Raw genomic sequence first — 110005 nt, 5'->3', positions numbered from 1 at the left:
AGCATATGTGCCAGTAATCCTTTTCTGCACTCAATGCCTTTACAATATCTGCCTTGTAAACGCTCAGAAAAGTAGATGCACCGAGAGCAGCAACGAGTTTCATAAAATTCCTTCTTGTTAAACTCGGCAACATTCTGACCCTCCTCAAATTTTAACGTTTTAAATTAGTAATTTTTAAAAGATTTTCTAGGATAAATTGTGTAATGAATTTTATACTTTTAAAAATCTATACAATTTAAATTGCATTTTATTTTGTTAATTCTTTTGCAATCTCCAGTATGTGCTCGACAACTTTCGATCCTTTATCCGTAAGTCTTATAATTTTGGTTCTACCTTCAATTTCGCAATCCACCAGTCCAGCCTCCTCAAATTTCTTAACCAATAACCATACATAGCTATGTGGGCTGTTTACTCTGCTCGCTATATATTGAATGTAAACGTCCTTTCCTGCAAGATTTTCTGAATAAATCGTCATCAGGATTTCAACCGCTCTCTCCTTGAAAATGAGCTTGACCTCATCACTCTCAAATTTCATGATTTTCCGGTGGTCAGTTTAAAATATTAAAAGTTTCCCATCCAACTTTACTTTTCAGGACAGGATTATGGACAGAAGGTATCAAAATTCCAAACTTAAACATCCTAAAGATCGTACCAGTGCTTTCTGAAATACATCTCCACTCTCGCAGTCCCCTTCGCAATTCTCCAGCCCTTACCGGTTGTAACGATCTCATCATACCTGCATCCCGAGTACTTCTTTCCCTTCCAGACCGGACCAAAGAGTGATATACCGGAGCACGTGGTTATGCTTACCACCACCGTCACGTTTTCGGAGGTGTAGACGGGAACGGTGTAGTTCACCACCCTGATAACCGGATTGTTTCCGCTCACCCTCTCTCCTGCAATCTCTGACGGGGATATCCTCACTTCTTTATTTATCTCCACCACCGCCACATCTTCCAGACCACTGCACAAAAGTCCGCTGTAAGCGTGTATCTTCAGCATTTTGCCGTGTTCGGTGTTTACGATCCGGTACTCACCCCTTATCGGGATATATTCGTAGAGGGGTTTGTCCTTAACGTAAACTACCGGCAGAATAACCGTTACGTCGGTGACGTTCTCCACCGGAGATGGGTAGGAGTAGGGAGGCAGCTTCTCAGGTGAAACGTTACCGGGTAGCAGGTAGATAGCCGCACTCACATACTCCGGTGGCCCGAAGGGGCCTGTAAGCCATACGTAAACGAAACATGCAGATCCGAAAAGAATTGCAGATACGAACAGAAATGCCAGAAGGGCTTTTTTCGTTCTGCTCATGCTATCACGTGAACAGAGTATATCCAATCATACCCTTAACGTATCCGGCAGTCTCTTTCATCACATCTTTTGTTATGCTTTTTATGTTGTCAAGAGCGTAATTCCAGCCTGTAGCCCTATAGATGCTCACTCTCATATTTCACCTCAAATCGTTTACGGATTAAGTATTTTGTGACCATATTTTAGGAAAATATTTAAATTATCATATTTCAAGATATATGGTCACAAAGCTTATATTGCCAATGGATGGCCAATTGCGGTGAGACAGCACATATCCATAAATGGATGCAGTGATTCAGGTTTCGGTAACCACCCTTTATCCGCAGATCTTCTCAAAAATCCTAAAAGGTGATTAACCGGGCAAGAATTGCCGGATAGGATTAGAACCACCGTATTCAGTGCAGAAAATATAACGAAAATGTTAGATGAACAGGCTGACCTCTACCTCTCTGAATTTTCTATATCTTTCCACTATCGTTTTTCCATCTATAAACGGTATCCCTCTCTCCTCAGCATACTCCATGGCCTTTTCTTTTGTAAGCGCCCTGCCAGTTTCAGCATCCAGCATCTCACATATCGCCACTGCTGGAGAAATTCCGGCCATCTCTGCAAGAGCGACGCTCAGTTCCGTCTGCCCAACCCTTTCATAGGTCAGATTGTCCGCCGCTCTCAGCAGAGCAACATGCCCGGGGCTTCTGAACTCGCTGCCAAAATCAACCTTCCTACCCATCATAACCTCATCAACAACTTCACCAACCCTTCTTATCGTCAAGGACCTGTCAACGTCGGTGATACCGGTAAAAGTGTCTCTGTGGTTTACCCAGAGAGAAAACGAACTCCTCGAATCGTACCGGATGTCATCCGCATCTGCCACCCTCTTTATTTCGGGCATCTTTTCACTCGCAACTCTCAGAACATCGTGCATGAAAGGAAGACCGAGTTTTTCCGCTGCAACAGGGTGAATTGCAACGCAAATCAGTCCACCGCCGTCGATTCTCATCATTGCAACCTCATCAGGGCCAACATGAATCGCTGGTATGGCGATGTCGGTCTCACCCTCTCTATCTTCGAAGTCATATATCAGAACTGGAGAGCCCCTTCTGAATGCCTTCAGAGACTCATCAAAATCCAGTATCATAACAGCACCTCCACCTCCACCATATCTCCATCTCTTATCCCCAGCTTATCTCTCAACCTCGTGGGAGCAATTACTTCAAGAATTTCCGACGGGTAGTGCGTCCTCTTCGGAATTACAACCGCCCCCTCCACGCCATCGATCCTGCACCTGAAGGCCTTAACCTCGCCGAATGTCCTGTCTTCCGTTTTGAAACCCTCAATCAGTATTCCATTCTCCTCATCAAGCCTCCTGCGGAAGTACATCTCCTCTTTCGGTATTCTGAGATTGAGAGTTCCGGGGTACGGATCGAAGCCGAGTTTTTTCTTAAACTGCTCTCTATATCCCTCAAGAGAAACGTAGTATCTTCCCTCACCAACACCGCTGAAAACCTCCCCTCTGATCTTTATGCTCTCCTCTCCTTCAAAAATCTTCCTGTAATCCATATACTCCCTGTACAAAACCTGCTTCCCCTTCTCAGTTATCACAACGAACTGTCCATCTCTGGTCAGGGTGCGATCTATCAAACCCTCCTCCTCCAGTTCCTTGAGTTTTCTCGCCGCCGTTTGCAAACTCTGACCGATCCTCTCAGCAAGCTCTTTCGAACTCACCTTTACAACCTTCCTCGATGCGTTCATGAGGGCCAGGGACTTGAGAACCTCCAGCATTTTCTCAAAAGTGAGATGCTTCTCAGAAAATATAAAGGTTTTTATGGTTTGTTAATCGTTATTTTTTAAAAGTAAGGGCTGAAATCGAGGAAACGCTGAGATTGACGGGGAAGGGCAGTGTTCTGGATACTGTTGTATCCAGCCAAAACCTGACCGCCAGCAGGCATTGATCACCCTGAAGCCTCTTCATTTAACTTTTCGCAGACGTGTCTCACGATTTTTTTCATAATCGTATGATATCAAATCACAAAATTTTTATGTTTTATCATAGCATGGAACTGCATGATACAGGCTGAAGGTGTGAGAAAATGTGCAATTCTATTATTGGCAGTCTGCATAGCTCAATCGGCAGTCGTCGCATATAGCTATTCCATAACGAATATTGAAGACTACACGTCGTTGGACGATCTAACGCCTTTTGGAACTCAAGTCGCAAATAAAGTCCAGTACTGGCTTGGTACTGAGGACGGATGGATACAGAAATTTTATCATAAGGATTCGTCTGTAGATAGAGAAAACTTTGGAATTCTTGACTCCGGCTGGCAGGGACTTGATGAGTCTGACTTCCACTGGCATGTGGGCCATGGGTTACATGCCTGACGAATGATGGGGACATCGCCCTCTACGACTACTCTATCTGGAATCCTGATAGAAAAGTTGACTCATGGATGGCAGAAAGAAAATGGGATCTAAATATTGTTTTTCAGAGTTGTTATGTACTGGAAGATCTCAACTGGGCTGCAGCCTTAAAGTATTCCCACATGCTCCTGGGTTTCGAAACGGTAACGTATATCAACCCTGACCTTCCAGAGAGGTTTTTTGAGTATGCAGTACACAAAAACTGGAAGATCTTCGATGCTTACAAAAAGGCAACAATTGAAACATTCGGGAGTGATGTTGAAGCTTCAGTGTATATTGATGCAGATAAACGATCACCTGTGGAGTCATGGATTCGTTGCTCCAGATGAGTATCCGGATGACAACTACGTTTACCACTACCACTGGGGGTGTTAGTGATATGAAAAGAGAATTCGTCCTTCTGCTGATTCTGGTGACTGCACTGTCTGCAGTTTTTCTGAGAATGCATGCTTCCGGTAACTCTGTCATTCTCAGTCCAGTTGGCGAAATAGAGCTTAAAACAGCGCTGCCAGAATCCCCAGCAGAGGTAAATCTCTACAGGGTGGTTGGCGATGAGAGCATTGAAGGGATTGGAAACAGCTCTCCGGACTACGGCAGAATCAGGTACAATCTGCCGTCGGAGGAGGATGCCGTCAGGTTTGCGATGAAAGCTTTGGAGAAATATGGAGGTTTGCCGGAAGACGCCGTGCTATCGAAAGTTCAAATCGAATACGCTGAAGTTATCAACACAGATACGGGAAAGATCGCTGACAGGAAACCGACTCTCATAAGGGTTACTTTCAAAAGATACGTTGATGGAATGCCCGTCATCGGTCCGGGAGGAAAGATAGTTGTTTATATCGGTGATAACGGCGAAATCGTTGACCTCACCAAAATCTGGAGGAAGTTGGAGTATGCCGGAAAAGCGAAGATAATTCCGGCTAAGGAAGCTTTCGATAGGCTGGTAAAGGGAGAAGTCGTGATGAAACCGATGGGTAAGCTGAAACTGAAAATCACGGATGTTGAACTTGGATATTTTGCCGCCGGTTTCGGCAAGAGGCAGGAGTACTACACTCCCGTCTGGATTTTCCACTGCAAAGATCATCTTGGAAAAAATGTGACCCTTGCTGTTAAGGCCATCGGGGAAGACTTTTAACTCTCAAAAACCAGTTTTTTTGTGAAAGTGAGGATCGAGCTGTACGCAACCCTCAGAGAGAAATACGGAAAGTCAGTAGAAATCGAGTGTGACGGCACTCTGAGAGGAGCTTTTCTTGCCGCATCGAAAAAGCTGGGCGAGGAATTCCTGAGAGAGATCTTTGACGAGGATGGCAACTTCAGAGGGGACAGGATAATAACGGTAAACGGCAGAAACATAAAGGATGAGATGATAGAAAAACTACCTGAAAATGCAAGAATATCGGTTTTTCCACCAGTTGCAGGTGGAGGATGAAGAAGATACAGATAGAACCCACAACTTTCTGCAATCTGAACTGCGAATACTGCCACCGCAGGTCTATACCAGCGGTAGATATGCAGACAGAGGTTTTCGAAAAGATCAACGGAGTGGCAAAGGAGTATGTGATTTACGGGTATGGGGAACCCTTCCTTTTTCCCGAGTTTGAGAGAATGGTTGAATCGCTGAACGGGCGTATAATAATCAGCACCAACGGTATGTTCGATCTCGATGGTGTTATGGAGATCGCCGACATGGTGGGGGTTTCTGTCGATCTTGACGATCGTTTTAGAAGGGGACTGACGGTTGAAACAGCAATGAAAAATCTGCAAAAACTCGGAGAAAAGGGTATTGCAGAGATCGTTGTTACTGCAAACAACCTCAAAGGCCTCCCGGATTTTTTTGAAAGGATTGCCTGCCACGGTTCGGGTTTAATCGCAACGAATGTGATTGCTCCCGATCCCGTGATTTACGAGGATGTTGTTTACTTCGAAGGTAGCAGGAGAAATGTGGAGCTTGTAATGGATATGGACGAGAAAATCCTCGTTGAGGCAATAAGGGACTGCTCAAAAGGTGGTGGGAGGGCTTTATCAAGATATCGCAACCTGCTGGATCGGGTTTACTCTGAAGGATATTCGATCAACCTTCTCGGTATTTTCAGCTCAGGAGACAGGATTGAGAGGGCATTTGAGGCAGAAGAGGTGTTTGACAGAATGAGGGATATCGCAAAGGAATATGGCGTCATGTTTTCCCCACCCGAATTTTTCGGCAATTCAAAGTCAAGAAAGTGTCCCTACGAGGGCTCAATATTCGTAAGGGCTGATGGTATCGTCTCGAGTTGCATGAGTTTTGCATATGCTCATCAGGAGTTCGTAAACGGACATTACAAGGTAATTGAGCCTTTCAGCATTGGGGACTTGAAGATTCAGGATATCGATGAAATAGAAGAAAATCTTGAACAGTTTGATTCAATAAGGGAGAAGATGGAAAACTTTCCATGGTGCGCCGATTGTCCATATGTTGAGGGTTGCTGGTTCGCCGAGAAAAACGTTGACTGCTATGCCAACAAACCCTCATGCAGTGAATGTCTGTACAGCAGTCGCATTGCAAGATGTCTGCTGGGTGATTAGCTTTTCCCTTTCCAGAGAGCAAAACCTTGATAAAATCTGAGCAGAAGAGGCAGCATGGAGATTCCACCTGATGTCGTGGAGATATGGGACAGATACGGTCTTGAGGAGTCGGTCAGAAGACACTGCATTACGGTGGCGAAAATATCAATGAAGATAGCAGAACGGATAAAACAGAACGGGCATCATGTTGACACGAAGTTGCTACTTAAAGGTGCACTGCTGCACGATATTGGAAGGGCGGTTACCCACGATCCATTTATGCATTTCATAAAATCTGCAGAAATTCTCAGAACAGAGAATATGGATGAAAGAGTCGTCAGGATTGCTGAAAGGCACTTCAGCGCTGGTCTTAGTGCTGAGGAAGCAGAAAAACTTGGTTTAGAGCCAAAAAACTATATACCTCAAACTCTGGAGGAAAAAATAGTAAGCTTTTCGGACAATCTGGCAGTCGGAGATAGAGAAGGAAGTTTTGAAGATTTCATGAGGCGTCTTGAAGAGATAGACAGAAGATCTCCGGAACTGAGGTGGCTAACCGAAAGAACCCGGGAGAGGGCGAAAAAGATCAAGGAGGAACTTGAAAGGTTGAGCGGGTTGACCTTCTGATGATTTACACTGTTCTGCTTTTCACTGCAGTTCTTGCAGTATCATCTGCTGCGATTTTTGCCTTTCTGGCCTCTGCTCCGGGGGTTGTGGCTGCATTCTGGAGACTCGCTATCTCAATTCCAATACTCATTCTCATTTACAGGCCACGGAGAATACATCTATCCGCCATGCCCATTCTTGCCGGTTTTGCCCTGGCACTCCACTTTTCTTTCTGGATTGAATCTCTTTTCCATGCATCAATCGCCGTCAGCACAACGATAGTTTGCACACACTCCCTTTTTTCAGGTCTTTTTGCCTATCTCTGGGGTGAAAAACCCAGAAAAAACCAGATCATTGGAGTTCTCATTGCCATGACCGGTGTTTACTTCCTGAGCGGTGCAGATACCAGGACAGATTCTTACGGTATCATCTTTGCCCTGGTCGGAGCTGTGGCTGGTGGATACTACTTTGCCTCTGCCAGATTTGCCAGAAACATAGATTTTCCTTCCTACATACTTGTAACATACTCTTCGGCAGCAATATTTGCCTTTATCGCCTGTCTGTTTACCTCAACACCGATATTCGGCTACCCACCCAGAACGTGGATTTTTTTCGGTTTGCTGGCTTTGATCCCAATGCTGATCGGCCATACACTGCTGAATTACGTACTGAGAAAAATGGAAGTTCTGCCGGTAACTGCAAGCGTTATAGGTGAGGCTGTTGGGGCAGCTATTCTCGCAGCCATCTTTCTCAATCAAACCCTGAGCGCTGATGCATATATTTACATGGCCGTAATTCTGTCCGGCATAGGCGTCACATTCCTCAAACCTTCAGCTTCTACCGTCAATTATGGAGATGGTTAGGGACGTCAGAAGGGCGGCAATGAATCCGGGAAGGACGGAGTACGATGGAATCCCTGCAACAAAAACGGTTTTTCCGAAAACGGCGAAGGTTGTAATTGTTATGACGAAACCAACGACCATGCTCCACCTTGCGGCGTTTCTGCTCATTTTCTTCCAGTACAGGCCAAGCACTATCGGGAAGAAGAAACAGTTCAGCATCAGCGATAAAGCAGCCCATACGAACCATGCGAGAAGCTGTTGCGGATACAGAGCGACGACAAGTGATCCAAAGCCTATGAGAGGTATGATCAGCATGTTCACCCGCTTCACAGTTCTGTCAGAGATTTTCTTGCCGATTGCATTCCTGAGGACATCGTAGCTGATGTTGTTTGCTGCTGTCAGAATCAGTCTGTCGGTTGTTGACATCACACCCGCAAGAATTGTCGGAAGGAGGAGAACGAATAGCCAGTAAGGTAGCGCTTTGCTGGCAATTGTTGGATATGCCATGTCAGACCACTTAACAGTTATTGCTCCGAGTGTGAGGCTGGGAATCTCAATCATTCCCCGTGCCCATGCAACTCTCGCCGCCATACCTGCAAGGGCAGTCAGCATTATTGCCGAAAAGCCGACAACATACATGACAAGGGGAGACCACCTCGTGTAGCTGAGTTTCCTGAAAGTGAGCATGTTATTCACAATGTGAGGGGCAACCATCAGTCCGAGCGGAACCGTAAGACCGAAGAGGGTGAGATTGTAGAACCAGCCTGCAAGAGGTACATTCGCCGGAGCGAAAGGTTTGCTGAGATATTGTGCAAAGAGAAAATCTTTTGCGACGCCTCGTGTTGCGTTTTGAATCTCTGGCATCGCAACAAGGGCCTGATTCATAGCCTCAAATCCGCCAACCCAGGATATGATTATCGGTACGGTTAGGTAGATGCCGAGGAGCATAAGCAGTGATTGCAGGAAGGTTGTCCAAGCGGTTGAAAACATCCCGCCGCTCATGACATAAACAACAACTATTATTGCCGCTATCGCTGCTCCAGCCCAGTAAGGAATGCCGAGAACAATCTGGCTCACAACACCAATTGCTGTGTACTGTCCTATAAGGTAAACGAAGCAAGTTATGGCAGATATGATCCCGGCAAGCATTCTCATCACTCTGGGATCGTCATACCGATGTGCAAGATAATCCTGAATTGTCAGAATTCCGTTCTCGCTTTTAAGGTTGAACAGCTTCTTGCCGATGATAATCGTCCCAAAGGCAATGGCAAAGGGTGGGCCGATGATCCTCTCCCACACATTTGCCCAGCCAGTTGTGAATGCCAGTCCAGCAACACCGATTAGCGTCATTCCGCTGAAAACGCTTCCAATCATCAGCAGGCAGTACGTCCAGAATCCAAGCTGTCCGCTCGCAGCAATGAAATCTGCAAGAGTTTTTGTTCTTCTGGCTCCGACATAGGCAATAACTGCTATTGCAGCAAGATACAGTCCAAAAACGACCAGTGGAACAATCATCAGCTCACCTCACTCCACCTCAGACCCCAGATTAACAGCAGTGCAATCTGAACCGATACCGTCACCACCACGCACCAGAATGTTACTGCCGGAAGTCCAAACATGCTGGATTGTGCCAATGGTGCAAGTTTTAAAATTTTCTGTTTTGCCTCACAATAATTAGGCTGACCAACAGTTTTGTTACATCACTGCTTTTCCATTAAAAAGGGAGTTCAACCCAACCTAAAACACCTCTTTCTTGCATCCCACTCCAGGGCCTTTATTTGGCGGATCACATTGCCCGATACGACAAAAAATCCCTGCTCCATGCACACCTCATAGAAATCCTGCTTTCTGATGTTCAGCCATTCCTTAAAACGGTGGAACTCATCCTTCGACACAACTCTGAAAGTTCTGTCTCCAGCACACACCCTGAATGTTTTCTCGTGCAGCTCCTTCCTCAACCTCCACTTGGCAACAAGAGGTGGCTGAACTGCTTTTACTGCACTCTCAACATCCTCACCATCAAGTTCCACCCTGAGCAGTATTTCGGCAATATGGTTGATCCTGTCCGGCACACCGATAACATCGCCCCTCAATTCAATTCTTCTGTAGTCGACGTCAAAACCATCCTTTTCAAGAGATCTGCCAATTTTCGAGGTGTAACCTCTCTTCTTCCCGGATTTATCCACTATCCCACCAATTACGAAGCATTTTGCGCCGGTCTTCTCAAAGAGACTCTCTCCGTTTGGATCGAGAAGCACGACTCTTTCTATCTCTTGCTCTCTTAAAAAATCCTCAGTCGTGGGCCAGTAGTTGCCGTAACCGAAGTCCCTGTAGGTAACCACAAGCTTCTCATCCCACATGTATTCTCTAACCACACCTAGGGCCTGTTTAACCTGAAGATCTATCTTCCACCTTTCCTTTTCCGAGTGTTCATCATAGAACCTGCAATCCACAACAAGGAAGGGGAACGGGTACCCGGTCAGGTCCTCTTTACCAAGCAAGATCTCCGATTTACACCTTCCAACGTAGGCATGTGGTGGAAGGCTGACAAAATGTCCATCAAGAGTGAAGGAGTGTCGCAATCCACCATCGCTCCTGCAGACCTGCGCTTTGCCATTTGCCACATACAGAGCCATCCTCGCTACTGGGTCTGATGAGGACATCACCTTTTTAAGCCTCGTGCCTACTCTCTTCACATTCCTTCTCCTCAGCTCAGATACAAAGACGTCCCTGAGGCGCATTCGAAAATAAGTTGGAGGTCGAGTATAAAGCTGGTTTGGTCTTGAACTTTATCTACAGCTCAAGCAGCACAAAAGGTGTTAAATACAGTGTACCGGAAAATCAGACATGGAGTTCAGTTTTGGCGATAAAAAATTCAACGCAGAGGTTAGAAAAGCATCGGATTTGAAACCGGTCCTCGCCTTCCCAGAGGCACTTAAAGAGGACTTTGACGCTTATTTCATGTTCAGAGATTCCTACAAAACAGAAAAAGACAGAAAAAGAATCGAAGAGGTTGGATTGCGGTACGATTACACTGTGATACCTCCAAACAACATAGGGGGAGAAAGCATAAAGACATACGGACACTATCACCCGGAGGCTGAGGACGGATACACGTACCCGGAGGTATATCAGGTACTGGAAGGGGAAGCTATTTTCCTGATACAGAAACCTGAAAATGACAGAATCGTTGACGCGGTTGCAATACCTGCAAAGAAGGGAGACGTGGTCATAATTCCACCAAACTACGGGCACGTAACAATCAATCCAACTGAAAAAGAGCTTGTCACAGCAAACTGGGTTTGCAGAGATTTCAAGTCGATTTATGACCCGTACACTGAAAAGAGGGGGGCATGTTACTACTACATAGAGGGCAAATGGGTTAAGAATGAAAATTACGGAGAAGTTCCAGAACTGAGATTCGCAAAACCTGTCAACATTTTTGGTGTTGAGGGGAACATGTACTCACTGGCAAAAGACATCGAGAAGCTGGAGTTCCTCACAAAACCCGGAAAGCATTTGGATGTGTTCAAAAAAGCTTTTGAGCCAATTTCTTAAAAAATATAATTAAAATAAAAACTGTTTACATCGAGAGAGCAAGTTTGATGTCGTCAGCAGTAACGGTCTTTCTGCCAGAGTGCTTTGCAATTTCGACTGCTTTCTTGGCAACGCTCATTGCGTAGTCCTCAAGCACTTCGACCATTTTTTCCACTGCATCTGCACTTACTCTCTCAGCCCCAGCCTTCCTAATCAATCTGTCAACCGGTGCCATCGGCAACTCAGCCATCCAACACACCTCCTATCTCTTTTCGTTACAAAATTTAGTATTAGGTATATATATACTTTTCTATCGAACTTCCATCAGAACATTATTTTCTCAAGCACATGTTATCAGCATCGCCAGAAAATGAAATGAAGATAACCCACTTCACCAAAATGCGGACAAACAAAGAATGAAAATTTGAGATTTAAACCCTATCTAAAAATTTAAAATTTTTATCTTAAAAATTTTAGCCGAAGAGTGCTCCGAGACCTTCGATTGCCTCTTCTTCCTTTGCCTCTTCTTCCTCTTCCTCCTCTTCTTTTGCCTCCTCTTCAGCTACTTCCGCTGGTGCTGCTGCTGCAGCAGTCGGAGCGGATGCCACTGCCACTGGCATTGCAGCCTTCTGTATCGCCTCGTCGATGTTTACACCTTCGAGAGCGGCTACAAGAGCCTTGACTCTGGCCTCGTCCACCTCAACCCCTGCTGCCTCAAGCACAGCCTTAACGCTGTCTTCTGTTATTTCTTTACCAGCGGAATGTAGCAGGAGAGCCGCATACACGTACTCCATATCCAACACCTCCTTTTAACCGAATAAAGCACCTAAACCCTCAATCGCCTCTTCTTCCTTCTCCTCTTCCTCTTCTTCTTCCTCTTCCTTCTCCTCCTCCACCTCTTCTTCAGCCGTCGGAGTAACCTGCTCCGTGACCTGGGCCAAACCCGAAATAACCGATTTTAACTCATCATCAAGAGCTTCTTCAGGCAGATTTGAGGCGAGGGCAAGCATTTCTGTATGTGCCTTCGCAATCAGATCTTCCATCACACCCTTCGCAAATATTCCCGCATTCAGAGCCAGATTTCTCGCATCGCTGAATGCCTTCATTATCAGTATCTCCGCAGTCTCCTCAGTGACATATGCTGAGCTGACGGCCAGATTCAATGCCATCTGATATGCTCTCTGGAAATCCTCCAAAACCTTCTCGGTATCAATTGCCAGTACATCGGGAGTCAGTACTACTCCTGAATCAAGGATTGCCTTCACATCAAGACCGATTTTTATTGGCCTGACGTCGAGTCTCTCAAGAGCTCTTGCAACTTCCGGCTTTACAACCTCTCCGGCCTTCACCACAGTTGTGGTTGTCTTTACAACAACCTTTCCCTTCTCTATTGCCACGGGAAGCCCTGCCATCTGGAGTTCGGCCATCAACGGGCCCGGTGGAATGGGAGTGGGGCCCTGTTCAACAACCACATCAACAGGAGAAACTTGATTAGGCTTCAGGGGTGATGGTACCTTCGTCTCCTCGACCATTTTGAAAAGCCTGAACGGATTCTCATCCGCAACGATAATCGCAATCTGATCTCCCAAATAATCTTTAAGCTTCAGGTAGTCCCCACCCAAACCATCAAGCGCTCTCTCAAGCAGCGAGTTTTTCACGACTCTCATCAGAAGTTTACCTCTGAAATCCCTCCTTATTTTCTGCATCTGTCCTGCAGGAACGTTTCTGAAACCTACTATCGCCACCACTGGACGTGATGAGATCATCTTTTTCAGTTCCTCAACGGTCTGCACCTTATACTGCGGGGGAGTTCCTCTCACCGCTGCCATTTACACCACCCTCACTGCCGGACCCATTGTGGTTTTAACATAAATGGATTTCACAACCTGACTCGGATTGTCGTATTTGTTCTCCACGACTTTTAAAATTTCGAGTGCGTTGTCTGCGAGCTTCTCAACATCCATGTCTTTTCTACCTATCGGAGCGTGAAACGTCATTTTGTCCCTTGTCCTGACTCTAACTGAATTTCTCAGCCTTTCGATAAACGGTTTTGGATCGGAGAGCGGTGGTATTGGCTGGGGAATTTTGCCCCTCGGTCCCAGAATTGGGCCGAGCTTTCTGCCTATATCCGGCATCAGCGGAGCTTCTGCGATGAAGAAGTCCATTGAATTTGCAAGCTTCTTCCCCTGCCTCTTGTTTTTGGCCAGTTCGTCTATTTCTTCTGGAGTGATCACCACATCAGCCCCGGCTTCTTTTGCCTTCAAGGCAGTTTCACCTTTTGCAAAAACTCCAACTTTTCTGGGCTTGCCAAGTCCATGTGGCAACGCTATCACAGCGTCAATTCTGTTTTCCGGTTTTTTCATATCTATGTTCCTGAAATTTACTGCCATCTCCACAGTCTCAACGAAATTTCTTTCTTTTCCGTTCTTAATTGCCTCTTCTATCGATTTTACCAGCTTATCTTTATCCACTATCACTCAACCACCCCCGTAGTCCCAGCGGCCGAAGCCTCCTACGGACTCCTAAGAGGGTAGTAGGGAGGTATTTTAAGTTATCGGTTATCTTGATTGATCAACTATTGCTTTGCCATTCTCACGAAGTTCTCAAGAATCTTCAATCCGATTTTACCACTCTTTTCGGGATGGAATTGAAAGCCAACGTAGTTTTCTTTTTCAACACCGGAAACAAAGTTTATTCCATAATCTGTTTCGGTCAATACGTACCTGTCTTCCGTTTCCATGTAATAGGAGTGGACAAAATACACGTAACTTCCACTCTCCACCCCATCTAAAACCTCACTTCTCCTTTTAATTTTAATAGTGTTCCATCCCATATGAGGGACTTTCCCAACGTCACTGGGAAACCTGACAACCCTCCCCGGGATGTAATTCAAACCTTTGAAAAGTCCGCCCTCCGTACTTTCAGTTGCAAAAAGCTGCATTCCTAAACATATCCCAAGAACGGGAACGGAAAGTGTGTCGATGACATCCATCATACTGTTAAGTCTGTCAATGGCCGTCTTAAAAGCACCGACACCCGGAAAAATTACGGCTGAAGCCTCTTTGATAATTTCTGGATTATCCGTAACCCTGACCTTCCCTCCAACGTATTCAACTGCCTTCACAATACTTTTCAGGTTGCCAACACCGTAGTTGACCACTGCAATCATTGTATGCGGAATGACGGAAAGGATTAATAAGACTATTCCAATTTGACGCATGGAAATTATCAGAAATGTCTATTTTATTGAAGGAGAAAATAGGGGAAGATATCCGTTCAGCAACAGTTTGCTGATTGGAAAAAGCTGCCTGATCGATTCCGGATCGGGAAAGCGGATAAACAATCTGAATGTCGAGTGTATTATGAACTCTCACTGGCATGAGGATCACATCGCAATGAACAAAATCGGAAAGAAAGTTATGGCCCACCATCTGGATGTTGAGGCAATTGAAAACTATGGGGTGTTCAGAGATCGGTATGGAATAGGAGATGCAGTCAGAATGTTCATAAGCTTCGAATTTGGTAGAGTCGATGTGGCATTTGAAGATGGAGACAGATTCGAGTTTCAGGGTGTGGAAATCGAGGTCCTGCATACCCCAGGACATGCGGCAGGTCACTGTTGCTTTCTTATTGATGATGCAGTTATTTTCCTTGGAGATATCGATCTGACTTCCTTCGGCCCCTGGTATGGTTGCAGGGACTGCAATGTTGGAGACTTCGTAAGATCAATCGAGACCGTGGAGAAGATCGTGGAAAAGCTTGAAATTAAAATCGCAATACCCTCCCATGGTGCAATCGTTTCGGGGACCGAAAATATCCTCAAAAAACTGAAAGAATATAAGGGAAAAATTTACGAGCGGGATAGAAAAATCGGTGAGCTCATCTCAAAGGGGACAGATCCAGTGGGAAAGGGGATATTCTACAGGAAAATACCTGAACCGAAAATGGTCTTTCTAAGTTTTGAAAAAATGATGGTTGAAAAGCACATCACCACTTTTCGTGGTGGATCCTATCCTTATTGAATCTCTCCTTCGCCTCAAAAAAGTCATTCTCGGATTTTGGATATCCGAGAGAGACAACGCTGAAAACAACAATATCTTCCGGTATGTCGAGCAGTTTCCTCAACGCAGCCATCCTTTCCTCTCTCGGATACACCCCCAGCCACACAGAGCCGATGCCCAGACATCTCGCAGCCAGAAGTATGTTCTGGGTCGCAGCACTGCAGTCCTGGACCCACATCTCGTACGGATACTTAGACAGTTTGGGGTCAGCGCACACAACCACGGCTGCACCGGCGTTCGGAAGCATCTGACCAAATGTGAAGGCCTCACTCATCTTTTTCAGTTTTTCTTTATCTTTTACCACGACAAAGTGCCAGGGTTGCTCATTTCCGGCAGATGGTGCCTGCATCGCAGCTTTGAGGATCTTGGATATTTCTTCATCGCCTATTTCCCTATCCGAGTACGTTCTAACACTCCTTCTCGTGTAGATAATACTAAGACAATCCTCCATGTCCAGATTTTACGCTCAAACTTAAAATACTTTCAGGAGTAATTCCACCATGGCATGGACGCCACCCTATTCCAAATCCGGAAAGTCGGCACTGGTAGCTTCTGGCCCCTGGAACTACGCGATGGACGCAATAGCTGCACACTTCAAATGCGAATCCGAACAGCTTGACAGCATCCTGCCAGAAGGTTTCAGAGCATACGGTGAGGGGTACGTTTATTTTGCCGAAATAGTATCCCAGAGTCCGAATTTTCCAGAACTTAATTACGAAGCACCCGGATTGGTCCAATACAAGGAGCTGGCTGTGTTCCTGAAAGTGGAGTTTAAAGGAAGAAAATACGCATACTGTCCATTCATGTACGTTGACAACGATGTTTCCCTTCTGCGAGGCTTTGTTGCAGGTTTTCCGAAAAAACTTGCAGTTATCGATATCACAAAGCAGCACCCTCTGCTGAAACAGGAAAAAATGGGCGGAGTGGCTATGAGAGCAGGATACCCGCTGATAAAGCTCGTGGTCAGTCCAAAAATGAATGTGAACTCCAACCCTCTTGATGAATTCGGAAAATGGATACTCTACAGATTCGCAGAGCCGATGGAGGTGAGGGAGTTTGTTGAAATTACTCCTGACATCAGATATTACCAGATCGCAAAAGGTGATGCTGACATTAAAATTTTTGGCGGGATAAATGACGAGCTTGAGACTGTAAACGTAAAAGAAGTTCTGGGCGGTTACAGATTCTCGGCACTGCTAAAAGTCGCAGAGATCAAAAAATTGGATCAGTAGGGGAAATACTCAAACCAGTCCATCTCGTAATCCTCAATCCTTCCCAGATCAGAGAGGCGGAGAAGTTCTGAATCTATGGGTATTTCCGAAATGAACTCTATTTTATATTTTCTTGCAAGCTCTGATGCTTTCCCCTCTCCAAAAATGTACGACCTGTGACCGCAGTTGGGACATTCAAAATAACTCATGTTCTCCACTATTCCAAGTACCGCTGTTTTTGTCTCTTCTGCCATCATTATCGCTTTTTCAACAACAGATGCAGTTAACTCCTGCGGTGTGGATACAATCAGCGCACCATTGGGCTTTGCATCCTGCATGACTGTAAGCGGGGCATCTCCTGTCCCGGGTGGGAGGTCTACCAGAAGGTAATCAAGCTCGCCCCACGCAACCCTACCCAGAAACTCCCTTATCATCCCCGCAATCAGCGGCCCCCTCCATATTACGGGTGTCTCTCTTTTGGGGAGCAGAAACTGCATCGACATCACCCTGATTTCGTATCTCTGTGTTAAAACCGGCTCAAGCCCATCTTCACTGACCGATACCCTCCCTTTCTCCAGCCCGAAAAGTATGGGTATACTCGGGCCGAGAAAGTCCGCATCCAGAATTCCAACCTTCTTTCCCTTCCTGGCATAATGCAGGGCAAGCAGTGCCGTGACCGTTGATTTGCCAACACCACCCTTGCCGCTCATCACGGCAATTCTGAACTTTATTTTCTCCAGTCTTTCCTTTATATCCGCATCGCTAACCCTTTTCTGCATGAATCTTTCAAAACATCTCGCTTTTTAAACCTCATGCAGTCGAGGTTACCACACATTCTTCATCTCTGCAGACCTCGGGATAAAGCTCCGGAACCAGTATATAAAGCGGCACGGCCCAGCAAACTCCACTGCACTGATGATTTCTGAAGCACAAATAGAGGAAGTCAATCTTAATCTCATGAACGAGTACGTCATCCCCGCTGGAAAAAAAGACCCTGAAAGTTGCATCTGAATTTACCTCGTAAATCACCGAATTCTTTCCAACTATCTTTACCAGAACTATGACCCTCCCGTTTTTGACATCCTCCAGATGGCCGAGAGCAATCACCCCTGCATCGCTCAGAAAAAGCCTGCCTTTAAATTTATCAAAATCAGAATGGTTGCTTTTCAACATGTTGAGCACTTTTCTTGTATTTTTGTCACCAAAAAAACTCTCAATTTCGGAGGGCTCAAGTTTAACCGGTTCAAAAACAATTTCAGGCTCTATATTCCCGTCTAGGGAGCACATTTTACACTCCCATATCATAATCAAAGTTCGATACCAGATATAAAAATTTTTTTTATTTGTTTTAATAAAATTTTTAACTTTAAGAGTTATTTTTTGACTTCAAATGTCAGTTATTGACTTTAAAAGTTAAAAATTGACTCACTAGGTTAAAATTAATTCAGAAAATTTTAACTTATTCAAATTCCTCGAAATAGTATGGGTTTATTTGACTCCCTTACCTCGTCAAAACACCGAAGACTGATTCTGGAAGTACTTTCAAAAAGTCCCAGATCCCTGAAGGAAATGGGCGAGATTACCGGCATTTCTCCACCGGTAATTTCGAGGCAGCTTAAAAAATTGAGCGAGCTGGGTTTGATCAGTAAAGACGGTAACTGTTATTCAATCACTGACATGGGCGAGATTGCCTATCTTGCTATTGAGAAATTCAGAAGGATCGTTTCTGCAATTGAGAAAGATCCTGAATTCTGGAAAATCCACGATTTCAGCAGTATACCTGACGAGTTTAAACTCAGAATTGATGAGCTCGGAGACTATCAGATTTTGAGAAGTACCAAAGACGTTGTTTTGAAACATTTCAAGGTTTTTTCCTCAATATACAGCGAATCGAACATAGTAAGAATTCTATCCACCGTCTTCTTTCCCACCCATCCCCGGATGTTCGTGGATATATCCTCACGGTCTGATGTGGAAGTTATACTTTCAGAAAAGGCTCTCAACGCCTTAAAAAGGGATTACAAAAATGAGCTTGATGAGTACCTCAACAATGGTGGAAAAATATACTACAACAACGAAATACATTTCACGGTGATAACAACCGAAAAAGCACTCTGTATAGGGCTGTTCCTGAGTGATGGCAAGTACGACACGGAAAGCGGTCTTCTAAGTTTTGACAGGAGCGCCATAGAATGGGGATTCGACATTTACGAGTATTTTAAAAAGAGGTCGGTCGAGTATCCATAATTTTTTATCTTCCCGAAGCGCATTAAATCTGTGTACGACGTGGCAATAGTAGGGGCAGGTGTTACGGGTTGCTTTATAGCCAAAGAACTATCAAAGTACAACCTAAGAGTCGTGGTATTCGAGAGAAAGGCTGCTCCGGGTCTCGGACAGACCAAGGGATGCTCAGGGATTATACATGCTTTTCAACTTCCATTTAACTCGCTCAAAGGCAAGCTGTGCCTGGAAGGTAACGCAATGATGGACAGGGAGGCTGAGGAACTCGGTTTCTCCTTTAAAAGGGTTGGTCTGATCCTCGTTGCAACAAACCCGATTACAAAATTGATTTTACCACTGCTCAGAGCTTATTTCTCAAGATACGTTGAGGTCAGGCAGCTTGACAGGGATGAGATACTCCAGATGGAGCCAAATTTGACTGACGGGATAAGAGGCGGTCTGTTCTTTCCCTCTGCAGGAGTTGTTAATCCTGTCGAAATGACATACGCTGCATACCGGTTTGCGAAGGCTAACGGAGTGGAGTTCAGATTTAACTGCGGGATAAAAGGAATAAAAAGAAGGACAAAGAGCTTTATTTTAAAAACAGAACATGATGATTTAGAGGAAGCAAAATTCGTTATAAACTGTGCCGGACTGCATGCTGACGAAATCTCGAGAATGGCTGGTTATGATATGACAATCACCCCTGGAAAGGGTTCCCACATAGTTTTTAACGACAAAGGGTTTGCGCACCACCTGATAGCGGAAATACCCCTCAAACCTGACAGAAGGACGAAGGGTGGAGGAGCTCTGGTCAGCATAGACGGAAAGCCGGTATGGGGACCGAATTTGATCGATACCTCCGACAAAGAGGATACAGCCGTGAGAAAAGAGGAGGTGGATGGGCTTAAAAGGAAGTTTGGAAAACTTTTCAGGAAGATGCCCGAAGACGTTATCGCCTACTATGCCGGCGTGAGATCAATTGCGGGGAAGGACTTTGTGATCAACCAGCCGATCAGGAACTTCATAAACGTAGCGGGAATTCAGAGTCCCGGCCTGACCGCAGCCCCAGCCATAGCCAAGAAAATCGTAAAAATGCTTGTTACAAGCGGTATCGAGATGAAGAAAAAGAAAAGATTGGTGAAACCAAAATTTATCAGGCTCAAGGACCTGAATCTGAGCACGATTGAGGAAATTGTCAGGACTAATCCGGATTATGGCGATGTAATTTGTCTTTGTGAGCTTGTCAGCAAGGCTGAGATTCTCAATGTGGCAAAGGAGTTTTCCAGTTTTGATGCTGTAAGGCACATAACAAGAGCGGGCATGAGTTGCAATAAGTGTCATGCGGACATAATAGTTTTAATGCAGAGAGTGTGTAATAAAGTTGTAAAAGATAGTGCTGGAAGTGAAGTGATATGGTAGCAGTTGACTACGTCGTCGTAGGTGCAGGGTATGCAGGTTTGAAATGTGCGGAACTCCTCATGGACAGAGGTTTCAAAACACTGATATTTGACATGAGGGAAGCAGGAGGTGAGATTAGCGTATTCTCCAGACTGAGCGACTTCAGCTCGAAATACGAGAAATACATTGAGGAGATAAGAGAACTGAGGAGGGATATCCCCGTAGATGTCGGTACTGTCATAAAATCAAAGCCCGTTATCGTCAACTCTGGAAATGGACTGAAGAGGTTTGAGGCAAAGAGAGTACTCCTCTGCACGGGAGCAACTGATATTGCTCCTGCAAAGCTCAACGTACTTGGGAAAAGAGTTGCGGGCATATACACTCTCGAAACAGCCCTAAGGCTGGTATCCAGAGATAACAAAATCGGGAACAAGATTTTGATTGCCGCAAAAGAGGACAAAATTGTGGAGCTTGCCGAATCCCAGTTTTACAGAATGGGATACGAGGTTGAGTTGAGCAGTTTGGGGGATAGCATAAACGTTATTGGCAGGGAAAGGGTAGAGGGTGTTGAGATTGAAGGAGAGACCTTCAAATGCGATACACTTGTAGTTTATGGAGGTAGAAGTCCATTCAACCCGTTAAAGCTCAGGGGCACGCCTGTAGGAAATGTTGTAACCTGCACGTATGACTATTCCAAAGTTGAGGAAAACGTAAAGAACTTCATTGCAAAATTTTAGAAGTTTTTTACAACTAAGCTTCAACAATAACGAATAAAATGGAAAAACTTAATAGCTTTTCCCTGCGAAATAGTATCAGGGTGGTTAGTATGGATGCAGGAGAGAGGATAAAGAAGGTTGCTGTTCTGGGTGCAGGGTTAATGGGGCACGGGATTGCCGAGGTATGCGCAATGGCCGGATACGAGGTGACAATGAGGGATATCAAGCAGGAGTTCATAGACAGGGGAATGAGCATGATAAAGGAGAGTCTGGTAAAACTGGAACAGAAGGGAAGGATAAAGAGCGCTGATGAAGTTCTTTCACGGATAAAAACGACTCTCGACCTGGAAGAGGCTGTAAAAGATGCTGATCTTGTAATCGAGGCTGTTCCGGAGGTTGTTGACATCAAAAAGCAGGTCTGGGAAGAGGTGGACAGGTTTGCTAAAAAAGATGCAATCTTCGCCAGCAATACCTCAACGATGAAGATCACAATGCTCGGCGGGTTTACGTCAAGGCCAGATAAGTTCGCCGGACTGCACTTCTTCAATCCGCCGGTTTTGATGAAACTGGTGGAGGTAATAAGAGGGGAAAAAACAGATGAAGAGACAATGCAGATTCTGGTTGAATTCGTCAAGAGCATAGGAAAGGTGCCGGTCAGGGTTGAGAAAGACGTCCCCGGGTTTATAGTAAATCGTGTCCAGGCACCGGCTGGAGTTCTGCTGATGTGTATAATAGAGAAAGGTATTGCCACCCCGGAAGAAGTCGATGCAACCGTAAGAAGGCTCGGTCTGCCGATGGGGCCATTCGAGCTAATGGACTACACCGGAGTTGATATATTCTACAACGCTATGAAATACTATGCAAAGACAATCAGCCCGGACTACGAGCCCCCAGAGTTTCTGGAGAAGATGGTCAGGGAAAACAAACTTGGAAGGAAAACAGGAATGGGGTGGTACGACTGGAGTGCAGGCAGACCAAAAATCGACTCGAGCAAAGCTACTGACAGGATCAATCCGATGGATTTCACCTTTGTTGAGATAAACGAAGCTGTCAGGCTTGTTGAGATGGGAGTTGCCACACCACAGGATATTGACACGGCAGTAAAGCTGGGCCTCAACAGACCCTTCGGCCCATTTGAGCTGGCAAAGCAGTTTGGATCGGAGCAGATTGCAAAAAGGCTTGAGGAGCTGGCAAAGCAGTTTGGAAAGAAGATATTCGAGCCCGCAAGGACGTTAAAGGAGGGTAAGCTCGAAGAACTCCTGAAGCCAAAGGAGGATGCGGGAGAGAAAAAAGAGGAATTTAAAACGATAAAGATAGAGAGGCTTGAGGGTGGCGTAACAAAACTGGTTCTAAACAGGCCGGACAGGCTGAACACGATTTCACCGGAGCTGATGGACGAGCTTGATAAGGCAATTACAATGCTCTGGAACGATAAGGACACGAGGGTGATCGTGATCACAGGTGCGGGAGATAGGGCATTCTCTGCTGGAGCTGATCTGACAACACTCATAACCCACCCATTCGACTTCCTTGAACACAACAGGAGGGGTGAGAGAGTTTTTACCAGACTCCGGGAAATTCCAAAGCCTGTAATTGCTGCAATCAACGGCTATGCACTCGGTGGAGGACTCGAAATTGCAATGAACTGTGATATAAGGCTGGCAAAGAAGTCGGCAGTAATTGGCCTGCCTGAAGTGGGACTCGGTCTCCTGCCGGGGTGGAGTGGAACGCAGAGGATGGTAAAGCTGGTCGGAATCAGCAGGGCAATGCAGCTTGCTCTGACAGGAGAGAGAATCACGGCAGAGGAGGCAGAGAAGTGGGGACTGATCAACAAGGTCTTCGACGACGACAGGTTTGAGGAGGAAGTGATGAGGTACGCAAGAAATATTGCCGAGCGCTGTGCACCGATTTCAATGGCACTGATAAAGAGACTGATCAACAAGGGCGGGGAGGTGCCGATGGACATTGGGCTGGAATGGGAGTGCACGGCAGCAGGCCTGCTGTTCTCAACTGAAGACCTGAGAGAGGGTATATCGGCCTTCCTGAGAAAGGAAAAGCCCCAGTTCAAGGGTCGCTGACCTTTTTATTTTTAACACCATTGTGGAAAGTTTTTAGTTTCCTCCTGCATAGGATTTTTGGTGAAGGTGGAAGAGCTTTCTGAATATATATCCAGCTATGCTGTAAAGATCTTGAAAGAAGAGGGGATTGAGGAGCTTTTTCCTCCGCAGGCAGAGGTAGTTGACAGAGTTTTTTCAGATAAAAACCTGCTCCTTGCCATGCCAACTGCATCTGGAAAAACTCTTCTTGCTGAGCTTGCAATGGTTAGAGAAGCAATAAAAGGTGGAAAGTGCATTTATGTTGTCCCCTTAAGGGCTCTTGCAAGTGAAAAATATGATAGCTTCAAAAAATGGAAGAAGATAGGATTGAGAATAGGAATTTCAGTTGGAGATTATGAGTCGAGAGACGAGCACCTCGCAGATTGCGATATCATCATTACAACGAGTGAAAAGGCCGATTCACTCATAAGAAACAGAGCAGGCTGGATAAAAAACATTTCATGCCTGGTTCTTGATGAGATCCATCTACTGGATTCGGAGAAGAGGGGAGCGACACTCGAAATTCTTGTTACCAAAATGAGAAGAATGAACAGAAAGCTGAGAATTATCGGCCTTTCGGCAACAGCTCCAAACGTTGACGAGATTGCTGAGTGGCTGGATGCAGAGTATTATGCAAGCGATTGGAGGCCGGTTCCGCTGACTGAGGGTATACTGTGTGGAGATGAGCTCGAGCTGGTTTCGGATGGTGTCACCAGGAAGAGTTTTGAAGACCTTGTGGAGGAGTGTGTGGTCGAGGGGGGAGGAGTTCTTGTTTTCGAATCAACAAGAAGGGGAGCTGAGAGTACGGCTGTTAAGCTCTCAAAAATTACCGGCAAATACGTTAAAAATGACAGGATAGCAAAACCCATTCTTGAAGAAAACGAAGGAGAAATGAGCAGAAAGCTGGCTGATTGTTGCCGGAAGGGTGCTGCCTTTCATCACGCAGGACTGCTCAGCAGTCAGAGAAAGATCGTGGAGGAGGCTTTCAGAAAAGGCGACCTCAGGGTTGTGGTTGCGACACCAACGCTTGCTGCTGGTGTAAACCTGCCAGCGAGAAGGGTAATTATCAGGAGCATTTACCGCTTCGATGGTTATTCAAAAAGAATTAAGGTTTCAGAATACAAGCAAATGGCTGGAAGAGCTGGAAGACCGGGAATGGATGAGTACGGAGAGGCAATTGTATGCGTGAACAGGAGAGATAGAGATCTGGTCAGGGAAAGGTACATTTTTGGGGAACCGGAAAGGATAACGTCAAAACTTGGTGTTGAGACACACCTGAGGTTTCACAGCCTCTCGATCATCTGCGACGGTTATGCGAGGACGGTTGATGAGCTTGAAGAGTTTTTCTCGGATACATTTTTCTTCAAGCAGAATGAAATATCTCTTGCTTATGAGCTCGAAAGGGTTGTAAGACAGCTTGAAAACTGGGGTATGATTGAGGAGGACGGGTATCTCGTTCCAACAAAGCTTGGGTTGCTTGTATCCAGACTTTACATCGATCCGATGACCGGGTTCATATTTCACGATGTGCTGAGCAGAATGGAACTGGACGACACAGGAGCTTTGCACCTCATCTGCAGAACTCCGGACATGGAAAGGCTGAACATCAGGAAGACAGACTCCTGGGTAGAGGAGGAGGCTTTCAGGCTCAGGAAGAATCTTACCTACTATCCTTCTGAGTTCTCGGTTGAGTATGACTGGTTCTTGTCCGAAGTTAAAACCGCCCTCTGCCTTAAAGACTGGATTGAGGAAATGGACGAGGACGAAATCTGCAGCAAGTACTCAATCGCTCCCGGAGACCTGAGGAGAATAATTGAAACTGCCGAGTGGCTCAGCAATGCGATGAACAGAATTGCAGAGGAGATCGGCAACAACTGTGTGAGGGGGTTGACGGAGAGGATAAAGCATGGCGTAAGAGAGGAGTTGCTCGACCTTGTGGAGATAAAGTACATTGGAAGGGTAAGGGCGAGAAAGCTTTACAATGCAGGAATAAGAAATGCAGAAGAAATTATGAAAAACAGCAGCAGAGTTGCATCTCTCATAGGGAGGGGTGTGGCTGAAAAAGTGCTGAAGGCGTTAAGTCTTTAAACCCTGAGCTTTAAGACCCTTGAGAAATGGGCCGGTAGCTTAGCCAGGCAGAGCGCGGGACTCTTAATCCCGCAGTCGGGGGTTCAAATCCCTCCCGGCCCGTGTTTGTTTTGGCGATGATTCGTATACAGTCATTATTTTCATGCTTCTGCCACTGACAAAATCGGGTAATTTTTATTGTGGACAGCAGAAACAAAAAAAGAAAAATTAAACCTCTTCCGTAAGTTCAACGCAGTACTTCTGCACGGCCTCCTCCTCAACCGGTTTTGTCAGCAGTGAGATTACTATGAACAGCAGGAAGCCAACAGGTATGGCCCAGACCTGGTGGGGCGTTATCAGTGCCTTTGGATTGCCGAAAAGCACATCGTTGAGGAAGAAGAACGCATGGTGTCCGAGAACAAGCTTTGCTTTGAGCCAGGCGTATAGGTGAAGCGGAGTCATGATAATTGCGGTTGCCCACATCGCAGTTCTGGTGGCCCTCTTCCACCACAGACCCAGAATCAGTCCCGGACCGAGGGCGGAGATTATGACAACGAAGGCCCATCCTGAGAGGTCAAGGACAAGTCCCGGCGGGTTGATGGCTATTGCAAGTCCAACGAGTAAGAATATCACCGAAACGATTCTGGCGAGTGTGATCGGATTCTCCTTGGCAAACTTGCTCCTGAGCATCAGGTCTCCCCAGTCCCTCGTAACAAGGGTGTTAACGACCATAACCCACCCGGCAGCGGTTGACATGGCTATGGCCAAACCACCGGCACAGAGTATACCCAGAATCCATGGATTCTGCAGAGCTTCGACCGCAGCGACCATCGAGTAGTCCGGCCATCCACCCACGCCGTACTGAGCCATGTAGTTCTTCAGTATTGCCACAGCATTGGCACCCTGTCCACCCATCGGACCGGTTTCAATCATCAGTTTTGAGGCTGCACCGATTATCTGAAGGGCCATGTAGAATATACCTGCAGCAAGTGTGCACCAGAAGATGCTTCTTCTCGCTGTCTTGATGTCCATGGTTGTGAAGAACCTCACGACGGTGTAGGGCATCGTAGCGAATCCGTAATGCCAGACGAAGAACCAACCAATGACTGCAATCCATGTTCCGCTGAGCAAGTGTGGAACCTGAGGATCGCTGGGCGTGTTCCAGAACTTGGGGTTGTTGGCCAGTACCGCCTCATAGAATCCTCCGATTCCACCCAGCTTCACCACAATGGCTATTGCTGCTATCACTGCTGCGACGGTCATTAGAAATGCCTGGAATGCTGCATTCCAGCTTGTTGCGATCATACCTCCCCATACAACATAAAGCATGACTATTATCGTTCCAATAACAACACCAATGATATAGGGGACCTTTGCAATCGCAAGGAGGAATAACGCCATACCAACAATGGAGAGAGTTATGTACAGCACCGCTCCGATCACAGTCACTATTCCCACCAGCCATCTCAGATTTTGATCGTTGTATCTGTCAGCATAGTAGTCGGCGAAACTTGTAGGAGCGTACTTTCTTAGCGCTGAGGCTGTCAGCAGTGTTGCTATTGGCATTCCGGCTATGATTGCCGACATTGCCCACCAGAACGGATAGCCCAGGATGAATATGTACGCCGGCAAACCCAGCATCGAGGCAGGGCTGAGATACGTGGACTCCAAAGCCAGACCGTTGACAACAGCACCTATCTGCCTTCCCGCAACGTAGTAGTCAGTTGCGCTCTTCAGTCTCTGTCTCGAGTAGTAACCTATGACCACTATTGCAAGAAAGTACAGCACGGTTATTCCTACAACAGGCGCTTCAACCGCGGCCATTACCCACCACCTCTCGCTTCTTCAGCCTTTTCCGGGAAGTAGAAGTAGATTATTGACATCAGCAGTGGTATCAGGAACGTTCCCAGAAACGATGCATACCAGAACGGTGCGGTCGGAATGTGGTTGATCCCTGCTGTCGCTTCGGCAATCCAGCACAGTGCTACAAAGCCGTAGTACACTACCAAACCTACCCAAAACACCTTCGGCGGCCAAGGCATCTTTCCACCTCTCTAATTACCTAATTGTTAGTGATATTTCTAACATATTTAAATTTTTTGATTTATCCAAATAACAAATTTTGATTAATATTTTCAGTTATGAACACCGAAAAAACCTTTATAAACATTTATGATTTATTATCGGGAAATGTTGCCACCCAGAGAGTTTGTTAAAAAAATAAAGCCGTTCAATCTGCTTTCAGATGATGAACTGGATTTGCTGGTCGGAAATCTGGAAGTTGAAGCTTACGAGGAAGGGAAACCAATTCTGAAAAAGGGGGAGAAAAGCGACTACGTTTTTCTCGTTTTTTCAGGCAGAGTTGGAATTTACGACGACGGGGAGCTGGTTGACCAGATCTCCAGAGGAGAAATTTTCGGTCTTGGAGATGTTTACTTGAAGGAAGCAAAGGCAGAGGAGGATACGATATGCTACCTGATTAGGAAAGATGTCTTTAAGAGGCTTATGGAGAAAAATAACAGGTTTCAGGAGTTTTTCAGAAGTTTTGAGGAGAAAAAATTCAGCAGAATTACTGATATTATTAAAGAAGACAAGATTGCAGATAGGCTCTTCCTCACGAAGGTTTCAGAGCTTGTGACGAAAAGCCCGGTTGTATGCTATCCCCACACCAGCATAAAAAATGCCGCCCTGAAAATGGAGATGGGAGGGGTGGGCTCAATAGTCGTTGTTACCGATGACATGAAGCCCGTAGGAATACTAACCAGCAAAGACCTGAGAACGTTTGTTATACACGGAAAAACTCCGGAAGAAAAGGTTTCTGCCTACATGAGCTCTCCGGTAGCGACAATAGACGCTGACTCGCCAGTTTTTGAGGCACATATTGAGCTGCTTAAAAGGGGAATAAATCACCTTGTGGTGACGAAAAACGGTAGGGTTGAAGGTGTTATTACTGCAAACGACGTTTTGATGCTGTTTGAACCCAGAACTTCCCTGATAGTTCTCTACAGGAAGCTGAAAAAGGCCAAAAATATTGAGGAACTGAAGGCAGCATTTTCAAGCCTGAAAATATCCATAGCTAACCTCGTCTTGAGGGGAATGCACTTTTACGATCTCTCCAGTTTGCTCACCGACATTTACGATTTCGTTGTCTCCAAAGTTGTGGAGGAGAAGGTTAAAGAGGTCGAGAGAGAATTTGGAAACCTACCGGAATTTGTGTGGATTCACATGGGGAGTTCTGCGAGAAGAGAGCAGGTTATGGCTACAGATCAGGACAACGCCATAATCCACTCGGGTGGAGATTCTGAAATCATGCTTGAACTCGGGAAAAGGGTTTGCGAAACACTGGACTATATCGGAATTCCAAAGTGCGAAGGAAATTATATGGCATCAAATCCCAGGTGGAACAGAGACGTGGAAAACTGGAAGAAAGTTTTCAAGGACTGGTTCCTGAATCTCACACCGGACAACATAAGGTATCTGTCTGTCTTTCTGGATCTCAGACCAGTTTACGGAAGCGAAAGACTCCACTCTGAACTTATCGACGAGATAAAACAGAGTTTTACGAGTCAGTCTCTGCGTTTTCTTGCCTACGATGCAACGATGTCCGAACCACCACTGGGTCTCTTTGGACTGAGAATGAAAAAGGAGGTGGACATCAAGATGAGCGGGATCTATCCCATAACCAATGGTGTGAGAGTACTGGCGCTTGAAAACGGATTCATCGAGATCACAAACACGAGGGACAGAATTGAGAAGCTGAATGGGGTTGCTGATGAGGAGATGCTTGAATCTCTGAAGGAAAGTTACGAATTCCTGCAGGATTTAAGACTCAAAAACCAGTCCAGAATCCTGCTCGAGGGGGATGGAAGGGCAAACGTCGTTAATATTTCCCAGATTGACAAAATTGAGGCGCTCGTCTTGAAAGAGAGTTTTAAGGTAATTTCAAGATTTCAAAAGTTTTTGAAGGGGCATTACGGAATTGAGAGGGGTCTTTGATGAATCTGAGGGGAGTTGAATTTCTGTCTCTGGATCTGGAACTCACCGGCCTGAACGTAAAAAAAGATGAGATGCTGGCAATAGGTGCAGTACCAATAGTCGGGACTCGTATACTGGCAGGAGAGAGCTACTACAGCCTGATAAGGCCAGAGAAGTTTAAAATCGAGACCATAAAGATTCATGGTCTCGATCCAAAAAAGCTGGAAAAAGCCAGAAGCTTTTGCGAACTGGCGGATGAGATATTCAGGCTCGTAAATGGGAAAGTTCTGGTTGGCTATGCTATAGAGATCGACTACAACTTTCTCAGGAGGGCACTGAAAAAAGAAGGTTACAAAATGAAAAACGAAAGAATCGACATCATCGACCTGGAGAGGGCACTCTGCTACATTCTTGGTGAAAGGCCAATAAACGAGATGACGCTGGACAGGCTGGCTGAAAAATACGGTATTAAAACGCCGTATCGCCATAACGCTCTTGCAGACGCATTCATAACTGCTCAGATTTTTCAGATACAGCTCCTGGGTACTATAAAATACGGCATTAAGACGTTTGATAAGCTGAAGGAGTTAATGAAGAGGGCGGAACGTAGCGGGCAGTTTGGACACATATTTTGATTCATAACTCTTTAAAATTGGAAATCGAAAACTTTATACCGTAGTAATTTACCCAATAATTAATACTGCGTGGAGGGATTGTCTTGAGCGTTGAGGAGTATATGGATTATGTTAAAAAATTGCTTGGGGCCGAAGATATCTTTGACAGGCCGGAACCTCTGAAGGGTATCAGGGTTCTCGAGGTTTGCAGTGTTGTTCTCGGGCCTGCAGCCACCGATTATCTTGCTGAGTTTGGGGCAGAAGTAATCAAGTTCGAGGCAAGAAGAGGAGACCAGATGAGATACGTTACACCCTACGCCTACTTCTGGAGAAACCTCTCTCCCGGGCTGCTGGAACAAAACCACAACAAGTACTGGGTCGGAATGCATCTCGGCCATCCAAAGGCCAGGGAACTTTTCTACGAGTTTGTGAAGAAAAGCGATGTTGTTGTTGATAACCTCACCCCCGGAAGACTCTCGAAGTGGGGACTGAGTTACGACAGGCTCAGAGAGATTAACCCCGGAATAATACAGCTTCACGTTTCAGGTTTCGGCTCATGGGGGCCATACACCGGGAGAACATCGTACGATGCAATAGCACAGAGTGAGGGTGGTTTGGCTTACATAACAGGATTTGAAGGCAGAGGTCCGTTAAAGTCGGGCGTGTGGATAGCTGACTGGACAACGGCTTTGATGTGTGCTGTTGCAGTTGTTGCAGCCCTAAACTACAGGGAAAGAACGGGAGAGGGGCAGTATATTGACTACTCCCAGGTTGAGAACGTTATCAGACTTCTTGACTGGACCTGGACCTATGTTGACCTGACAGGAGAGAACAGAGAGCGGATGGGGAACAGAGACCCTGCGATCTGCCCTTCGGACCTGTTTGACTGCAGGGATGGATGGGTTGCCATTGTGGCCTTCAGTGAAGAGGAGTTTAAGGGACTGTGTCAGGCGATGGAAAGAATGGATCTTTACGAAAGGTTTGCAGACCCGCTTGAGAGGCTGAAAGACGAAAATGCAAGGCTGATTCTGAAGGAGATAGCCGAGTGGGCCAAGAACAAGAGCGTAAAGGAGATAGAGGATCTTGCAGAAAAATACGGGTTTGCAGCTACACATGTGGTTGATGCTGAAGAGGCGTACTACAGCGAACACCTCAGGGAAAGAGGAGCAATTATGGCCTACGACGACCCTCTGTATGGGGAGTTCGTGGAGCCATGCTATCCACCAAGAATGGAGACGCCTTCAAGACTCAAGTGGGGAGCGAGACCGATTGGCTTCGATAATGAATTCGTTCTGACAAAATATCTGGGTCTCAGTATGGATGAGATCGAACAGCTATACGAGGAGGGCGTGATCTACAGATGGAATCCCGATGTGAAACCACAGTGTCCGCCTCCGGATTGGGACGGAAAGAAAGGTCTGAAGTTCCCGTGAGGTGATGCTGATGGAGGAGAAAACTATTGTTGGAATGGCCCTTGATCCTCAGTATGCAAGGTACATCTACCAGGAAACGAATCCTGACGATGTTATGAGGAAGCCTGAGGCTATTGACGATATGGTCGTTCTGGATATGAGCTACGGCAACTATGCCGGACTTTTCGCCTCATCGATTCTTGCGGAGCTTGGGGCAGAGGTGATCAGGATAGAACCCCCGGAGGGAGATATAGCGAGGAAGATGACACCTTTTGGGATTATGGTAAAGGATGCTGGTCTGGCCTATCTGACCGAAGGGAGAAACAAGTTCCACATAACCCTGAACATAGAGAAGGAGGATGGAAGAAAACTCCTGAAAAGGCTCGTAAAAAAGGCAGATGTGCTCATAGAATCGTTCAAGCCGGGATATATGGATTCTCTCGGTATAGGATACAAGCAGCTCAGAGAGATTAACCCCGGCCTGATTTACTGTGCTGTAAACACCTATGGCCAGTTTGGAAAGGACGCAAAAGAGAGGGTAAATCAGCCCGACTACGATCTTACGGATCAGGCGAGGGGAGTTGTGATGTCCGTAACAGGTGAGCCCGAACTCGATCCCGAAGTTCCACAGGAATACAAGAAACCTCTGAAGCACGGAAACTGGATGGGATGGTATGTCGGGGGAGCTTGGGCAGCTTTTGGCATATTGCTGGCGATGTTTTACAAGAGAAAAACTGGAAAAGGGCAGCTCATTGATGCTGCACCACCCGAGGGGATGCTTGCGATATCCAACTACCTGATGCAGTATTTCCACCTCACCAAGAACAAGATGGTGAGGGCAGGAAACTTTGATTACGCCGTCTTTCCATACACGTATGTAAGATGCAAGGATGGTTACACCTTTATGTCTGGATTCACCGATCCAAACTGGGCAGCGCTCTGTGAGATAATGAACCGTCCGGATCTGCAGCAACAATTCCCGACGATTAAGGAAAGGCTCACACCCGAAAACCAGCCGAAGATACAGCACGAGATTGAAAAGTTTACGATGAACTACACTGCGGCGGAACTTCTGGAAATGGTTACAGAATACTCAAGGAAGCCGGATAAGAAGGGAACCGTGGTGACTGGAAGACTCAATTCTCCCAAGGAGGTGCTTGAGGTTGAGCATTTCAGGGTTAAAAGAATGTTCGTAAAACTCAAAGATCCGCATTATGGTGAAGTTCTCGTTCCGAATTCCACCCTTAGATTCATGTCAAGAACGCCCGGTAGGGTGAAATGGGTCTGCAGACCAATTGGTGCTGACAACGAGTATATTTACGGAAAATATCTTGGCATATCCGGTAAAAAGCTTGAAGATCTCAAAAATAAAGGTGTTGTTTAATTTTATTTTTTAAGGTGGTGAAGATGGGTTTTGTATGGCATCCGCCAAAAGATCTGGTTGAAGCGTCGAACGTTAAGCGGTTCATGGATGAGGAGGGATTTTCAGACTACAGGGAGATGGTGAAGAGGTCAACGGAGGACATTGAGTGGTGGTGGAGTAAAGCGGTAGAGTGGCTGAACATCGAGTGGTTTGAGCCGTATGAGAAGGTATACGATATGTCAAAAGGTGTAGAGTGGACAAACTGGTTCGTCAACGGAAGAACAAACGTCGCATACAACACTCTTGACAAGCACAGGGGAAAGAGGAACAAACTGGCATTTATCTGGCAGGGAGAAGATGGGGAGGTAAGGAAATACACGTATCTTGAGCTCTACAGAGAGGTAAACAGGCTGGCCAACGCCTTCAAGTCATTTGGAGTGAAAAAGGGTGACGTGGTCGCAATGTATCTTCCGATGTTCCCGGAGACTGTTGTAACACTCCTTGCAGCGATGAAGATTGGTGCTGTGTCAATGCCAATATTTTCGGGCTACAGCAGTTCCGCAATAGCCACGAGACTGATCGACTCGGAAGCGAAGGTCGTTGTTACGGCAGATGCAAGCTACAGAAGAGGGAAACCGGTACCGCTCAAGCCCGAACTCGACAAAGCTCTGGAGAACACAGGAGTTGAGAAAGTTGTGGTCGTTAACAGAGCCGGAACCGATGTAGAAATGAAGGAAGGGAGGGATGTCTACTGGGACGAGGTTAAAGAAAGCAGCAGGTGTGAAACGGTTCCAATGGAATCCAACGATCCAGCATTGCTGCTCTACACCTCAGGAACCACTGGCAAACCCAAGGGAGTTGTGCTGTCCCATATTGGCGTCCTTCTGCAGAGCAGCAAGGAGATATTTTTCAACATGGATCTGAAGCCGGATGACGTTTTCCTCTGGATAACGGATATAGGCTGGATGATGGGGCCGTGGCAGATAATCGGCTGCCAGAATTTGGGTGGAACGCACGTGCTGTTTGAAGGCGCCCCTGATTATCCCCAGAATGACAGAATATGGGCCATGATAGAGGAGTTCGAAATCACTCAGCTTGGAGGATCTGCAACGGTTTACAGACTGCTCAAAAGGTACGGGAACGAAATAGTCGAGCAGCATGATCTGAGCAGCTTAAAGGCGACAGGAAACACCGGAGAGCCGATAGACCACGATACCTGGATGTGGCTGCTCAGAGAGGTTGGTAAGGAAAGGTGTCCGATTATAAACCTCTCGGGAGGTACGGAGATATTCGGCTGTTTCCTCCTCCCCTCACCGGCAATGCCTCTTAAGCCTACAACACTCGGATATCCGGGTCTGGGAATGGATATAGACGTTTTCAATGATGAGGGCAGACCCGTCAGACAGCAGATCGGCTACCTGGTCTGCAAGAAACCCGCCCCTTCAATGACCAGGGGGTTCTGGAAAGACCCCGAGAGATACCTGAAGACATACTGGAGCAGATGGAAGGGGGTGTGGTATCACGGGGACTGGGCCTATATCGATGAGGATGGATTCTGGTTCCTCTTCGGCAGAGCGGATGATGTCATAAAGGTAGCAGGAAAGAGAATGGGCCCTGCAGAAATAGAGACCATCGTCAACTCCCATCCTGCAGTGCAGGAATCCGCCTGTGTTGGCGTACCTCACGAGCTCAAAGGGGAGGTTGTGTGGATATTTGTGACCCTGAAGCCCGGATATAAGCCCGGTGAGGAGCTCGAGAAGGAGTTGACTGAGATGATAATAAAGGAGTTTGGAAAGCCGTTCAAACCGGAGAGAGTCGTCTTCGCTCCAGATCTGCCGAGAACCAGGAGTGGTAAGATCATGAGAAGACTGATAAAGGCTGTTGTTGCCGGAAAGGAACTCGGTGATACATCGGCATTGGAGAATCCTGACTCGCTTGAAAGGATAAAGGAGGTTTTAGACAAAGAGGGGTGATTTTGTGGACGTAAATAAGTATGTGGTGCCGGAAAATACCTGGCCAGAAATAATAATCCCGGATGAAGTGAAAGAGTTTATCGGAGAGAGGAAAGAGCTCAATCTGGCTGAAGAAATTCTTGACAGAAATATAAAAGAGGGGAGGGGGAGAAAGGTTGCTGTTTACTTTGAGGACAGAAGGGTAACCTACAGAGATATCTACAGGATGAGTAACAGGATAGCGAACTTCCTGAGGTCTGTAGGAGTTCGGGAGTATGACAGAGTGGGTTTCAGAACAAGAAACATGCCGGAAGCAATAGCTGTGAATTTCGGAATAATGAAGGCTGGGGCCATTCCCGTACCATTGAATCCGATGTGGGCTGGTAAGGAAGTCTCGTTTGTTTCGAACAATGCGGAAATCAAGGTTCTGTTTGTCAGCGGTGATGAAAGAGTCTTTCCAGCAGTAAATGAGGTCAGAGACGAAATAAAGACTGCTAAAGCCATGGTTGTGCTTGACGGAGAAAGAGAAGGGTTCATCCCGTTCTCAGACGTTCTCGGGGAGAGCGCAAAATTCGATCCGATTCCGCTTAAAATCGGAACACCGGCTCTGATTCTGTACACATCGGGAACTACCGGCTTGCCGAAGGGATGTGTGCACTTCGTTGAGAACGTTATTTCTTCAGTGTATCTTGTTGGAAAGCACGTCTGGAAGCTCACTTCCGAGGATGTTGTTGGAGGGCCCGCTCCAGTCAGCTTTGCCATGGGGTACGGAAATGGGTGTCTCATACCGTATTTCCACGGTGCTGCAGCCAGTATATGGCCGAGGTTCAGTGTTGAGAACTTTTTCAGGTATGTCGAGGACCACGGCATAACCGTGTTCTCGTCTCTGCCAACATCCTACCGTATGATTCTGGCCGACCCGAAGCTTGAAGAGTATCTGCAGAAGTACGATATAAGCAGTCTCAGACTCTTTACTGGTGGTGGAGAAGCGCTTGGAGCGGAAACTGCACGGAGATGGAAGGAGGTGTTCGGCATGGACATCTACGAATCTCTGGGAGCGACAGAAATGTTACACATCTGCATTGCCAACGCCTGCGCACCAAAGCCAGTGGCGGGAAGCATTGGATATCCAGTGCCAGGATACATTGCAAAGGTGGTCGACCCCGAAACGGGTAAGGAGTGTCAGCCCGATGAGGTGGGGAGTCTGTACATCAAAGGACCTACAGGGATCAGATACTGGAACCATCCATCGAGAAATCTTGAGGAGAAACAGATGAAGAGCGTTAAAAACGGATGGAATGTGCTCGGCGATTTTGTCAGAAAAGACGAGAATGGATACATATACTTTGTCTCACGAGATGATGACCTCATAAAGTCCAGCGGGTACAGAATAGGTCCCGATGAGATCGAGCAGCCTCTGAATCAGCATCCTGCGGTGCTTGAGTGTGCTGTGATAGGCGTTCCCGATCCGGAAGGGCTGAGAGGTCAGGTAGTTAAAGCGATAGTCAGAGTAAAGGAGGGGTATCAACCAGATGAAAAGCTGAGGGAGGAGATACTGGCGTTTTTGGAGAAGCATATTGCCAGATACAAACTTCCCAGGATACTTGAGTTCACCGACAAACCACTGCCAAGAACCCCGACGGGCAAAATTATCAGAAGATTGCTCAGACAGCAAGACTGATTATTTAATTTTTTATTGCTACCATTTTTGCCAAGCGAAAGACAGAAAAATGTTAATGTCAGACAAGTGTCACAGTAGCCAACCCGAGTACGTTGAGGTGATGTTATGGAGGAAGTTGTTGAGCTTTACAGAAAAAATGGAGGAGAAGTAAAGGATTTTAGAAAGTTTGATGGAACACCGGATATCGGATACAGAATTCAGTACGAGAAGAAAATTTGTGAGGTTGACGTTCAGATGTTCGGACTGGTTTCCGGAGACCTTAATCCCGTGCATTTTGACGACGGGGTTGCGAGCAAAACCAAGTTTGGTGGAAGGGTTGCACACGGAATGCTGACGACAAGTCTGGTTTCTGCGGCCGTGGCCAGAATGCCGGGACTGATAGTTCTGCTCGAGACACACTTCAGGTACACCGCTCCTGTTAGAGTTGGCGATACGGTGAGGGTCGTTGGCGAGGTCGTTGAAAAAGAAAATAACAGATACAGGCTTGATGTTAAGTGTTACGCTGGCGAAAAAGTCGTTGTTGAGGGATGGGTGACAGTTCTATCGTGGTGAACCCACTTCCGACCCTTATTTTACAGCCGATCAGAGGTTCGATGTGATAGCCTAACAACCGGGCACAAAAATTTGCAGTAATAAAAAACTTAACCCAGGTTTCTTATCACATCCATAACCAGGCATGAGGTGGCACTGCATCTTTTTTCCATGAATCTGTGAATTCTGCCTCCTGCAAACTGTCCAGTAAAAAAGGCTGCAATCAGAACGGGAAAGCTCAGAATGCTCCACCCCAAACCGGAAAGAAATCGTATGGCAATCACCATCGGTACGGGAACGTGGACTGCCAGAAACCACTGCCTGGAGAGCTTTTCAACATTACCCCTCCAGTATCCGAAGGGTATGTTGATTACGAACACAGCTACTGCAGCCTCGATCAGGTTCAGATTCACAGTGAATGTGGTGTATAAAGTCATTAAAGTTTTTTGGAACTTCTAAGATGATGCAAGCTGAGACCTGACCTTTGCATACGCTCTCAGTATGTCTGCTTTTGTAATAATACCCAGTAGCTTTGACTCATCATCTCTCGGGACCACTAAAAGTCTTCCTATATTGTGGCTTACCATCTTCGTTAGGGCTGACCTAAGGTCTTCATCCGGGTATGTTACAATTAGTCTTGTCGTCATGATGTCTCCAACCCTCACCCTGTCCCTATTTTCTACGGGCACCCTTTCTACATCATCAAATGTTATTATTCCAACGAGCCTGCCCCCTTCTACGACCGGGTACCCTATATGCCCGGTTTTTTCAACGAGTCTCAAAACATGTTGCGCCGTATCATCTGGTTTTACAGTTATGATATCTTCAGCCGAAACCATGGCATCTCCCACCCTGATATCTTCAAGAAGGTCTACGATCATTTCGTTTCTGTGTGCAGGACTTTCAACTCTGGTTGGAACCTGGTTGGAGTAGAGCGTGTAATCTTTAGTAATTATGTAGGAGATCGTGGAAGCGACCATTATTGCCGGGAGCAGTGCGTACTGTCCTGTAATCTCAAGAACAAGAAATATTGCTGTCAGTGGCGTTTTAGATGCTCCGGACAGAAAGGATGCCATTCCTATCAGTGCATAGGCTTCTGGTTGGGTGACGATGTCTGGCATCACACCATTAAAAAATAGGCCAACCGCACCACCCAGGAAACTCCCTATTACAAGAGAGGGCGCAAATAGTCCTCCACTTCCACCGCTGCCAACTGTTAGGACTGTTGCGAAAATCTTTGCGAATACCAGAACAAGTAGAAATGTTATTGTAAACTGTGTGCACTCTGACAGTACCATCTGGGCGTATCCGTAACCTATCCCCAGCACCTCATGAATGCGCATTCCCATGATTCCCACAATTAGCCCACCTATTGCTGGTTTGATGTAATCCGGAACCCTGAGTTTTTTGAACAGTCTTTTTGTGAAATCATAACTGAAAATGTACAGCAATCCGACTGCTCCGGAGATTATCCCGAGCGCAGCATACGTTAGGTACTCTACAGGTGAGTTTATCGATAGCGAGGGTACCCTGAATATACTTATCTTCCCAAAAGGAACGCCCGCAATGTTGGAGAGCAGAATCTCCAAGACTATGTATGCGATTATTGATGATGCTATTGCCGGAACTAGGGCATCCACCTCATAGTCCCTTTTATACAGGACCTCTATTCCGAAGAACGCTCCCGCCAGTGGAGCTAAAAAGACGCTCCCTATCCCACCGGATATACCACTTACGAGCAAAATTCTCCTGTCCCTGTCGGAGAGCTTCAGTAGTGTAGCAATCGTTGACCCAATCCCGCCTCCTATTTGTGTTATGGGCCCCTCTCTTCCGGCACTCCCTCCACTTCCGATAGTTACTGCTGATATTACCGTTTTGATTGCAGGCACTCTTGCCCTAACAAAACCACGAGAATTGTGAAATGCCTCTATAATCTTCCCTGTCCCACCTCCGGCGGTTTCGGGTGCAAACTTATAAGCCACAAATCCCACTATCAGCCCCCCAATAGCCGGGAGGAGAAATAGTGGGACGGTACCAAAGTAATAATCGAATTTTACGATCTCAACTTCTCCACCTGGTCGTGGTAGTGTGAGATTACCCATGCCGTAGAGAAACAGTTTCGTGAAAAACTGTGTCAGGTAATACAGAGCAAATGAAGCAAAACCTGTTATCACACCTATGATTATCGATAAAAAAAGCCTGAATACAAATCTCAGAGGTGGTCTGGTCTTCAGCATCTGGTTAGATTTAAAAGTTTCAGATTAAAAAATTTAATGCTGGATTTCTAAAATTTCCAATCAAAACAATCAAAATAGCAACATTCAGATAACAGCTTATCTCCGAAATGCTGGAATGGCCCTGCTGTACATTTTTTCAATTTTTTCCGACACCTTCCTCCAGTCGGTTCTCATCGATTTTTTTACGATCTCCGTCAGATCTGCTGAGTTCATGAAGGGTTTAATCCGGAATCTGTCGTATATCAGCGGTATGCTCAGGGACTTGGCGACCTCAACAACATCTTCGAACCCGCTGTCAGGCAAAATTGGGCCGAGGAATATCCACGTCTTCACACCTTCATAATGCAGCTTCTCCAGAGCCTTGACCCTCCTTAACGGTGCCGGTGCTCCGGGCTCGACAGTCATTGCCAGACTTTCGTCGAGGGTGGTTATCGTGAAACCCACATCCACGGGATGTGAAAGCAGAAGGTCGAGATCCCGGAGCACAAGATCGCTTTTCGTTTGAATCCCAACTTTGAATTTTGAGTTCAACAGCACTTCGAGAAGTTTTCTGGTCAGTCTTTCCTCTCTCTCCACCGGCTGGTAGGGGTCGGTCAAAGTGCTGAGTACAACTCTCCCTCTTGGCTTTTTTCTAATCTCCCCCGCCAGCACCTCGACGATGTTGCTCTTCACCACTACAACCTTCCCCCACCTCTCTCCAACATCTCTGGGGCAGTACTGTCGAGAGTAGCAGTAAATGCACCCATGAGAGCAGCCCGTGTAGGGATTGATGGTATAATCAACACCCGGTAACCTGCTTTTTCCCATAGCCCTGCCCGTCTTCTTTCTTATCACGTGAACTCCCATAACTTCCTCTGCCTCCTTTTATCCTCAAGCAGTCCAGACCTCCCAACCCACCTCTCTACACCGTAGTCAGAGAGGTTCCTGAGATAGTTGAGAGCATCATCAAGGGTGTCGAACTCTTCATAGCCCCTGCTGTACATCTTCCTCAGCATCTCCCTCACGAACCACACGCCCAGCGGGATCCTGAAATCAGGATATATTTCCCTCCAGACAACCACAGCCGCCTGTCTTTTAATCCGGGATAGATATTCTGCCGTGGCGAGACGGGAAGAGTAGTAGCACCCTCCAAGAGAGGCATAGGTTTTCCTTCCCCAGTACCCCTCAAAATCCGTAATGCATACAACTCTACCTCCCCTATTCCACGTGGTATTGGGATACCACGCCTCTCCCCACTCAAAACTCCAGACTTCTGGCAGCATAACTGCCATGAACAGATTTTTCTCAACCTTCAGACTGAACACTCTGTATTCGTCAATCGTTTCATAGCCCTTCACCTCCTCAATGAGGAGTTTTGAGATCGCATCGTCCACGGCTGTTATCGCCCACCTTGTGGGAACGAGCTTTCTGTTTATTCCAAGAGACCCGGCAGAGAGAAGCTTCTGGATATGGGATACAGCAATTCCCCTGTCATACAGCAGCTTTACAGCGCTCATAGCCTTTAGATCGGTATCGTAATAAACTTTTTCCACGACACTGGGCGCTTTCGGTGTGGAGGCTATTTTAATCTCTTTTGCAGGTGCAGATGGTCCCATCGGCGGAAACAACTCGTCAAATGACATCCTCGGTTTCGGTCTCCTCTCAAGGGAAACCTCCACCTCAACGGGTCTGTTGTAAAGGCTGAGTTCCTGAACAACCTCTACCTCTCTGCTGTAAGGTTTATGCACATTCGCATTAAGCTGAGAGAGAATCAGCGAGTTTCTCAATTTCAGGATCCTCCCGATGGGCATTTCCACCCAGAGTTCAGGAGTGTCATAGATAGCAGTGTCTCCGACAACGGGTGGTAAGGCAGGACAGACCCTTACGTTTGGATAGTTCATTCTCCCCACAAAAATTGACGGTGGAGAGGAGCCGAAAAGCTCGGTATCTACCTGCACAGCCCTTATCATGGGCTTCAGCATTGGACAGCGTGGTAAAGAGCACCTCAATCTACCCCTGCACTGAATGCACTCCACATACAAACTTATCCTGAAAGTTTAAATGTTTTCGAGTTAGATAAAGAGCTCTCTTACAATTTTCTCCGCCCCAGCACTATCACCGAAATATAGTATCTCGCCTCCCGCCAGAATACAGGTTTTATCAGAGATGGAGAATATCTCCTCAATTTCGTCGTGAGTAACAACGATAACCCCGCATCTCGCTGAAAAACTATTGATGTAATCAATGACCCTCCTCCTGATCTCTTTGTGTAGCCCGTGGAACGGTTCATCGAGCAGTAGATATCTGGGATTGGAAACAAAAGCCCTCGCCAGAACGACCATCTGCCTTTCGCCACCACTGAGAGTCTTTGTCTTCTTGTTCGCGAGTGGTCTCAGTTCAGGGAATAGGTCGAAAGCCTCCTCAACGCTGCCAGCAATTTCTATGTTTTCAGTGACACTTAAATTTCTGGCAATCCTCAGTTTCTCCGGTGCAAGGGTGATCCCGAGTCTGAACCTTTCCGAAGGTTCGAGATCGGTTATATCTCTGTTATCGAAGTATATCCTCCCTTCATGACTCACAAGACCCATAAAAGCCTTGAGCAGAGTGGACTTTCCACTTCCGTTTGGTCCGACAACCAGCAGAATCTCCCCCATCTCAAGCCAGCATGAGGCGTTTTTCAGAATCTTTCTGCCATTGAGAGACACCGTAATTTCCTCAGCTTTCAGCAATTTTTCCACCTCTTATCTCGTAGCATCTGTCCGCAACATCCCTGAGCAGCTTCATTCTGTGTGCCGTGATTATTCCCGGAATCCCCTTCTTCTTTATTTTTCTGACGAGCCTGACAACTTTTCTTGCATTTTCAACATCGAGTCCGGAAAAAGGCTCATCAATAAGCATGAATTTCGGATTAAGGGCCAGAGCTTTGCCGATTTCAAGAAGCTTCAGCTCACCCTGCGACAGCCTGGAAGCGAGAGTTTCAGTTACACCATCGAGACCTATGAACCTGCAGATTCTGTATGCTTCATCTACAGCCTCTCTGTATCCCCTGTCTGCAACCACAGCCGCAATGTTCTCCACAACCGTCATCCTCTTGAAGGGGCGGGGAATCTGAAACACCGTGGCGATTCCCATTTTTGCGATTCTCTGAGGGGGCAGTCCTGTGATATCTTTATTTTCGAAAAGAATTCTCCCACAGGTTGGCCTTTCGATTCCCGCAATGATCCTGAGTAAGGTTGACTTTCCACTTCCATTCGGACCATAGATCCCGACAAGATCATCCACCTCAAGACTTATTCCCCTGAGCACAGCGTTTCCATCGTAAACTTTTGAAACATCAATGAGCTTCAGCATTCCACCACCTGCTCAGTTTTGGAGAAAGAATCAGTACCGCTGCGTAGAGGAAAAGGTGTATTTCCATGCCCATCATCCTTGAAACCATGACCACCAGAAATGTTCCGGCAATTGGAGAAATCCACCTGCTACCTGCGAGAAGACTTGCGATGAAGGGCAGGAGTGCGACCTCGATCGAGAAAACATCTGGCGAAACGTGTCCAAAGTAAAGTATGTAACAGATCCCTGCAATCGCAGCCAGAGTTGCTGAAATCGCAAAGCTCATTGCTCTAACTCTAAAAACGTCTATCCCAATGCTTCTGGCGGCAATCTCATCATCCCTGGTAGCTGCGATTTTGAGGCCAAAAGAGGATTTCGAAATCCTGAGCAAAAGGAAAAATGCCGAAAGCAAAATTATAGATGAGAGTATGTACGAATTTAGCACCCCTATACTCGCATAGCTAAAACCCTCCTCTCCGCCGATAAGCTCTCCGTTTTCGCTCAGAACTATGTAGTGGGACAGGTACCAGAAAACCACCGTCAGGATCAAAGTTCCAAACAAAAATCTCTCCCTCCCGAGCAGAGACATCAGGAAGAAAATCAGGATCGTGAAGACGATTGCAGGGATCAGCAGATAGGGATTCACCGCAAGTGCGTATGCTGCCAGACCAAATGGGATGGAATGGGAGAGACTGACCCACCCGGTATATCTCTCCATAAAGTACCATGAGAGGGACAGGCAGGAGTAGATTACGGCCAGAGTTATGACTGAAAGCAGGAAGTGATTTTTCAGGAACAGAGGGGAGATGAGAATCAGAATAAGCAGAAGAATGTCGGTCTTCAAGCCAACCACCCCATCGTCTGAATGACAAGCATGTAAAGCAGTGCGACCGGGAATGTTGCGAGGTACTTCCTAAGACCGGCATTTCCCGCAAGAGACGCAATAGCTGCGACCACAACAGAAACGATGAGTACGCTCCATCCCATCGCCGGTGAAATTGCCTGAGTGGGAGCAAGAACTGCACCCGCAACACCGATCAGGCCTGAAGTGATTGCTATCGCAGAAAGCCTTATCCTCCTTGTCCTCACTCCATATATCTCCGCCAGTTCGCAATCTTCCTCAACAAATCTGAGCTTCAGACCAAAAGCAGACATCTGAATGAACGTAAAAAAAGCGAGGAGCATGAGGAAAATTGCCGAGCCATAAATCCAGTTGACATCAACAGCTTCCCCAAACACAGAAATGTAGTTCGTCTCGATGATCTGATAGTACGAGCTTCTGAAGTAAATTCTAATTGTCTCTTCAATCCCGATGGCAAATCCGAGCGAAACTATTGTCGCTTCACCTGCAGAAAGCCTCTCGGTTATTTTCGCAAGGCCCAGTGCAATCGTGAATGAAATCAGGAAAGCAAATACTGCCGCAACGGATTTGGAGTTGACAGCAACCAACATATATGCTCCAAGCGTGTACAGAGAAGCAAAGGAAAGATTGAGAAGGCCACCTATTCTGTAGTTGAGTATTAGAGCTGAGGAATAAAATGAAATGAAAATTGCTGTAAGAAGGGGGGATATCATCCCATCCACACGGGATTGCCTGTGGCGAATTCTGGAGGGTAGAGAACCTCAATCTTACCCTTTATGAACTCCCCTATAACTCCTCTGAGTTTCTCACTCCCCCACAATGCCTGATGGTTGCTGTTGAACCTGTAAACTCCTGCAGCCCCCTCGAACTCACCCTTTTCGAGAGTCTCAATAAGCTTCTCCTTTCCGCCCTTCTCGAAAGCCTTCGCCAGTATCAGAATGGAATCGTACGTCAGCAGTCCTGCATAGTTGTTTGCCTCCTCTCCGTACTCATTCTTGTACTCCTCGAAGTATCTTTTAGTTAAATCGGTTTTCTCAGTCTCCTCAAGTGCGGCACCCTGGAATGCGGTGTAATCTGCGTTAAGCTTTTTGAGTGTTGCAGGAAGTGCCAGCGCTCCACCGACGGAGTAAACAATACCCTTTCCACCGTTCGCTCTGTACTCTTTGAGGAAATTTATCGATACTCCACTCGGATCTCCAAGAATTATGACGTCTCTTTTCCCAACAACCTCAGCAAGCCGCTTTGCAACGTTTTTGTAGTCGTCAGGAGCCACACTCGGCGATTTGTAGTATATCTCCATTTCAGGATCGCCGTAGATCTTCTTAATTGATGCGAGCATTCCCTGATTGAACGTCCTGAGCGGATCATATCCAACAAAGTAGTACTTTTCGGGTTTGGACAGGTTCAAGAACTCTGCTGCAAGCATTCCCCAGTACGTGGTATTGTAAGATGTTCTGAAAACGTACCTGTTCCCCGCAGCCACTTTTTTCTCTATAACACCCGTCGATGCCACGCTGACAATGTAAACAACCCTGTTCTCCCCTGCCGCATCAGCAGCCACCATCGCCTGGGGACTTGAATACGCCCCCACAATCGCATCCACGTTCTGCGAAACCAAAAACTCGAATGCCGTCTTCGTCTTTTCAGGAGTGTCACCACAGTCTGCAAAAACAAGATCGACATTTCCAGCATGCTTTGCAGCAAGTTGTGCGGCATTCTTCATCGCCACTCCGGCTGATGAGTACAACCCTGTTTCAGGGACAAGAACTCCTATCTTTATTTTCTCAACCTGTTTCGTCTCCTCAGGCTGAGCACAGGCGAGAAAAAGGGCGGAAATTAAAAAAATAAGCAGAAACTTTTTCATTCCCTGTCCCTCCTGAATTCAGCTTTTCTTTTCTCAACAAACGCCCTTATACCCTCCTCAGCATCTTTAGAGGAGAAAGATATCGTAAAGAGGTCTCTTTCGTACATTATGCCGTCTTTCAGGCTCATCTTGTATCCCCTGTTCACAGCCTGTTTGACAAGCATTACGGCATAGGGGGACTTGCTCTTGATGATCTCTGCGAGTTTCTTCGCCTCGTCTATCAGCTTCTCATGTTCCACAACCTTGTTCACAAGTCCAAGTCTGTAGGCTTCCTCAGCAGAGATCCTTTCTCCAGTCAGACAGAGCTCCATTGCCTTCTTCCATCCCACAAGCCTTGCCAGCCTCTGCGTTCCTCCTGCACCGGGTATTATTCCCAGATTGATCTCCGGCTGACCAAAGCTCGCCTTCTCGCTCGCTATTATGATATCACACGCCATTGCAACCTCACAACCTCCACCCAGCGCAAATCCATTTACTGCAGCAATTACAGGAACCTCAAGATCTTCCATGTCCTCAAGTACTCTGCCCAGCTCCTCGATCGTATTTCTGGCAGCAAAATGAGAAGACTCTGAAAACATCTTTATATCCGCCCCGGCGCAGAATGCCTTTCCCTCTCCGGTAATTACGATTACTCTGACGCTTTTGTTCTCCCTGGCGTATTCAACGACATTTCTTAACCCTCTCACGAATTCTCTGTTTATTGCATTCAGAGCTTCAGGTCTGTTGAATTTCACAAACAGAATTCCGTCCTCCTCCCTGTACTCTACCGCAGCCATATTCTCACGTCCTGTAGCTCTTAGGCATGCCGAGGATGTGCTCCGCTATGAAGTTGAGTGCCATCTGCTGCGTTACCGGAGCCAGTCGAATCAGGTTGATCTCCCTCCACCACCTCTCCACATCGTACTCCTTTGCGTAGCCGTAACCGCCAAAGGTCTGCATTGCCCAGTAAACCGCCTTGATTCCAGCTTCGACCGCAACAGCCTTCGCCATGTTCGCTGCTTTGCCAACATCCCTGTAGTTCGCCCCGCCATCATAGAGTGTCGCAGCCTTAAAGTTCATCAACCTCGCACATTCCAGTGTAGCGTAAGCCTCCGCCAGGGGAAACTGCAAGCCCTGATAGCTGCCGATTGGATCAGCAAAAACTTTCCGTTGCTTCGAATACTCCACAGCCTTGCTTATTGCAAGCCTGCTTATTCCTATCGCTGCTGCTGTGAAGCTCATCCTCTCAGGATTCAGGGTGTCGAGGAGGTGGTACCACCCCCCATCCAGCGGTGGTATTAAAGCATTTTCCGGTAATCTCAGGCCGTTAAAGCTAACTTCGCAGGTTTTGGAATAGTTTATACCGTGCTTTGGGATAGGATTTACCTTCACCGCATCGTTAGGCAGATCTGCAAGGAAAAGGCTTATTCCATACGTCTTCTTCTCCGCTTTCTCTCTCGGAGTCGTTCTGGCGATTATCAGCATCCCCTTTGCCCTGTCAGCACCGCTGATGAAGATCTTGTTTCCGTTAATGACCCACTCATCCCCATCCTTAACCGCTGTGGTTCTTATTGCCAGAGTGTTCGTTCCTGCATCCGGCTCGGTTAAAGCCATGCAGAACTCCATCTCACCCCTTGCAATTTTGGGGAGGTATTTCTCCTTGTGCTCATCGGTTCCGTGCCTGACGATCGTGAGGGCGCCAAAACACTCCGTCAGGACAAGGTACCAAACACCTGCCATTCCGCAGTTATTCGCTGCCAGCTCTTCCATCGCTATTAGCAGTTCTGTCATTCCGTAACCGCTTCCCCCATACTCCTCCGGAATCACTATACCCATGAAGCCCGCATCCGCAATTGCTCTGAAGAACTCCTCAGCAAACTCTCCGTTCTCCTCCTTCTCCCTCCAGTACTCGGGCGGGAAGTCCTTTGCTATGTCTCTCGCAGCGTTGGCAATCATCCTCTGCTCATCGGTAAATTCGAAGTTCATCTTATCACCTCAAAAAATAAAAATTTAGACAGGTTTAAAGTACATAATGTCAGTAATCGCACCTTCTCTATCTTCTTTGGGCTTCAGAACCGGTTTAACTTTCATTCCCACCTTTATGTCCTCGGGCTTTACCTCACCTAGCAGGTGAATCAGGCAGCCATCAGTCCCATCCATATCTATCACGGCATAAATCTGCGGTTCTTCCAGTGGGTTTTCGTATGGGTCAAGTTTTGCAACTGTAAATGCTCTCACGCTACCTTCGCCACTCACCTCAACGAACTCTGTATCGCTGAAGTCCCTCTCACAGTAGATTCTGGGCGGGAAGTAAACCTTACCGCATTGCTTGCATCTGGCTGCAATGAACTTTCCTTCATCCCTGAGCTTTTTGAAGAATTCATCTCCAGCCTTTCCACTGGTGTATATCCAGTAAAGCTCAATTTTACCATCCCAGTGCCTCAATTCTCTTGGATTAACAATCTTCTCGATCATCTTCACCCCTCCAGAGGCTTCCAGTACTTTATATCCGTAATCGCCCCCTCTCTCTCCTCTTCGCTCTTCCACACAGCCTTAACCTTCATTCCAATGTAAACGTCCTCGGGCTTTACCTCGTCCAGAATGTGCATTATTCCCATGTTTTGCGAGGCCCCGTCAATCGCAATAACAGCGACAATGATTGGTTCAGGCAAGGGCTTTGCATCAGGATCGATATAGGATATGGAAAATGTCTGTACTGTTCCGGTGTCTTCAAGCTCCACCCATCCATCAATGGGCTTGAAACACAGTTCACAGAACATTCTTGGTGGCACCATGATCCTGCCACACTTGTTGCACTTTACCCCCAGAATCCTGCCCTCTTTCAACCCGTTGAGAAATTTGCTTATTGCCTGGCCGGCTGACCATGAATATCGAATATCCGGGTGATCCTCAACGTAGGTTACCTTCCTTTCTTTTATATCCCTGTCACTGAGAGGTGTTCCCTCAGCGTAGGGTGGGCATTCAATCTCCTTTTTGCCAACAGCCATCATATCACCTCTTGTTTGACATAACCATAACAGTTCCAACCTGCATCAGGTCTCCCCAGGCCTGACATACCCCGGTTGTGACCTCCTTTGCCACCTGTCTTTTCCCCGCTCTGTAGGCTAGCTGCCAGTAGATCTCGCAGGCCTTGACACCCATCGTTGCTGCAATTGGATTACCAACTCCCAGCAGTCCTCCGGAGGGGCAGGTCGGAAGATCTCCATCTCTCTGGGTAACTCCTTCCCTCGTCAGAATCGGTGCCTCTCCTTTCTTAGCCAGACCAAGACCTTCCATGTGGTGAAGCTCCTTGTAGTCAAAGGGGTCGTAGGGTTCAGCCACATCGATCTCCTTTCTCGGATCTGTTACGTGTGCCATCCTGTACGCCATCTTAGCAGCCTCGGCAACATAGCGTGGGAAGTAGAGGTCTCTGTTCGTCCACCATGTTGTATCAAGTGCCCATCCAACACCAGTAACCCACACGGGGTTGTCTGTGAGCTGTCTGGCGATATGCGGGGCAACCATGATCAGTGCAGCGGCACCATCACTCGGTGGAGAGACATCCAGCCTTCTTACAGGCAAAGCCATCGGCTCGCTGTTCAGAACATCCTCAACGGTTATCTTCTCCGCAACCTGGGCACACGGATGGTCCAGGGCATTTGCCTTGTTCTTGACGGATACGAGAGCTATGTCCTCATGCTTGATGTTGTGGACGTGCATATAGCGGCGCATCTCCAGGGCGAATATCCAGATCAGGTTTGGGTTCAGGGGTCTGTCAAGGATTGGATCCCAGATGTACTTGAAAGCCGACTGCGGGTGGGGATAGCTTGAAGACATCTTCTCCTCACAAACCACGAGACAGACATCTGCCAAACCACTTGCTACATGCCAGTATCCTGCAATGGGGGCAAAAACTCCCGTTCCCCCACCCACGAATACTCTCATGTAGGGTCTGTCGCTCCCACCTGAGCCGTCAAGGAGATACTCTCCTTTTAGGTGCAGACCATCGAACGTGTCAGGGGCTGAACCCATTACAACCATTTCGATATCATCCAGAGTCAGACCAGCTTCTTCCAGGGCCTGCTTGACAGCCAGGTAGCTGAGTTCTCTCCCGGTTTCATTTAATCTCCTCTTCCACGTGGTCATTCCGGCCCCAACGATTGCCACATCCTGCTTCTTGTGAAACTTCAAACCACTAATCCTCTCAACTTCCATAACCATCACACTCCGAAAACTGCAACTGCACCACTATGGGTTGGCAGATACCTCCATGCCTGAGCGACACCCACATTAACATCGTCAAGCTGTCTCTTCCCGGCCTCACCACGAAGCTGCAGTACCACCTCAAGAGCTTTCTGTCCACCCGTGCACTCGAGGAGATTTCCCACACCAAGACTCCCTCCCGAAACGTTAACAGGCAGTGCACCATCTCTGTCGAAGTATCCTTCCGCCATAAGCCTCGCAACATCAAATTTGTCGGCCAGTTGCAACGCCTCGATGTGCTGCAACTCCTTGAAGGCAAATCTATCATCCACCTCGGCAAAATCCACTTCCTTTGCTGGATTTGCTATACCTGCCATCCTGTAGGCCATTTTTGCTGCCTTGTAGGCATACATGGCGGAGAAGCTCGCAGTATCGTAGCCGTAGGTTTCGCTCCACCATCCAACTCCCTTAACCCAAACAGGACTGTCTGTCAGCTCTCTTGCAATTTCATCGCTGGCAAGAACAAAGACGACACATCCATCGGCAATCGGGGCGATCTCCAGCTTCTTCATTGGATCGAAGAGCTTTGGACTGGCCATCACGTCATCAAGAGATACATTGGCAGCATACGGTGCAGACGGATTTAGCAGGGCGTTATTTTTGTTTTTGACCACAACCCCAGCAACGTCCTCCTCGGCCAGGCACCTTTCTGACATGTACTGAAACATCTCAAGAGCTGCCAGATAGTAAGGATGAGCGTTTCCAACATTTCTGAGCCATACCGGATCCATTGCAAATTTTATGACGTTTCCGAGAGCATGAATGTCGCTTGCCTTGCTGTGGGCTTCAACAACAGCGATGTCCGCCAGTCCGCTTTTTATGTGCATGTACGCAGTTGCCACTCCGTAAATGAAGTCCCCGCATACAGTGCAGGTAGGTTTGACCACTGCCCCGAGCTGATCCGGAACGAACTCGTCGAAAATTGCAAAACCCTCATAGATGTCCTCAGCACACGTTATGAAGCTGTCCACATCTCTCCGCGGGTTGACACCTGCATCGGTGTAGGCCCTTAAAGCCGCTTCATACATGATTTCCTTCCAGCTCAGGTCGGGTGTGGTGGAGTTAAAACCCGAATACCCGACTCCAACAACAGCTACCATTTCATCACCAATTATACTTGATATTTGGCCAATACTTAAATTTTACCTAATTTGCCTGTTTAAAAATAAAGATGGAGGTAAGATCTCACAGCAGATAAAATAAAATTACATTATAGATGCTAATGGAGCAGCAATTTTGGTCACCGAACAGTTTATGATCACTATGATGTCTATTTTTATCTAATAGAAAAGTTAATATTTTCCACATTGATTCATTATATCATGACAGCAAACTACATACCACCTGTGGGAGGAGAAGTGGGAATGACATACAACGCCGTTTACGGACCTGTTGCCGTGGCAGTTGCTGCTGTGGTTGCGGCAGCAGCAGTGGTTGTGGTTGCTGCAGCGGCGGCACTGGTTGTTGTTATTGCATAGAACGGTGGTCTGATGGTGATCCGAAAATATTAATTCGGAGACGGATTTTGTAAAACTCTCAAAACTGCTTTTAACAAGGGCGAGTGACGAGAACATCATCAATCTCAGAAATTTGAGCAGCAAAGAGTTACTAGACCTTGAAAAAGAGGTTTGCCGGGTGATGGGGCATGAACAGAATTGAATATATAAAAGAAAAAATAGAGAAACTTGATTTCAGCAAAAGTTTGGTGAAACCCTTCATGGTCAACAAATACCGGAAGGAAGATGATGGCAGAATACTGACTTTCAGCCCTCTCACAGGGAAAATATGCGTGCTGAATCCAACCCTAGCATTAATCTACGAGACCATAATTCAGAGGGCACCGGTGGACTTTCATGAAATTCTGGCTGTTCTATCCGATGTATACGACGAAGTGTCCATCAACATTCTGGAAAGGGACTTGAAGGGGGCATTAACATGGCTGCTGCTCAACGGTTTTGTTGAACTGGAAGGGGGTGAGGGGATTGTGAATATTCAAACTCTGCTGGAGGATGGAGCATGAAAAAACTTTACATTTCAGTCCTTGCAACCCTCCTGCTATCAATCATCTTTGTGAGTGCCATTGACCTCCGTTACATCTCGGTGTTTCTGGCGTCTCTGCTTTTGCTGTCCCTGATTTTTTTGCCCTATGACCTGAAGGTCGACAACAGCAAGTTGCTGGTAAAATACCTGTTCAGGAAAAGGCAGCTTGAAGTGAAAAGCATGTTCCCTGTGGATGTTAGAGGTGTACTCAGAGCAAGACTGCTCGGGATATCTGCCGGTAAAATTAATTTCGGTTTGTTCACAAGCACTTACGGAAAAGTCTGGGTGTACACTACTGATGTGGATGGTGTTTTCGTGGAGACGGATGAGATGATGTTCATACTTGACCGGGGGATGGTTGATGATGGGTGTAATTTTCAGAAAAGAGCTCTGGACGCTTAGGGAGAATCCCTCCTACCTTTACAGCCACATAATCCCGCCGCTGATCCTTGTACTCCTCCTTACAGCAGTTGTGCTGACCAACGGTGTTGTGCTCACTCCTCAGTCAAGAGCAATTGCGATAAACCAGATCAAATCCTCTCCACAGTTTTTCGGGCTTTCCCATACCGATGTAGACGGGCTTGGGGATGCTGCAATCTCCATGGCAGTTCTGATTGCCCAGATTCCCATTGTAATTCAGATTTTCGCATACATAACAACCTACAACGCAGTTGTTCAGTCCTTCATGACGGAGAGGGTGAACAAAACGATGGAAGTGCTGTTCTCCACACCTCTCAGAGACGAGGACATAATCTACGGAAAAATCCTGTTCTGCATGTGTATCGCAGGTGCAACGGTGGCTTTGAGCGGAGCTGTCAATACCGCAGCGATAGAAATACTGTACTGGATGAACACCTCACGGCTCTGGACTCCGACGTCGGGTTATCTCACGATGATAACAGTTCTTCCCCTCTCCATGATGCTCCTCGCACTGCCTTTGGCACTCCTCATAAGCGTCAGAGCGAAAAGCTCCCAGGCCACAAAGTGGGGTAGTCTTGCAGGACTCCTTCCAATCGCCCTCTTTGTGGTGGGCCTCAGCCACTCTCCGGCCATATTTTTCATGGCTGTCGAGCTGCTCGGAGGTTTTGCGTTTGTGGTTTCACTGCTACTGACAGTTGCACTGAAAAGAACGATTAACAGGCTGAGCTTTATCGTAAACTGAGGTGATCCCTTGATTGATGTAAAAAACGTTAGCGCCGGATACGGAGATGGAGAGGTTATCCACAATGTGAATTTCAGGATTGGTAGGGGAGAAATCTACATTCTCCTGGGACCAAATGGAAGTGGAAAAACCACGATTTTCAGAGTTGTTGCCGGAATCCTGCCGCCGACGAAGGGCAGGGTCATGATTGACGGTGTTGATATCTGGGAGGATGAGAGAGTCAAATCCAGACTGGGTTACCTGCCGGAAGGTGAAAGAGTTTACCCGGACCTTACAGTTCTCAAAAACATGGAGTTCTTTGCAAAAATATATGGAATAGGGGAGGACAGGATCCGGGAAATTTTAGAGAATTTTGGATTGAGTGAGTACAGAAACAAAATGGCAGGAACACTCAGTAGAGGTTTGAGAAAGAGGCTGGCAATTGCCAGAACCCTCCTTCACGATCCGGAAGTTGTGATTCTCGATGAACCTTTCAGCAATCTTGACATCGAGTCAGTTATGGCTCTCAGAGACAGAATTTTTGAGATGCTGGAGGAGAAAAAGTCCATTCTCCTTTCAACCCACATTCTCGATGAAATTCACAACTTCGAGGAGGGCAGGGTGGCCATAGTGAAAGGGGGAAGGATGCTGGTAGAAAAGGATCTGCAGTCACTTGTGGGTTCGACAGAGATGCTGCTGAAGGTCAGCAATCCGGATAAGGCGGGAGAAATTCTGAAAGACCACGGTTTCAGTGTTTCTGTCACCAAATCCGCACTGATTGTCGGAACTGAGAAAAATGAGAACATTTCAGATGCCATAAAAGTTCTGATTGAAAACGGCATAGCTGTTCTTGAAGCACGGTATAAAAGCAACCCGCTTGAAAAATTTTTCAAGTGAGAAATAACGAATTTAAAGTTTCAGCGTGGATTAAAAAGAGTTGTAAAGCCATGTAAAGATTTTGAAAGAAAATTGAAAACAGAACAGCGAAAGTTTCGTTATATTTTTTGAGATTCAACCCTATACCGGTGATGCGACATGGTTGGCGGAAGGTTTGGAAGGCTGGCGGCAATCTTTGCCCTGCTGGCGATCTTAATGCCAGCAGCTATGGCAGTTGGGAATGGGAGTATGTATGCAGAAAAAATGAAAGAGACCACCGGAGTGCTGAAGAAGGTGAGAGAGTGGCACAGATTTGGTCTGGTGCTGAACAACGATACACTTGATGAGGCAAAGAATCTCGGGGTTGCAATGGTGGACTTTGGAGTTGCATCCCTTGAGAGTATAAAGGAGAAACTCGAGGACAGTAATCTGAGCATGAAGGATCAGATAATTGGCGAAATCAACGAGCATATAACAGACCTGATCAACGCAAAGGAACAGATTGAAAGTGCGCAGACGGTTGAGGAGTACAGGGAGGCAATGAAAAATGCACGGAGTATCTGGATCGATGCGAAAGTTTCACTTCAGAAGAGCATGATAATAGCGGTGCTTGACAGGCTTGAAACGTTCGTGGAGGGAGGAGACAGAATAGAAGACTTTGTTAAGGAGAAGATTGCAAAGTTCCAGGAAGAGGGCAAGGACACAACAATGCTGGAGAACTGGCTGGATAAGTACTCAGAAGACAGAGAAAAAGCGCTTGAGAGAATCAACGAAGCAAAAGAAAAGGTGATGGGAATTGAGACCCCACAACAGGGTTTTGAAGCCATGAAGGACGTCAGAAATGCTGTAAAGAGCGCTGTTCAGCACACTAAGGAGTGTGTTAAGGACCTGAGAGAGATAATCAGGCTTGTTAACCAGTACGGCGATGAGAACGATTCGCAAGAACTGATGGAGGTTGTTGGTGGAGTTGTTGAAGAATAAATTATTTTTTCCTTCTTTTCTTTTTGTCCTCTTCTGCGTCCTCTATTCCCCTTTCGGTAACCTTGAAAATTGCTTCTCCTTCTGGCAGGTGTGGTGAGTCAATCAACCTTGCAATCCTGAGGTCATCCTTGCTCTTTTTGAGATAAACTCTGAATGTGGCCGTATGTGCAACAATATGCCCTCCAACAGGCTTTGTCGGGTCTCCGAACATAACATCCGGTCTTGCCATAACCTGGTTTGTTACAACTATGGCAGCATTGTAGAGCTCTCCGAACTTCATGAGATCGTGCAGATGTCTGTTGAGTTTCTGCTGTCTGTCGGCCAGAGTTCCCCTTCCGACGTACTCCGCTCTGAAGTGAGACATGAGGGAGTCTACTATTATCAACCTCACCGGCTTGCCTTCTTTTTTGAGTTTCTCAGCCAGCTCTTTGGCGTTATCAACGAGCAGCATCTGGTGATTGGAGTTGTACGCCTGAGCGACATAGATGTTCTTCAAAACCTCGTTGCCATCAAGCCCCTTCGCCTCGGCCATCTGAATAATCCTTTCAGGCCTGAAGGTGTTTTCGGTATCAATTATCACTACTGAACCGTTAAGCCCTCCTTGATCTTCAGAAAGCTGGACATTCACCGCCAACTGGTGGCAAATCTGTGTTTTACCACTTCCAAACTCACCGAAGAACTCCGTTATGGCCTGAGTCTCCACACCACCTCCCAGAAGGGCGTCAAGATCCTTACTCCCCGTTGTTATCTTCCTCACCGCCTTTCTCCTTTCCAGAACCTTGTCTCCACTTTCGAATCCACCGATGTTCGCCAGCTTCCTCGCTGCCTGGATTATCTTGACCGCATTGCCTTCAGTAATTCCACCCACACTTGCAAGTTCTGAAGGAGATGCAACGGCAACCGCCTCGACGGTTGAGAAACCGGCATCTCTCAGCTTCTTCGCCGTTTCAGGCCCAACTCCGGGAATATCTTCAAGTTCGATAATCTTTGCCTCATCACTCATCACCCTATCTCAAGCACAATCAATTAAATTTTTTTGGTCAGGAAATTCCCTGATGTCTTCCCATGATGAAGGACATGTGGAGAGAGTTATGAAACTGGCAGAATTCATAGCGAGGAGGGAGGGGGCCGATCTCGAGGTCGTACTGACTGCAGCGAGATTGCATGATATTGCACGGGATGCAGAGAACCATGCCGTTGAATCTGCAAAGAAGGCACGGGAGATTCTGAAGGGAAGAGATTACAAGTTCGTGAGTTCGGTTGTTCATGCAATTGAGGCACACTCCTTTTCATCCGGCATAGAGCCAAGAACACTTGAGGCGAAGGTTCTGAGCGACGCCGACAAGCTTGATGCAATGGGGGCAATAGGCGTTGCAAGAGCATTCCTGTACAGCGGGGAGAGAGGAAGAAGTATACATGACACGCTAAAGCACTTTGAGGAAAAGCTTCTGAGGCTTAAGGATCAACTTTATACGGATACTGCAAGAGAAATTGCCGAAGACCGGCACAGATTTCTGGAGCTTTTTTATGCCAGAATAAAAAGGGAACTTGACGAATTCTGAACCTTCACATAACAAAGATTAAATCTCAACCGGAAGATCAGGGTTTCTGAGGAAAACGAATCCATCCCCGTACTCGAGATGAAGGGCTTTCATCATCACTCCCGCTTTTTTTGCCTCTACGAGAAGAGAGTAAAGCATCTCATCCGCTTCCATATTGGGCTTGAAAGCCTTGACTGAAGGAACTGCAGCGATGAACACTATCACAGCCTTTTTTCCTTCCCCCACAAGATCAATCAATGTCTGAACATGCCTCCTCCCTCTCTCTGTCGGGCAGTCCGGATACATTGCGTAGTCTCCAGACTTGAGAGCGGCACTTTTCAGTTCTGCAAAGACTTCTTCTTTTCCTACGAGAAGGTAGTCTATTCTCGATTCATCAACCCTCACGTTTCTCACGAACGTTCTCACATCCAACCAATCAATCGTTCTGATAGCCCTTTCAAAAGCTTTCATCTGAATCTGGGTATCAATCAAGGCGTATCCGGATTCGCACTTTACAGCAAAGAGCCTGTAGTCTGTCTTTTTGGTTTCCGTTTTAAAACAAAAACCCCTGTTGCCTCTGAAAAGGAGTTCCTTAAGTCTTCCCGTATTGTTTATGTGCGCTCTGGCTACTCTGCCATCAATCTCGATTTCGACGACGAACCTGTTCAATCTGCCAAGAATTATGCATTCAATCGCTTCTGGAACTGCAATCACCTTCATATTTCCTTTTCAAAATAAACGTACAGTGGATCTCTGCTAACCGCCAAAAAGCCAAGATGTCTGTATGTCTCGATCGCTCTTCTGTTGGTTCTTTCCGTTATTGCCTTGAGCTTCCTGACGCCCTTCTCCCTCATGACTCTTGAAGCAAATCTTATGAGCTCGCCACCAATACCCCTGTCCACAAAATCCGGATGGATGAAAATCGCAAACTCTGCTTCACTGTTCTCAGGAACCGCCGCAATATGTCCGATAACCCTGTCACCGAGTTTTGCAATGAAGCCATAACCATTTTTGTGGAGAGCATCAATCCAGCTTTCAATCCCGTTTCTGGTGTTTGGAGGAAGTCCACAGCACCTACTTTCCGGATCGTATTCCTCGTACATTCTTATCAGGTTCTCCCTTTCCTCAGGAACGAAAACCGTAACCAGTATTATTTCCCCTTTTTTATCCACGTAAAACTCTGAGATCAGGCCTTCTGCTGACACTGAAAAATTTATGCTCAAAAATTTTAAGCTTTTCCAAAATGCCTTTCGAAAACGCCAAATATGTCTTCCGGTTTTTCGAGAATGTGCACTCCATCCATTTCGGCCAGTTTTTTCACGTGCTCCACATCTTCTTTTCTGACCCTTATCTTCAGATCCCTTCCATCAGGCAACCTTGTAACCACCACCCCCTCTCTGTAATCGGAGGGCATGACGTAGACAGGAATGAAAGCCTTTAGAGCCATTATCGCTGCATTCGAAAGCAGTGAATCTGCGATGCCCATTGAAATCTTAGCTACTGTGTTGGATGTTGCGGGAGCTATCAGAAGAAACTCGTATCTGCCCACCTGAACCTGTCCTGCCAGAAATGGTGTGTTTGCGTCAATCTCAACTCTTACAGCACCAAAATTCTCCTTTAGATCGCCAACAAGTTTATAATGCTTAATAACCTGATCTCCGGCCTTGGATAAATACACAGCTATCTCAACTTCCGGATACTGTTTCCTGATCTTCTTCATGACCTCGACTGTCTCCTGCAATCTGTCCCCACTTCCGGTAATTCCCCACGCAACCCTTTTCTTTTTCCTCCCCTCCATATCACACACCTTCCATCATCTTTAATACTGATGCAAATCTCTTAACCGTTTTTCTCAGACTTCTGAAACCCTCCTCATCCCCCTTCACCCCCTCGAGCGTGTCCCTGCTCCAGAACGTGGCCCCAAGATTCGCTCCAAAAGATCCACCGCTAACCGGAATAATTCCGTTCAGAATGTAGAAAGTTATGATCTGCTGTAGAGCTGCCTCCTGCCCACCTATTCTGTCCCCACCAACCGCAATACCCATTCCCACTTTCCCTCTGAAAAAATCGTAATCGGCAGCCACAAGAGCCCTGCATCTATCCATTACCGCTTTTATCTGCGCACTGACACCGCCATTATAAACTGGAGTTGCCATAACGATTCCACTTGCTTCCCCAAACACAGCGTAAAGATTCTGCATATCATCCCTGATTCTGCACTCCTTGTGCTTCAGGCAGTAGTCACAGTGCTGACAGGGCTTTATTTCCTTTCCCCTCACAGTGAAAAACTCGGTCTCGAAACCCATCTCCTCAAGCATTTTGAGTGCCTTTAACAGAACGTACTCAGTTGCTTTTTTTCTTGGACTGCCCGATATACCGAGTATCATTTCGCCAGCTCCGCCCCCATCTCGAAAGCCTTTTCAAGCTCTTCCTTCGTTGGTCTGAACTTCACCATGAAGGGTTCCAGCATCTCAAATTTCAGCTCTTCCAGTATTCTATGAACTTCTTTTACCCCATTTCCGTTCCATCCGTATGATCCAAAGGCGAGACCCTTCTTGTTCTGCGGTTTCAGGCCTTTCAGGTACGTCAAAAACCCTGCAACTGTGGGGAAAAGTCCGTTGTGGATCGTTGGTGATCCAACAGCTACCGCTCTAGCATCGAGAATCTCGGTAACTATACTGGTCCAGTGATCTTTTCTGACATGGAATACTCTAACCTCTGCCCCTTCGCTCTCAACACCGTCTGCAATGGCTCTCGCAATTGCCTCTGTTGAGTGCCACATCGAATCATAGACGATAACAACCTTATTTTCCGACTCGAAGTTTGACCACCTTGAGTAAGCCTCGATTATCTTTGCTGGATTCCTCCACACAACCCCATGGCTGGGAGCTATCATGTCAATTTCCAGATTGAGATTCTGAATTTCCGCAAGTTTTTTCTTGATCAGCCCGGACAGGGGCATCAGAATGTTAGCGTAATAGATTTTGGCCCACTTCAGAGCTTCATCAACCCCAATATCCTCATCAAATCTCCCTCCACTGGCTATATGCTGACCGAATGCATCATTTGACAGCAAAAGCCTGTCCTCCTTCACATACGTTGCCATGCTATCGGGCCAGTGTAGCATCGTCATATCCACGAACATCAGGGTCCTTCTACCGATTTTAAGTTCATCTCCACCCTTCACAACCTGAAAGTTCCAGCCGTCACAGTCATAATACCTGCATAATCCATCCTTCGCCCTCTGCGTACAGATGATTGTCGCATCTTTCGCTATCTTCACCGTGTCGGGCAAACCGCTTGAGTGATCCGGTTCGATGTGGTTGACAACAATGTATTCGATTTCCGATGGTTCTACAACCTTTCTGATCCTCTCCATTGACTGTCTAACGAATTTGTGCTTTACGGTATCAACTAGCGTCACCTTTTCGTCCATGATGAGATATGAATTGTACGTCAGCCCACGTTCAGTCACAAAATTGTGAAAATCCCTCTCGTCCCAGTCAATTGCACCAACCCAATATACACCATCTTTCAGCTCGACGGGTTTCATGTTAATATCTCTGATTCATAGAACTTTAAAATTTCCTTTCGATTTTCGAATTTCTGATTAGCAAAACAGAAAAATTTTTATTAAATTGAACGAACCCGCTGACATGTATCTGGAAGTCTGGGTGGATCATTCAAAAAGGGAAGCGGTGGAAAAAACATTAAGGGAAATTTGTGATGAAGTGCATGAAATTTTTTACGATTACGACTACATCGTAAGATATGCGGGAAAAGAGGAGGATTTACTCCGGCTCGATGGAGTTATAAGGGTAAAAAGGCACTACAACTGCTAGCTCTTATTCAGAAATATCCTCCAATGGATGTCTGCATTCCTCTTTTCTCCAGAAACCGGGCAAATTCTTCGGACATCTCTCTCGCCCTTCTGGTAATGTCGGGAAAATCCCAGTCCCTTCCCAACCATCTGTACTTGTCCACGGCGAGGGAATGGAAGGGCAGGACATCCACCCTCTCACAGCCTGTATTTTCAAGAACCTTAAAATACCCCTCAAAATCTCCGTTCTCGAAGTTGTACCCCGGAACAACGGGTATCCTCACAATCACCTCCTTTCCAGCATCGATGAGTTTTTTCAGGTTGGAAATGATTGGCTCGTTTCCCGCTCCGCAAAATTTTCTGTGCCTGTCATCCCTGTAATCCTTCAGATCATAAAGGAAGAAATCAACAAACGGAAGAGTTCTCTCTATGGTGCTCCACTTTGCATATCCAGAGGTGTCAACGGCGGTGTTTATCCCCATATTTTTACAGGCCTTGAGCAGAGCAAGCAGAAAGTCCGGTTGAAAGTAGGGCTCGCCACCGGAAAAAGTCACTCCTCCGCCTGAATTTTTGTAAAACACAGCATCTTTCTCGATCAGATTCATGACATCCTCCACACCAACATCCAATCCGTAAAGCTCAAACGCCCCAGCACTGCAAATTTCAACACATCTTCCGCATCCATCGCACCGTCCTCTGTCTATCTCAACGCCATCAGCATGCCCGATTGCCTCACATATCCCTCCACACCTGAAACACAGGTTGCATTTTTCGATTTTGTACCCAACCTCGATATCGAATTTCTGAGATTCCGGGTTGTGACACCAGATGCACCTCAGAGGACAGCCTTTGAGAAAGACTGTCGTCCTGATGCCATATCCATCGTGTATTGAAAATCTCTGTATTCTGAAAATTCTGCCCTTCATCAAACCCTGCATGAAATTCTCCGGATTATCTCGTCCTGCACAGGCTTTGACAGCTCAACAAAGTACGCACTCCATCCTGCCACCCTCACAAGCAACCATCTGAACTCCTCCGGATTTTTCTGGGCCTTCCTGAGGACATCCTCATTCAGTATGTTGAACTGAATGTGCATTCCACCCAGATCTATGAAACTCTTTATAAGGGCCTTAACAACAGCCGACCCCTTCGCACCCAGAACATCACTGCTCAGATTTAGGGTGAGGGATGCGCCATTCGGCAGTTTTGCATAGTTTATCTTTGATGCCGACTTTATGATCGCTGTAACCCCCTCCCGGTCTCTTCCAGTAGATGGGCCAACACCCGGGTTGAGCGGTTCGCCACCTTTCCTGCCCGATGGAAGGGCTGAGGTGAAGAAGCCAAAGCCGGTGTTTGTCGTCATGGGATAGCAGCCTGCAGCAAAATGACCGTTTCTGAAGTTTCTGTGCCTGTTCACTTCATTGCAGTAATATTCAAGAACCATTCTTGCATACCTGTCCGCCCTGTCGTCATCGTTGCCGTACTTCGGACTTTCGCTCAGAAGTTTATGAAGCTCCTCACACTCAGCGAAGTTCTTTCTGCACGCCTCAATGATGTCGTCCATTGAGTAACCGAGCTTCAAAGCCTCTTCAATAGCCGCAAAAGAGTCCCCTACATCGGCAACACCAACAGCCTGTATTCCGGTGAAGTTGTACTTCGCACCACCCCTTGTCACGTCCAATCCAGCCTCAAAACAATCTTCGATGCACAGAGACAGGAGTGGTGTTGGTTTGACCTCGGCATTTGCATAGCCAAGAATGTTGCACCCCTTTACAACAAGCCCGATGATGTGGGAGAGCTGGATCCTGAAGTTTTCAATCAGGTCTTCAAGTGTTTCTGGCTTCTCAGTTTTTAATCCAAATTCGTAACCGAATTGCATGTCCTTTCCACCGTTCATGGCGTATTCCAGGGCTTTTGCGATGTTGACCAGCGCAGCATCACTTGAGGTGAAGCTGTTACCGAAAGGTGCAATCTCCACACAGCCAACAGTGGTGTAATTCCACGCATCCTCATCGCTCACTCCAGCCAGTCTCAGAGCCTCCACCGCCACATCATCGTGGAACAGAGCCAGTGCATTGCAGCCTGAAGCTATAGATTCAGCCAGCCTGTTCAGAAAATCATCGGGTGTTCTCCTGCTGACTCTAACATGAACATTTGGCTGTCTCAACCTCAGTCTGTCCGTAACCTCGAGCATGAGGTACGTCAGATCGTTGGTCGCATCCCTTCCGTAGATATCACACCCGCCTATTGTTAGAGCCTGATTCGTAGTTTGACCGCTGAAGAACTGCTCCAGCAGAGAGTCGAACGGGGGGACTATCTCGTTTGTCTTTATCCAGAGATTTGCCAGAATCTCAAATGCTCTTTGCCTATCTATTTTACCTTCCCTGAGGTCTTTCTGAAAGAACGGGAACAGGTACTGGTCTATTCTCCCCATTGAGATTGCCTGCTCATAGTTCTCCTGATGAAGTGCAGATTGAACGATCCAGAGAAACTGAACAGCCTCCCAGAAGCTCTCCGGTTTTTCAGCGGGAACCTTTCTGCATATCTCTGCAATTCTTAGGAGTTCTTCTCTTCTGTCATCTTTCTCTTCTTCAGCCAGCTTCTCCGCAAGTTCGGCATACCTCAGCCCGTAGTTGATTACAGCCTCCGAAACTATTCCTGCAGCCTGGTAGAACGCATATTTCTCACCCTCATAAACACCTTTCTCCTCCAGCTCCTTTAATCTTTTCTTACTCTCCTCAAGAAACAGTCTGAAACCCCTTCTCATCAGATAGGGGTAGTTTACTGCCACATGAGATATTCCCGCCATTTCTGTCAGCACGAAAACAGAACCCGTGTACAGCACGTTCATCACATCAGGCATCAGTGGATATGCAAAGGCCTCGATCGTCTTTCCATACCAGTAAGGAGCTATTTCTTCTCTGAGAATCCTCGCTTCTTCCTCATCCACCAGCAATCTGTTCGTATCTCTGGTGGGGAGAGAATCGAGTTCATTTATTATCCTCAACCCCACACCTTCGGGAAAAAGAATCGCCCCGGGAGGATCGGGAAGCATGGTTCCGACAATCAGCTCACCATCGAGAATCTGTATGGGTATGTTCTCGAGAATGTTTTTCAAGGCTTTTGCCTGCCTGATAATCGCAGGTTCTCCCTCTGTACGCTTTATTGAGTCTGTATAGAGTTTTGCCCTGTGAATGCTTAATCTTGCAGGTTTGTTCACGTTTCTGACAAGTCTTTCAATCCTGTCCATGTCAAATATCAATAATCAATATACTTAAAATGATTGTGAAATTTAAATAACGAAAACCGCAGCCGCAACTGCGGTTGTGCACTTTTCAACTCTGCCTTTTGCCGTAATTCCGTAGGTTTTAGCGGCTTTATTACCCTGTGTTTTCAGCATTTCCTCTGCAAGCACCTTTGCATATCCTTCAGCGCCATCATACCACTCTCCGCTGTGCTCGGCAATGTACCCGTTGGCATTGCGATCATCCGGAACTGCCGCTCCGATGCTCGCAAATATCTCCTTCCCCTCATCGCAGCTTGTAATTCTTGCCATAACGCAAAATACAATTTCTCCCGGGAACAGCTTTTTCAATCCCTCCTCCTTATCAACAATCTCGCACCCAGGGGGTAGAATACTGCTTACGGGGACCAGGTTGAACCTCTCGATGCCCGCATCCCTTAATGCGAGCTCAAAGCTTATCAATCTGTCCTCATGTCTGCCAACTCCAGAGACGAAGAAGACCTTCTTGGGTATCAGCGGTGTTCTCCTTTCCATGCCCGCTCTTCGGTCAGCAAAATTTAACATTTTTGGAGGGGGAAAAGTATATATCCAAAATGAATTATCGGGATGCAATGAAGGCAGCAGAAATTATGAATTCCAACGTCATCTGTGCAACAGTTCCCAGTACCCGTGATAATGTACTGGAACTTTTCAAAAAGTATGAAATTTCGGCCGTTCCGGTACTCAAAAACTCAGAACTTGTTGGAATCGTCACCAGAAAGGACATTTTGAGAAAAATTGAGGAAAACCAGCTTGCTCTGCTTATGACGCCAAATCCCGTCACAGTAAACGCAAATGCGGATGTAAAAGATGTGGTAAAAATTCTAACATCGACACCTTTCAGAAGACTGCCAGTGGTGGAAAACAACAGACTTGTGGGCATAATAACCGTGAGAGATATAGTGAAAAAGTTAGCGGAAATGAACTTTGAGAAGTCTGTCAAAGAATATGTTACTCCCTACATAGTCTGCGTGTGGGAAGAGACGCCGCTGAATGTTGCTGGAGAAATAATGAGGCTTTCAAACTCCGAGATGTGCGGAGTTCTGAATGATAACGACGAGCTCGTTGGTGTCATTGACGAAAAGATAATGCTGACGGAAACGCTGATTGAAGACTTCATAGAGCAGACCTCCTACTCTTCCTCAAGTGACACGGACGATAGCTGGAGCTGGGATGCCGTGAGGGACTACACCGTGAAGTATTTTGAGGTGAGCGTGGTTAAACTGCCGAAAGACCCAGTCAAAAAATACATGAAGCAACCCGAATTCGTGTATCCCCAGACAAACGTATCAAAATGTGCAAAGAAGATGGTAAAGAGTGATCTGGACTACATGCCCGTACTCGACTCTGAAAACAGGCTCATAGGAACTGTGAAGGACAAAGATCTGATCAAGGTTCTGCTTGAAGCCGATCTTTAATCAGAGAACAGATAATCCTCTCAACCTCCCTCTTCACTTCGTCAAGCGGTTTTGAGGCATCAATAACGACCGTTGTGGAATCGGCGTATTTTAAAAAGTTCTCTCTCACTTTTTTGAGATACTCCAGATCCTCGAACGGTGTGAGCTTTCCCCTTTTCTTCACCCTTTTCAATGCCTGTTCAGCATCCACATCAAGTATGATCGTCAGATCGGGCTTTGGAGCTATTTTTTCGTTCTCTCTTTTGATATACTCCCAGTCAATTCCGCGGGCTGACTGATAGGCTATGTTCGAGTAATAGTACCTGTCCATGATCACGATCTTGCCCGAGTGGAGGGCTGGAAGTATGTTTTCCCTTACATCCTCCTTCCTGTCAAGGATGAAAAGTTCAAGCTCCTCCTCGGGAGACAGTCTTTTTTCTGAGTTTTTTATTTTAATTCCGTACCTGCTGTTACCCGGCTCCTTCAGCACGACAACATCAAAACCTTTTTCTCGCAGAAGTTCTGCGATAAAATGGCTAACTGTCGTTTTCCCTGCACCGTCTATACCCTCAATGGCGATGAGCATTGGTGTTGCTACAACTTTTTCATATTTAACTTTGCCCAGAGGTACATGCAGAAGTTTGCCACATCAAGCAGCTCATCTGAAATGTTTCCACCCGACTTTATCGCCTCCTCCAGCTCTTCAATCTCTTCAGAAAGTCTGGCTATCAGCAATTCCTCAGAAAAGTCCTTCCAGGGTTCCGGAGTGTTGCCCGGCTTGTTCACTCTCAGCAAATACTTGCGGTGCATCTCTCTGACGAAGTTCTCCGCAACCTCCCAGTACTCCATGCCCGGAGTTGATGGAGTGAGAACTTAACGGTATTGTAAATGATTAATTACGAAATTGACCGAAAGTTATAAATTTAGTTATGCAGAAAATTATGCACGATGTTCAGGTATCCGGTAGAGGTCGTTTCAGATATGTATCTCAGCAGGATTGGAGGATACAGCTACGAGCTTGATAGGAGAGAGGTTGGTATTAACGCAAAAGCTCTGGAGATGAATACTTCGATAATTCCAAATGAAACAATAGCGACCATTAGAACTCTGGATGACAGAAAGCCGTACTTCTTTAAAAAGAAGTTTGTGGTTGTTGCAGTAGAGGAGAATATGGAATGCTACGAATTTACAGCTAATGGCGAGGTCGTTCTACCTGAGGAAGTGAGGGACAGGATGAGAGCAAAGGTGGGAGACGAGGTTATTGTGAACACCACCGAATCCTTTAGAATTGACGGAGATTACACCAATGTTGCCAGGGCGATGTTATGGCGCTTAGAGAGCCGACTGAGAAGGAACTGAAGGTAATAAGAAAGGCCCTCAACTATTTTGGCTGCAAAAATCCGGACTTTACAATACGTATCAATGAGCGGAAGGAGGTGTTTGCTCTCTCACCAGATCTTGGAAGGTTTGTGGACAGCATCAGCTTCTATTCTGCAGGAATAAAAATTGGTGAGGTCGGCAGGAGGCTGAGACTTACGTTGGAGGGTGCGTACTGGATTGTGAGGAAGAACAGAAAAAAAGTCTGGGTGAACGAGAGAGGTGAGATGCTGTTTCTTTATGGAAGAGATATATTTGCCTCCTCGATTATAAAGACCTCGGAGTTCGGAGAGAATGAGATCGTTTTCGTGTGCAACAGAAATGGAGATATTCTGGGGATAGGAAAAAGCAGGTTTTCGTCGGATAGAATTGCAGAAATTGACGCCAACAGAGTCGTTGTTGAGAATCTTGTTGACAGGGGAGAATACATCAGGCACAAGAAGCTTTATAATTCTTTTTAGGTTGCAGGGAAAAATATTAAATGCAATCTCACCTCTCAAAGTTCATGAGCAGAACAAAGAAAGTGAGGGCAGCGGGCAGGTTTGGAACAAGATACGGTCTCAGAGTTCGAAGGACGTGGCTGGAAATTGAGTCAGTTCAGAGGCAGAGATACGTTTGCAGGAAATGCGGAAAGAAGGCAGTGAAAAGATCCGGTACTGGAATCTGGGAGTGCAGACACTGTGGTTACAAGTTTGCAGGCGGCTGCTACCAGCCAGTCACAGCGGGCGGTAAGATCGTGGAGAAGTCGGTGAGGTAATCATGGCATACATCTGCCTTGTCTGTGGGGCAGAAATTGATGTCGATCCCGATAAGAAATTAATTCAGTGCACGAACTGCGGTGGCAGAATTCTGGTCAAGCCCCGACCCCTCGCAAAGAAGAAGAGGGTAAAAGCCATATAACGCCAAGTCATACTATTTTTGTGAAATTCGATTGCAGGATTATCAGCAGGGGTTACGCTGAAGGTGAGGCTCTGGTTTCGAGAGAGCACATTTCTTTTCTCGGGGGGGTAGACAAGGACAGCGGCGAGATCAAGCAGAAGTCAGACGCCAGTGGCATGAGTGTTGCAGATAGAATATTCATTTTTCCTGGAGGCACGGGATCAACTGTAGGAACCTACGTTTTAATAAATCTGAAAAAAAAGGGGAAGGCTCCGAAAGCAATTATAAACAGAAAGACCGAAACCATAATCGCCGTTGGAGCCGTTATAGCTGAGATCCCTCTCGTTGAGGTGAGGGATGAGAAGTTCTTTGATCTTGTAAAAACAGGAGATTTTGTGAGAGTGGATGCAAACAGGGGTTATGTTGAGCTGATAAAATGACTCTGGAAAAGGAGATCGAAAAGTACTTCAAAATTTATGCTGAGGAGAGGTTTGGTGATGCGGTCAGACTGTTTGTTATACCGGCAGCACCGGAACATGAGATAAGGCAGTTTCTCCAAACCCTATCCCAGGAATACCAGGTTGCCCTGAGGTACCACTACGGCGAGCTCGTTCTCGAGCTTAAAAAGGGTGCAGCAAAGGAAAATTATCTGCTGAATCTCATTCTCTTCATTGCAACTTTTATAACCACGACACTTGTTGGTTCAACGTTTTACGGGGATAAAATAGACATTCCGGGAGGTGTAATGTTTTCCGTTGCCATAATGTTCGTTCTGGGCAGCCATGAGATGGGGCACTACATTGCAGCGAGAAAATGGAAAATGAGGACATCTCTGCCGTACTTCATACCCTTCCCCACGATAATCGGTACGCTCGGGGCTGTGATAAAGCACAGAGGAATAATTCCGAATCGAAAGGCCCTTTTCGATGTGGGTGTTACAGGACCGCTTCTGGGTATGGTCGCATCAACTATAGTCGTAATTATAGGACTGCAGATACCATTCGAGTTAAAAACAGAACCAACACTTTATATCGGAACTCCGCCGATTTTCGATGCCATCCTCTACGCTCTCAACTACCAAAAAAATGCGATACATCCCGTAGCTTTCGCCGGCTGGGTGGGTTTTTTTGTGACATTTCTGAACATGATACCGGTAGGTCAGCTTGACGGCGGGCACGTGTTGAGGGCAATGATAGGAGAACTCAGTGAAAAGGTCTCGAAAATTATCCCTGCTGTTCTTATAGCCTATGGTATCTACCTGATGAAGGTTCTGAACCAGCCAAACACAATCTGGCTTTTCTGGGGCATAATATCATTCTTCTTCTCAACCCAGCGCCACCCAAAACCGGCCGATGATGAAACCCCCATTGACGGGAAGAGGTTTGTGATCGGAATCATTGCCTTTATTCTGGCGTTCCTGTGTTTCGTTCCTGTTCCCTTTTATTTCACGTAAACGTACTGTTTACCGATTTCATTAGCCTTACGAGAAACTCAGCCTGTGTCTTGAACATCTTGGTAAGATTTGACGCAAGTTTTTCAATCTCACCCGGATTTTTTGCAAGATACTGATAAATACCACTTTGCAGGTACGACATTCCCTTCGTACCCTCAACATCACCGAATATGACCGTAGCGTTGCTTCCGAGATAGCTGAACGTGAGCGAAAAGTTTCTCATCGCCGAGGCATTGGTTCTTGTTACCTCCAGAATACTCATCAAAATATGATTGTTCCAGTAGTTCATAACAATACCGCCATATATCAACCCCCAGACGTTTGAAAAGTTCAGATCTGAGTTCGTGGAGGCGGAAACGAAAAGATCCAGGAGATTCTGGACTGCCTGAAAATTAAGGTTCAGAAGTGCGACGACAATTCTTGCAAATTCGTCAAGGCTCATCAACATCCTGCGTAGTTATAGTCAGAAAAATAATAAATTTTTCGCTATAAATGTGTGAACGATGATAATTACAATACTTGGAAACTCAATAACGAGCTTTTATATTTCGGAACACTACCTGTGCTGATGAAAGATCCGGTTGAGATCGTCAGAGATATGATAAAGATAGACACAAGAAATCCGCCCGGAATCACCACCGAGGCTGTTGAGTACCTCTCAGAGCTTTTTTCGTCATACAACACCAGAGTATATACGAAGGAGGAGGGGAAGGATAACATAGTCATCGAAATCAGCAGAGGGGATCCGACACTGATGCTCGCATCCCATCTTGACACGGTCCCGGGAGGGGATGAGCTGCTCAATCCGGTTATTGTTGATGGAAAACTGTACGGAAGGGGGAGCTGTGATGCAAAAGGATGCATAGCGGCAATAGCATGTGCTGCGATGGTTGATAGTGTTGATATAGGTCTGAAGCTTGCTTTCACCGCAGATGAGGAAATTGGAGGTGTCAATGGACTCGGATACGTATTTGAAAGAGATAGGGCAGATGCTGTCCTCATCGGAGAACCTACCGGAAGCTCGATGATCGGAGTTTTGCAGGCAGCGGTGCTTGCCATTGACATTGAATTCAGAGGTGAAGCAGGACATACAGCCTCGCAGGATTCGAAAGAAGGGGCGATTTACAGAGCCTCAAGGTACATACTTGAGAAGGTGGAGTCCTTCAGAAGCTTAAAAGGAGACTTTTCCCGATACAAACAGTTTTTCAATGGCCTGGGAATGGACTTCGAAATTAAAAGCTGGCAGGCGGTTTTCAACCCCGCAATGATCAGAGGAGGAATTAAGAGAAATGTTGTTGCGCCAAAATGTACCGTTTGTTCGGATGTAAGATTTGCTCCGTGGATCAGTATGGAAGATGTCAGAAACGAGCTGTATGATGAAAATGTTGATTACAGGGTCGAGGGATTCCTTCAACCGTATGGCGTTATGAGCGATAGCGTGAGGGTTGAGGATGACACAAAATTTCTGAAGATAATAGGCAGTGCGGTGGAATCTGAGGGTCTGAAGCCAAAGGCCGTGTTCTCTCTGGGCGTTGGAGATACCAGACATGTGAGAAAGCACGGTATCCCTGCATTTTACCTCGGACCGGGTGGCGGCAATATGCACGGCGATGACGAGTTCGTGTATATCAACGAACTCAGAAAAGTTTGCAGCATCTATAAAAAGATAATTTCAATGTTCAGAACGTTCTAACTCTGCCATCTATCACCATATCGGTTATCTCCCCAACTCTGCCAAGCATCTCTTCAGCGATCTCTTTCGCTGGCCTCTCAATTTTTGAAAGGTCATAACCGCTCTTTGGAATTACCTGAACACTTAAGGCCTTCGGCTCGTTGATGGGCTTGCCTATCTGGCTGAGTATTCTCACATAAACCTCCTGCACCCCTTCGACATTTTCCGCAATTCTGCCTGCAATCTGGTTTGCAAGGAGATTGTATATCTTGCCAACATGGTTAATCGGATTCTTTCCGCTGCTCGCCTCCATGCTCATGGGTCTGCCGGGGGTGATGAGCCCATTGCACCTGTTACCCCTTCCCACGCTGCCATCATCCCCATTTTCTGCAGAGGTACCTGTGACGGTCAGATAAACACAGCCAGTTTCGTAGTCATCGGCAGTATTTACAAAAACCTCAACCTTCCTTTCCGTGTACTCCGAAGAGATATCTCTGACGAAGTTCTCAAGCTCCTCTTTGATAGAATCATACTCCTTTATGCTGGATACATATTTGTCAACAAATGCGGCGGCGATTGTTAAAGAGATCCGATCCTTTTCCCTCAGACCCATTACCTTAACATCCTCTCCTATCGCAGGATTTGTCCTCCTAAATTCCTCGTAAATTCTCCTCTCAACGTTGTAAACCAGATTTTCAGTTTCGGAAAGGGGAGCAAAACCTATGCCGAACGACGTATCATTGGCCAGCGCCACACTACCGCTCTTTCTTCTGAAAACATCCTGCAGATCGGTGCTTCCCTCCCCCAGCCTTACGTTGAAGACGATATCGAGATCGGGGTCAAGGTTGCGCATGTGATTTCTGATATACTCTCTCGCTGCTTTCAGGGCTATTTTGTCTGTAGGGATGTACTCTCCGTTGAAGTACTTTGTTGCCCTCCCTACAAGCAGAACGTAAATCGGTTCTATGACCTCTCCACCACCGAACTGGGGGTTCGATCTTCCTGCCACAATCTGGGTTTCGTCGGTGTTGTGATGAAGAATTGCTCCAAACCTTCTTATGTACTCTCTGCTAAGTTCTCTGCTCATGGCCTCCGCCATTCCGTCAGCAAGACTGTCAGGATGACCTGTGCCTTTTCTCTCAACTATCTCTATCATCTGATCCTCTATTGGAGTGTGAACCAGCTCTTCGACGTATATGTTCGGCATAGACTCACCAGACTTCACCTCGTGGTAAGAAATATAAAAGTTGCAGTCTTCTCAGGAATGAACTAAGAAACATTATAAATTAATAATGCTGTACTTTAACTATGATCCAACTTCCCAGCAACGTCTGGAATGGAGACGAGCCAGAATTTTTTGATCCTCCTGAAAACTGGGATGTATCCGTTTTCAGAATGAAAGGGGATCATGCACCTCCGGTAGCCGAGGATGAAATCATAAAGGCATTGCGGGAGCCTACTGGTACCAGACCCCTATCCAAGCTGGCTGAAAACGGGGGAGAGGCGGCCATAGTTTTTGATGACATGACGAGGCCCACCAAACTTGAACTGATTGCAAAGGCTGTGGTGGAAGAGTTGAGTAGAGCAGGAACTTCCGACATAGTTTTCATCTGTGCCAATGGTGCTCACGGAACCTACGACAGAGAGGACTTTGTTAAAAAGCTAGGAGAGGAGATTGTTGAAAACTATCCAGTCTTCAACCATAATCCTCTTGCAAATCTCCAGTATATTGGCGATACCTCTGCTGGAACACCAGTTGACATTAATGCAGAGGTAATGAGCTACAGTCTCAAGATCGGACTGGGCTGCATACTTCCACATCCTCAGTACGGTTATGGGGGAGGAGCAAAGATCGTTCTGCCTGGAGTGGCAGGAATAAGGAGCATTATTTACAACCACGGAGTGCTCGGCGGATGGTCGGCGGCAATGGCCGTAAGAGACCTGCATCCAACATGCCAGATGGCGTATGGGCGGGTAAATGATGAAAATATACTGAGGAGAGATGCTGAAGAGGCCGCCAGAATGACAAACTTTGACTTCATCGTGAACACCCTCGTCAACACGAAAAGGGAAAACACGCATGTTTTCGCTGGTGACATCGTTGAAGCACAGAGAAGGGGGGTCGAGGTTGCAAGAGTACACTACTCAACGCAGATATCATTTGAATTCGATGTTGTCATATCAAATGCCTACTCCAAAGCCAGTGAGGCTGCAATCGCAACATGGCCATCACTCTGTCTCAAGCACGGTGGGACGCTTGTAGTTATCTGCAACTCCAGAACAGGGCAGGTCAGTCATTACGTGCACGGGAGATGGGGTATGAGGAAAAAGGGCGGCTACCTTTACCTGCCACCTCCGGACACGCTCAAAAAAGCGGGTAGAGTTGTTTTTGTATCGAAATATCAGGAAAAGCAACCGTGGCTTGAAATTTACGAGGATGCTGTTAGGGTAAAAACGCTTGAAGAGATGATTGAGGTGATTGGAAAAGACAGGAAGAGGGTTGCGGTCTTTCCAGATGCAACAATACAGAAACCGTTCTAAATGCAAATTTTTATATATCTTTAATAACAAATAGTTTGAAATGGGTGTTGATATGGGAACTTCAACGGGGTTGAACGAAAACGTGGAAGGTTTGCTGACGTACCTTCTGGGTTTTGTAACAGGGATAATTTTCCTGATAATAGAAAAAGAGAGTCAGTTTGTAAGGTTTCACGCAATGCAATCGACAATAACTTTTGCGGGATTATGGATTCTGAGTATGGCATTTGTGTACGTGATTCCTTTTATAGGATTCATGATCGCATGGCTGATAAACGTTGTAACGTTCATAACATGGATCGTGTGCATGTACAAGGCCTACCAGGGAGAGTGGTTCAAACTTCCGGTGGTGGGAGACATTGCAGAACAGCAGATAGGAAGTTTTCACCAGTAAAAAATTTTAACACTTTTTTATTAACAGCTTTATGAAGGTATTTGAGTTCGATAGGGGACTATTTCTAAGGCTTGATTACGGAAGGGGAATTGTTGAGCAGCTATCATCGTTTTTGGAGGAAAAGAATATACAGACCGCATTGATCTCAGGAATCGGGGCTGTGAGGAATGCCGAAATAGGGTACTACGATCAGAACAGGAAAGAATACGTCAAAAGAAAAATTGACATGCCAATGGAAATTCTCAGCTTAACCGGAAACGTGTCTCTGAAAGATGGTAAACCTTTCCCGCACATTCATGTGGTTCTCGGTGTGGATGGAGATATTTATGGCGGGCATCTATTTGAGGCAGAAGTATTTGCCTGCGAGCTGTTTCTGGTTGCCCTCAAGGGAGAAAGACTGGAAAGGCATCACGATGCCCAAACGGGTCTGTACCTATGGATTTGATCTTTTGAAGCGGGGCATACAAATTATTTCTCTGATCTCCATGTCAAAGAAGTTGTTCATGTGAGCAGGACGGATGACCACAGCAGTGTCCGCTCCCCGGCTTTTTCCGCCTACAGCCACGACCTCCTCTATCGGAATTGCTCCGCTGTCAGCAGCCATAATCGTAATCTCAACGCAGACTTTCAAACCATGACCAAACAGAGAGCGCAGTGTCTCGGCAATTGCTTCTGTTCTGCTCACGCCACCGAGCTTCCTGCTTATACTTCTCTCCAGTCCCGAGAGGATATGGGACTGTCTGACAAGCTTTACACCCCTTCTCCTCAGCTCATCCTCAAGATCAGGTGGCATCGTGTTCTCTCCCTCTCTAACGAATCCCGTGTGGTACGTAACCACGACGAGCTGAGTTTTCTCATCGATCATGTCCAGTGCTTTGAGGGCCGTTTCCCCATACGACGAGGCAACAACAAGGAATCTTATTCCAAGCTCCCGTGCCCTCTCAATCGCCAGTCTAAGTGTTGTCTCTGTGTTCTCTTTACCCGGCTTATCAAAATAAACGATTTTTTTCTCCTGCATACCCAGAATCCTTTCGCACGGATTAAAAAACTAGACCAAGCTCAGGATAAACTCGGCTATGCCCTCAATATCGTCCCTCACGAACCATCTGTAACCATCCACTCTTTCATCACAGACCACGGCCAAAATTTTACCCTGTGTGAAGTGCTCAACATCATCTGGATCTGCTACAACAACAATTCTGTCCTTCCCGGCTTTGCTGAAACCTTCTGTTAGAATAAGGTCGTATTCTTTAAGATAATTACTGCAAATCCAGTCGAGATTATTCCCTTCATCCTCATTCACCCGCCTTATAAACGCAAGCTTTACGGGAGATGCTATGAGGACGTCGGCACCGCTCTGATAGATTTTCCAGGAGTCCTTACCCTCCCTGTCGATCTCAAAATCACCGTGTGCGTGCCTCTTTACAACAGCTACTTTTATTCCCCTCTCCCTGAGAATGGGAACAAGTTTCGTGATGAGGGTCGTCTTTCCGCTGTTAGAAGTGCCCACAATACTGAGAATCATGTTCTCAGAGATTCAGAATTGTTATTAATATTTGCGGGGAAAAAGTAAAAATAACCGGGTTAGAGACTTACAAACATGAAATACAGATTCATCGATCACACCGCAGACATCGCTTTCGAAGTTTACGGTAAGAATATAGAGGAGCTTCTAGAAAATGCTGCTCTTGCCTTTTACGATGCATTTGTTGATGCCTCCCGTGTTGAATCCAAGCAGGAATTTAAAATTGAGGTGGTCGGGGAGGACTGCGAGATTCTGCTATATAAATGGCTCAACGAACTTCTTTACCTCTTCGACACGAGATTTTTTGCGGCGAGGGAGGTTACTGTATCCGCTGAAGAGGGGGGCCTGTTAACTGCTGAGGGAACACTGAAAGGGGGAAGATTTACTCCTGAAATGGTGAAAGTTGAGCCAAAAGCCATAACGATGCACAAATTTAAAGTTGAGAGGAGAGGAGATGGATTAAAAGCGTTTGTTGTTGTTGACATATGAGCGGAGAAATTTATCTCCCCCTGCATCACGGAAAAGCGCCTTACTGGCTCTTAAGCAGAATGAAAAAGCTTGCCGAACCAATCATCCGGCTGATAGTACTGGAGTTCGGAGAGAAGGAGTTTCTGGAGAGAATCTCAAATCCGGTGTTCTTCCAGTCCCTTTCAAACGTCCTCGGATTTGACTGGAACTCAAGCGGTGTTACCACGGTTTTAACCGGTGTTTTGAAGGCAACACTTAACAAAGATGACTTTTCAATAAGAATTGCTGGAGGAAAGGGCGGAAATGCTCTGAAAACGCCAGATGAGATCAGAAAGTATTCCGAAGAGCTCGGGATTGACGGAGAAAAAATCGTTCATTTCAGCCGACTTGCTGCAAAAGCAGACAATGCGGCCCTGCTCGATGGCTATTCCATCTACCATCACGCTGTAGTTTTCACACCCCGATATTTTACGGTGATACAGCAGGGGATGAACGCAAAACTGAGGATGGCGAGAAGGTATCACTGGAACGTTTACTCAAACATTCCGGACCTGGAAAACATCCACGAAGGTATTGTGGCTGAAAGACGAGAGAGGGAAGTTGTGAACCTCACGTCAAAGCTGAGCAGAGAGGCAAAAAAGGTGTGTGTTGATATAATAAGGGACGGGAGGTTCAGACGGGATTATGAGAGAATGATATCCTTGGTGAGGAGAAAGAGCGGGTTAACAGTTCCGAGAAGGCTCAACTGGAAGGTCGTTGAGAAGGCCTACAACCTGCAGCCCGAAAGATTCGAGGACGTGCTGATGCTAAGAGGATTTGGACCGGAAACCGTCAGAGCTCTGGCCTTGGTTGCGGACATAATTTACAACGCCGGGTACGACAAAACCGACCCGGCCAGATACTGCTTCGCGGTGGGTGGAAAAGACGGGGTGCCTTTTCCTGTAAGGAGAGATATTTACGATGAAATAATTGAGTTTATGAGAGATACTGTGAAGCAGGCTGATCTGGGAGATTTTGAGAAAAAGAAAATGCTCGAGAGGTTGAGCAGGATATGGAAATAGTCGTCAGGAAAAGCGAAATTGAAGGTTCCGTCAAACCACCCTCTTCGAAGAGCTACACTCACAGAGCGTTTATATCCGCCTCGCTCTCGCCCAAAGCCAGAATAATCAATCCGTTAATATCCGAAGACACGATCGCAACACTCAACGGTTGCAGGAAACTCGGTGCTTTTGCATGGAGAAGAAAGGGCTGGATTGTCGAGGGTGTTGAGGATATAAACTCATCGGGCTATTTCAATTTCCAGAATTCAGGAACAACTCTGAGAATCTTTACCGGAATACTATCCCTTTCCACATCTCCCCGTTTCAATGTTCTTGATGGAGATCGATCACTCAGAAAGAGGCCCAACAGAGAGCTGTGTCTCGCACTCAGAAAACTTGGGGCAGAGATCCGGGGAGATGCCGAATTCAAAGCTCCGGTGAAAGTTAAGGGAATTCTGAAAGGTGGAGAAGTAGAAATCGAGGCTGCAAGTTCTCAGTTCGTTTCAGCACTTCTGTTCTCACTGCCAATGGCGAAAGGAGATTCAGTTCTGAGGATCAAAAGAGCAAAATCCACGCCCTACATAAACATAACACTTGATGTGCTCGGTATGAGTGGAATTGAGGTAGAAAGGGAGGGAGCCGACTACCACATCCCGGGAGAGCAGAGATACAGACTGAAAAGCTACACTGTACCAGCCGACTTCTCATCAGCCAGCTATCTCATCGCAGCTGGAGTTATGGCTGGAAAGATAAAGATTCTGAACATTTTCGACTCCGAGCAGGGAGACAAAAAAATAGTCGAAATTTGCAGGCAGATGGGCGGGGATGTAGAGTGGAATAAAGACGAGGGTGTGATCGTTGCCAGAAAGTCAGATCTGGAGGGGGTGGAGGTAGATGCATCGGACATTCCGGACCTTGTTCCAACGATATCAATTCTTGCAGCCGTGGCAAGGGGTGAAACCAGAATCTACAATGCAGAGCATTTGAGGATAAAGGAGATAGACAGAATTGAGGGCATATCCAGGAACCTGAGAGCGCTGGGAGTTGAAGTCACAACATTTCGAGATGGGCTTGTGATCCGAGGAGGCAGGAGGGAGTTCAAAGGTACGGTTGACTCCTTCGGCGATCACAGAATGGCTCTCGCCTTTTCTCTGCTCGGTCTGCTTGGAGAGGTAAGGTGCAGAAATGCTGAAGCCGTGTCTGTTTCATATCCAGGGTTTTTCGATGTTTTAAGGTCCCTCGGTGCAAAGGTGGAAAGGGTGAACTAGCCCAGGAGTCTACCGTCTAGTTTTCAAATCTTTAGCTGTGGGACTCATGTACATTTCGCACACTACTTTTCAAGTTCTTCCTTCAGCTTTCTGAACTCTTCCTCCGTTATCTCTCCTTTAGCCAGTCTCTCCTTCAGAATTTCCAGTGCTCTTGACTCCTTTCCCTGCGTCTCCCTGACGATCAGATAGATCACGAGGAATATCCAGCCCACCATGGGGAGAATAACCAGAATAAACCAGAGCAATCCGTTCATCCCTCTTTTGTTTGCGTCCTGATAAACCAGAAAGCCTATTACAAGAAAGAGAATGAACCAGAAAAACATCATTCCGCCGAAAAAGGGAAATGTCCACCAGTTCCAGTAGTGCATGTATCCGTCCATAACAATGTTTAGTCTTTTTTATATTTAAAATTGTTGGAGTTGACATCCTGAAGGACAAACCGTGAAAAGACTTAAAAAGATGAAATTCTATTAAAATCATGGAAAATCAGGGTGTTTATATTGCTGTTGGATTACTTGCAGGTATATTTATAGCGCTCTTCATCTACTCCTATCTGTTTCCCGGATGGATGATGGGCTATGGAAGCTTTATGCCAGGATATGGTATGCCAATGATGGGGGAAGAGGCGGGCTATCAGGATGGTCGCTATTACCCGCCCGGATGCTGTCAGGGACCGGCCACATTTCAGTCAAATGGGGAAAAGATCTATTTCACCGGAATAAACGAAAAGGGGGAGCGGATACCGTTCACAGGAGGTCCACAGTGGCTCGTGACACATGGGGGTAGCTGTGTGAACTGTCACGGCAGGGACGGGAGAGGTGGCCTGATACCCATGATGTGCAACGTTAGAGCCCCGGACATAAGGTATTCTACCCTCTCAAAGGATATGAGCGATCAGGAGATAAAGATTGCAATAACAAAGGGTGAGCACGAGGGAGAGGTGCTCGACTGGTGCATGCCGAGATGGCAGATGAGCGCTGAAGACCTGAACGATACCATCGCTTATCTAAAGGAGCTTGGCTGAAGTGTTGGGATGGCAGTTCCACTGCTTGTTAGGCTGGTTTCACTCAAAAATCTCCATCCCATCTTAACACACTTCACAAACGGCATTACTCCTGCAGCCCTAGCACTGGCTTTACTCGCGAGATCCACCAGATTGCTGGGCTATATTCCCTTATCGCACATAGTCATTCCTAGCTGCGTTGATGTTGCCGCATGGTTAATGATGGTCTTCGTTGCCGGCATCACCCCCCTAACAATGGCAACGGGGATGATTGACTGGAAATACAGATACGACATGAGAAAGGTGCCGGTAATACAGAGGAAGGTCATCACAGCTTTGGCTGGATACGTGTTTGTAATTGTCTATGTAGTTTCTCACTCAATATCCGACTACTCCCTCATTGCACTTGGAATCGCTCTTTTTTTCTTCGCAGTTACGGGAGACTATGGAGGCAGGCTCGTCCATGGTGCAGCAAATGCTTCTTTACTGAAAAAATTTCAGAAACCCGGGACTCGGTAGCTCAGCATTGGCTGCAGTAATCGCAAGTTATAAATAGATATAGCATAGCAATGTTACTGTGTGCTGTCAAGGAGGTGAGTTAGGTGTTGGCAGAAGGCTTATCGCCATCCTGGTGGTGACGGTGGGAACTGCAGTGGCAGCAGCGGCGATGGTTGGCAAGGCTAAACAAAACAGAATGGTACATGATATGCAAAACCTGTTATGAAGAGACAAATAAAGGCAATATCGCCAATTGCTGCAGTTTCAGTGATCTTACTGGTTGTACTGCTGCAATCATCAAGTCAGAATGCAATAACGGTTCAAACACGGGAAGTGGTGCTATCCGAATTATGGGAGAAGATTGCAACGGACATGTTAAATTCAACGGCAAACCTTATCTGGCTGCATTTGAGGGTGTCGGAGGAAAAGGTTCAATCGCTGCACTTAGAATTCACAGCCCTAAATTCCAAAGGTGAAAACAGAATTTACTACGTGGATGTGAATCCATCGGGAGCGGTGAAAATCAATTCAAAAGCAATTGAGCGGGTACAGCGCACGATCCATCCTCTGGAGGTGTTCCGAGAACTCGACAGATACGGCCTGAAAAACATCGGCTCTGAATACACGCTTGACGTTGACTTCGAGTGGGGGGATTTGGAATACAGTGAAAACCTTTACCTCCTGACGAACGGAAAGCTAACTCCCCTCAAAAAGGTTGAGTTCCACACTCAATCGCCCATTTGCCACATAGTCGTATGCAGGAGTGGATGCGAAGTCTGGCTTTTAAAACGAGACTTGCTTAGAGCTGAGAGGAAAGTTATCCAGTGACTGATGAAAGAGTTAAACAGGTTTTGAACCTTGCGATGTCTCCATCCGGGACGTCGGGATGAGCACTCAAAAAACTGGAATTAGAGCAAATCGATCTAATGCTCGTGCGTGCACGAATTGTTATTTTAAGCGATAAGATCTGAAAATAATGGTGACGAATTTCTTAGGTAGAAGAATTACGAGCTAAATTTAAATCTTCATTTTACAAAGCTGTTTGTTGCTCTGCTGTTGCTATCATGACAATCAAAAAGACTGGTATATGCTAAATAAAAAAAAACGGTGAGTGAAAGCTGGATGAAAAGGTTTGTGGCTTTGCTGCTGGTTTTGGTTATGTTTGAGAGTGCAGTCAGTTCAGCACTGGCTGTAAACACAGACCAAAACTTTGTTTTCGGCAGCTAGTAGGGGATGCGTGATGGCCTGTGGCGAAATATGTATTTACCTCATATAGGATCCCCCAGCTGCAGCGATTTTATTCAGTCAAGGTGACAAAAATGGGAATCTTCAGGAAGGAAATCCCTGTGTGGGAGAAAATTGTTGGTGTAACTCTACTCGCAATGATCGGGGTCATGGGCGTTTGCAAAGCCATGGTGGGAAAACTAATGCTACCCACAACTACCAAAGAGTTACTCGAAACGATCGCTATGAGGGCTTTCATAATATGGTGGATCGGCGTAATCGTGTTCGCCTTCTATACCATCGTACGCTACAGAATTTCCAAACCGGCATTTAGCATGTACTACACCGGCATTGGAATTTTGATTCTTGCGGCTGCGTATCTGCTGAAGCTTCAATGCTCATGGCTGCAATCCTACTGCTGGGCTGCATTTCCAGCACTCCAAATTTAAAACAAGAGTGGAGCAAAATTCGCTCTTTCGAAGTGTTGGTAACCTACCGGGATCGACAACGAAACGTACACAAGTAAGATCGTTTTCGTCAAACCTAACAAAGCATTGAGGAAGATACTACTGACGGAAACGTTACCAGTGCGATTTTAATTATCAATGACACAGAAATTATAGTTAGCAGTGGAAAGCGATTTGTTTTAATTGCTACTAGAAGTGATATCGACGCTCTTGATCCTTTTATTACAATACTTAACAATATTGATTTATTCAACTTTGAACTAGATCATGACGTTTTAACTTTAGTGCCGGAGAGTCCAGAGTTGCCAAAATATGTAATTAAACTAGATAAACGATAACTCAACAAAATCAAACTCTTGCGATGGTTGAGTAGATCAGGATTAAACCCGATATTAATATAAAAATCAATGAAACGGTAATTAACTCCATTATGTCTGCACAATTAAAATTAGAACAGCAGTGTACTATCTTTCTTCTACTCACAATCGTGTCCTCACTGCGAAAAAATAAGGCCATACATAACGAATTTGATGAAGGAACACAGCAAGATGAGGTTTGTTTTCTGCGACGTAAACGATTGCCGCGAAGAATGCATAGAGATAATGGAGAAATATAGAGCTATGTTCGTTCCAACGGCTGTAGTAATTTGGAAGAACAATACAACGATCTTAACAGGATCAACAGAGATCAAAACAGGCTCGAGGAGATATTAAATGAGAGCTGAGATCTTTATACTTCTGGCAGCCATTGGTGCATGTATCCCTTATACCCCTATTTTATTTAGAACATTTTATGGGAATTATGCCTTCACCAAGGTCCAAGAAGAGAGGGGACTTCAGAGAGATCAGGCACCTCCACATACTCTCAGACAAAGTTCATATACCTCTTGACAGGAAATACATCAGGTATGTGCCCTCAGATGCTTGGAGAAAGCTTAGAAAGAGAAAGAAGAGTAAGCGAGATAGAGAGAAAGATAAATGAGCTTAGGCAAAAGTATGGGATGAGCTTCGATGAGTTTTTTGATGCTGTTGAAAGTTTCAGTAAGCTGAAGAGGCTCATGGAAAAGTACGATTTGGATGAAATTCTTGAAGACTCTTTAGTTTGGGAGTCTTTGGAGGATGACTTGAGGGAACTTCAAAGCGAAGAGGCGGTAACAGATGCCTGACAAAGATGCCGTTCTGATGTAGGATCTCAAACCTCAATTTTTCACACACAAACTTTACCTTGGAGGGGATGCTGATTGAAGCTTGAGGTGGCTGACGAGCTCAAGCTGATATACGAAGCCTGCTTCAAGGTCGGACTTCCGAAGTCGATTCAGAAGCCTGTAAACAAAGGGGTCGCAAAAGCTGGAACCGCTTTATTCTTTTGCGAAAACTTATTTAACTATTAGCCTACTATTAGACATGAACGTGAGCATCGAGCTGACGCCCGAACTGCTCGAGTACCTCGAAAGGAAGGTCAAAAGCAGGAGGTACAAGAGCAGAAGTGAGGTTGTGAGGGAAGCGATTAGGATGATGATGAAAGCCGACCTCGAGAGAATTTTGGAGGAGAAGGGTTTGGACCTTGAGAAGTTCGAGAAGGAGAGGGAGAAGGTCTCAGGTGAACTGATTGAGAAAAAGTCCGGGGAGATTTAGATTCGTTCTGGACATCAACGTTCTGTTCTCCGCAATAAGGTATAGGGGCAAACCGTTTGAGCTGCTGGAGGAGGCAGAGAAAAAGGGTGTTGAGGTTATTATACCTGAATACGTTTATGACGAGCTTAGAGAGGTTTTTGAGAGGAACGGAATAAGACTTTACGCTGGTCAAGAGTTTCCTCGCCACTTACACCAATATCACAATAGTCAAACGGAAATTTGGCGACGAGCTCGTTAAGCTTGCGAAAGATGTGGTTACGGACAGAAAGGATCGGCCCGTTTTCATCTACGCTTTAATTCTCCGCAGAGAAGAACCATCAACTTATTTGGTTACAGGCGATAGGGCTTTGAGAGAGGCGGCGAACAAGGTTGAAAAAGATCTGGCTGTTACGGTCGATGAAGAGTTAAGGTTGCCCGGGAAGCTAAGTATCTCTTAACGCCCTCAAAATCGCATCTCCGCTGTACCTCCTCACCACGTACCTCGTCCTCCCCCTCCCCTTCCTGCCGAACACAAGATCCACGAACCTCAGTCTCTCCAGCTTGCCCTTCTCTCGGCACTCAACCCAAGCCATCCTGAGAAAGTACAGACCGTATCTCAGTCCCCGTTTCTGGTAACGAGCTCCACAACCTCTCAAAAGCCTTTTCAGTCACAACCCCGGGATAGAAGCCGTGCTCAACCCTCCACCCCAGTATGTTTGATCTCTTCCTTTGAATAGAGCGGAAAATGGAGTCTGTTGCAGAACAGCGATCGAGTCAAAATGAATAAATAGAGCCAGGGCCCGGATTCGAACCGGGGTAAAGCGGATCTGCAGTCCGCCGCATAGCCCCTCTGCCACCCTGGCCTGATAGAATTACTGCAAGTTTGTACTTAAACCTTGCTGTTGCTGTCGGTGATGAGGTATTGTAGATTTCAGACTTAACATCGCAGTTTAATGCCGAGCATTTGATTTGGCACTCCTTGTTTAGCAAAAAATAAAAAACATCACAGCAACACTGAGATTGAAATATAAACAAACCTTCGTGACTCAAATTTAACTTTTCTCACCTGTACATCCTTCTCTCAATGGACTCAAGCTTGTCCTCAAGATCCCTTATTTTGTCCCGAAACATCACCTCTATCCTGCCTTCCAGATCATCTGAATTAACAGCAATCGTTCTCTTTACACTCTGGAATTCGTCCATGATTCTTTGCATCCTGAGTTCAATACTAAGTAAAAGCAATGTGAGAGATGCCACGAGCAGAGCGGCGAGAAATATGACGGTACTATCCACCCTGTTGTAGAGTGACAGCCACTTATACACAAGTGCTGCGGCAGAAAATACACTAATCACCGACAGCACAATGTCTCTGGCCTCCATTTTCACCCACCGATAGTTTCTGTGCATTAATACTATATATTTCTTTTCTAAATTTTTTGAGATTTAAGGTATGTTTTATTTACAACCCCTCCACCATTTACATGTGGAATTCATAACGCATCCACTGATAAAGGAGAATACGGTTGAAAGAAGAATGTACCAGGTCTCCATAGCAGCAACTGCGCTTGTTAAGAACACTCTTGTGGTTATACCCACAGGGTTGGGAAAAACAACGATAGCCGCACTTGTTATTGCATCAAGACTGCTTAATGAGAAAGGCAGGGTTCTCTTCCTTGCTCCAACAAAACCACTGGTGGAACAACATGCAATATTTTTGAGAAGGGTTCTTAAAATAAGCGAAAATGAAATTGTATCTCTGAGTGGCGAGATCGGACCGGACAGGAGAAAAGAGATCTGGAATGGGGCCAAAATCGTCGTATCCACGCCACAGGTTATAGAAAACGACATTCTTGCCGGGAGGATAACTCTGAAAGATGTTGTTTTAATTGTTTTTGACGAGGCCCACAGAGCGGTTGGCAATTACTCCTACGTGTTCATTGCGAGAGAATACCTGAGTCAGGCAGAGAAACCGCTAATATTGGGTATGACCGCCTCACCTGGAAGTGATGCCGAGAGAATAATGGAGGTGATTCAGAACCTCTCCATTGAGACGATTGAAGTGAGAACAGAATGGGACAGTGACGTCTCGCCTTACGTTGGGAAAAAAGATATCGAGTGGGTAAAGGTGGAGATGCCCGAAGAGATGAAGGAGGTCAGGAAGAAGCTTGAGGAATGCATCAAATTAAGGTTCAAAAGATTGAGTGAGCTCGGAATAGATATTCCGGAAAATGCGGCAAAAAAAGATTTGCTGGCGTTGCAGGAGGCTTTACAGGCTGAGGTTGCAGAAAGCAGAGATCCAAACCTGTATGATGCTTTATCGATTCTTGCGGAGATAATGAAGCTCCAGCATGCGGTTGAACTGATTGAAACGCAGGGAATCAGGGCTTTAAAACTGTATCTAAAGAAACTCATTAAAGAATCGTCCTCCAAAGGCAGTAGCAGGGCAGCAAAAAACATTGTTAATGACACAATATTCAGAAGTGCAGTCATTGCCGCTGCCAGATGCAAAGTTGAGCACCCAAAACTGAAAAAACTTGAGGAAATTATAGAAAGGCAGCTAAGAGAGAAAGAGGATTCCCGGATAATTGTTTTCACAAACTACAGGGATTCAGCGGAAATGATAGTGAGTGTACTCTCAGACCGGTTTCCGGTTGCCAAGTTTGTGGGACAGGCAAGCAGGGAGAACGACAGGGGAATGAGGCAGAAAGAACAAATTGAGACGCTTGAAAGGTTTAGAAGGGGAGAATACAGGATTCTGGTTGCAACATCGGTTGGTGAGGAGGGTTTGGACATACCTTCAACAGACCTTGTTATATTTTACGAGGCCGTTCCATCAGAAATCAGAGCCATTCAGAGGAAAGGAAGGACTGGCAGAGGTAGAAAAGGAAAAATTGTAGTTTTGATGACCAGGGGAACGAAAGATGAGGCTTACTACTACACGAGTATCAGGAAAGAAAGAAAAATGTATGAAATGCTACTGAACATAAAGGATATCGTAGAAAGAAGGAGACAAAAAACCCTTACAGATTTTGAACACAGAACAGGCCAGAAGATTGGCGTCCGAATTCTTGTAGATTCTCGTGAGCTGAGGTCCGATGTTGTAAAGCATTTGAGAGAGTTTGGTGCGAGCATAGAGGTAACGAATCTGGAGACCGGAGATTACGTCTTGAGTGATAGAGTTGCCGTCGAAAGAAAAACTGTTGATGATTTTGTTAACAGTATCACTCATCGGGACAGACTGTTCTCACAGATTGGAAAATTGAAATCAGCATACTCGAGACCCGTCCTGATAATTGAGGGGGATAGCATCTACAGGGGATTGCATCCGAATGCTGTGAGGGGAGCCATCGCATCTATTGCCATTGATTTCTCCGTTCCAATCATACAGACAAGGGATGCAAGAGAGACAGCGGAATTTATACTTGCGATGGCAAGAAGGGAGCAGGAGATTAAAGAAAGGGCTGTTGTGGAGCATGTTGCCAAAACCAAGAGAACGCTCAAAGAAGAGCAGGAACACATAGTGTCCGCAATTTCGAACGTTGGGGTGGTTATAGCGAAAAATCTACTAGACCATTTCCAGACGATCGAAAGAATTGCGACAGCGGATGAAGATGAACTGGCAAAGGTGCCTAAAGTCGGACGAAAGACTGCAAAAAGGATAAGGCGTGTCATGACAACCCCGTACAGTGAAGCCGACTTCTACGACAGCGAAACTTTTTAATTCCCTTAACTTTTACCTATCCCCAGGCCACGGTAGCTCAGCAGGAAGAGCGCGTGCTTGGTAAGCACGAGGTCGCGGGTTCAAATCCCGCCCGTGGCTCTCCCTTCTTTGGTTCTAACCCAAATATAGGTTTCAAACGTAATAGCAGAAGTTGCGAGCTATGTTGCAGGAATATGAAGGGCTGCAGAAGGTATACTGATGAAATGCAAAACTGTTGATTTTCTGCAGAACTCCAGTTCATATAAATCCCGAAAACTGAGATCTGCTATCGATAACTGCTTCTTTCCCGAACCCTATGGATTTCCGCACCTCAGATTTTTTGAAGAAGTTTCCGTTACATTTGCTGGAGTCTATCAACTACAGCAAAGTTTAAATACTCTTTAACTCGAACCTTGTTAATGGCCAATGCAATTTATGACTGCCGGGCGGAATTTTTCTTTGGCTTTTGGTATCAGTTTAGCTTTTAATCTGCTGGAGGTGTTTTGCAATGGTTTCCGGTCTTTTTATATGTCTATGCCCTAAAAATATAAGAGGTGTTTTATATGATAGGTAAAAAAAGGAGAATCAGCAGAATATTGAAGAATGGACGATCCGTAATACTTCCAATGGACCATGGAGTAACTAAACCAGAGAAAGGGATTGAAAAAATTGACAGAGTGCTTGAAGACGTTCAGGGATATATAGATGCAATCATAGTCCACAAGGGAGTGGTAAAGAGATCTGGTGTAATCGCTGAGATGGAAGCGGGTTTGATCATACATCTGAGCGGCTCCACCGTCTGGGCAGAAGATCCGAACGATAAGAGGATAGTCACCAGTGTGGAAAGAGCAATATCCCTCGGGGCTGATGGTGTAAGTGTACACGTTAACATCGGAAGTGCAACCGAGGCAATCCAGTTACAGAAGCTTGGAGAGATTTCCGAAATCTGTGACTGGTATGGGGTTCCCCTTCTCGCAATGATGTATCCCAGGGGGAAAATTGAAGTTAACACGGAAAGTGTGAAACATGCGGCGAGGATAGGTTATGAGCTCGGAGCCGACATCCTGAAGGTGCCCTTCACCGAAAACTTTGAGGACGTTGTTGGATTTGTCGATGTACCTGTTGTGATAGCGGGTGGAAGCAAGGAGAACGAGTACGATCTTTTCAAGAAGGTGGAGGATGCAATGGCGAGAGGTGCATCTGGTGTGGCAGTGGGGAGAAACTTATTTAACAGCCCCAGTCCTTCTAAGATTGCCAGGATGTTGCACATGATAGTTCACAGCAACATGCGAGCCAAGGATGTGGTGGAATATGAAGGAAATCTGGTTGTTGGTTGAGTCGGAAAGCTGGGACGAAGTAAAGGAAATGCTGAAGGATGCAATAGAAATTGGATTTGATGGTGCAGTTTTAAGAGAAGATTTCATCAAGAAAGCTGAGAAACTCGGTAGAATGCAGCTAATCCCGATTGAAAGGTCATTGATAAGTGTAAAGTCTGCAGAAGATCAGACAAAAGCAATAGAGAGTGGAGATGTAGTGGTGCTGAGATTCGAGGACTGGAAGGTAATACCCCTGGAAAATATAGTGGCGATGAAAAAACATGGAAAGGTCATAGCTGCTGTTGACAGCATAGAGGACGCAAAGCTTGCACTGACGACCCTAGAGAAGGGTGCGGATGGGATTGCAGTAAGTGGAGACAGAGAAACTCTGAGAAAGTATTACGAACTTGTTAAAAATCGGATAGAATCTGTTAAGCTTGTTAAAGGAAAAATTACAGAGATCAGACCGCTCGGGGTTGGTGAAAGAGTTTGTATTGACACAGTAACCCTCATGTTCCCGGGAGAGGGTATGCTTGTTGGAAACAGGTCTGGATTCATGTTTCTGGTTGCCAGCGAAAGTGAAGAGAGTGAGTACGTTTCATCGAGACCATTTAGAGTAAACGCGGGGAGTGTAAACGCCTATCTGAAAGCCGGCGATAAGACAAAGTACTTGGCAGAGCTAAAGGCGGGAGACGAAGTCGAGATCGTCAGGTATGATGGAAATGCGAGAAAGAGCTTCGTCGGAAGGGTAAAAATAGAAAGGAGACCGCTCATTCTCATCAGAGCTGAGGCAGAAGGGGAAGAGGGCAGCATTATACTGCAAAATGCCGAAACCATCAAACTTGTGAACCCAAGCGGCAAGCATATCTCAGTTTCCGAGATAAGACCGGGTGATGAAGTTCTGGTATGGCTGGGGAGAGGTGCGAGACACTTCGGTGTAGAGGTTGATGAGTTCATACTGGAGAGATGAAGCTCGTTGCAACTGTTGGAAACGATAAGGAGATCGCAATGGCTGAAAATGCCGATGTTATAGAGATAAGACTGGACCTTTTTGATGATTTCAGGAGAATGTCGCTGGATAAAGAGATGATTCTGACCTTCAGAAAAGTTGCTGATGGGGGTAAATTCGAGGGCAGTGATAAAGAAAGGGTTGAGACTCTAAAAAGTCTGAGTGACGAGCTGAACGCCGATTACGTTGATCTTGAGTTTGACCTGCCTGATTGGGCTTTTGATTTCGATTGTAAGATCATTGAGTCTTACCATAACTTTAAGGAAACTCCAGAATACTCCGAACTCGAGAGAATTGTGAAAAATAGAAGGGGAGATTTTGCCAAAATTGTAACAATGGGAAAGAGCAGAAAAGATGTTGAAAAAATCGTTAAACTCCTGGTAAATCACGATAACGTTATTTCTTTTCTGATGGGTGAGAAATTTTCCTTTACCAGGATAATGGCCGCATATCTTGGGTCACCATTCATTTACTGCTACGTGGGTGAGCGGAAGGCTCCGGGTCAGATACACCTTGACGACGCTCAAAGAATTTTGAGGATTCTGAGGTGATTGCTTGAAGATACTCATTTACGGCGTTGGGAATATGGGAAAACTTTTCAAAGACCTGTTTTACAGCAGAGGCTACTTTGTGAGAGGTTATGACATAGATGAAATGAGGAGAGACACGAACAGCCTCTCAGGTTTTGATGTGATATTTGTCTGCACACCCATGTACGCCCTTGAGGAATCGATTGAGCACATAAAGAAGGAGGCAAGTGCCCATACCCTTCTCGTCGATATCTCCTCGGTCAAAAAACTTTCCATACCGATTTTCAAAAGATCGGGATTTGACTTCCTCAGCATTCACCCGATGTTCGGTGGTGACAGCGAGATAGCCCTATCAAACATAATAGTTGTCCATGAATCGGGGAGAAAGGAGGAGAAAACGATACTCGAAGAGTTCAAAAAGCATGGGGCAGTTATCAGCAGACTCGGCATAGAGGAACATGACAGGAAAATGGCAGAGATTCAGGGAATTGCCCATTTTCTCCTCGTTTCGATGGCAGATTATCTGAGATACGGAAAAGATGAGCTGAAGTTCGCCTCTCCAATATTTACGGTTCTTTACAAGCTAGCGAGCAGGATAATAAACCAGAACTGGGAGATGTACTACCAGATCCAGAAGAACGCTGAAGAAATCAGGGAAAAATTCCTTAAGAGGTCTTATGAGCTTCACGAAAAGATGAAAGACAGGGAAAGTTTCAGAAAGGTATTTGAGGACTTGAAAGAATTTTATACGGATTACGAGTCGAGCACAATAATCCTGGAGGCTTTCAAAGCAACAAAAAAGGCTGAAACTCTTGATGAGCTCAGGGGATTGATAAAGTCCCTGGACTCACTCATTCTCAGGCTGATCGAGAAAAGGGTGGAGGTTGCAAGGGGGATAGCCAGAGTAAAAATTGAGAGAGACGAGCCGATTGAGATCAAGGACGTGGAGGAGGAAAAGATAAAAGAGATGATTTCAAGAACGATGCTGAATCCCATCAAGGTCAAGGACATTTTTGAGAGAATCATGGATCTGGCAAAGGAGGAAGAATACAGGGTTGCGGGTATCAGCAAGACCGTAGCTGTTCTCGGACCACAGGGGAGCTTCAGTGATGAGATGGCTCTGAAACTCATAGGTTCAAGAGTGCCTCTTCGCTACTGCTCAACAACTGACGAAATAATAAAACTCGTTGAGAGTGGGGAGGTAGACTACGGAATAGTTCCGATTGAAAATTCGGTTAACGGCACCGTTCTGCCAGTTCTTGATGCCCTCATGAGCCATGACGTCGAAGTTTTTGGAGAAGCTGAGCTCGAGGTCAGGCACTGTCTTGCAGCCAAAAGAAAAATAGGGTTAAAGGAAATCAAAACCATTTATTCCCACCCCCAGGCAGTTGCGCAGTGCATGGGTTTCATTAACAACTATCTCCCGAATGTCTCAATCAGATACACAACCTCTACTAGCGATGCCGCACGGATGCTTGATGATTACTCGGCAGCGATAATGTCAGAAAATGCGGCCAGATTCTACCGTCTTCACGTGCTTAGAAAGGGAATTCAGGACTTAAAGGGTAGAAATATAACCAGATTCTACATTATAAGAAGAAGAACCGGAAAGACTGTCGGGAGAGTGACATCACTCTTTTTTGGTGTTGAGGACAGGCCAGGTGCTCTGAAGGACGTGCTTGAGGTTTTCCAGAGGAAGGGTTTCAATCTGAGAAAGCTCGAATCGAGACCCGCAGGAACAGGGCTGGGGGACTACGTTTTCTTTGTCGAGGTTGAGGCGGCGCTCAGTGATGATGATCTGAAGGAGCTTAAGAACGTTACGACATTCTACAAGGTCGTTGGGGTATTTGGACAGGTAAAAACCCTCGACGTTTACAGCTCTAACGAGTCTGAAGAGACACAGAAAGTTGCCGGGCTGGAAAACATAGATAGTCGAACTTATTAAAACTCTAAAGGTTGTCAGGTCGAGAACAGGATGATAAGGGATACGATTCATTCAACCGGATATTCCATGAAGACTGCACAATTATCGGTTACATCTGAAACTGCACTGGGCCCCAAAGGCAACAGCCGCTGGAATGGACGTCAGCAGCGCTTTGCCAATCACCAGGTTTCGTGGTGAGTAAGCATGCTCACAGGATATCTGTTTCTTCTTCCCGGACTCTCAGCAGGATGACCAATTGGAATTATTGCCATCGGCCTTACAGACTCGGGAAGATTAAGAATCTCGGCAACCTCTTCCTCGTCAAAAGCACCAACCCATACCGCCCCCAAATTGAGAGCAGTAACAGCCAGAAGAATATTCTCAATCGAGGCCGTTGCATCCTGTTCTGCATACAGCCTTCCCCTCTCACCATAAACCCTCATGCTTCTCGGATAATTGGCACAAACAACAATCACAACGGGGGCCTCTGATATGAACATCTGATTCAACGCTGCTTTCGCCAGCCTTTTCTTCGTTTCCTCATTTCTCACAACAACAAAGTCCCTCGCCTGCAAATTTCCGGCTGAAGGCGCCGCATTTGCGGCCTCAAGAATCAACCCGAGAGTCTCATCATCCACATCCCCGCCCCCAAATTTTCTGATTGAAACTCTTCTGAAAATCAGGTCCAAGCACTCTCTCATAAAATAAATTGGCCGGGAGGCTTAATGAATTTAATGTTTTATCCTTTTCTCTATCTCATGGTAAATCCCCTCCGGCATCAGAATGCCGACTGCAATCAGTATGGCGTAAAGCACGATATCATCGTTTATGGGAAGGGATAGCGCCCTTATCAGGTCGCCCAGCCACCAGTTCTTGGCCAGGTATATGGCTATGCCACCAAACATAGGCCCGTAGAGAGTTCCAAGACCACCAAGAACCGCTGACAGTATTATGAGCAGCATCAGGGGAACGCCATAAAGTTCTGGCCCCACAGTATACCTGTAATTCACGATTGCTGCCCCTGCAACTCCCGCAAAGAAAGAGCTGATGACAAACGCAAGGATCTTGTACTTTGTTGTATCAATTCCCAGCGATTCTGCCAGCTCCTCGCTATCTCGCAGCGCCATAAACCTCAGCCCAATTCTGCTCTTCACAATTTTCAGCATAATTGCAAATGACAGAAGCAGCAGAACAAGCGAAAAGTAGTACTTGGCAATGGTGGTATCGAACATAGCATATCCTGCTATGGAGAACCCCTCTTCTCCCCCGAGAACATCCCTCCAGATGAAAACGGTCTGCATGAAAACGAGCGGGAGTATTGCAGTAACCAGTGAAAAGTAGTACCCCCTCAGTCTGAGAGTGATGATCCCCACAGCCAGTCCGACCGATGCAGCCACAATCCCGCCTAAAAAGATCGCCAGCGCAGGATGGATCGCTATATCAAGTCTTAAAGGACTTTGCAGCAGTGCCGCAACGTAGGCACCCAATCCAACGAATGTTGTGTGGCCGAGATTCACCTGCCCGGTGTATCCAACCATCAGATCCCAGCTTATGACAATTATTGCGAAGAGATACGTCAGTCCAATCAAATACAGGTAAGCATCTGGAACCACATAGGGTATGGCAAATGCTGCCACGACGAGCAATAATCCCGCAATCCGCCTCATTCTTCCACCCCGAAAAGTCCTGTTGGCCTGACCACGAGAATGGCCACTATTGCGAGCAGCATTACAAACTCCGACCACCTTGCACCGAGGAAGGTGATTGTGACAACGAGTATGTAGCCAACGATGAACGATGCGTATATACTCCCCCTCAGACTTCCGAGACCGCCAAGAATTACGATAGCAAAGGCATAAATCAAAGCTCTTAGTGATATTTCCGGCGAGATCGCAAAGATCTGAGCGTAAAGTATCCCAGCAAAACCAGCAAGGACGGAAGAAAGGACCATTACGAGGATGAATATCTTTTCCACATTGATCCCCATAAGCATTGCCGCTTCGCTGTCCTGAGACGTCGCCATTATTTTCTTCCCCAGCGAGGTTCGTGTAACAAAAAGCTCGAGTACCGAAAGACATGCGACAGCAAATAAGAAGGACGCTATTCTTATGTTAGTAATTTTCAGCCCGTTCAACTCGACGAGACCCCCAATAAGCGGTGTCAGTGATATGCCCCTATCTCCAAAGGTGACAAGGAGAATTTGCTGAACCAGAAGGGCCAGAGCGAGAGTTACAATTATAACCATTACCTCGTTCTGTCTGACGGGACGGGTTAAAGCGTAAACAAGCAATCCGAAAAATCCCGAACCGATAATCCCTGCGAGAATGGCCAGATAGATGTTGAATCCGCCGCCAACCAGCATATAGGCAATGTAGGCCGAAAAAACAAATGCAGCACCATGAGCAAAGTTCAGTATCCTCGAGACCCCAAAAATTAAAGAGAAGCCTGAGGCCACCAGGGCCCAGATTCCTCCCACGACGGCTCCAAAGACGATTATTTTCAGCAGAACGTCCATCATGCTCTGTTTATCTTTTTATCCAGGGTGGAAGCTTCAGCTTACCATTTGCCACATTCTCCGGATAAATAATGTACTGTTTGCCATCCTGCCACTGCGAAATCCAGTTTCTGACGTAATTATCACCCCACATGAGGTCGTGGTTGCTGTAGAATGCAATCGGTCTTGTCAGCCTAGCCGGGTTTGATGCATTGAATTTCTCCAGATATTTCACAAGCACATCCGGATTGAACGGATCCTTCACTCCGTCCTTTGCAGCCATTTCGACCACCATCTTGTACAGATAAACTGCATCGTATGCTCCGTAAGCCTGATGGGACTCAGGGTAGTGTCCGTACTCCTTCTTGTACTCCTCTATGAAGTGCCTGCACATCTCGGTAGGTGGAGCTGTAACCAGCGCACCTCCGTCAGCAAGGAATATCTCGTAATTGGCCAACCCATTGGTCTTCTCGTAAAAGCCAGCATCTATCGGCGCAAGATCATGTCCAGCAAGGAGTATATTTGGCTTTAATGTTGCCCACTGTTTCGCCAGTATATCCCCTGTGCCTGAAATCGCCAGTATGGGCATTATGAGGTCAGCATTGAGACTCTCTGCCTCAAGAATTAGCTGCTCGTATTCGGAGTATCCCCTCGGGATCTTAACATCCTTCACTATCTGAACTCCCATTTGTGCAAGCAGAGGTTTTAATGCGGCCATGACAGGATCGGTCCATACGTGCTCATCCCTTATTATGTAGACTTTCTTCACATCGTAACCGTTCTCTTTTAGAAACTTTACCATGTCCGCTAAATCGAGAGCAAATGTTGATCCGTTGTTTTGAGACACTCTGAACCAGTACTTGTACTTTTCGTAGTTCTCCTTCACCTTTTTGGCATGCTCAGGCGAGGAGGCATCTGTCAAGAAGAGCGTTTTTGTCTCCGCCATAGTCTCCATCATCGTCGTCATGACCCCGCTCGAAAAGCCTCCGATAATTACATCTGCCTTATCCACGGTTGCAAGCCTCCTAAATTCGGTTGCAGCGGTATTGGAATCCAGTTTTGTATCACCCACTACAACCTCAATCTTGTATCCGAGAATGCCACCCTGAGAGTTGATTTCCTTTGCTGCAAGCTTTACTGCGTTTTTCTCGGCCACACCCTCTGGACGTGACATTGGACCGATCACTCCTATAACAACCTTGTCCCGTCCTGCACTCTGGCTGTTCGGTTGAGTGCATAGAGATATGACAGCAACAAGCAATATTACGGCTGCTAGCACAGCTTTAGCATGTCTCATGTTTTGTATCGCCACAGCAAAGTATTTAAACCTTCCTTTAGTTCAGATATCATGCTAAAAGTCAGAAATGTGCACAAGAGGTTCGGCGAACTGAGGGTGCTAGAGGGTGTAAATCTCAAGGTGGACAAAAGTGAAAGCCTGGGCATAATAGGGCCCAACGGAGCAGGAAAGACAACACTTTTCAACATCATATCGGGATTTATCAAGCCTGATGACGGGAAGATTATCTTCAGGAACAAGAACATTACAGGAGCGAAACCGAGCCAACTGGCCAGGATGGGGATAGTCAGGACGTTTCAGCTTGTGAAGGTCTTCAGCAACATGACGGTTGAGCAGAACATGCTGACAATCACATCAGATCTGGACTATCTCCGAGAGTTCGGTTTATGGGAGAAAAGAAATAAGAAGGCCGTGAATTTATCTTACGGGGAGCTGAGGAAACTGAGCATTGCTCTTGCGCTGGCATCAAATCCCAAACTTCTCCTCCTTGACGAGCCATTTTCCGGTTTGAGTCCGAAAGAGGCACGAGATCTTGCAGAGATTATCCGAAATATTGGTGGAAACGGCCACTCAATAGCGATTATAGAGCACAGGCTCAGTGACCTGTTCAACGTTACCGAAAAAGTGGTCGTTTTGAATTCGGGAAAAATAATCTTTGAAGGTCATCCCGATGAAGTCGTTAAAGAAAAGGCAGTTATAGAAGCATACTTAGGTAAAAGATATGTCACTGCTTAAAGTCGAGAACCTTCACTCTTATTATGGAAAAGCGGAGATCCTGCGTAATGTGAACATTGTGGTCGAAGAAGGTGAGGCCGTGGCCGTTCTCGGTCCAAATGGCGCAGGGAAAACGACACTTCTGAAATCCATCTGCGGTCTGGTGGAAACGAGGGGCAAAATCTGGTTTGATGGTAAGGACATTTCCCGTCTAAAGCCTCATGAAAGAATTAAGCTCGGAATCGCCATTAGCCCTGAAGGAAGAAGGCTGTTTTCAGACATGACTGTAGAAGACAACCTGCTGATTGCTGCCAATTCGGATAAACTTGAATTTGTTTACGATCTCTTTCCGAATTTAAGGCAGAAGAAGGGGCAACTTGCAAAAAATCTCAGCGGCGGGGAGCAGCAAATGGTAGCCATAGCCAGAGCCCTGATGCTTGAGCCAAAGCTACTCCTACTTGACGAGCCCTCAATGGGTCTGGCACCGATAATTGTCGAAACAATCGCCGAAGCAATTGAAAAGGCACGAAAGGAGCTGAATCTCTCAATATTGCTTGTCGAACAGAACACACAGATGGCTTTCGATGTTGCAGACAGGGCCTATATCATTGCCAACGGAGAAGTTGTTAAGGAGGGTGAAATCGAAAGTATCGAGGAGATAGAGAGAGACTATTTCAGATGACCTCAATTCTGGCTACGAACCTCCGCGTTCACCCAGAACACAATCAGTTTTGTTCTGCTACCATGTAAGCTTGAGCTTAACGGAGCTCATCGTTCAGGTCACCTATTCTCCGCAAAGTCGATGCAGTCGTGAAGCATGTCTGAGATCATCACTTAGATTTGCAAAACTGAATCTGGCAATGCATCCTCACGGCTTCGATTTTTCTCAGGATCAGGATTTTGACTTCGATATGCTCCCATCACATATTTTGCCGATGAAGTCGAGCCTTTTGCCATACCTAACACATCTGCTGTTTCCATATTTAATCCAACACACAAATCTCGAATAGTCATGGTTGTATGTGCTGGTGATGTTGCCGTGAAGTACGGAACGGTAGTGCTGTAACATGGTTGCCATCTGCCTGAAATGCACTGCTGAAAGGTTCGAAAATTGATGCGAAAAAGAGTATAGCTGTCACATACGGGACAATCTGTGCCAGATACTCCAGGTTTCTTTAGGGGCTTGGGGAAAGACTGATCAGCATTCCAGATGCGAAAACAATTTATCTCAAAGTTTAAATTTCAATCATGAAAAATCTGGTCTACGAGGAATTCGGAAAGGTGGGTGTAATAACCCTGAACCGCCCTGAAACGAGAAACGCACTGTCAATGGACCTTCTTGCAGAGCTTGAAGAGCTGATTGGTAGAGTTTCCGCTGAAAGAAGGGTGAGGGTTGTCGTAATCAGAGGAGCCGGAAAGGCGTTCTCTTCCGGTCACGACCTTAAAGAGATTCTGAACCAGCATCCGATCGAGGTGGAGCGTCTTTTTAACCAGTGCTACAGGGTGATGCAGGCTATTAGAGACGCTCCTCAGCCGTATATAGCCCAGGTACATGGTGTTGCAACTGCAGCAGGCTGTCAGCTTGTTGCAGCATGTGATATGGCTGTTGCTGCAAAATCGGCACTCTTTGCCACACCGGGTGTTAAAATCGGTCTTTTCTGCTTCACTCCAGTAACCTTCGTTAGCAGGGCTGTTGGAAGAAAGAAGGCATTCGAGATGGGATTCACCGGGGAGTTCATAACAGCAGATGAAGCCATGCGGTTTGGGCTGGTCAACAAAGTTGTTGAGGACGACAGGCTTGAAGAGGAAACAATGAATCTGGCAGAAAAAGTGGCAGGGTACAGTCTGAACGTACTTGAATCCGGAAAAAGGTTTTTTTACAAGCAGCTCTTTATGGAGGACTTTCAGGCTCTGGCATACGCAACGGAGGCGATCTCACTTTACAGCTCGACAGAGGATGCGAGAGAGGGGATATCGGCGTTCTTCGAGAAGAGAACGCCGGTGTGGTAGATCACTCCAGAGGCTCCCTTCCTTTTTTCAATAAAAAGGAGTACTTGGAGTCGGTTGCTGCAAGCATTGCATTCATTATAGTTTTCAGCTCCCTTCGCTTTATCTCTGCATGTTTGTGGGCATGGATGAGGGGGATTAGATAGCCATCGGCCTCAAGACTGCAGAGTCTGGCGATTGTCCCGTCTTCAATTGGTTTTGTAGATTCGAGCATGTAGATGTTACCGCCGTCTGCAAACCTTACGAACGCCCCAAAAATCTCTGCTTTAATCAGTTTCTTAAACTTCTTCGCATACCAGGGCAGTGACTTTTTCAATTCTGGCTTGAACTGGATGAATCCCGCCTTTTCCTCTCCGAACTGCTCTCTCGCAATGTAGTCCAGCACTGCAGAATCCGTTATAGAAGAGTTTGCCGTGAACTCATTGGTGTAAAAACTTTTTGCAACAAAAATAACGTTTCTGTCCAGAAGTTTGTTGAGGGCATGAAGGTACTCAACGTACTCCATCAGAATCATCAGGTTGTCTTTATCGCCCTCACCACCCTTCCTGCACCCTTTTTCAATGCGGTCAAAATACTCCGTCCTCGTCAGCAGATAATTCTTTCTGGCAATCCCATTCACAACATCCTCCGTAATCTCAGAGTGCCACCTGTCCAGAACCGTGATGTAATCGTCGATAATCCCCTCCAGATCATAGAGGTTCGAAAGGGTTGAGTAAACATTTCTGTCAAGATACGTTGGAGGGCGTATTATGGCTCCCCTCAGTGTTCCGTCCATTAACACTATCTCCTCTTCGGCCAAACTGCCAAGTCTGTACTCACTGGTATGCATATGCAGCCTGATCCTCTCCTCGATGTGCATGTGTGGTTTCAGCGTTGTAACCTCGTGCATTTCCCTTATATCTTCCCCCACCGATGCTGCCGACACAATATAAAAAACGAGGCCACTGAGTCTTTCAACACCTCTGCTTCCATCAACCCCGCACACAGAGCAGATTTCGGGTTCCGGGAGGTCTCGCCACCTGTGTTTAATCGATCGGGCTATGTTCACGACATTTGAGTAGCTTTCTTCAAGCGTCCTTTCAAATTCCCTCAGCAGCTCGTCACTGAGCCTCCACATACCTGACCCTCGAGACTCCACCGTGATGGTCAACGAGAATAACCCTGTCTGCGGCATCTTTAAGCTCATCGTCGTGAGATACGATTATCACCTGCGGAATTTTTCTGAGATAGTTTGTGGTAATGTCCACAAGCTTCCTTCTCCTTTCCTCATCGAGATACGGCGTCGGCTCATCCAGAATAAGCAGTGGAATCCTCCCCCTTATCATAAACATTGACAGAGCGAGTCTGAAGGCTAGACCGAGAGCTATCATCTCCCCTCCACTTAGAAAGCCCACGTCCTTCTCTTCACCCTGATAGACCACAAAAACTCTCAGCCTCTCTCTACCTCTCTCCGTCACTTTTCTCAGTCTGACGCCAGAGTACTTCCCTTCGGTTAGCTCCTCGAAGATTTCAGAAGCATATCTCTCAACCTCCTTCATCGCCGCTTCAGCAATGATATTTCTGTATTTTCTGAACTTCTCCCTTATTTTTGACAGTTCCGGGATCGCCTTTCTCTCAATCACCTCCAGTCTTCTTCTGTAGTCCTTCAGAAGGTCGAGTTGCTTTTCAAGGTACTCCAAATCCCTTTTAAGATTCAGCAGATTGCTTTCGAGAACATCTTTTCTGCTCTTCAATCCTGAAATCTCCTTGCTCTTCTTCAAAAACAATTCTGAAACTCTTTTATGATCCTCTTCATTGTAGACGGCCTTAATTTCTTCCATCCTCCTGTTAATTCTGCTGAGCTCTTCTCTCCTTTCATAAATCAACCTTTGTGTCTCCTCAATCTCACTTTCTATTTTTTCAACCTTCTCCCTCTCCTGATTCAATCTGGTTTTCGAGTTTCTCAACTCAAGCCATCTATCGTAGTGATATTTCAGCTCCTTAATTTTTTCTTCAAGCTCTTCAATACTATCAAAACCCTTCTCAACCACAGAACTCATTACTTCCTTCCTTTCAGAGTGCAATCTATCAAGCTCTTTTTCCGCATCCATCAGGCTCCGTCTAAGTGTATCAATACGGTTTGCTGAAGTTAGAAGGACTTTTTCCTGCCCTCTCAGCTTTCCGATTTCTTCCTTTAATTTCTCATATTCTTCATTCGCCTTCCTGAAGCTCTCAACATCAACTTTAGCGATCTCTTCACTCAACTGTCTGAACTCATCGGCAATCTGTTTGTACTTCAAAATCTGTTCCTGTCTGCCCAATGCCCTTTCAATCTTGTTCTTCTTTTCCTTAAGCACTCTTTCGAGTTCATTCAGTTCATCAAGCTTAGTTTTCAGATATTTTAGCTCGTTTCGGTAGCTTTCAATTATCTCTTTTCTATGAGCCTCATCAAGCTCTCTCCCACACGTCGGACAGGAGCCGGAAGCCTGTTTTAACTCCTCAATAGCTTTCTGTAACTGCTTTGCTTTGGCCGTAAGACTGGATCTCCGCGAGATCAATTTTTCGAATGCATCCTGAATCTTTCTCTCCTCGCCCCTAACCTTGAGAAGTGTTTCGTACAGCTCATCTACGATCTCTACAGTGTAATTTCTTTCCTCAAGCTTTGTCTTTAAATTTTCAAGTCTCTCAAGCTTCGTCTTGAGTGAGTTCCAGATTTTCGACTTCTCTTCAACTTCCCTCACTGCGAATTCGACTCTCCTCAGCCTGTCTCTTACTTCTTCGAGCTTCTCCGCATCCCTGCCTGATCTGTCAAGCTCCGTCCTTATCCTGACTATTTTCTCTCTGGCAATACTCTCAGCCTCGTCCAGCTCTTTTAGCCTCTTTACAACTCGGGAAAGCATCCTATCAAGCTCAATGTAGAGTTCAGCATTCGGCCTTATCCTCTCCATCTCCTCCACATTTTTTTCAAGATCCTTTATTCTGCCATCAATCTCCTTTTTCTGCTCCACCAGCATTCTCAGTTTTGACTCACAAGCTTTAATATCTCCGGAAACTTCGTTAAACTTTGTGTTGAGCTTTTCCATCTCCTTTTTTAGCCTCTCAAATTCGTCGTTTTTCCTTTTCAAATCTTCAACTTCAATCTCAAGTTTTTCAATCGTAGAGATTATTTCCGAAATCTCCCGCTCTGTTGATCTGATCTCGGCCTTTTTATCATCTTTTTGCTTTTTTATCTCATCTTCCTGCTCCAAAAATGTCCTGTAATCTTCTTTCTCTTTTTCCAGTATTCTCAAAACTGTCCCGAGGTTTTTCCAGGCGTTTTCGTAATCATCAATTCTCGTGATTTTCCTGATAATTCTCTCCCTTCCTTCGTCGTCCCTTACAATGCTGTCAATTTCTCCCTGTCTAACATATATCGCCCCCGTAAATATGTGGCTCGGACAGATGTGCTTCTCCACCCACTCGGTGATGTTACTGTCTCCCTCAATAATCTCCATCCCCGTCAGTCTCGCCTCTCCGTTACTGCTCCTCGTGATGGTAACCTCTTTCCCATTAATTTCAAACGTCAGACTCAGAGAGTATCCCGGAGAATTGATTCTCACAAGTTCGTTCTTCCTCAAACCAGCCGGTCTCGGACCGTAAAAAGCTACAAGAATTGCCTCCAGTATTGAGCTTTTTCCTGCCCCATTTCTCCCTGCAATGAGGTTTATTCCGGTATCGAACTCTACCTTGGAGTTTGAGTGTGACCTGAAGTTCCTTATTTGAATCTCTCTGATTACGAGACTCATTCAATCACCACCAAAGAAGTCAAGGAGTGTTTTTGGTTTTTTATCTATCCCCTTGGCATCCTCAACCGTTTTTTCTTCTGTTTCATGCCTCACTTCCTCCTGACTCTGCCTGAGATAGTGCTCCATCAGAAAATCATAGACCTCCCTTTCATCAATTTCACCCTTCAGCAAATCCAGCAGTTTCAGTTCGAAATCGGTAAAGAACTCATTTTCGCTTTTAACGGACAAAACTTCAAAATCCTCTACACGTCTCTCAAACCTGATCTCGGCATAGCTGGCTCTCTTTAAAGCAACCTCATTCATCTTTTTAATATCCGCAATTTCGGGACATCGCATTTTCACTATTAAAATTCCATCTTCGCCAATTTTTTCCATAACCTCCAAGAAGCGTTTTTCAAGCTCATCGGCATTTTCAGCCTCAATCTCAACATCGTACATCTCCCTTGTATCTATCTCGATGAATTCGGGCTTGAAATCATCCACAATTACAAAACCCTTCCTTACACCTTCCCTAACCGTCAGCTCCGTTTTGTAGGATATCGCCACAGAGGCTTCTCTCAGATCATATCTCTCTACTGATCCCGGATAGACTATGTACCTTCCTCTGAATTCATACATTCTCGGCAGGTGAATGTGGCCAAAGGCATAGTATCCCGCCTCGGGCAGATCTGTTATGGTCAGATCGTAGGCCATGTCGAGGTCTATATCCACAACCTCCTTCACTGCCTGATGAAGAACCAGCACGCTGTTTTCACTTTCCGGTTTCAGCAGCGGAATGATTTTCTCAAGCTGCCATCTGCTTCTGTGTCTGTCACCAAGGATCTCTACATCCTCCATCTGTCCTTTAACCAGATAAACATTCTGCACTTTCTTGCATCGAAGATATTCTCCCTCAACTCTTTTTTTTCTTAAACCGAGGACGTTCAACATCCCAATGGACTCAAGGAGGTGGTAGGCAGAGATGTCCCTTGACGTTTTGTCGTGGTTGCCCTCTATCGCAAACACAGGAATGTTCTCCCTCTTAAACATCTGAAGAATCTCTATTGCCTCTTTGATAGTTTTGGGGCTTGGAACGCTTCTGTGAAAGAGGTCTCCGGCTATTATAACGAAATCAACGTCCTCTTCAATTGACCTTTCCGCAATTTTTCTAAAAGAAGCTGAGAAGTCCTCTGCCCGCCATATCTGATTGTACTGCTCGTATCCCAGATGGATATCTGCGATGTGGGCGAACTTCATACTGCCAGATCCTCTAAGGTTATCTGCCTTTTCTGTTCCTCTTCTTCACTCAGCCATTCTCCAATAACATCAATATCTCTTCCACCGTAATTTCCTGCAAATTTCCTTATTTTTACCGCCACCGGGAGCTTTACTGCGGGACCCACAATAACGGCCTCCCCAACACCGAGCGATGCAATATCACTCAGCAGATCCTCACTTATATGCTCACTAGCGTGCTGCACGTACCTCTGATCGTTTGGTTCTGTAATCCTGAGAATTATTTTCGTGTTGCACTGGCTCAGAACATCATCATTCAGCCTCTTTGGCCTCTGACTGACTATCCCAAGCCCTATACCAAATTTCCTCCCTTCTCTGGCGATTCTACCCATCCAGGTCACAACGTCGTTGCCAGCCCCTTTAGGTGCGAATATGTGCCCCTCTTCGAACACAACGAGTAACGGCTTCCTAACCGCAGGACAAATTCTCGCCCATCCCTGCTTACCTCTGACAAAATTTATTCTCCCGAGAAGCAGATTCCTCAAAAGATATGCGACAACAACCCTCATCTGCCCTTCGTCAAACCCGCTGAGGTTTACAACATTGAGGTATCCCGATTTTATACTCGCCAGCATATCATTCTGACTCAACAAATCCTCATACCTTCGCATAAAAGAGGCAACATACTCCTTTATTCTTGCAAGAGCATTTAAATCCTGCCGGTCAAGCATCACCGCCCTCTTCACACCCCCAAAATCGTAGTATTCCGCTTCGCCCTTAGCCGAAGCAAGGTTTATCCACTCCTCGGCAATATCCAGAACCCTCTCCATAAACTCCTTTCCCGATTTTCCCTCTTTTTTCACAGTCGTGAATATCCTCTCCATGTGCATTCTCTGAACCGCAGCCTTCTCCCTGTCTATCCCGACAAGACTTGCGAATTCCCATGGTTCAAGTCTTTCCGGCCTTATTCCAGCAGGAACAACGTTTTTTCCATTTTCACTGCCATCTTCGAAAGTGTAACTGACGTACTCACCATGAGGATCTATCAGCACAACTGTGCCATTGAGCTTCCTTACCACGTCATTTACCAGTACAGCCACTGTGTTTGATTTTCCGCCTCCCGTGACAGATAGAATTGCAAAATGTCTCAGCACAAGCTGTTTTATATCGAGAGAAACGGATATATCCGGCCTGGCAATCATCTGGCCAATTTCCACACCACTTTTACACCTGAAAAGTGTGGAAAGAAGTTCATCATCTGCTAATCTGACCTCAGAGTTTGGTTTAATAGGCACCCTGTTTGGGTACACCTCCCCACCCCGTATGACGCCAATTACCGTTGCACTGGCAACAACCACATCATTCTTTTCCAGAAGCTTCCTTGAGAAATCTATGTTCTTAACGAGATACTCAAAGCTGAATCCTTCGTCGATTATCATTCTGTTGAAATTAGATATCTCCCTCACAATTCCTATCACTCCCTCCCCATCTCTGTTTTCTGCCATCACATACTCCCCAAATTTTGGGATACATGAGGGATTTACAGCGAAGCTGAACTCGGATATTGACGATTTGCCCATTACAAGTCCAACAGCCACTTTCATTTCCGCCACGATAAATCTTTTCGTCTTCGAAGAGATAAATTTTTCTCAATTTTTAAATGCTAGAATACTCCTTTTTCCGCTTTCGAGTATCTCCCTCACAATAACCTCATCAATTCCCGTTTCTGAGGCAATTTTTTTGCTGTCCTTAATTTTGTTGATTTCGGCATAACTCAAAACAAAATCTTCAATACCATCTTCTTCCTCGAGATCCCAGAAACCGGTGTACAGAGGGTTGAAGTCAATCATAAAAGCGTATTTCCTGTCGATATCCTTTATATCCTCAATTTCTCCAAAAAATGCGGAGTCAGAAAGTATCGATTTGACGGCCTCTCTCAACTTCACGCAGGTGTACCTTACGTCCAGCGGTGAATATTTGGCAACTATCTCATCCATTTCCTTCCAGGTTAGATCAAACGGCTTTGCCGGTAAACTCTGAATTATCTCATAGGTTTTCCTGTCCACAGGAGAAATCCTGCTTCTTCCACCTTCGGACAACCTGACTGTATAGTAATCGAATGATTTTGTCTTTTTGAATCTGAAATCTCTCTTACTGAGATTTGCAAGTTCTCCCGGTGTTGAGAGAGTTGAAACTATCATCCTAATGAGAGCATGGTCTCTGCGGTTCTTCTTTGAGAGTACCAGATGATGCTGAATGTCAAACTCCACTCTCAGGAAGTCCATGATTTCTGCTCTGTTCTGGCTTTATTTATTTTATCCTCAAAACTGTTTGAAGATGTCTCTTTTTGTCCCACAGATCGGACAGAATTCTGGAGCCTCATCAACGACCGTAAAACCACAAACAGGACATATGTAGACTTTCTCAATTTCTACATCCTTTCCGCTTTCAACAGCTTCCTTTGCCTTCTTGTAGAGGTCCACGTGAATTTTTTCTGCCGAAAGAGCGTAGTACGTAGATTTCTGAGCCTCTTTTTCGCCCTGAAACTCTGCAACCTTGTTGAAAACGGGATACATTTCATCAACCTCGTATGACTCTCCCCTAATTGCAGTTTCGAGGTTTTCTGCTGTACTCTCTACATTCCCGAGAGCTTTAAGATGGTTTCTGGCATGAACAAGCTCTGCAAATGCAATTGCCCTGAAGAGCTTTGCAACATTGCCGTATCCCTCTTTCTCAGCCTGTTCAGCAAATATTGCGTACTTCACATGCGCCTGGCTTTCACCGGCAAATGCGTCCTCCAAAAACTTTTTTGTCATCCGCCTTTCAACCACCATGCTCTTATTGAGGCTTTAACAGACAAAAACTTTTTGACGGCATTCTGGGAGTAAGGAAGTTTTTTATTCCTAGACAAAAAAAAGACTGCATGAACTGGGACAGAGTTACTGAGCGAATTGAGTCCTTCATAATAAATTTTGTCAACTCATCACAATCCGAAGGTGTGGTTATTGGGTTAAGTGGGGGTGTTGACAGCAGCACCGTGGCATATTTATGTGTCAAGGCTCTGGGAAATGAAAGGGTCTTTGGACTGATAATGCCCGAAAGGGGCGTTACACCCGAGGAAGACGTTAGAGATGCTATTGAAATTGCCGAGAAACTGGGAATAAAATACAAAATTATTGAAATAAATGAGATTCTGAATGCTTTTTTGGAATCTGCTGACGGTGAACGTAAGGGGCTGGCATTGGCGAACCTGAAGCCAAGGATAAGGATGATTCTCAACTATTACCATGCCAACAGCATGAACAGAGTTGTTGCAGGAACCGGAAACAAGAGTGAGCTTATGATCGGGTATTTCACCAAATACGGGGATGGAGGTGTTGATTTTCTTCCGATCGGTGACCTTTATAAAACAGAGGTATTCCGGCTGGCATCATACATTGGAGTGCCGGAAAGAATAGTAAAGAAAAAACCATCTGCCGGTTTGTGGAGGGGACAAACTGATGAGGGGGAACTCGGGATTACCTACCAGGAGCTTGATGAGATACTGAAGGCCATTGAAAAGGGTGAGAAAAGAGAGGACGAAAAGTTCGTAAAGGTTCTGGAGTTGGTGGAGAGAACGAAACATAAAAGAGAGACGCCCCCGGTAGCAAAGGTTAGAGATTTGCTATGAGGTTGTCCGTTGTTGTACTGGTCTTGATCCTGGCAATAGCAGTTGCAGACGGAGCTGAAATTTACGGAAAAATCTACCGATGGGATACGCTCGATGTGATGAAGGACGTTATAGTTGAGATAAAAGATGGAACTGTCCAGCGTATTGTTTCTGAGGATGGCAGCTACAGTTTCAACGTTTCGCCGGGAAATTACACAATAATTGCATGGTCTGGAGAATATATGGCAGTGGAGAACCTTACTGTAAAAAACACAACGAGGTTCGACCTAATTCTTTTCCCCAAACTTGGAGAAATCGAGGAGGTTCCCGAATTTCCTGCAATTAACGTAGAAAGTGAGCCACCTTACTATCTCCTCGCTGCTGCAGCCTCTGCTTTTATTGTTGTGGCGCTTTACCTTATCAAGAGGAGGTCGGGAAGAGAAGCAGAACAAACAGACGTGCCTTCCGGAGTGCTGTCTGCAGAACATGCAGACGACTTACCTGAAGACCTGGCAGAGGTGGTTGAGATAATAAAAAGAGAAGGCGGAAGAATAACCCAGAAGGAACTTAGAAAGAGGCTCGGATACAGCGAGGCAAAGATGAGCTTAATAATAGCAGATCTTGAAAGAAGAGGGGTTGTGGAGAAGGTCAAAAAAGGTAGAGGAAATATAATTTTCCTTAAATAACTATGTCCTTGATCTCAAATTCAAGATTTTCGTCTATGAGACTTCTGAGCAGATCATTTATCCTGCCCTCCGTGCACGCAACAATGACTCCGCTGCCCTGATGAGCTGCTTCGATGCAAACCTCTTTTGCACCAAAAAATATCGGTTCAACCCTTATTTTCCTGCATGCCACAAGTGCCTCGATTCCTATCGCCACAACTATACTTTTTGGGCGTGATCTGACAAGTTCTCTGAATTCATTGAGATTCAGTCTCCTGCTTCCTCCTTCGGCAACATCCGGAACCTTGACAACAATTATCTCCCCCTTCTCAGGCGGTTCAAAACTTCCCGTGGGTTTAATGAGGATATCCTCCCCATCTTCTGCAGACGTTAAGGCCGTTCCATTTCCGTTTGAGCTTTTTTCTGCAAATATATATCCATCGCCAAACCAGTATCTAACCCTATCGTTTTCTTTTATTTTCCCTTTCGCAATCGCAACAACCGTTTTTGAGTATATTTTCTTGAGGAGTTCTTCGCTGAAAACGTGCAGATCGATGAGATTTCGGGACATCCATTCCTCTCCCTTCTTTGTAACCTCGTAATAACCTTTGTGAATGACATTTATCAGTCCCTCACCAACCATCTCCTTGAAATGCTCTGATATTGCCTGAGGTGTTAGATTCAGCTTTCTGGCAATGTCACGCTGATTACATTCCGGGTTTACCATAAGTTCAGAGAGAATCAAGAATCTAATCGTATCCTTCCTGCTGAGAAGAACGTTCATAAATTTTGTCAGTTTACATTATTTTAAACTTGCTGAACGAAAGTATCATATCCGGGTACTGTTCAAGACACTCCATGTACGATATCGCGGTTAAAAACGGGTTATGTTTCATCAACGGGAAATTTATCGAGTGCAGTGTTGGTATTAACGGAAACAGAATCTCGTATGTTGGTAAAGAAGACATCAGGGGAGATATTGAGATCGATGCATCGAAAATGTTCATTTTTCCGGGATTTTTCAACACCCACACGCATGCGGCCATGACTCTTCTTAGAGGCTATGCGGAGGGTTTACCGCTTAGAGACTGGCTCGAAAAGGTCTGGGAAATTGAGGGAAGAATGAGGGAGAGAGACGTTTACTGGGGCAGCGTGCTTGCCTGTGTTGAGATGCTAAAATCCGGGATTACAGCCTTTGCTGATATGTACATTTACATGGACGGAGTTGTCCAGGCAGTTGGAGAATCGGGGATGAGGGCTGTAATCGGCTATGGAATGGCGGACAGGGGAGATGAGAAGAGGGGTGAAGAGGAGCTGAAGATTGGGGTTGAACTGATCAAAAAATATGATGGCAGTTTTGGTGGAAGGGTGAGGTGCATGCTCACACCCCACGCTCCATACACGTGCTCACCGGAATTTTTAGAAAAGGTGGCAGAAATTGGCAGAGATTTGAATGTTATAAAGCACATACACCTCTCCGAAACTCTGTGGGAGGTCAAAGAAATAAAGAAAAAGTATGGCATGAGGCCTGCAGAACTGCTGCACTCAATCGGCTTTCTGGACGATAAAACTCTCGTTGCACATGCCGTATGGCTGACGGACTCTGAAATGGAGTTGCTCGCAACCACCGGCACCTCTGTTGCCCACTGTCCATCAAGCAACATGAAACTGTCATCGGGTATAGCGAGGGTGTATGAGATGCTGAAAATGGGGATAAACGTCTCACTCGCCAGTGATGGGGCTGCAAGTAATAACATGCTGAATCTTCTGCAGGAAATCAGACTCGCCGCTCTACTCCAGAACCTCCGAAAGAGAGTTCTCCCTCCGTCAACCTGGCTAAAGGTGGCAACCGAAAATGGCTACAGGGCGTACAACCTGTTCGGTGGAGTTCTGAAAAAAGGGGCTCTGGCAGATATTGTAACGATAGACAGATCTCTGAGACACCATCCAGTGCACGATCCGGCGAGTTCCATCCTATTCGCAAGCACCGGCTGTGAGGTTAGCAATGTGATTGTTGATGGGGAGCTGGTGGTTGAGGATAGTTCTGTGCTTTCAATGGATGAAAGCAAAGTTTTGAAAAAAGTGGAAAAGGTTGCAGAAAGGCTCGTTAACCCACAATGATTTTAAAAGATTACCTCGTTACCTTCACCGGCGGGTGCTGTAGACATGACTCTCCAACCGTCAATTGTCGTGTTCAACTTTTGATTGGCAGGCATTGAGTGGACAAACACATCAACACTTTTCTCTCCAGTTCTCGGATTTACGGAGATCATCCAGGCGGCTTCATCCCCGAACTCTTCCCTGAGCTTCGCATTGATTTTCCTGATTTCTTCCTTTTTCCGTTCGTTGGAGTTGACAAAAACAATGATTCCAATCAATAAAGCACCACACAACACGATCAACAATTTCTTTCCTTTTTTATTCACCCATAACACCTCCTACTCACATTCAATGTAATAAACGTTCCCATCTTTGTCTATCTCAAAACAAACAACATCTTCTCCACTCATAGATCCATTACAGGAAAATATAGTCCTTACGCGAATATAGCAAGGGCTCACCACCACCAAGAATTATTGTGTAGCCGTCAAGCGGAAAGTCAGTAGACAGGAAATCTTCACAAATCCTTGCTATAGCATCCAGCGGAATTTCGCCCTTCCTGCCATCATAGCGCTTGAAGTAGCATTGCCTGCAATTCAGCTGGCAGACAGAAGTTACGTGGAGGTTAAGCCAGTTCTCCACCACCCTTGCTCCACCTCCAGCTTCTCGTTAGTTTCCCAGGTTTTATCTCGAACTGAACCATCTCCCGGGGCAGATACAGATCCATGTTCTCGGAGTCGGGGAATATTCGGTAGAAGTATTGCGAGGCTATCTTTTCCATTCTTGCGACTTTACTGAAATACTGATTTATATCGGTAGTGCTGATTTCACAAATGCAATGATTTTACCAATGCCTAGAATCGCCGGTGTTGCATTTTTGAGAGGAGTAAATTTGTTGGTACACCACTTGCAATCCCACAGCTTGGTGTTTATGATCTGAAACGATTTGCTGACGAATCTATAAAGGAAGGGATAGACAACAAGCCCCTCGCCTCTTTTTTCTACTATATTGGGTAGACTGACAAGACTAAATGGTGGTATTCCTGCTGCTGTAGCGCTGAAGATAGCAGTACACTTGATGAATTCTCTCCGTTTCGTTGTGGTAAGTCAGCAAATATCAGTCTTATATAGATTTCGGTTAGCAAACATCAAATATTCAGTTATCACATCCTGGTTCGACTGTAATAATGATTCTGACTTCGAGAATTCCCTGTAATTAGACTTCTAAAAGTACAAACTATGAGAACTGACCTCATCCAGAGAAAATTTTAATTATGATTTTTTACACGTTATCATGATGCTCAAAATAAGGAGAAGAAAAACACAGCAGGAAGTACAGCAGGAAGAAGATCAGCAGCTTGAAGATTATGAAAGAGAAGCTTTAGACGCCATTGAGGAGGCAAAAAAAAGAGAAGAAGTAATTAAAGTCAAAAAGAAGAAGAAAATCGCTGGTAAGGTTGAGAGAAAAGAGTATAGCGTTGAGGAACACGGTGAGCTGGTTGAGTATTCTCCGCCTGTTGGCTGGGTCGTCGTTGAGGAGTACTGGGTTCAGGAGCCTTTTTGTAAGATATACATAATATACAACGATGAAGAGCAGGAATACAGATATCATGTTATTGAGCCACGTCTTTCTCCGTACGAGATGGAGATTTACGGTGAACTCTCACTCCTCCTCAGAGACAAACTTGAGGAGGAGCCTTTCGAAGATGAAAAAATAAACAAAGAGGCGTTTTTAAAGGAAGTTTTTGATGACCTCCTTTCCGAAATCGGGTTTGACCTTGATGATAGAGGATATTACAAAATCTGGTATTATATCATGAGGGACTTTCTTTATTATGACAAGATCACTCCCCTAATGTTTGATCCCATGCTTGAGGATATCTCCTGCAATGGTGTGCAGAAGTACATGTACGTCTACCACCGCAACTACACAAACCTCCGCACGAACATAATATTCAACGATCCTGACGAGCTTGACTCCTTTGTTGTCAATCTCGCCCAGAAGTGCGGGAAGCATATAAGCATTGCAGAGCCGATGGTTGATGCTACGATGC

General features: G+C 46.1%; 131 protein-coding genes, 3 tRNA genes and 2 pseudogenes (1 of these 136 cut by a window edge). 70 read left to right on the top strand and 66 right to left on the bottom strand.

Annotation, left to right across the window (positions count from 1 at the left end):
• From JFQ59_RS07680 to JFQ59_RS07660, 6 genes are all read right to left on the bottom strand, one after another.
• Positions 1-133, bottom strand: partial view of a hydrogenase small subunit gene (locus tag JFQ59_RS07680; RefSeq protein WP_202319862.1) — the 5' end (the start) only. 929 nt of this gene lie to the left of the window's left edge; 133 of the gene's 1062 nt are visible here — the first part of the coding sequence; it begins with the start codon at positions 131-133; the stop codon falls past the left edge of the window.
• Between the two features lie 114 nt (positions 134-247).
• Entirely contained in the window at positions 248-535 is a 288-nt protein-coding gene (locus JFQ59_RS07675) for a helix-turn-helix domain-containing protein (RefSeq protein ID WP_202319835.1), read from the bottom strand.
• Between the two features lie 104 nt (positions 536-639).
• Positions 640-1311: a hypothetical protein gene (locus JFQ59_RS07670; protein ID WP_202319834.1), complete on the bottom strand. Its 672-nt coding sequence runs from the start codon at positions 1309-1311 to the stop codon at positions 640-642.
• Between the two features lie 4 nt (positions 1312-1315).
• On the bottom strand, positions 1316-1447 hold the full coding sequence (locus JFQ59_RS12575) for a hypothetical protein (RefSeq protein ID WP_269140571.1): 132 nt from the start codon (positions 1445-1447) through the stop codon (positions 1316-1318).
• A gap of 285 nt (positions 1448-1732) precedes the next feature.
• Positions 1733-2449, bottom strand: a complete 717-nt coding sequence (gene ribB / locus JFQ59_RS07665) for a 3,4-dihydroxy-2-butanone-4-phosphate synthase (protein ID WP_202319833.1) — start codon at positions 2447-2449, stop codon at positions 1733-1735.
• Positions 2446-3093: a winged helix-turn-helix domain-containing protein/riboflavin kinase gene (locus JFQ59_RS07660; protein ID WP_202319832.1), complete on the bottom strand. Its 648-nt coding sequence runs from the start codon at positions 3091-3093 to the stop codon at positions 2446-2448. Before JFQ59_RS07660 ends, ribB begins: the two co-directional genes overlap by 4 nt.
• Positions 3094-3375: 282 nt before the next feature.
• Here JFQ59_RS07660 and JFQ59_RS07655 point away from each other — a divergent pair, with 282 nt between their 5' ends.
• The 7 genes from JFQ59_RS07655 to JFQ59_RS07625 all read left to right on the top strand — a co-directional run bounded on the left by JFQ59_RS07655 (position 3376) and on the right by JFQ59_RS07625 (position 7739).
• Positions 3376-3693 carry a hypothetical protein gene (locus JFQ59_RS07655; protein ID WP_202319831.1) on the top strand — a complete coding sequence of 106 codons (318 nt, stop codon included), beginning with the start codon at positions 3376-3378 and terminating at the stop codon, positions 3691-3693.
• Between the two features lie 68 nt (positions 3694-3761).
• Complete coding sequence (locus JFQ59_RS07650; protein WP_202319830.1) at positions 3762-4061, top strand: DUF6345 domain-containing protein; 300 nt, start codon at positions 3762-3764, stop codon at positions 4059-4061.
• 50 nt (positions 4062-4111) lie between these two features.
• The gene (locus JFQ59_RS07645) at positions 4112-4867 is read left to right on the top strand and encodes a two-component system regulatory protein YycI (RefSeq protein WP_202319829.1); all 756 of its coding nucleotides are present in this window, start codon (positions 4112-4114) and stop codon (positions 4865-4867) included.
• Positions 4868-4888: 21 nt separating this feature from the next.
• A complete protein-coding gene (locus JFQ59_RS07640) occupies positions 4889-5161 on the top strand; it encodes a MoaD family protein (protein ID WP_202319828.1) in 273 nt (90 codons plus the stop codon).
• Positions 5158-6294 (top strand): radical SAM/SPASM domain-containing protein, encoded by a 1137-nt coding sequence (locus JFQ59_RS07635; protein ID WP_202319827.1) that lies wholly within the window; start codon positions 5158-5160, stop codon positions 6292-6294. The genes JFQ59_RS07640 and JFQ59_RS07635 overlap by 4 nt, the downstream gene beginning before the upstream one ends.
• Positions 6295-6348: 54 nt before the next feature.
• Positions 6349-6897 (top strand): TIGR00295 family protein, encoded by a 549-nt coding sequence (locus JFQ59_RS07630; RefSeq protein ID WP_202319826.1) that lies wholly within the window; start codon positions 6349-6351, stop codon positions 6895-6897.
• On the top strand, positions 6897-7739 hold the full coding sequence (locus tag JFQ59_RS07625) for a DMT family transporter (RefSeq protein WP_202319825.1): 843 nt from the start codon (positions 6897-6899) through the stop codon (positions 7737-7739). The genes JFQ59_RS07630 and JFQ59_RS07625 overlap by 1 nt, the downstream gene beginning before the upstream one ends.
• Here JFQ59_RS07625 and JFQ59_RS07620 read toward each other — a convergent pair.
• Together JFQ59_RS07620 and JFQ59_RS07615 are read right to left on the bottom strand one after the other, a co-directional pair.
• Positions 7707-9233, bottom strand: a complete 1527-nt coding sequence (locus JFQ59_RS07620) for a sodium:solute symporter family protein (RefSeq protein WP_202319824.1) — start codon at positions 9231-9233, stop codon at positions 7707-7709. The two genes, JFQ59_RS07625 and JFQ59_RS07620, sit on opposite strands and share 33 nt — an antisense overlap.
• Before the next feature lie 212 nt (positions 9234-9445).
• Positions 9446-10459: a tRNA (guanine-N1)-methyltransferase gene (locus JFQ59_RS07615; protein WP_202319823.1), complete on the bottom strand. Its 1014-nt coding sequence runs from the start codon at positions 10457-10459 to the stop codon at positions 9446-9448.
• 106 nt (positions 10460-10565) lie between these two features.
• Between JFQ59_RS07615 and JFQ59_RS07610 the strand changes: the two genes are divergently transcribed.
• Complete coding sequence (locus tag JFQ59_RS07610; RefSeq protein ID WP_202319822.1) at positions 10566-11276, top strand: glucose-6-phosphate isomerase family protein; 711 nt, start codon at positions 10566-10568, stop codon at positions 11274-11276.
• Between the two features lie 25 nt (positions 11277-11301).
• On the opposite strand, the gene JFQ59_RS07605 is transcribed toward JFQ59_RS07610, so the two are convergent.
• The 5 genes from JFQ59_RS07605 to hisH all read right to left on the bottom strand — a co-directional run bounded on the left by JFQ59_RS07605 (position 11302) and on the right by hisH (position 14424).
• Positions 11302-11505, bottom strand: coding sequence for a histone family protein (locus JFQ59_RS07605; RefSeq protein ID WP_202319821.1), 204 nt, complete (start codon positions 11503-11505; stop codon positions 11302-11304).
• 223 nt (positions 11506-11728) lie between these two features.
• A complete protein-coding gene (gene rpl12p / locus JFQ59_RS07600; RefSeq protein ID WP_202319820.1) occupies positions 11729-12049 on the bottom strand; it encodes a 50S ribosomal protein P1 in 321 nt (106 codons plus the stop codon).
• 15 nt (positions 12050-12064) lie between these two features.
• A complete protein-coding gene (locus JFQ59_RS07595) occupies positions 12065-13084 on the bottom strand; it encodes a 50S ribosomal protein L10 (RefSeq protein ID WP_202319819.1) in 1020 nt (339 codons plus the stop codon).
• The gene (locus JFQ59_RS07590) at positions 13085-13732 is read right to left on the bottom strand and encodes a 50S ribosomal protein L1 (protein ID WP_202319818.1); all 648 of its coding nucleotides are present in this window, start codon (positions 13730-13732) and stop codon (positions 13085-13087) included. It abuts the gene before it with no gap.
• A 98-nt stretch (positions 13733-13830) separates the two neighbouring features.
• Positions 13831-14424: an imidazole glycerol phosphate synthase subunit HisH gene (gene hisH, locus JFQ59_RS07585; RefSeq protein ID WP_202319817.1), complete on the bottom strand. Its 594-nt coding sequence runs from the start codon at positions 14422-14424 to the stop codon at positions 13831-13833.
• 49 nt (positions 14425-14473) lie between these two features.
• Here hisH and JFQ59_RS07580 point away from each other — a divergent pair, with 49 nt between their 5' ends.
• Positions 14474-15277 carry an MBL fold metallo-hydrolase gene (locus JFQ59_RS07580; protein ID WP_202319816.1) on the top strand — a complete coding sequence of 268 codons (804 nt, stop codon included), beginning with the start codon at positions 14474-14476 and terminating at the stop codon, positions 15275-15277.
• Here the strand turns inward: JFQ59_RS07580 and JFQ59_RS07575 are convergent.
• Positions 15243-15767, bottom strand: a complete 525-nt coding sequence (locus JFQ59_RS07575) for a nitroreductase family protein (RefSeq protein ID WP_202319815.1) — start codon at positions 15765-15767, stop codon at positions 15243-15245. The genes JFQ59_RS07580 and JFQ59_RS07575 overlap by 35 nt on opposite strands.
• A gap of 49 nt (positions 15768-15816) precedes the next feature.
• Between JFQ59_RS07575 and JFQ59_RS07570 the strand changes: the two genes are divergently transcribed.
• The gene (locus tag JFQ59_RS07570) at positions 15817-16548 is read left to right on the top strand and encodes an acetoacetate decarboxylase family protein (RefSeq protein WP_202319814.1); all 732 of its coding nucleotides are present in this window, start codon (positions 15817-15819) and stop codon (positions 16546-16548) included.
• On the opposite strand, the gene JFQ59_RS07565 is transcribed toward JFQ59_RS07570, so the two are convergent.
• Together JFQ59_RS07565 and JFQ59_RS07560 are read right to left on the bottom strand one after the other, a co-directional pair.
• Positions 16542-17306, bottom strand: coding sequence for an Mrp/NBP35 family ATP-binding protein (locus tag JFQ59_RS07565; RefSeq protein WP_202319813.1), 765 nt, complete (start codon positions 17304-17306; stop codon positions 16542-16544). The genes JFQ59_RS07570 and JFQ59_RS07565 overlap by 7 nt on opposite strands.
• A 31-nt stretch (positions 17307-17337) precedes the next feature.
• Positions 17338-17832, bottom strand: a complete 495-nt coding sequence (locus JFQ59_RS07560) for a hypothetical protein (protein WP_202319812.1) — start codon at positions 17830-17832, stop codon at positions 17338-17340.
• Positions 17833-18009: 177 nt separating this feature from the next.
• Here JFQ59_RS07560 and JFQ59_RS07555 point away from each other — a divergent pair, with 177 nt between their 5' ends.
• The 6 genes from JFQ59_RS07555 to JFQ59_RS07530 all read left to right on the top strand — a co-directional run bounded on the left by JFQ59_RS07555 (position 18010) and on the right by JFQ59_RS07530 (position 25150).
• Entirely contained in the window at positions 18010-18774 is a 765-nt protein-coding gene (locus JFQ59_RS07555; protein WP_202319811.1) for a helix-turn-helix transcriptional regulator, read from the top strand.
• Positions 18775-18804: 30 nt separating this feature from the next.
• A complete protein-coding gene (locus JFQ59_RS07550; protein ID WP_202319810.1) occupies positions 18805-20169 on the top strand; it encodes an NAD(P)/FAD-dependent oxidoreductase in 1365 nt (454 codons plus the stop codon).
• Complete coding sequence (locus tag JFQ59_RS07545) at positions 20163-20885, top strand: FAD-dependent oxidoreductase (RefSeq protein WP_202319809.1); 723 nt, start codon at positions 20163-20165, stop codon at positions 20883-20885. The genes JFQ59_RS07550 and JFQ59_RS07545 overlap by 7 nt, the downstream gene beginning before the upstream one ends.
• A gap of 89 nt (positions 20886-20974) precedes the next feature.
• Complete coding sequence (locus JFQ59_RS07540) at positions 20975-22942, top strand: 3-hydroxyacyl-CoA dehydrogenase/enoyl-CoA hydratase family protein (protein WP_202319808.1); 1968 nt, start codon at positions 20975-20977, stop codon at positions 22940-22942.
• A gap of 60 nt (positions 22943-23002) precedes the next feature.
• Positions 23003-25048: a DEAD/DEAH box helicase gene (locus tag JFQ59_RS07535; protein WP_202319807.1), complete on the top strand. Its 2046-nt coding sequence runs from the start codon at positions 23003-23005 to the stop codon at positions 25046-25048.
• A gap of 28 nt (positions 25049-25076) precedes the next feature.
• Positions 25077-25150: transfer RNA gene (locus JFQ59_RS07530), tRNA-Lys, on the top strand.
• Between the two features lie 105 nt (positions 25151-25255).
• On the opposite strand, the gene JFQ59_RS07525 is transcribed toward JFQ59_RS07530, so the two are convergent.
• Complete coding sequence (locus JFQ59_RS07525; protein ID WP_202319806.1) at positions 25256-26851, bottom strand: sodium:solute symporter family protein; 1596 nt, start codon at positions 26849-26851, stop codon at positions 25256-25258.
• Entirely contained in the window at positions 26851-27069 is a 219-nt protein-coding gene (locus JFQ59_RS07520) for a hypothetical protein (RefSeq protein WP_202319805.1), read from the bottom strand. Before JFQ59_RS07520 ends, JFQ59_RS07525 begins: the two co-directional genes overlap by 1 nt.
• A gap of 148 nt (positions 27070-27217) precedes the next feature.
• Here JFQ59_RS07520 and JFQ59_RS07515 point away from each other — a divergent pair, with 148 nt between their 5' ends.
• The 7 genes from JFQ59_RS07515 (at position 27218) to JFQ59_RS07485 (ending at position 36576) form a co-directional block, all read left to right on the top strand.
• Positions 27218-29023, top strand: coding sequence for a DUF294 nucleotidyltransferase-like domain-containing protein (locus JFQ59_RS07515; protein WP_202319804.1), 1806 nt, complete (start codon positions 27218-27220; stop codon positions 29021-29023).
• Positions 29023-29637: an exonuclease domain-containing protein gene (locus JFQ59_RS07510; RefSeq protein WP_202319803.1), complete on the top strand. Its 615-nt coding sequence runs from the start codon at positions 29023-29025 to the stop codon at positions 29635-29637. Before JFQ59_RS07515 ends, JFQ59_RS07510 begins: the two co-directional genes overlap by 1 nt.
• Positions 29638-29720: 83 nt before the next feature.
• Positions 29721-31049, top strand: coding sequence for a CoA transferase (locus tag JFQ59_RS07505; protein WP_230972372.1), 1329 nt, complete (start codon positions 29721-29723; stop codon positions 31047-31049).
• Positions 31050-31059: 10 nt separating this feature from the next.
• Positions 31060-32412 carry a CoA transferase gene (locus JFQ59_RS07500; protein ID WP_202319802.1) on the top strand — a complete coding sequence of 451 codons (1353 nt, stop codon included), beginning with the start codon at positions 31060-31062 and terminating at the stop codon, positions 32410-32412.
• Positions 32413-32435: 23 nt separating this feature from the next.
• Positions 32436-34364 (top strand): AMP-binding protein, encoded by a 1929-nt coding sequence (locus JFQ59_RS07495; protein ID WP_230972371.1) that lies wholly within the window; start codon positions 32436-32438, stop codon positions 34362-34364.
• A 4-nt stretch (positions 34365-34368) separates the two neighbouring features.
• Positions 34369-36024 (top strand): acyl-CoA synthetase, encoded by a 1656-nt coding sequence (locus JFQ59_RS07490; RefSeq protein ID WP_202319800.1) that lies wholly within the window; start codon positions 34369-34371, stop codon positions 36022-36024.
• Between the two features lie 105 nt (positions 36025-36129).
• Positions 36130-36576 carry a MaoC family dehydratase gene (locus tag JFQ59_RS07485; RefSeq protein WP_202319799.1) on the top strand — a complete coding sequence of 149 codons (447 nt, stop codon included), beginning with the start codon at positions 36130-36132 and terminating at the stop codon, positions 36574-36576.
• 89 nt (positions 36577-36665) lie between these two features.
• Here the strand turns inward: JFQ59_RS07485 and JFQ59_RS07480 are convergent, their stop codons facing one another.
• The 15 genes from JFQ59_RS07480 to JFQ59_RS07410 form a co-directional block, all read right to left on the bottom strand.
• On the bottom strand, positions 36666-36968 hold the full coding sequence (locus JFQ59_RS07480; RefSeq protein ID WP_202319798.1) for a hypothetical protein: 303 nt from the start codon (positions 36966-36968) through the stop codon (positions 36666-36668).
• Positions 36969-37010: 42 nt separating this feature from the next.
• Positions 37011-38792 (bottom strand): chloride channel protein, encoded by a 1782-nt coding sequence (locus JFQ59_RS07475; protein ID WP_202319797.1) that lies wholly within the window; start codon positions 38790-38792, stop codon positions 37011-37013.
• A 96-nt stretch (positions 38793-38888) separates the two neighbouring features.
• The gene (locus JFQ59_RS07470; RefSeq protein ID WP_330999861.1) at positions 38889-39626 is read right to left on the bottom strand and encodes an SPL family radical SAM protein; all 738 of its coding nucleotides are present in this window, start codon (positions 39624-39626) and stop codon (positions 38889-38891) included.
• On the bottom strand, positions 39623-40807 hold the full coding sequence (locus tag JFQ59_RS07465; RefSeq protein WP_202319795.1) for an Nre family DNA repair protein: 1185 nt from the start codon (positions 40805-40807) through the stop codon (positions 39623-39625). The genes JFQ59_RS07470 and JFQ59_RS07465 overlap by 4 nt, the downstream gene beginning before the upstream one ends.
• A 36-nt stretch (positions 40808-40843) precedes the next feature.
• The gene (locus tag JFQ59_RS07460; protein ID WP_202319794.1) at positions 40844-41509 is read right to left on the bottom strand and encodes an ATP-binding cassette domain-containing protein; all 666 of its coding nucleotides are present in this window, start codon (positions 41507-41509) and stop codon (positions 40844-40846) included.
• Complete coding sequence (locus JFQ59_RS07455) at positions 41487-42122, bottom strand: ATP-binding cassette domain-containing protein (RefSeq protein WP_202319793.1); 636 nt, start codon at positions 42120-42122, stop codon at positions 41487-41489. Before JFQ59_RS07455 ends, JFQ59_RS07460 begins: the two co-directional genes overlap by 23 nt.
• Entirely contained in the window at positions 42106-42945 is an 840-nt protein-coding gene (locus JFQ59_RS07450) for a branched-chain amino acid ABC transporter permease (protein WP_202319792.1), read from the bottom strand. The genes JFQ59_RS07455 and JFQ59_RS07450 overlap by 17 nt, the downstream gene beginning before the upstream one ends.
• Positions 42942-43676 carry an ABC transporter permease subunit gene (locus JFQ59_RS07445; RefSeq protein WP_202319791.1) on the bottom strand — a complete coding sequence of 245 codons (735 nt, stop codon included), beginning with the start codon at positions 43674-43676 and terminating at the stop codon, positions 42942-42944. Before JFQ59_RS07445 ends, JFQ59_RS07450 begins: the two co-directional genes overlap by 4 nt.
• Positions 43673-44827, bottom strand: coding sequence for an ABC transporter substrate-binding protein (locus tag JFQ59_RS07440; RefSeq protein ID WP_202319790.1), 1155 nt, complete (start codon positions 44825-44827; stop codon positions 43673-43675). Before JFQ59_RS07440 ends, JFQ59_RS07445 begins: the two co-directional genes overlap by 4 nt.
• Positions 44824-45603: an enoyl-CoA hydratase/isomerase family protein gene (locus tag JFQ59_RS07435; protein ID WP_202319789.1), complete on the bottom strand. Its 780-nt coding sequence runs from the start codon at positions 45601-45603 to the stop codon at positions 44824-44826. The genes JFQ59_RS07440 and JFQ59_RS07435 overlap by 4 nt, the downstream gene beginning before the upstream one ends.
• A gap of 4 nt (positions 45604-45607) precedes the next feature.
• Positions 45608-46792, bottom strand: coding sequence for an acyl-CoA dehydrogenase family protein (locus JFQ59_RS07430; RefSeq protein WP_202319788.1), 1185 nt, complete (start codon positions 46790-46792; stop codon positions 45608-45610).
• Positions 46793-46816: 24 nt separating this feature from the next.
• Entirely contained in the window at positions 46817-47281 is a 465-nt protein-coding gene (locus JFQ59_RS07425; protein ID WP_202319787.1) for a Zn-ribbon domain-containing OB-fold protein, read from the bottom strand.
• Between the two features lie 2 nt (positions 47282-47283).
• Entirely contained in the window at positions 47284-47817 is a 534-nt protein-coding gene (locus JFQ59_RS07420) for a Zn-ribbon domain-containing OB-fold protein (RefSeq protein WP_230972369.1), read from the bottom strand.
• Between the two features lies 1 nt (position 47818).
• A complete protein-coding gene (locus tag JFQ59_RS07415) occupies positions 47819-49021 on the bottom strand; it encodes a thiolase domain-containing protein (RefSeq protein WP_202319786.1) in 1203 nt (400 codons plus the stop codon).
• 5 nt (positions 49022-49026) lie between these two features.
• Complete coding sequence (locus JFQ59_RS07410) at positions 49027-50169, bottom strand: thiolase domain-containing protein (protein WP_202319785.1); 1143 nt, start codon at positions 50167-50169, stop codon at positions 49027-49029.
• A 222-nt stretch (positions 50170-50391) separates the two neighbouring features.
• On the opposite strand from JFQ59_RS07410, the gene JFQ59_RS07405 reads away from it, so the two are divergent.
• The 6 genes from JFQ59_RS07405 (at position 50392) to JFQ59_RS07380 (ending at position 54107) form a co-directional block, all read left to right on the top strand.
• Positions 50392-50547, top strand: a complete 156-nt coding sequence (locus JFQ59_RS07405; protein ID WP_202319784.1) for a hypothetical protein — start codon at positions 50392-50394, stop codon at positions 50545-50547.
• Positions 50548-50714: 167 nt separating this feature from the next.
• Positions 50715-51089: a hypothetical protein gene (locus tag JFQ59_RS07400; protein ID WP_202319783.1), complete on the top strand. Its 375-nt coding sequence runs from the start codon at positions 50715-50717 to the stop codon at positions 51087-51089.
• Positions 51086-51511: a hypothetical protein gene (locus JFQ59_RS07395; protein WP_202319782.1), complete on the top strand. Its 426-nt coding sequence runs from the start codon at positions 51086-51088 to the stop codon at positions 51509-51511. Before JFQ59_RS07400 ends, JFQ59_RS07395 begins: the two co-directional genes overlap by 4 nt.
• Positions 51471-52271, top strand: coding sequence for an ABC-2 transporter permease (locus JFQ59_RS07390; RefSeq protein WP_202319781.1), 801 nt, complete (start codon positions 51471-51473; stop codon positions 52269-52271). Before JFQ59_RS07395 ends, JFQ59_RS07390 begins: the two co-directional genes overlap by 41 nt.
• 9 nt (positions 52272-52280) lie before the next feature.
• Positions 52281-53147 carry a heme ABC exporter ATP-binding protein CcmA gene (gene ccmA, locus JFQ59_RS07385; protein WP_202319780.1) on the top strand — a complete coding sequence of 289 codons (867 nt, stop codon included), beginning with the start codon at positions 52281-52283 and terminating at the stop codon, positions 53145-53147.
• Between the two features lie 138 nt (positions 53148-53285).
• A complete protein-coding gene (locus JFQ59_RS07380; RefSeq protein ID WP_202319779.1) occupies positions 53286-54107 on the top strand; it encodes a hypothetical protein in 822 nt (273 codons plus the stop codon).
• A gap of 1 nt (position 54108) precedes the next feature.
• On the opposite strand, the gene radA is transcribed toward JFQ59_RS07380, so the two are convergent.
• Positions 54109-55110: a DNA repair and recombination protein RadA gene (gene radA / locus JFQ59_RS07375; RefSeq protein ID WP_202319778.1), complete on the bottom strand. Its 1002-nt coding sequence runs from the start codon at positions 55108-55110 to the stop codon at positions 54109-54111.
• Between the two features lie 52 nt (positions 55111-55162).
• Between radA and JFQ59_RS07370 the strand changes: the two genes are divergently transcribed.
• Positions 55163-55669, top strand: a complete 507-nt coding sequence (locus JFQ59_RS07370) for an HD domain-containing protein (protein ID WP_202319777.1) — start codon at positions 55163-55165, stop codon at positions 55667-55669.
• Between the two features lie 18 nt (positions 55670-55687).
• On the opposite strand, the gene sfsA is transcribed toward JFQ59_RS07370, so the two are convergent.
• Genes sfsA through JFQ59_RS07345 form a run of 5 tightly spaced genes read right to left on the bottom strand, consistent with a single transcriptional unit; the run spans position 55688 to position 59201 of the window.
• Complete coding sequence (gene sfsA, locus JFQ59_RS07365) at positions 55688-56368, bottom strand: DNA/RNA nuclease SfsA (RefSeq protein ID WP_202319776.1); 681 nt, start codon at positions 56366-56368, stop codon at positions 55688-55690.
• On the bottom strand, positions 56365-56853 hold the full coding sequence (locus tag JFQ59_RS07360) for a GNAT family N-acetyltransferase (protein ID WP_202319775.1): 489 nt from the start codon (positions 56851-56853) through the stop codon (positions 56365-56367). Before JFQ59_RS07360 ends, sfsA begins: the two co-directional genes overlap by 4 nt.
• A gap of 23 nt (positions 56854-56876) precedes the next feature.
• Positions 56877-57446 (bottom strand): archaeoflavoprotein AfpA, encoded by a 570-nt coding sequence (gene afpA / locus JFQ59_RS07355; RefSeq protein ID WP_230972367.1) that lies wholly within the window; start codon positions 57444-57446, stop codon positions 56877-56879.
• 1 nt (position 57447) lies between these two features.
• Positions 57448-58035 (bottom strand): flavodoxin family protein, encoded by a 588-nt coding sequence (locus tag JFQ59_RS07350; protein WP_202319773.1) that lies wholly within the window; start codon positions 58033-58035, stop codon positions 57448-57450.
• A complete protein-coding gene (locus JFQ59_RS07345; RefSeq protein WP_202319772.1) occupies positions 58032-59201 on the bottom strand; it encodes an FprA family A-type flavoprotein in 1170 nt (389 codons plus the stop codon). Before JFQ59_RS07345 ends, JFQ59_RS07350 begins: the two co-directional genes overlap by 4 nt.
• A gap of 103 nt (positions 59202-59304) precedes the next feature.
• Between JFQ59_RS07345 and JFQ59_RS07340 the strand changes: the two genes are divergently transcribed.
• Entirely contained in the window at positions 59305-59490 is a 186-nt protein-coding gene (locus JFQ59_RS07340) for a hypothetical protein (protein ID WP_202319771.1), read from the top strand.
• 7 nt (positions 59491-59497) lie between these two features.
• Here the strand turns inward: JFQ59_RS07340 and JFQ59_RS07335 are convergent, their stop codons facing one another.
• The 3 genes from JFQ59_RS07335 to JFQ59_RS07325 are packed head-to-tail and all read right to left on the bottom strand — an operon-like array spanning position 59498 to position 63246.
• The gene (locus JFQ59_RS07335) at positions 59498-60394 is read right to left on the bottom strand and encodes a glycyl-radical enzyme activating protein (RefSeq protein WP_230972366.1); all 897 of its coding nucleotides are present in this window, start codon (positions 60392-60394) and stop codon (positions 59498-59500) included.
• Positions 60394-62718 (bottom strand): formate C-acetyltransferase/glycerol dehydratase family glycyl radical enzyme, encoded by a 2325-nt coding sequence (locus tag JFQ59_RS07330; protein WP_202319769.1) that lies wholly within the window; start codon positions 62716-62718, stop codon positions 60394-60396. The genes JFQ59_RS07335 and JFQ59_RS07330 overlap by 1 nt, the downstream gene beginning before the upstream one ends.
• A 42-nt stretch (positions 62719-62760) precedes the next feature.
• On the bottom strand, positions 62761-63246 hold the full coding sequence (locus tag JFQ59_RS07325) for a pyruvoyl-dependent arginine decarboxylase (RefSeq protein ID WP_202319768.1): 486 nt from the start codon (positions 63244-63246) through the stop codon (positions 62761-62763).
• Between the two features lie 77 nt (positions 63247-63323).
• Between JFQ59_RS07325 and JFQ59_RS07320 the strand changes: the two genes are divergently transcribed.
• Positions 63324-64169 (top strand): CBS domain-containing protein, encoded by an 846-nt coding sequence (locus JFQ59_RS07320; RefSeq protein WP_202319767.1) that lies wholly within the window; start codon positions 63324-63326, stop codon positions 64167-64169.
• Here the strand turns inward: JFQ59_RS07320 and tmk are convergent.
• Positions 64141-64734: a dTMP kinase gene (gene tmk, locus JFQ59_RS07315; protein WP_202319766.1), complete on the bottom strand. Its 594-nt coding sequence runs from the start codon at positions 64732-64734 to the stop codon at positions 64141-64143. The genes JFQ59_RS07320 and tmk overlap by 29 nt on opposite strands.
• 8 nt (positions 64735-64742) lie before the next feature.
• Entirely contained in the window at positions 64743-64997 is a 255-nt protein-coding gene (locus JFQ59_RS07310) for a hypothetical protein (RefSeq protein WP_202319765.1), read from the bottom strand.
• Between the two features lie 99 nt (positions 64998-65096).
• On the opposite strand from JFQ59_RS07310, the gene JFQ59_RS07305 reads away from it, so the two are divergent.
• The 6 genes from JFQ59_RS07305 to JFQ59_RS07280 are packed head-to-tail and all read left to right on the top strand — an operon-like array spanning position 65097 to position 67857.
• On the top strand, positions 65097-65507 hold the full coding sequence (locus tag JFQ59_RS07305; protein WP_202319764.1) for an AbrB/MazE/SpoVT family DNA-binding domain-containing protein: 411 nt from the start codon (positions 65097-65099) through the stop codon (positions 65505-65507).
• Positions 65474-65986 (top strand): PUA domain-containing protein, encoded by a 513-nt coding sequence (locus JFQ59_RS07300; protein WP_202319763.1) that lies wholly within the window; start codon positions 65474-65476, stop codon positions 65984-65986. The genes JFQ59_RS07305 and JFQ59_RS07300 overlap by 34 nt, the downstream gene beginning before the upstream one ends.
• Positions 65987-66030: 44 nt before the next feature.
• Positions 66031-66282 carry a 50S ribosomal protein L37Ae gene (rpl37A, locus tag JFQ59_RS07295; protein ID WP_202319762.1) on the top strand — a complete coding sequence of 84 codons (252 nt, stop codon included), beginning with the start codon at positions 66031-66033 and terminating at the stop codon, positions 66280-66282.
• A gap of 2 nt (positions 66283-66284) precedes the next feature.
• A complete protein-coding gene (locus tag JFQ59_RS07290) occupies positions 66285-66425 on the top strand; it encodes a DNA-directed RNA polymerase subunit P (RefSeq protein WP_202319761.1) in 141 nt (46 codons plus the stop codon).
• Positions 66426-66445: 20 nt separating this feature from the next.
• Entirely contained in the window at positions 66446-66844 is a 399-nt protein-coding gene (locus JFQ59_RS07285) for an aconitase X swivel domain-containing protein (RefSeq protein WP_202319760.1), read from the top strand.
• The gene (locus JFQ59_RS07280) at positions 66841-67857 is read left to right on the top strand and encodes a site-2 protease family protein (RefSeq protein ID WP_202319759.1); all 1017 of its coding nucleotides are present in this window, start codon (positions 66841-66843) and stop codon (positions 67855-67857) included. The genes JFQ59_RS07285 and JFQ59_RS07280 overlap by 4 nt, the downstream gene beginning before the upstream one ends.
• Here JFQ59_RS07280 and JFQ59_RS07275 read toward each other — a convergent pair.
• A complete protein-coding gene (locus tag JFQ59_RS07275; protein WP_202319758.1) occupies positions 67850-68305 on the bottom strand; it encodes a hypothetical protein in 456 nt (151 codons plus the stop codon). The genes JFQ59_RS07280 and JFQ59_RS07275 overlap by 8 nt on opposite strands.
• Positions 68306-68425: 120 nt before the next feature.
• Here JFQ59_RS07275 and JFQ59_RS07270 point away from each other — a divergent pair, with 120 nt between their 5' ends.
• Positions 68426-69550 carry a M20 family metallopeptidase gene (locus tag JFQ59_RS07270; RefSeq protein ID WP_202319757.1) on the top strand — a complete coding sequence of 375 codons (1125 nt, stop codon included), beginning with the start codon at positions 68426-68428 and terminating at the stop codon, positions 69548-69550.
• Here JFQ59_RS07270 and JFQ59_RS07265 read toward each other — a convergent pair.
• Positions 69537-70736, bottom strand: a complete 1200-nt coding sequence (locus JFQ59_RS07265) for a methionine adenosyltransferase (protein WP_202319859.1) — start codon at positions 70734-70736, stop codon at positions 69537-69539. The two genes, JFQ59_RS07270 and JFQ59_RS07265, sit on opposite strands and share 14 nt — an antisense overlap.
• A gap of 101 nt (positions 70737-70837) precedes the next feature.
• Between JFQ59_RS07265 and JFQ59_RS07260 the strand changes: the two genes are divergently transcribed.
• The 3 genes from JFQ59_RS07260 to JFQ59_RS07250 are packed head-to-tail and all read left to right on the top strand — an operon-like array spanning position 70838 to position 72906.
• On the top strand, positions 70838-72070 hold the full coding sequence (locus tag JFQ59_RS07260) for a lactate racemase domain-containing protein (protein ID WP_202319756.1): 1233 nt from the start codon (positions 70838-70840) through the stop codon (positions 72068-72070).
• Between the two features lie 40 nt (positions 72071-72110).
• Positions 72111-72461, top strand: coding sequence for a DUF4870 domain-containing protein (locus JFQ59_RS07255; RefSeq protein WP_230972365.1), 351 nt, complete (start codon positions 72111-72113; stop codon positions 72459-72461).
• Positions 72462-72492: 31 nt separating this feature from the next.
• Positions 72493-72906: a PPC domain-containing DNA-binding protein gene (locus JFQ59_RS07250; RefSeq protein WP_202319755.1), complete on the top strand. Its 414-nt coding sequence runs from the start codon at positions 72493-72495 to the stop codon at positions 72904-72906.
• Here JFQ59_RS07250 and JFQ59_RS07245 read toward each other — a convergent pair.
• Both JFQ59_RS07245 and mobB read right to left on the bottom strand, forming a co-directional pair.
• Positions 72895-73479 carry a pyruvate kinase alpha/beta domain-containing protein gene (locus tag JFQ59_RS07245; protein WP_202319754.1) on the bottom strand — a complete coding sequence of 195 codons (585 nt, stop codon included), beginning with the start codon at positions 73477-73479 and terminating at the stop codon, positions 72895-72897. The two genes, JFQ59_RS07250 and JFQ59_RS07245, sit on opposite strands and share 12 nt — an antisense overlap.
• 30 nt (positions 73480-73509) lie before the next feature.
• Entirely contained in the window at positions 73510-73986 is a 477-nt protein-coding gene (gene mobB / locus JFQ59_RS07240) for a molybdopterin-guanine dinucleotide biosynthesis protein B (protein ID WP_202319753.1), read from the bottom strand.
• A 75-nt stretch (positions 73987-74061) separates the two neighbouring features.
• Here mobB and JFQ59_RS07235 point away from each other — a divergent pair, with 75 nt between their 5' ends.
• The 3 genes from JFQ59_RS07235 to aroA are packed head-to-tail and all read left to right on the top strand — an operon-like array spanning position 74062 to position 76762.
• On the top strand, positions 74062-74475 hold the full coding sequence (locus JFQ59_RS07235; RefSeq protein ID WP_202319752.1) for an archease: 414 nt from the start codon (positions 74062-74064) through the stop codon (positions 74473-74475).
• Positions 74472-75515, top strand: coding sequence for a DUF763 domain-containing protein (locus tag JFQ59_RS07230; RefSeq protein ID WP_202319751.1), 1044 nt, complete (start codon positions 74472-74474; stop codon positions 75513-75515). The genes JFQ59_RS07235 and JFQ59_RS07230 overlap by 4 nt, the downstream gene beginning before the upstream one ends.
• A complete protein-coding gene (gene aroA / locus JFQ59_RS07225; RefSeq protein WP_202319750.1) occupies positions 75506-76762 on the top strand; it encodes a 3-phosphoshikimate 1-carboxyvinyltransferase in 1257 nt (418 codons plus the stop codon). Before JFQ59_RS07230 ends, aroA begins: the two co-directional genes overlap by 10 nt.
• Before the next feature lie 62 nt (positions 76763-76824).
• Here aroA and JFQ59_RS07220 read toward each other — a convergent pair whose 3' ends face one another.
• Positions 76825-77142 (bottom strand): SHOCT domain-containing protein, encoded by a 318-nt coding sequence (locus JFQ59_RS07220; protein WP_202319749.1) that lies wholly within the window; start codon positions 77140-77142, stop codon positions 76825-76827.
• Positions 77143-77240: 98 nt separating this feature from the next.
• Between JFQ59_RS07220 and JFQ59_RS07215 the strand changes: the two genes are divergently transcribed.
• The 12 genes and pseudogenes from JFQ59_RS07215 to JFQ59_RS07160 all read left to right on the top strand — a co-directional run bounded on the left by JFQ59_RS07215 (position 77241) and on the right by JFQ59_RS07160 (position 82025).
• Positions 77241-77786, top strand: a complete 546-nt coding sequence (locus JFQ59_RS07215) for a c-type cytochrome (RefSeq protein WP_202319748.1) — start codon at positions 77241-77243, stop codon at positions 77784-77786.
• A 9-nt stretch (positions 77787-77795) separates the two neighbouring features.
• Positions 77796-78284 (top strand): hypothetical protein, encoded by a 489-nt coding sequence (locus JFQ59_RS07210; protein WP_202319747.1) that lies wholly within the window; start codon positions 77796-77798, stop codon positions 78282-78284.
• 58 nt (positions 78285-78342) lie between these two features.
• Positions 78343-78489, top strand: a complete 147-nt coding sequence (locus JFQ59_RS07205) for a hypothetical protein (RefSeq protein WP_202319746.1) — start codon at positions 78343-78345, stop codon at positions 78487-78489.
• Entirely contained in the window at positions 78486-79091 is a 606-nt protein-coding gene (locus JFQ59_RS07200) for a hypothetical protein (RefSeq protein WP_202319745.1), read from the top strand. Before JFQ59_RS07205 ends, JFQ59_RS07200 begins: the two co-directional genes overlap by 4 nt.
• A gap of 491 nt (positions 79092-79582) precedes the next feature.
• Complete coding sequence (locus JFQ59_RS07195) at positions 79583-79936, top strand: hypothetical protein (RefSeq protein WP_202319744.1); 354 nt, start codon at positions 79583-79585, stop codon at positions 79934-79936.
• A gap of 488 nt (positions 79937-80424) precedes the next feature.
• Positions 80425-80667 (top strand): annotated as a pseudogene (locus tag JFQ59_RS12805) (thioredoxin family protein); the annotation flags it as partial.
• Complete coding sequence (locus JFQ59_RS07185) at positions 80668-80844, top strand: hypothetical protein (protein ID WP_202319743.1); 177 nt, start codon at positions 80668-80670, stop codon at positions 80842-80844.
• 29 nt (positions 80845-80873) lie between these two features.
• The gene (locus tag JFQ59_RS07180; protein WP_202319742.1) at positions 80874-81119 is read left to right on the top strand and encodes a hypothetical protein; all 246 of its coding nucleotides are present in this window, start codon (positions 80874-80876) and stop codon (positions 81117-81119) included.
• A gap of 75 nt (positions 81120-81194) precedes the next feature.
• The gene (locus tag JFQ59_RS07175) at positions 81195-81344 is read left to right on the top strand and encodes a hypothetical protein (RefSeq protein WP_202319741.1); all 150 of its coding nucleotides are present in this window, start codon (positions 81195-81197) and stop codon (positions 81342-81344) included.
• Positions 81345-81357: 13 nt separating this feature from the next.
• Entirely contained in the window at positions 81358-81588 is a 231-nt protein-coding gene (locus JFQ59_RS07170) for a ribbon-helix-helix domain-containing protein (RefSeq protein ID WP_202319740.1), read from the top strand.
• Positions 81563-81826: a PIN domain-containing protein gene (locus JFQ59_RS07165; protein ID WP_202319739.1), complete on the top strand. Its 264-nt coding sequence runs from the start codon at positions 81563-81565 to the stop codon at positions 81824-81826. The genes JFQ59_RS07170 and JFQ59_RS07165 overlap by 26 nt, the downstream gene beginning before the upstream one ends.
• Before the next feature lie 13 nt (positions 81827-81839).
• A complete protein-coding gene (locus tag JFQ59_RS07160; RefSeq protein ID WP_202319738.1) occupies positions 81840-82025 on the top strand; it encodes a hypothetical protein in 186 nt (61 codons plus the stop codon).
• On the opposite strand, the gene JFQ59_RS07155 is transcribed toward JFQ59_RS07160, so the two are convergent.
• The 3 genes from JFQ59_RS07155 to JFQ59_RS07145 all read right to left on the bottom strand — a co-directional run bounded on the left by JFQ59_RS07155 (position 82011) and on the right by JFQ59_RS07145 (position 82947).
• Positions 82011-82160, bottom strand: a complete 150-nt coding sequence (locus JFQ59_RS07155; RefSeq protein ID WP_202319737.1) for a hypothetical protein — start codon at positions 82158-82160, stop codon at positions 82011-82013. The genes JFQ59_RS07160 and JFQ59_RS07155 overlap by 15 nt on opposite strands.
• Before the next feature lie 198 nt (positions 82161-82358).
• Positions 82359-82430 (bottom strand) — tRNA-Cys (locus tag JFQ59_RS07150).
• Positions 82431-82629: 199 nt separating this feature from the next.
• Complete coding sequence (locus JFQ59_RS07145) at positions 82630-82947, bottom strand: hypothetical protein (RefSeq protein WP_202319736.1); 318 nt, start codon at positions 82945-82947, stop codon at positions 82630-82632.
• A 103-nt stretch (positions 82948-83050) separates the two neighbouring features.
• Between JFQ59_RS07145 and JFQ59_RS07140 the strand changes: the two genes are divergently transcribed.
• The 6 genes from JFQ59_RS07140 (at position 83051) to pheA (ending at position 90067) form a co-directional block, all read left to right on the top strand.
• Complete coding sequence (locus tag JFQ59_RS07140) at positions 83051-85288, top strand: DEAD/DEAH box helicase (protein WP_202319735.1); 2238 nt, start codon at positions 83051-83053, stop codon at positions 85286-85288.
• 26 nt (positions 85289-85314) lie between these two features.
• Positions 85315-85387: transfer RNA gene (locus tag JFQ59_RS07135), tRNA-Thr, on the top strand.
• A gap of 443 nt (positions 85388-85830) precedes the next feature.
• Positions 85831-86604, top strand: coding sequence for a 2-amino-3,7-dideoxy-D-threo-hept-6-ulosonate synthase (locus JFQ59_RS07130; protein WP_202319734.1), 774 nt, complete (start codon positions 85831-85833; stop codon positions 86602-86604).
• A complete protein-coding gene (locus JFQ59_RS07125; RefSeq protein WP_202319733.1) occupies positions 86579-87553 on the top strand; it encodes a 3-dehydroquinate synthase II in 975 nt (324 codons plus the stop codon). The genes JFQ59_RS07130 and JFQ59_RS07125 overlap by 26 nt, the downstream gene beginning before the upstream one ends.
• Complete coding sequence (gene aroD, locus JFQ59_RS07120; protein WP_202319732.1) at positions 87550-88143, top strand: type I 3-dehydroquinate dehydratase; 594 nt, start codon at positions 87550-87552, stop codon at positions 88141-88143. The genes JFQ59_RS07125 and aroD overlap by 4 nt, the downstream gene beginning before the upstream one ends.
• 34 nt (positions 88144-88177) lie before the next feature.
• A complete protein-coding gene (pheA, locus tag JFQ59_RS07115) occupies positions 88178-90067 on the top strand; it encodes a prephenate dehydratase (RefSeq protein ID WP_202319856.1) in 1890 nt (629 codons plus the stop codon).
• Positions 90068-90225: 158 nt separating this feature from the next.
• Here pheA and JFQ59_RS07110 read toward each other — a convergent pair whose 3' ends face one another.
• The 4 genes from JFQ59_RS07110 to JFQ59_RS07095 are packed head-to-tail and all read right to left on the bottom strand — an operon-like array spanning position 90226 to position 93837.
• Entirely contained in the window at positions 90226-90747 is a 522-nt protein-coding gene (locus tag JFQ59_RS07110) for a nitroreductase family protein (protein ID WP_202319731.1), read from the bottom strand.
• Positions 90748-90777: 30 nt separating this feature from the next.
• Positions 90778-91713 carry a branched-chain amino acid ABC transporter permease gene (locus JFQ59_RS07105; RefSeq protein ID WP_230972363.1) on the bottom strand — a complete coding sequence of 312 codons (936 nt, stop codon included), beginning with the start codon at positions 91711-91713 and terminating at the stop codon, positions 90778-90780.
• On the bottom strand, positions 91710-92564 hold the full coding sequence (locus JFQ59_RS07100; RefSeq protein WP_202319729.1) for a branched-chain amino acid ABC transporter permease: 855 nt from the start codon (positions 92562-92564) through the stop codon (positions 91710-91712). Before JFQ59_RS07100 ends, JFQ59_RS07105 begins: the two co-directional genes overlap by 4 nt.
• A 7-nt stretch (positions 92565-92571) precedes the next feature.
• Positions 92572-93837, bottom strand: coding sequence for an ABC transporter substrate-binding protein (locus JFQ59_RS07095; protein WP_202319728.1), 1266 nt, complete (start codon positions 93835-93837; stop codon positions 92572-92574).
• Between the two features lie 51 nt (positions 93838-93888).
• Between JFQ59_RS07095 and JFQ59_RS07090 the strand changes: the two genes are divergently transcribed.
• From JFQ59_RS07090 to JFQ59_RS07080, 3 genes are all read left to right on the top strand, one after another.
• Positions 93889-94572, top strand: a complete 684-nt coding sequence (locus tag JFQ59_RS07090; RefSeq protein ID WP_202319727.1) for an ABC transporter ATP-binding protein — start codon at positions 93889-93891, stop codon at positions 94570-94572.
• Entirely contained in the window at positions 94559-95233 is a 675-nt protein-coding gene (locus tag JFQ59_RS07085) for an ABC transporter ATP-binding protein (protein ID WP_202319726.1), read from the top strand. Before JFQ59_RS07090 ends, JFQ59_RS07085 begins: the two co-directional genes overlap by 14 nt.
• A 566-nt stretch (positions 95234-95799) precedes the next feature.
• Positions 95800-96561 (top strand): enoyl-CoA hydratase-related protein, encoded by a 762-nt coding sequence (locus tag JFQ59_RS07080; protein ID WP_202319725.1) that lies wholly within the window; start codon positions 95800-95802, stop codon positions 96559-96561.
• Between the two features lies 1 nt (position 96562).
• Here JFQ59_RS07080 and JFQ59_RS07075 read toward each other — a convergent pair whose 3' ends face one another.
• From JFQ59_RS07075 to JFQ59_RS07050, 6 genes are read right to left on the bottom strand one after another with little or no spacing between them, the layout of a single operon-like run.
• Complete coding sequence (locus JFQ59_RS07075; protein WP_202319724.1) at positions 96563-97675, bottom strand: DNA double-strand break repair nuclease NurA; 1113 nt, start codon at positions 97673-97675, stop codon at positions 96563-96565.
• Positions 97659-100322 carry a DNA double-strand break repair ATPase Rad50 gene (rad50, locus tag JFQ59_RS07070; protein WP_202319723.1) on the bottom strand — a complete coding sequence of 888 codons (2664 nt, stop codon included), beginning with the start codon at positions 100320-100322 and terminating at the stop codon, positions 97659-97661. Before rad50 ends, JFQ59_RS07075 begins: the two co-directional genes overlap by 17 nt.
• Positions 100323-101558 (bottom strand): DNA repair exonuclease, encoded by a 1236-nt coding sequence (locus JFQ59_RS07065; RefSeq protein ID WP_202319722.1) that lies wholly within the window; start codon positions 101556-101558, stop codon positions 100323-100325. It lies immediately after the preceding gene.
• Positions 101555-103141, bottom strand: a complete 1587-nt coding sequence (locus JFQ59_RS07060) for an ATP-binding protein (protein ID WP_202319855.1) — start codon at positions 103139-103141, stop codon at positions 101555-101557. The genes JFQ59_RS07065 and JFQ59_RS07060 overlap by 4 nt, the downstream gene beginning before the upstream one ends.
• Before the next feature lie 45 nt (positions 103142-103186).
• Positions 103187-103822, bottom strand: coding sequence for a hypothetical protein (locus JFQ59_RS07055; RefSeq protein WP_202319721.1), 636 nt, complete (start codon positions 103820-103822; stop codon positions 103187-103189).
• Between the two features lie 36 nt (positions 103823-103858).
• Entirely contained in the window at positions 103859-104371 is a 513-nt protein-coding gene (locus tag JFQ59_RS07050) for a rubrerythrin family protein (protein WP_230972362.1), read from the bottom strand.
• A gap of 89 nt (positions 104372-104460) precedes the next feature.
• On the opposite strand from JFQ59_RS07050, the gene JFQ59_RS07045 reads away from it, so the two are divergent.
• The gene (locus JFQ59_RS07045) at positions 104461-105207 is read left to right on the top strand and encodes an NAD+ synthase (protein ID WP_202319720.1); all 747 of its coding nucleotides are present in this window, start codon (positions 104461-104463) and stop codon (positions 105205-105207) included.
• Positions 105204-105872 (top strand): helix-turn-helix transcriptional regulator, encoded by a 669-nt coding sequence (locus tag JFQ59_RS07040; RefSeq protein ID WP_202319719.1) that lies wholly within the window; start codon positions 105204-105206, stop codon positions 105870-105872. The genes JFQ59_RS07045 and JFQ59_RS07040 overlap by 4 nt, the downstream gene beginning before the upstream one ends.
• Here JFQ59_RS07040 and JFQ59_RS07035 read toward each other — a convergent pair.
• Entirely contained in the window at positions 105865-106635 is a 771-nt protein-coding gene (locus tag JFQ59_RS07035) for a DUF7839 domain-containing protein (RefSeq protein ID WP_202319718.1), read from the bottom strand. The genes JFQ59_RS07040 and JFQ59_RS07035 overlap by 8 nt on opposite strands.
• A 74-nt stretch (positions 106636-106709) precedes the next feature.
• Here JFQ59_RS07035 and JFQ59_RS07030 point away from each other — a divergent pair, with 74 nt between their 5' ends.
• Positions 106710-107972, top strand: coding sequence for an amidohydrolase (locus JFQ59_RS07030; RefSeq protein ID WP_202319717.1), 1263 nt, complete (start codon positions 106710-106712; stop codon positions 107970-107972).
• A gap of 2 nt (positions 107973-107974) precedes the next feature.
• On the opposite strand, the gene JFQ59_RS07025 is transcribed toward JFQ59_RS07030, so the two are convergent.
• The 3 genes from JFQ59_RS07025 to JFQ59_RS07015 form a co-directional block, all read right to left on the bottom strand.
• Positions 107975-108229, bottom strand: coding sequence for a hypothetical protein (locus JFQ59_RS07025; protein ID WP_202319716.1), 255 nt, complete (start codon positions 108227-108229; stop codon positions 107975-107977).
• A 139-nt stretch (positions 108230-108368) separates the two neighbouring features.
• Positions 108369-108593: a radical SAM protein gene (locus JFQ59_RS07020; protein WP_202319715.1), complete on the bottom strand. Its 225-nt coding sequence runs from the start codon at positions 108591-108593 to the stop codon at positions 108369-108371.
• Positions 108577-108732, bottom strand: a complete 156-nt coding sequence (locus JFQ59_RS07015; protein ID WP_202319714.1) for a hypothetical protein — start codon at positions 108730-108732, stop codon at positions 108577-108579. The genes JFQ59_RS07020 and JFQ59_RS07015 overlap by 17 nt, the downstream gene beginning before the upstream one ends.
• A 513-nt stretch (positions 108733-109245) precedes the next feature.
• On the opposite strand from JFQ59_RS07015, the pseudogene JFQ59_RS07010 reads away from it, so the two are divergent.
• Positions 109246-110005 (top strand): annotated as a pseudogene (locus tag JFQ59_RS07010) (type II/IV secretion system ATPase subunit); the annotation flags it as partial.

Source organism: Archaeoglobus neptunius (assembly GCF_016757965.1).
Classification (GTDB): Archaea; Halobacteriota; Archaeoglobi; order Archaeoglobales; family Archaeoglobaceae; genus Archaeoglobus; species Archaeoglobus neptunius.
The sequence above is the reverse complement of the archived record's forward strand: the minus strand, read 5'-3'. Positions and strand labels throughout refer to the sequence as shown.

Coding starts and splice junctions, on each gene's coding strand:
- JFQ59_RS07215 (WP_202319748.1), top strand. CDS start 77,241: ATGGAAAATCAGGGTGTTTATATTGCTGTTGGATTACTTGCAGGTATA.
- JFQ59_RS07325 (WP_202319768.1), bottom strand. CDS start 63,246: ATGGAAAGGAGAACACCGCTGATACCCAAGAAGGTCTTCTTCGTCTCT.
- JFQ59_RS07250 (WP_202319755.1), top strand. CDS start 72,493: ATGAAGGTATTTGAGTTCGATAGGGGACTATTTCTAAGGCTTGATTAC.
- JFQ59_RS07610 (WP_202319822.1), top strand. CDS start 10,566: ATGGAGTTCAGTTTTGGCGATAAAAAATTCAACGCAGAGGTTAGAAAA.
- sfsA (WP_202319776.1), bottom strand. CDS start 56,368: ATGAAGGTGATTGCAGTTCCAGAAGCGATTGAATGCATAATTCTTGGC.
- JFQ59_RS07595 (WP_202319819.1), bottom strand. CDS start 13,084: ATGGCAGCGGTGAGAGGAACTCCCCCGCAGTATAAGGTGCAGACCGTT.
- JFQ59_RS07410 (WP_202319785.1), bottom strand. CDS start 50,169: ATGGTAGCTGTTGTTGGAGTCGGGTATTCGGGTTTTAACTCCACCACA.
- JFQ59_RS07625 (WP_202319825.1), top strand. CDS start 6,897: ATGATTTACACTGTTCTGCTTTTCACTGCAGTTCTTGCAGTATCATCT.
- JFQ59_RS07065 (WP_202319722.1), bottom strand. CDS start 101,558: ATGAAGTTCGCCCACATCGCAGATATCCATCTGGGATACGAGCAGTAC.
- JFQ59_RS07650 (WP_202319830.1), top strand. CDS start 3,762: ATGGCAGAAAGAAAATGGGATCTAAATATTGTTTTTCAGAGTTGTTAT.
- JFQ59_RS07635 (WP_202319827.1), top strand. CDS start 5,158: ATGAAGAAGATACAGATAGAACCCACAACTTTCTGCAATCTGAACTGC.
- JFQ59_RS07380 (WP_202319779.1), top strand. CDS start 53,286: ATGGTTGGCGGAAGGTTTGGAAGGCTGGCGGCAATCTTTGCCCTGCTG.
- JFQ59_RS07060 (WP_202319855.1), bottom strand. CDS start 103,141: ATGAAAGTGGCTGTTGGACTTGTAATGGGCAAATCGTCAATATCCGAG.
- JFQ59_RS07615 (WP_202319823.1), bottom strand. CDS start 10,459: ATGCGCCTCAGGGACGTCTTTGTATCTGAGCTGAGGAGAAGGAATGTG.
- JFQ59_RS07210 (WP_202319747.1), top strand. CDS start 77,796: ATGGCAGTTCCACTGCTTGTTAGGCTGGTTTCACTCAAAAATCTCCAT.
- aroD (WP_202319732.1), top strand. CDS start 87,550: ATGAAGCTCGTTGCAACTGTTGGAAACGATAAGGAGATCGCAATGGCT.
- JFQ59_RS07265 (WP_202319859.1), bottom strand. CDS start 70,736: ATGCCGAACATATACGTCGAAGAGCTGGTTCACACTCCAATAGAGGAT.
- JFQ59_RS07485 (WP_202319799.1), top strand. CDS start 36,130: ATGGAGGAAGTTGTTGAGCTTTACAGAAAAAATGGAGGAGAAGTAAAG.
- JFQ59_RS12575 (WP_269140571.1), bottom strand. CDS start 1,447: ATGAGAGTGAGCATCTATAGGGCTACAGGCTGGAATTACGCTCTTGAC.
- JFQ59_RS07080 (WP_202319725.1), top strand. CDS start 95,800: ATGAAAAATCTGGTCTACGAGGAATTCGGAAAGGTGGGTGTAATAACC.
- JFQ59_RS07055 (WP_202319721.1), bottom strand. CDS start 103,822: ATGGACTTCCTGAGAGTGGAGTTTGACATTCAGCATCATCTGGTACTC.
- JFQ59_RS07645 (WP_202319829.1), top strand. CDS start 4,112: ATGAAAAGAGAATTCGTCCTTCTGCTGATTCTGGTGACTGCACTGTCT.
- JFQ59_RS07395 (WP_202319782.1), top strand. CDS start 51,086: ATGAAAAAACTTTACATTTCAGTCCTTGCAACCCTCCTGCTATCAATC.
- JFQ59_RS07495 (WP_230972371.1), top strand. CDS start 32,436: ATGGGTTTTGTATGGCATCCGCCAAAAGATCTGGTTGAAGCGTCGAAC.
- JFQ59_RS07570 (WP_202319814.1), top strand. CDS start 15,817: ATGGCATGGACGCCACCCTATTCCAAATCCGGAAAGTCGGCACTGGTA.
- JFQ59_RS07145 (WP_202319736.1), bottom strand. CDS start 82,947: ATGGAGGCCAGAGACATTGTGCTGTCGGTGATTAGTGTATTTTCTGCC.
- JFQ59_RS07415 (WP_202319786.1), bottom strand. CDS start 49,021: ATGGAAGTTGAGAGGATTAGTGGTTTGAAGTTTCACAAGAAGCAGGAT.
- JFQ59_RS07445 (WP_202319791.1), bottom strand. CDS start 43,676: ATGATATCCCCCCTTCTTACAGCAATTTTCATTTCATTTTATTCCTCA.
- JFQ59_RS07280 (WP_202319759.1), top strand. CDS start 66,841: ATGACTCTGGAAAAGGAGATCGAAAAGTACTTCAAAATTTATGCTGAG.
- JFQ59_RS07125 (WP_202319733.1), top strand. CDS start 86,579: ATGAAGGAAATCTGGTTGTTGGTTGAGTCGGAAAGCTGGGACGAAGTA.
- JFQ59_RS07510 (WP_202319803.1), top strand. CDS start 29,023: ATGAATCTGAGGGGAGTTGAATTTCTGTCTCTGGATCTGGAACTCACC.
- JFQ59_RS07440 (WP_202319790.1), bottom strand. CDS start 44,827: ATGAAAAAGTTTCTGCTTATTTTTTTAATTTCCGCCCTTTTTCTCGCC.
- JFQ59_RS07475 (WP_202319797.1), bottom strand. CDS start 38,792: ATGCTGAAGACCAGACCACCTCTGAGATTTGTATTCAGGCTTTTTTTA.
- JFQ59_RS07180 (WP_202319742.1), top strand. CDS start 80,874: ATGCTTGGAGAAAGCTTAGAAAGAGAAAGAAGAGTAAGCGAGATAGAG.
- JFQ59_RS07370 (WP_202319777.1), top strand. CDS start 55,163: ATGTCTTCCCATGATGAAGGACATGTGGAGAGAGTTATGAAACTGGCA.
- JFQ59_RS07420 (WP_230972369.1), bottom strand. CDS start 47,817: ATGATGGCTGTTGGCAAAAAGGAGATTGAATGCCCACCCTACGCTGAG.
- mobB (WP_202319753.1), bottom strand. CDS start 73,986: ATGATTCTCAGTATTGTGGGCACTTCTAACAGCGGAAAGACGACCCTC.
- JFQ59_RS07195 (WP_202319744.1), top strand. CDS start 79,583: ATGGGAATCTTCAGGAAGGAAATCCCTGTGTGGGAGAAAATTGTTGGT.
- JFQ59_RS07655 (WP_202319831.1), top strand. CDS start 3,376: ATGATACAGGCTGAAGGTGTGAGAAAATGTGCAATTCTATTATTGGCA.
- JFQ59_RS07405 (WP_202319784.1), top strand. CDS start 50,392: ATGACAGCAAACTACATACCACCTGTGGGAGGAGAAGTGGGAATGACA.
- JFQ59_RS07270 (WP_202319757.1), top strand. CDS start 68,426: ATGAAAGATCCGGTTGAGATCGTCAGAGATATGATAAAGATAGACACA.
- JFQ59_RS07350 (WP_202319773.1), bottom strand. CDS start 58,035: ATGATACTCGGTATATCGGGCAGTCCAAGAAAAAAAGCAACTGAGTAC.
- rpl12p (WP_202319820.1), bottom strand. CDS start 12,049: ATGGAGTACGTGTATGCGGCTCTCCTGCTACATTCCGCTGGTAAAGAA.
- rad50 (WP_202319723.1), bottom strand. CDS start 100,322: ATGAGTCTCGTAATCAGAGAGATTCAAATAAGGAACTTCAGGTCACAC.
- JFQ59_RS07430 (WP_202319788.1), bottom strand. CDS start 46,792: ATGAACTTCGAATTTACCGATGAGCAGAGGATGATTGCCAACGCTGCG.
- JFQ59_RS07400 (WP_202319783.1), top strand. CDS start 50,715: ATGAACAGAATTGAATATATAAAAGAAAAAATAGAGAAACTTGATTTC.
- JFQ59_RS07040 (WP_202319719.1), top strand. CDS start 105,204: ATGAGGTTGTCCGTTGTTGTACTGGTCTTGATCCTGGCAATAGCAGTT.
- JFQ59_RS07670 (WP_202319834.1), bottom strand. CDS start 1,311: ATGAGCAGAACGAAAAAAGCCCTTCTGGCATTTCTGTTCGTATCTGCA.
- JFQ59_RS07545 (WP_202319809.1), top strand. CDS start 20,163: ATGGTAGCAGTTGACTACGTCGTCGTAGGTGCAGGGTATGCAGGTTTG.
- JFQ59_RS07555 (WP_202319811.1), top strand. CDS start 18,010: ATGGGTTTATTTGACTCCCTTACCTCGTCAAAACACCGAAGACTGATT.
- JFQ59_RS07130 (WP_202319734.1), top strand. CDS start 85,831: ATGATAGGTAAAAAAAGGAGAATCAGCAGAATATTGAAGAATGGACGA.
- JFQ59_RS07310 (WP_202319765.1), bottom strand. CDS start 64,997: ATGGAGTACTGGGAGGTTGCGGAGAACTTCGTCAGAGAGATGCACCGC.
- JFQ59_RS07560 (WP_202319812.1), bottom strand. CDS start 17,832: ATGATATGGGAGTGTAAAATGTGCTCCCTAGACGGGAATATAGAGCCT.
- JFQ59_RS07030 (WP_202319717.1), top strand. CDS start 106,710: ATGTACGATATCGCGGTTAAAAACGGGTTATGTTTCATCAACGGGAAA.
- JFQ59_RS07605 (WP_202319821.1), bottom strand. CDS start 11,505: ATGGCTGAGTTGCCGATGGCACCGGTTGACAGATTGATTAGGAAGGCT.
- JFQ59_RS07540 (WP_202319808.1), top strand. CDS start 20,975: ATGGATGCAGGAGAGAGGATAAAGAAGGTTGCTGTTCTGGGTGCAGGG.
- JFQ59_RS07580 (WP_202319816.1), top strand. CDS start 14,474: ATGGAAATTATCAGAAATGTCTATTTTATTGAAGGAGAAAATAGGGGA.
- JFQ59_RS07575 (WP_202319815.1), bottom strand. CDS start 15,767: ATGGAGGATTGTCTTAGTATTATCTACACGAGAAGGAGTGTTAGAACG.
- JFQ59_RS07525 (WP_202319806.1), bottom strand. CDS start 26,851: ATGGCCGCGGTTGAAGCGCCTGTTGTAGGAATAACCGTGCTGTACTTT.
- JFQ59_RS07260 (WP_202319756.1), top strand. CDS start 70,838: ATGATCCAACTTCCCAGCAACGTCTGGAATGGAGACGAGCCAGAATTT.
- JFQ59_RS07660 (WP_202319832.1), bottom strand. CDS start 3,093: ATGCTGGAGGTTCTCAAGTCCCTGGCCCTCATGAACGCATCGAGGAAG.
- JFQ59_RS07015 (WP_202319714.1), bottom strand. CDS start 108,732: ATGGAAAAGATAGCCTCGCAATACTTCTACCGAATATTCCCCGACTCC.
- JFQ59_RS07565 (WP_202319813.1), bottom strand. CDS start 17,306: ATGCAGAAAAGGGTTAGCGATGCGGATATAAAGGAAAGACTGGAGAAA.
- rpl37A (WP_202319762.1), top strand. CDS start 66,031: ATGAGCAGAACAAAGAAAGTGAGGGCAGCGGGCAGGTTTGGAACAAGA.
- JFQ59_RS07185 (WP_202319743.1), top strand. CDS start 80,668: ATGAGAGCTGAGATCTTTATACTTCTGGCAGCCATTGGTGCATGTATC.
- JFQ59_RS07230 (WP_202319751.1), top strand. CDS start 74,472: ATGAGCGGAGAAATTTATCTCCCCCTGCATCACGGAAAAGCGCCTTAC.
- afpA (WP_230972367.1), bottom strand. CDS start 57,446: ATGGAGGGGAGGAAAAAGAAAAGGGTTGCGTGGGGAATTACCGGAAGT.
- JFQ59_RS07170 (WP_202319740.1), top strand. CDS start 81,358: ATGAACGTGAGCATCGAGCTGACGCCCGAACTGCTCGAGTACCTCGAA.
- JFQ59_RS07235 (WP_202319752.1), top strand. CDS start 74,062: ATGAAATACAGATTCATCGATCACACCGCAGACATCGCTTTCGAAGTT.
- JFQ59_RS07455 (WP_202319793.1), bottom strand. CDS start 42,122: ATGCTGAAGCTCATTGATGTTTCAAAAGTTTACGATGGAAACGCTGTG.
- JFQ59_RS07305 (WP_202319764.1), top strand. CDS start 65,097: ATGTTCAGGTATCCGGTAGAGGTCGTTTCAGATATGTATCTCAGCAGG.
- JFQ59_RS07335 (WP_230972366.1), bottom strand. CDS start 60,394: ATGAAGGGCAGAATTTTCAGAATACAGAGATTTTCAATACACGATGGA.
- radA (WP_202319778.1), bottom strand. CDS start 55,110: ATGAGTGATGAGGCAAAGATTATCGAACTTGAAGATATTCCCGGAGTT.
- JFQ59_RS07290 (WP_202319761.1), top strand. CDS start 66,285: ATGGCATACATCTGCCTTGTCTGTGGGGCAGAAATTGATGTCGATCCC.
- JFQ59_RS07630 (WP_202319826.1), top strand. CDS start 6,349: ATGGAGATTCCACCTGATGTCGTGGAGATATGGGACAGATACGGTCTT.
- JFQ59_RS07275 (WP_202319758.1), bottom strand. CDS start 68,305: ATGTTGATGAGCCTTGACGAATTTGCAAGAATTGTCGTCGCACTTCTG.
- JFQ59_RS07675 (WP_202319835.1), bottom strand. CDS start 535: ATGAAATTTGAGAGTGATGAGGTCAAGCTCATTTTCAAGGAGAGAGCG.
- JFQ59_RS07425 (WP_202319787.1), bottom strand. CDS start 47,281: ATGATCGAGAAGATTGTTAATCCAAGAGAATTGAGGCACTGGGATGGT.
- aroA (WP_202319750.1), top strand. CDS start 75,506: ATGGAAATAGTCGTCAGGAAAAGCGAAATTGAAGGTTCCGTCAAACCA.
- JFQ59_RS07050 (WP_230972362.1), bottom strand. CDS start 104,371: ATGGTGGTTGAAAGGCGGATGACAAAAAAGTTTTTGGAGGACGCATTT.
- JFQ59_RS07085 (WP_202319726.1), top strand. CDS start 94,559: ATGTCACTGCTTAAAGTCGAGAACCTTCACTCTTATTATGGAAAAGCG.
- JFQ59_RS07330 (WP_202319769.1), bottom strand. CDS start 62,718: ATGGACAGGATTGAAAGACTTGTCAGAAACGTGAACAAACCTGCAAGA.
- pheA (WP_202319856.1), top strand. CDS start 88,178: ATGGGAAAACTTTTCAAAGACCTGTTTTACAGCAGAGGCTACTTTGTG.
- JFQ59_RS07075 (WP_202319724.1), bottom strand. CDS start 97,675: ATGTGGAGGCTCAGTGACGAGCTGCTGAGGGAATTTGAAAGGACGCTT.
- JFQ59_RS07320 (WP_202319767.1), top strand. CDS start 63,324: ATGAAGGCAGCAGAAATTATGAATTCCAACGTCATCTGTGCAACAGTT.
- JFQ59_RS07045 (WP_202319720.1), top strand. CDS start 104,461: ATGAACTGGGACAGAGTTACTGAGCGAATTGAGTCCTTCATAATAAAT.
- JFQ59_RS07105 (WP_230972363.1), bottom strand. CDS start 91,713: ATGAGGCGGATTGCGGGATTATTGCTCGTCGTGGCAGCATTTGCCATA.
- JFQ59_RS07390 (WP_202319781.1), top strand. CDS start 51,471: ATGATGGGTGTAATTTTCAGAAAAGAGCTCTGGACGCTTAGGGAGAAT.
- JFQ59_RS07095 (WP_202319728.1), bottom strand. CDS start 93,837: ATGAGACATGCTAAAGCTGTGCTAGCAGCCGTAATATTGCTTGTTGCT.
- JFQ59_RS07345 (WP_202319772.1), bottom strand. CDS start 59,201: ATGAAACCCGTCGAGCTGAAAGATGGTGTATATTGGGTTGGTGCAATT.
- JFQ59_RS07035 (WP_202319718.1), bottom strand. CDS start 106,635: ATGAACGTTCTTCTCAGCAGGAAGGATACGATTAGATTCTTGATTCTC.
- JFQ59_RS07155 (WP_202319737.1), bottom strand. CDS start 82,160: ATGGCTTGGGTTGAGTGCCGAGAGAAGGGCAAGCTGGAGAGACTGAGG.
- JFQ59_RS07220 (WP_202319749.1), bottom strand. CDS start 77,142: ATGGACGGATACATGCACTACTGGAACTGGTGGACATTTCCCTTTTTC.
- JFQ59_RS07435 (WP_202319789.1), bottom strand. CDS start 45,603: ATGGCTGCGGTAGAGTACAGGGAGGAGGACGGAATTCTGTTTGTGAAA.
- ribB (WP_202319833.1), bottom strand. CDS start 2,449: ATGATACTGGATTTTGATGAGTCTCTGAAGGCATTCAGAAGGGGCTCT.
- JFQ59_RS07620 (WP_202319824.1), bottom strand. CDS start 9,233: ATGATTGTTCCACTGGTCGTTTTTGGACTGTATCTTGCTGCAATAGCA.
- JFQ59_RS07245 (WP_202319754.1), bottom strand. CDS start 73,479: ATGCAGGAGAAAAAAATCGTTTATTTTGATAAGCCGGGTAAAGAGAAC.
- JFQ59_RS07100 (WP_202319729.1), bottom strand. CDS start 92,564: ATGATGGACGTTCTGCTGAAAATAATCGTCTTTGGAGCCGTCGTGGGA.
- JFQ59_RS07500 (WP_202319802.1), top strand. CDS start 31,060: ATGGAGGAGAAAACTATTGTTGGAATGGCCCTTGATCCTCAGTATGCA.
- JFQ59_RS07520 (WP_202319805.1), bottom strand. CDS start 27,069: ATGCCTTGGCCGCCGAAGGTGTTTTGGGTAGGTTTGGTAGTGTACTAC.
- JFQ59_RS07300 (WP_202319763.1), top strand. CDS start 65,474: ATGGCGCTTAGAGAGCCGACTGAGAAGGAACTGAAGGTAATAAGAAAG.
- JFQ59_RS07090 (WP_202319727.1), top strand. CDS start 93,889: ATGCTAAAAGTCAGAAATGTGCACAAGAGGTTCGGCGAACTGAGGGTG.
- JFQ59_RS07255 (WP_230972365.1), top strand. CDS start 72,111: ATGGGTGTTGATATGGGAACTTCAACGGGGTTGAACGAAAACGTGGAA.
- JFQ59_RS07110 (WP_202319731.1), bottom strand. CDS start 90,747: ATGAGAGAGTGCTTGGACCTGATTTTCAGAAGAGTTTCAATCAGAAAA.
- tmk (WP_202319766.1), bottom strand. CDS start 64,734: ATGCTCATCGCCATTGAGGGTATAGACGGTGCAGGGAAAACGACAGTT.
- JFQ59_RS07515 (WP_202319804.1), top strand. CDS start 27,218: ATGTTGCCACCCAGAGAGTTTGTTAAAAAAATAAAGCCGTTCAATCTG.
- JFQ59_RS07340 (WP_202319771.1), top strand. CDS start 59,305: ATGTATCTGGAAGTCTGGGTGGATCATTCAAAAAGGGAAGCGGTGGAA.
- hisH (WP_202319817.1), bottom strand. CDS start 14,424: ATGATTGCAGTGGTCAACTACGGTGTTGGCAACCTGAAAAGTATTGTG.
- JFQ59_RS07200 (WP_202319745.1), top strand. CDS start 78,486: ATGAAGAGACAAATAAAGGCAATATCGCCAATTGCTGCAGTTTCAGTG.